The sequence below is a fragment of the Bartonella sp. AP88XZML genome (assembly GCF_042195565.1).
Taxonomy (GTDB): Bacteria; Pseudomonadota; Alphaproteobacteria; order Rhizobiales; family Rhizobiaceae; genus Bartonella.
Genome location: NZ_JBHIOQ010000030.1, coordinates 1 through 115,343, shown reverse-complemented (window position 1 = coordinate 115,343; position 115,343 = coordinate 1). Strand labels below are relative to the sequence as shown.

94 protein-coding genes, 2 tRNA genes, 2 other RNA genes and 2 pseudogenes (1 of these 100 running past the window's edge) are annotated in these 115,343 nt (G+C 37.2%); 40 read left to right on the top strand and 60 right to left on the bottom strand.

Annotated elements, in window-relative coordinates:
* A protein-coding gene (locus ACFIK2_RS03490) for an ATP12 family chaperone protein (RefSeq protein ID WP_375643021.1) crosses the window boundary here: on the bottom strand, nucleotides 1-491 show its 5' portion. It extends 292 nt beyond the left edge of the window; the window shows 491 of its 783 coding nt (coding positions 1-491); the start codon lies at nucleotides 489-491; its stop codon lies off the left edge, out of view.
* Nucleotides 492-1,137: 646 nt separating this feature from the next.
* Between ACFIK2_RS03490 and ACFIK2_RS03485 the strand changes: the two genes are divergently transcribed.
* From ACFIK2_RS03485 to ACFIK2_RS03465, 5 genes are all read left to right on the top strand, one after another.
* On the top strand, nucleotides 1,138-1,560 hold the full coding sequence (locus ACFIK2_RS03485) for a hypothetical protein (RefSeq protein WP_375634453.1): 423 nt from the start codon (nucleotides 1,138-1,140) through the stop codon (nucleotides 1,558-1,560).
* 125 nt (nucleotides 1,561-1,685) lie between these two features.
* On the top strand, nucleotides 1,686-2,441 hold the full coding sequence (locus ACFIK2_RS03480) for a DUF6421 family protein (RefSeq protein WP_375634452.1): 756 nt from the start codon (nucleotides 1,686-1,688) through the stop codon (nucleotides 2,439-2,441).
* Nucleotides 2,420-2,890: a hypothetical protein gene (locus tag ACFIK2_RS03475; protein WP_375633846.1), complete on the top strand. Its 471-nt coding sequence runs from the start codon at nucleotides 2,420-2,422 to the stop codon at nucleotides 2,888-2,890. The genes ACFIK2_RS03480 and ACFIK2_RS03475 overlap by 22 nt, the downstream gene beginning before the upstream one ends.
* Nucleotides 2,887-3,591, top strand: coding sequence for a DMT family transporter (locus tag ACFIK2_RS03470; protein WP_375676885.1), 705 nt, complete (start codon nucleotides 2,887-2,889; stop codon nucleotides 3,589-3,591). The genes ACFIK2_RS03475 and ACFIK2_RS03470 overlap by 4 nt, the downstream gene beginning before the upstream one ends.
* A gap of 236 nt (nucleotides 3,592-3,827) precedes the next feature.
* A complete protein-coding gene (locus ACFIK2_RS03465; protein ID WP_375636820.1) occupies nucleotides 3,828-5,090 on the top strand; it encodes an acetyl-CoA carboxylase biotin carboxylase subunit family protein in 1,263 nt (420 codons plus the stop codon).
* A gap of 271 nt (nucleotides 5,091-5,361) precedes the next feature.
* Here the strand turns inward: ACFIK2_RS03465 and ACFIK2_RS03460 are convergent, their stop codons facing one another.
* The 7 genes and pseudogenes from ACFIK2_RS03460 to ACFIK2_RS03430 all read right to left on the bottom strand — a co-directional run bounded on the left by ACFIK2_RS03460 (nucleotide 5,362) and on the right by ACFIK2_RS03430 (nucleotide 12,287).
* Nucleotides 5,362-8,115 (bottom strand): autotransporter outer membrane beta-barrel domain-containing protein, encoded by a 2,754-nt coding sequence (locus tag ACFIK2_RS03460; RefSeq protein ID WP_375676884.1) that lies wholly within the window; start codon nucleotides 8,113-8,115, stop codon nucleotides 5,362-5,364.
* A 949-nt stretch (nucleotides 8,116-9,064) separates the two neighbouring features.
* The gene (locus tag ACFIK2_RS03455) at nucleotides 9,065-9,514 is read right to left on the bottom strand and encodes a hypothetical protein (RefSeq protein ID WP_375633849.1); all 450 of its coding nucleotides are present in this window, start codon (nucleotides 9,512-9,514) and stop codon (nucleotides 9,065-9,067) included.
* Nucleotides 9,515-9,674: 160 nt separating this feature from the next.
* The gene (locus ACFIK2_RS03450; protein ID WP_375633850.1) at nucleotides 9,675-10,076 is read right to left on the bottom strand and encodes a hypothetical protein; all 402 of its coding nucleotides are present in this window, start codon (nucleotides 10,074-10,076) and stop codon (nucleotides 9,675-9,677) included.
* A gap of 362 nt (nucleotides 10,077-10,438) precedes the next feature.
* Nucleotides 10,439-10,836, bottom strand: a pseudogene (locus ACFIK2_RS03445) (hypothetical protein).
* A 19-nt stretch (nucleotides 10,837-10,855) separates the two neighbouring features.
* Nucleotides 10,856-11,575: a filamentous hemagglutinin gene (locus ACFIK2_RS03440; protein ID WP_375634448.1), complete on the bottom strand. Its 720-nt coding sequence runs from the start codon at nucleotides 11,573-11,575 to the stop codon at nucleotides 10,856-10,858.
* 36 nt (nucleotides 11,576-11,611) lie between these two features.
* Nucleotides 11,612-12,012 (bottom strand): annotated as a pseudogene (locus ACFIK2_RS03435) (hypothetical protein).
* Nucleotides 12,013-12,125: 113 nt separating this feature from the next.
* The gene (locus ACFIK2_RS03430; RefSeq protein WP_375617748.1) at nucleotides 12,126-12,287 is read right to left on the bottom strand and encodes a hypothetical protein; all 162 of its coding nucleotides are present in this window, start codon (nucleotides 12,285-12,287) and stop codon (nucleotides 12,126-12,128) included.
* Between the two features lie 1,120 nt (nucleotides 12,288-13,407).
* Here ACFIK2_RS03430 and ACFIK2_RS03425 point away from each other — a divergent pair.
* From ACFIK2_RS03425 to ACFIK2_RS03410, 4 genes are all read left to right on the top strand, one after another.
* Complete coding sequence (locus tag ACFIK2_RS03425) at nucleotides 13,408-14,334, top strand: D-2-hydroxyacid dehydrogenase family protein (protein WP_375634608.1); 927 nt, start codon at nucleotides 13,408-13,410, stop codon at nucleotides 14,332-14,334.
* 231 nt (nucleotides 14,335-14,565) lie between these two features.
* Nucleotides 14,566-14,691 carry a hypothetical protein gene (locus ACFIK2_RS03420; RefSeq protein WP_375632953.1) on the top strand — a complete coding sequence of 42 codons (126 nt, stop codon included), beginning with the start codon at nucleotides 14,566-14,568 and terminating at the stop codon, nucleotides 14,689-14,691.
* A 34-nt stretch (nucleotides 14,692-14,725) separates the two neighbouring features.
* The gene (locus tag ACFIK2_RS03415) at nucleotides 14,726-15,775 is read left to right on the top strand and encodes an MFS transporter (protein ID WP_375676883.1); all 1,050 of its coding nucleotides are present in this window, start codon (nucleotides 14,726-14,728) and stop codon (nucleotides 15,773-15,775) included.
* A 200-nt stretch (nucleotides 15,776-15,975) separates the two neighbouring features.
* Nucleotides 15,976-16,803, top strand: coding sequence for a TauD/TfdA family dioxygenase (locus ACFIK2_RS03410; RefSeq protein WP_375634611.1), 828 nt, complete (start codon nucleotides 15,976-15,978; stop codon nucleotides 16,801-16,803).
* 656 nt (nucleotides 16,804-17,459) lie between these two features.
* Here ACFIK2_RS03410 and ACFIK2_RS03405 read toward each other — a convergent pair.
* The 7 genes from ACFIK2_RS03405 to ACFIK2_RS03375 all read right to left on the bottom strand — a co-directional run bounded on the left by ACFIK2_RS03405 (nucleotide 17,460) and on the right by ACFIK2_RS03375 (nucleotide 26,352).
* Nucleotides 17,460-19,259, bottom strand: coding sequence for an acetolactate synthase 3 large subunit (locus ACFIK2_RS03405; RefSeq protein WP_375676882.1), 1,800 nt, complete (start codon nucleotides 19,257-19,259; stop codon nucleotides 17,460-17,462).
* Nucleotides 19,260-19,529: 270 nt separating this feature from the next.
* Nucleotides 19,530-20,402: a tRNA (adenosine(37)-N6)-dimethylallyltransferase MiaA gene (miaA, locus tag ACFIK2_RS03400; RefSeq protein ID WP_375634613.1), complete on the bottom strand. Its 873-nt coding sequence runs from the start codon at nucleotides 20,400-20,402 to the stop codon at nucleotides 19,530-19,532.
* Nucleotides 20,403-21,176: 774 nt separating this feature from the next.
* Entirely contained in the window at nucleotides 21,177-22,700 is a 1,524-nt protein-coding gene (locus tag ACFIK2_RS03395) for a Do family serine endopeptidase (protein WP_375632961.1), read from the bottom strand.
* A gap of 151 nt (nucleotides 22,701-22,851) precedes the next feature.
* Entirely contained in the window at nucleotides 22,852-23,790 is a 939-nt protein-coding gene (gene hflC, locus ACFIK2_RS03390) for a protease modulator HflC (RefSeq protein WP_375628861.1), read from the bottom strand.
* A gap of 2 nt (nucleotides 23,791-23,792) precedes the next feature.
* The gene (gene hflK / locus ACFIK2_RS03385; RefSeq protein ID WP_375632963.1) at nucleotides 23,793-24,932 is read right to left on the bottom strand and encodes an FtsH protease activity modulator HflK; all 1,140 of its coding nucleotides are present in this window, start codon (nucleotides 24,930-24,932) and stop codon (nucleotides 23,793-23,795) included.
* Nucleotides 24,933-25,051: 119 nt separating this feature from the next.
* Nucleotides 25,052-25,561, bottom strand: coding sequence for a dihydrofolate reductase (locus tag ACFIK2_RS03380; protein WP_375632965.1), 510 nt, complete (start codon nucleotides 25,559-25,561; stop codon nucleotides 25,052-25,054).
* A complete protein-coding gene (locus ACFIK2_RS03375; RefSeq protein ID WP_375618242.1) occupies nucleotides 25,558-26,352 on the bottom strand; it encodes a thymidylate synthase in 795 nt (264 codons plus the stop codon). Before ACFIK2_RS03375 ends, ACFIK2_RS03380 begins: the two co-directional genes overlap by 4 nt.
* A 213-nt stretch (nucleotides 26,353-26,565) precedes the next feature.
* On the opposite strand from ACFIK2_RS03375, the gene ACFIK2_RS03370 reads away from it, so the two are divergent.
* From ACFIK2_RS03370 to ACFIK2_RS03360, 3 genes are all read left to right on the top strand, one after another.
* The gene (locus ACFIK2_RS03370; protein ID WP_375676881.1) at nucleotides 26,566-27,873 is read left to right on the top strand and encodes an MFS family transporter; all 1,308 of its coding nucleotides are present in this window, start codon (nucleotides 26,566-26,568) and stop codon (nucleotides 27,871-27,873) included.
* 952 nt (nucleotides 27,874-28,825) lie between these two features.
* Nucleotides 28,826-30,136, top strand: coding sequence for an MFS family transporter (locus tag ACFIK2_RS03365; protein ID WP_375632969.1), 1,311 nt, complete (start codon nucleotides 28,826-28,828; stop codon nucleotides 30,134-30,136).
* 652 nt (nucleotides 30,137-30,788) lie between these two features.
* Nucleotides 30,789-32,096: an MFS transporter gene (locus tag ACFIK2_RS03360; protein WP_375632971.1), complete on the top strand. Its 1,308-nt coding sequence runs from the start codon at nucleotides 30,789-30,791 to the stop codon at nucleotides 32,094-32,096.
* Between the two features lie 69 nt (nucleotides 32,097-32,165).
* Here the strand turns inward: ACFIK2_RS03360 and ACFIK2_RS03355 are convergent, their stop codons facing one another.
* Nucleotides 32,166-32,471 (bottom strand): DUF2853 family protein, encoded by a 306-nt coding sequence (locus ACFIK2_RS03355; protein WP_375618238.1) that lies wholly within the window; start codon nucleotides 32,469-32,471, stop codon nucleotides 32,166-32,168.
* A 97-nt stretch (nucleotides 32,472-32,568) separates the two neighbouring features.
* Here ACFIK2_RS03355 and ssrA point away from each other — a divergent pair.
* From ssrA to ACFIK2_RS03330, 5 genes are all read left to right on the top strand, one after another.
* Nucleotides 32,569-32,925, top strand: a transfer-messenger RNA (tmRNA) gene (gene ssrA, locus ACFIK2_RS03350).
* A 169-nt stretch (nucleotides 32,926-33,094) separates the two neighbouring features.
* The gene (locus ACFIK2_RS03345) at nucleotides 33,095-33,646 is read left to right on the top strand and encodes an SspB family protein (RefSeq protein ID WP_375612012.1); all 552 of its coding nucleotides are present in this window, start codon (nucleotides 33,095-33,097) and stop codon (nucleotides 33,644-33,646) included.
* Nucleotides 33,647-33,654: 8 nt separating this feature from the next.
* Nucleotides 33,655-33,837, top strand: a complete 183-nt coding sequence (locus ACFIK2_RS03340) for a DUF4169 family protein (RefSeq protein ID WP_375612011.1) — start codon at nucleotides 33,655-33,657, stop codon at nucleotides 33,835-33,837.
* Between the two features lie 10 nt (nucleotides 33,838-33,847).
* Nucleotides 33,848-34,099, top strand: a complete 252-nt coding sequence (locus tag ACFIK2_RS03335) for a ribbon-helix-helix domain-containing protein (protein WP_273788067.1) — start codon at nucleotides 33,848-33,850, stop codon at nucleotides 34,097-34,099.
* Nucleotides 34,100-34,220: 121 nt separating this feature from the next.
* A complete protein-coding gene (locus ACFIK2_RS03330; protein WP_375632973.1) occupies nucleotides 34,221-36,560 on the top strand; it encodes an ATP-dependent helicase in 2,340 nt (779 codons plus the stop codon).
* A gap of 56 nt (nucleotides 36,561-36,616) precedes the next feature.
* Here ACFIK2_RS03330 and ACFIK2_RS03325 read toward each other — a convergent pair whose 3' ends face one another.
* On the bottom strand, nucleotides 36,617-37,246 hold the full coding sequence (locus ACFIK2_RS03325; RefSeq protein WP_375632975.1) for a DapH/DapD/GlmU-related protein: 630 nt from the start codon (nucleotides 37,244-37,246) through the stop codon (nucleotides 36,617-36,619).
* A 136-nt stretch (nucleotides 37,247-37,382) separates the two neighbouring features.
* Here ACFIK2_RS03325 and ACFIK2_RS03320 point away from each other — a divergent pair, with 136 nt between their 5' ends.
* From ACFIK2_RS03320 to ACFIK2_RS03305, 4 genes are all read left to right on the top strand, one after another.
* Nucleotides 37,383-37,964, top strand: a complete 582-nt coding sequence (locus tag ACFIK2_RS03320; protein WP_375632977.1) for an SCO family protein — start codon at nucleotides 37,383-37,385, stop codon at nucleotides 37,962-37,964.
* Between the two features lie 27 nt (nucleotides 37,965-37,991).
* Nucleotides 37,992-38,861, top strand: a complete 870-nt coding sequence (locus tag ACFIK2_RS03315) for a 50S ribosomal protein L11 methyltransferase (protein ID WP_375634617.1) — start codon at nucleotides 37,992-37,994, stop codon at nucleotides 38,859-38,861.
* Between the two features lie 22 nt (nucleotides 38,862-38,883).
* Nucleotides 38,884-40,710: an aminopeptidase P family protein gene (locus ACFIK2_RS03310; protein WP_375642932.1), complete on the top strand. Its 1,827-nt coding sequence runs from the start codon at nucleotides 38,884-38,886 to the stop codon at nucleotides 40,708-40,710.
* A 966-nt stretch (nucleotides 40,711-41,676) separates the two neighbouring features.
* Complete coding sequence (locus ACFIK2_RS03305; protein ID WP_375642931.1) at nucleotides 41,677-42,018, top strand: hypothetical protein; 342 nt, start codon at nucleotides 41,677-41,679, stop codon at nucleotides 42,016-42,018.
* Nucleotides 42,019-42,730: 712 nt separating this feature from the next.
* Here ACFIK2_RS03305 and ligA read toward each other — a convergent pair.
* The 25 genes from ligA to ettA all read right to left on the bottom strand — a co-directional run bounded on the left by ligA (nucleotide 42,731) and on the right by ettA (nucleotide 75,920).
* The gene (gene ligA / locus ACFIK2_RS03300) at nucleotides 42,731-44,890 is read right to left on the bottom strand and encodes an NAD-dependent DNA ligase LigA (protein ID WP_375636806.1); all 2,160 of its coding nucleotides are present in this window, start codon (nucleotides 44,888-44,890) and stop codon (nucleotides 42,731-42,733) included.
* A 111-nt stretch (nucleotides 44,891-45,001) separates the two neighbouring features.
* Nucleotides 45,002-46,663: a DNA repair protein RecN gene (gene recN, locus ACFIK2_RS03295; protein ID WP_375634620.1), complete on the bottom strand. Its 1,662-nt coding sequence runs from the start codon at nucleotides 46,661-46,663 to the stop codon at nucleotides 45,002-45,004.
* 6 nt (nucleotides 46,664-46,669) lie between these two features.
* The gene (locus tag ACFIK2_RS03290) at nucleotides 46,670-47,563 is read right to left on the bottom strand and encodes an outer membrane protein assembly factor BamD (RefSeq protein WP_375632987.1); all 894 of its coding nucleotides are present in this window, start codon (nucleotides 47,561-47,563) and stop codon (nucleotides 46,670-46,672) included.
* Nucleotides 47,564-47,721: 158 nt separating this feature from the next.
* Complete coding sequence (gene lpxC, locus ACFIK2_RS03285) at nucleotides 47,722-48,606, bottom strand: UDP-3-O-acyl-N-acetylglucosamine deacetylase (protein WP_375632989.1); 885 nt, start codon at nucleotides 48,604-48,606, stop codon at nucleotides 47,722-47,724.
* A gap of 212 nt (nucleotides 48,607-48,818) precedes the next feature.
* Nucleotides 48,819-50,582, bottom strand: a complete 1,764-nt coding sequence (gene ftsZ / locus ACFIK2_RS03280; protein ID WP_375632991.1) for a cell division protein FtsZ — start codon at nucleotides 50,580-50,582, stop codon at nucleotides 48,819-48,821.
* 65 nt (nucleotides 50,583-50,647) lie between these two features.
* Nucleotides 50,648-51,949 (bottom strand): cell division protein FtsA, encoded by a 1,302-nt coding sequence (gene ftsA, locus ACFIK2_RS03275; RefSeq protein ID WP_375676880.1) that lies wholly within the window; start codon nucleotides 51,947-51,949, stop codon nucleotides 50,648-50,650.
* On the bottom strand, nucleotides 51,946-52,857 hold the full coding sequence (locus ACFIK2_RS03270) for a cell division protein FtsQ/DivIB (protein WP_375618227.1): 912 nt from the start codon (nucleotides 52,855-52,857) through the stop codon (nucleotides 51,946-51,948). Before ACFIK2_RS03270 ends, ftsA begins: the two co-directional genes overlap by 4 nt.
* Nucleotides 52,845-53,765 (bottom strand): D-alanine--D-alanine ligase, encoded by a 921-nt coding sequence (locus tag ACFIK2_RS03265; RefSeq protein WP_375662083.1) that lies wholly within the window; start codon nucleotides 53,763-53,765, stop codon nucleotides 52,845-52,847. Before ACFIK2_RS03265 ends, ACFIK2_RS03270 begins: the two co-directional genes overlap by 13 nt.
* Nucleotides 53,766-54,002: 237 nt before the next feature.
* Nucleotides 54,003-54,980 carry a UDP-N-acetylmuramate dehydrogenase gene (murB, locus tag ACFIK2_RS03260; protein WP_375634623.1) on the bottom strand — a complete coding sequence of 326 codons (978 nt, stop codon included), beginning with the start codon at nucleotides 54,978-54,980 and terminating at the stop codon, nucleotides 54,003-54,005.
* Nucleotides 54,958-56,385: a UDP-N-acetylmuramate--L-alanine ligase gene (gene murC, locus ACFIK2_RS03255; RefSeq protein WP_375634624.1), complete on the bottom strand. Its 1,428-nt coding sequence runs from the start codon at nucleotides 56,383-56,385 to the stop codon at nucleotides 54,958-54,960. The genes murB and murC overlap by 23 nt, the downstream gene beginning before the upstream one ends.
* Entirely contained in the window at nucleotides 56,369-57,505 is a 1,137-nt protein-coding gene (gene murG / locus ACFIK2_RS03250; RefSeq protein ID WP_375632997.1) for an undecaprenyldiphospho-muramoylpentapeptide beta-N-acetylglucosaminyltransferase, read from the bottom strand. The genes murC and murG overlap by 17 nt, the downstream gene beginning before the upstream one ends.
* Complete coding sequence (locus tag ACFIK2_RS03245; RefSeq protein WP_375632999.1) at nucleotides 57,498-58,652, bottom strand: FtsW/RodA/SpoVE family cell cycle protein; 1,155 nt, start codon at nucleotides 58,650-58,652, stop codon at nucleotides 57,498-57,500. Before ACFIK2_RS03245 ends, murG begins: the two co-directional genes overlap by 8 nt.
* 142 nt (nucleotides 58,653-58,794) lie before the next feature.
* Complete coding sequence (gene murD, locus ACFIK2_RS03240; protein ID WP_375633001.1) at nucleotides 58,795-60,189, bottom strand: UDP-N-acetylmuramoyl-L-alanine--D-glutamate ligase; 1,395 nt, start codon at nucleotides 60,187-60,189, stop codon at nucleotides 58,795-58,797.
* Nucleotides 60,190-60,193: 4 nt separating this feature from the next.
* Nucleotides 60,194-61,264 (bottom strand): phospho-N-acetylmuramoyl-pentapeptide-transferase, encoded by a 1,071-nt coding sequence (gene mraY / locus ACFIK2_RS03235; RefSeq protein WP_375633003.1) that lies wholly within the window; start codon nucleotides 61,262-61,264, stop codon nucleotides 60,194-60,196.
* A 21-nt stretch (nucleotides 61,265-61,285) separates the two neighbouring features.
* Nucleotides 61,286-62,707, bottom strand: coding sequence for a UDP-N-acetylmuramoyl-tripeptide--D-alanyl-D-alanine ligase (murF, locus tag ACFIK2_RS03230; protein ID WP_375655107.1), 1,422 nt, complete (start codon nucleotides 62,705-62,707; stop codon nucleotides 61,286-61,288).
* Nucleotides 62,704-64,155, bottom strand: a complete 1,452-nt coding sequence (locus tag ACFIK2_RS03225; RefSeq protein ID WP_375634626.1) for a UDP-N-acetylmuramoyl-L-alanyl-D-glutamate--2,6-diaminopimelate ligase — start codon at nucleotides 64,153-64,155, stop codon at nucleotides 62,704-62,706. Before ACFIK2_RS03225 ends, murF begins: the two co-directional genes overlap by 4 nt.
* Before the next feature lie 23 nt (nucleotides 64,156-64,178).
* Nucleotides 64,179-65,921 carry a peptidoglycan D,D-transpeptidase FtsI family protein gene (locus tag ACFIK2_RS03220; protein WP_375634627.1) on the bottom strand — a complete coding sequence of 581 codons (1,743 nt, stop codon included), beginning with the start codon at nucleotides 65,919-65,921 and terminating at the stop codon, nucleotides 64,179-64,181.
* Nucleotides 65,921-66,325, bottom strand: coding sequence for a hypothetical protein (locus ACFIK2_RS03215; protein ID WP_375634628.1), 405 nt, complete (start codon nucleotides 66,323-66,325; stop codon nucleotides 65,921-65,923). Before ACFIK2_RS03215 ends, ACFIK2_RS03220 begins: the two co-directional genes overlap by 1 nt.
* Nucleotides 66,322-67,320 (bottom strand): 16S rRNA (cytosine(1402)-N(4))-methyltransferase RsmH, encoded by a 999-nt coding sequence (gene rsmH, locus ACFIK2_RS03210; RefSeq protein ID WP_375642927.1) that lies wholly within the window; start codon nucleotides 67,318-67,320, stop codon nucleotides 66,322-66,324. The genes ACFIK2_RS03215 and rsmH overlap by 4 nt, the downstream gene beginning before the upstream one ends.
* A 264-nt stretch (nucleotides 67,321-67,584) precedes the next feature.
* Nucleotides 67,585-67,975: RNase P RNA component class A (gene rnpB / locus ACFIK2_RS03205), an RNA gene on the bottom strand.
* Nucleotides 67,976-68,058: 83 nt separating this feature from the next.
* On the bottom strand, nucleotides 68,059-68,568 hold the full coding sequence (locus ACFIK2_RS03200; protein ID WP_375633015.1) for a lytic transglycosylase domain-containing protein: 510 nt from the start codon (nucleotides 68,566-68,568) through the stop codon (nucleotides 68,059-68,061).
* A gap of 1,307 nt (nucleotides 68,569-69,875) precedes the next feature.
* Nucleotides 69,876-70,253: a hypothetical protein gene (locus ACFIK2_RS03195; protein WP_375618214.1), complete on the bottom strand. Its 378-nt coding sequence runs from the start codon at nucleotides 70,251-70,253 to the stop codon at nucleotides 69,876-69,878.
* Nucleotides 70,254-71,833: 1,580 nt separating this feature from the next.
* Entirely contained in the window at nucleotides 71,834-72,094 is a 261-nt protein-coding gene (locus ACFIK2_RS03190; protein WP_375676879.1) for a hypothetical protein, read from the bottom strand.
* Nucleotides 72,095-72,745: 651 nt separating this feature from the next.
* Nucleotides 72,746-73,684, bottom strand: coding sequence for an ArsR/SmtB family transcription factor (locus tag ACFIK2_RS03185; protein WP_375662074.1), 939 nt, complete (start codon nucleotides 73,682-73,684; stop codon nucleotides 72,746-72,748).
* Between the two features lie 586 nt (nucleotides 73,685-74,270).
* On the bottom strand, nucleotides 74,271-75,920 hold the full coding sequence (gene ettA / locus ACFIK2_RS03180) for an energy-dependent translational throttle protein EttA (RefSeq protein ID WP_375662073.1): 1,650 nt from the start codon (nucleotides 75,918-75,920) through the stop codon (nucleotides 74,271-74,273).
* A gap of 160 nt (nucleotides 75,921-76,080) precedes the next feature.
* Here ettA and ACFIK2_RS03175 point away from each other — a divergent pair, with 160 nt between their 5' ends.
* On the top strand, nucleotides 76,081-76,617 hold the full coding sequence (locus tag ACFIK2_RS03175) for a hypothetical protein (protein ID WP_375618210.1): 537 nt from the start codon (nucleotides 76,081-76,083) through the stop codon (nucleotides 76,615-76,617).
* A 46-nt stretch (nucleotides 76,618-76,663) separates the two neighbouring features.
* Nucleotides 76,664-77,272, top strand: a complete 609-nt coding sequence (gene pncA, locus ACFIK2_RS03170) for a bifunctional nicotinamidase/pyrazinamidase (protein WP_375676878.1) — start codon at nucleotides 76,664-76,666, stop codon at nucleotides 77,270-77,272.
* A gap of 451 nt (nucleotides 77,273-77,723) precedes the next feature.
* Here the strand turns inward: pncA and ACFIK2_RS03165 are convergent, their stop codons facing one another.
* Nucleotides 77,724-78,776, bottom strand: coding sequence for a DUF475 domain-containing protein (locus ACFIK2_RS03165; RefSeq protein ID WP_375676877.1), 1,053 nt, complete (start codon nucleotides 78,774-78,776; stop codon nucleotides 77,724-77,726).
* Nucleotides 78,777-79,134: 358 nt separating this feature from the next.
* Here ACFIK2_RS03165 and ACFIK2_RS03160 point away from each other — a divergent pair, with 358 nt between their 5' ends.
* Complete coding sequence (locus tag ACFIK2_RS03160) at nucleotides 79,135-79,674, top strand: helix-turn-helix domain-containing protein (protein WP_375611979.1); 540 nt, start codon at nucleotides 79,135-79,137, stop codon at nucleotides 79,672-79,674.
* Nucleotides 79,675-80,064: 390 nt separating this feature from the next.
* Nucleotides 80,065-80,244, top strand: coding sequence for a DUF1508 domain-containing protein (locus ACFIK2_RS03155; protein ID WP_142416545.1), 180 nt, complete (start codon nucleotides 80,065-80,067; stop codon nucleotides 80,242-80,244).
* A gap of 529 nt (nucleotides 80,245-80,773) precedes the next feature.
* Here ACFIK2_RS03155 and ACFIK2_RS03150 read toward each other — a convergent pair.
* From ACFIK2_RS03150 to ACFIK2_RS03135, 4 genes are all read right to left on the bottom strand, one after another.
* Nucleotides 80,774-80,944, bottom strand: a complete 171-nt coding sequence (locus ACFIK2_RS03150; protein ID WP_375621377.1) for a hypothetical protein — start codon at nucleotides 80,942-80,944, stop codon at nucleotides 80,774-80,776.
* 52 nt (nucleotides 80,945-80,996) lie between these two features.
* The gene (locus ACFIK2_RS03145; RefSeq protein ID WP_375613354.1) at nucleotides 80,997-81,308 is read right to left on the bottom strand and encodes a hypothetical protein; all 312 of its coding nucleotides are present in this window, start codon (nucleotides 81,306-81,308) and stop codon (nucleotides 80,997-80,999) included.
* A 306-nt stretch (nucleotides 81,309-81,614) separates the two neighbouring features.
* Entirely contained in the window at nucleotides 81,615-81,869 is a 255-nt protein-coding gene (locus tag ACFIK2_RS03140; protein WP_375676876.1) for a hypothetical protein, read from the bottom strand.
* A gap of 15 nt (nucleotides 81,870-81,884) precedes the next feature.
* A complete protein-coding gene (locus ACFIK2_RS03135) occupies nucleotides 81,885-82,010 on the bottom strand; it encodes a hypothetical protein (RefSeq protein WP_375613352.1) in 126 nt (41 codons plus the stop codon).
* Nucleotides 82,011-82,620: 610 nt separating this feature from the next.
* Here ACFIK2_RS03135 and ACFIK2_RS03130 point away from each other — a divergent pair.
* Nucleotides 82,621-82,935, top strand: a complete 315-nt coding sequence (locus ACFIK2_RS03130; protein WP_007347852.1) for a helix-turn-helix domain-containing protein — start codon at nucleotides 82,621-82,623, stop codon at nucleotides 82,933-82,935.
* Here ACFIK2_RS03130 and ACFIK2_RS03125 read toward each other — a convergent pair.
* Both ACFIK2_RS03125 and ACFIK2_RS03120 read right to left on the bottom strand, forming a co-directional pair.
* Nucleotides 82,859-83,050: a hypothetical protein gene (locus tag ACFIK2_RS03125; RefSeq protein WP_375633027.1), complete on the bottom strand. Its 192-nt coding sequence runs from the start codon at nucleotides 83,048-83,050 to the stop codon at nucleotides 82,859-82,861. The genes ACFIK2_RS03130 and ACFIK2_RS03125 overlap by 77 nt on opposite strands.
* A 1,699-nt stretch (nucleotides 83,051-84,749) precedes the next feature.
* Nucleotides 84,750-84,826: transfer RNA gene (locus tag ACFIK2_RS03120), tRNA-Ile, on the bottom strand.
* Between the two features lie 170 nt (nucleotides 84,827-84,996).
* On the opposite strand from ACFIK2_RS03120, the gene ACFIK2_RS03115 reads away from it, so the two are divergent.
* A complete protein-coding gene (locus ACFIK2_RS03115) occupies nucleotides 84,997-85,740 on the top strand; it encodes an SIMPL domain-containing protein (protein ID WP_375634633.1) in 744 nt (247 codons plus the stop codon).
* 29 nt (nucleotides 85,741-85,769) lie between these two features.
* Here ACFIK2_RS03115 and ACFIK2_RS03110 read toward each other — a convergent pair whose 3' ends face one another.
* The 3 genes from ACFIK2_RS03110 to dnaG all read right to left on the bottom strand — a co-directional run bounded on the left by ACFIK2_RS03110 (nucleotide 85,770) and on the right by dnaG (nucleotide 91,168).
* A complete protein-coding gene (locus ACFIK2_RS03110) occupies nucleotides 85,770-86,231 on the bottom strand; it encodes a YcgN family cysteine cluster protein (RefSeq protein ID WP_375633030.1) in 462 nt (153 codons plus the stop codon).
* Nucleotides 86,232-86,841: 610 nt separating this feature from the next.
* On the bottom strand, nucleotides 86,842-88,857 hold the full coding sequence (rpoD, locus tag ACFIK2_RS03105; protein WP_375611971.1) for an RNA polymerase sigma factor RpoD: 2,016 nt from the start codon (nucleotides 88,855-88,857) through the stop codon (nucleotides 86,842-86,844).
* A gap of 373 nt (nucleotides 88,858-89,230) precedes the next feature.
* Nucleotides 89,231-91,168, bottom strand: a complete 1,938-nt coding sequence (gene dnaG / locus ACFIK2_RS03100) for a DNA primase (protein WP_375642926.1) — start codon at nucleotides 91,166-91,168, stop codon at nucleotides 89,231-89,233.
* A 134-nt stretch (nucleotides 91,169-91,302) separates the two neighbouring features.
* Here dnaG and ACFIK2_RS03095 point away from each other — a divergent pair, with 134 nt between their 5' ends.
* The 4 genes from ACFIK2_RS03095 (at nucleotide 91,303) to ubiC (ending at nucleotide 96,998) form a co-directional block, all read left to right on the top strand.
* The gene (locus ACFIK2_RS03095; RefSeq protein ID WP_375633034.1) at nucleotides 91,303-92,520 is read left to right on the top strand and encodes a mechanosensitive ion channel family protein; all 1,218 of its coding nucleotides are present in this window, start codon (nucleotides 91,303-91,305) and stop codon (nucleotides 92,518-92,520) included.
* A 69-nt stretch (nucleotides 92,521-92,589) separates the two neighbouring features.
* A complete protein-coding gene (locus ACFIK2_RS03090; protein WP_375633036.1) occupies nucleotides 92,590-94,281 on the top strand; it encodes a Na/Pi cotransporter family protein in 1,692 nt (563 codons plus the stop codon).
* 858 nt (nucleotides 94,282-95,139) lie between these two features.
* A complete protein-coding gene (locus tag ACFIK2_RS03085) occupies nucleotides 95,140-95,391 on the top strand; it encodes a GlsB/YeaQ/YmgE family stress response membrane protein (RefSeq protein WP_375611967.1) in 252 nt (83 codons plus the stop codon).
* 1,100 nt (nucleotides 95,392-96,491) lie between these two features.
* Nucleotides 96,492-96,998 carry a chorismate lyase gene (gene ubiC / locus ACFIK2_RS03080; RefSeq protein ID WP_375633038.1) on the top strand — a complete coding sequence of 169 codons (507 nt, stop codon included), beginning with the start codon at nucleotides 96,492-96,494 and terminating at the stop codon, nucleotides 96,996-96,998.
* A 675-nt stretch (nucleotides 96,999-97,673) separates the two neighbouring features.
* On the opposite strand, the gene ACFIK2_RS03075 is transcribed toward ubiC, so the two are convergent.
* Entirely contained in the window at nucleotides 97,674-98,126 is a 453-nt protein-coding gene (locus ACFIK2_RS03075) for a GatB/YqeY domain-containing protein (RefSeq protein WP_375609255.1), read from the bottom strand.
* Between the two features lie 259 nt (nucleotides 98,127-98,385).
* On the opposite strand from ACFIK2_RS03075, the gene carA reads away from it, so the two are divergent.
* Nucleotides 98,386-99,582: a glutamine-hydrolyzing carbamoyl-phosphate synthase small subunit gene (carA, locus tag ACFIK2_RS03070; protein ID WP_375634636.1), complete on the top strand. Its 1,197-nt coding sequence runs from the start codon at nucleotides 98,386-98,388 to the stop codon at nucleotides 99,580-99,582.
* An 871-nt stretch (nucleotides 99,583-100,453) separates the two neighbouring features.
* Here the strand turns inward: carA and ACFIK2_RS03065 are convergent.
* Entirely contained in the window at nucleotides 100,454-101,674 is a 1,221-nt protein-coding gene (locus ACFIK2_RS03065) for an MFS transporter (protein ID WP_375618195.1), read from the bottom strand.
* Nucleotides 101,675-102,174: 500 nt separating this feature from the next.
* Between ACFIK2_RS03065 and ACFIK2_RS03060 the strand changes: the two genes are divergently transcribed.
* The gene (locus ACFIK2_RS03060) at nucleotides 102,175-103,014 is read left to right on the top strand and encodes a DUF1460 domain-containing protein (RefSeq protein WP_375618194.1); all 840 of its coding nucleotides are present in this window, start codon (nucleotides 102,175-102,177) and stop codon (nucleotides 103,012-103,014) included.
* 716 nt (nucleotides 103,015-103,730) lie between these two features.
* Here ACFIK2_RS03060 and ACFIK2_RS03055 read toward each other — a convergent pair.
* Entirely contained in the window at nucleotides 103,731-104,639 is a 909-nt protein-coding gene (locus tag ACFIK2_RS03055; protein WP_375618193.1) for a cation diffusion facilitator family transporter, read from the bottom strand.
* A gap of 764 nt (nucleotides 104,640-105,403) precedes the next feature.
* Here ACFIK2_RS03055 and ACFIK2_RS03050 point away from each other — a divergent pair.
* Nucleotides 105,404-106,213: a TrmH family RNA methyltransferase gene (locus ACFIK2_RS03050; protein ID WP_375633042.1), complete on the top strand. Its 810-nt coding sequence runs from the start codon at nucleotides 105,404-105,406 to the stop codon at nucleotides 106,211-106,213.
* A 274-nt stretch (nucleotides 106,214-106,487) separates the two neighbouring features.
* On the opposite strand, the gene mnmA is transcribed toward ACFIK2_RS03050, so the two are convergent.
* Nucleotides 106,488-107,711 (bottom strand): tRNA 2-thiouridine(34) synthase MnmA, encoded by a 1,224-nt coding sequence (gene mnmA / locus ACFIK2_RS03045; protein WP_375633044.1) that lies wholly within the window; start codon nucleotides 107,709-107,711, stop codon nucleotides 106,488-106,490.
* Nucleotides 107,712-108,101: 390 nt separating this feature from the next.
* On the opposite strand from mnmA, the gene ACFIK2_RS03040 reads away from it, so the two are divergent.
* Entirely contained in the window at nucleotides 108,102-108,377 is a 276-nt protein-coding gene (locus ACFIK2_RS03040; protein ID WP_273790817.1) for a DUF1153 domain-containing protein, read from the top strand.
* 141 nt (nucleotides 108,378-108,518) lie between these two features.
* On the opposite strand, the gene ACFIK2_RS03035 is transcribed toward ACFIK2_RS03040, so the two are convergent.
* Nucleotides 108,519-108,905, bottom strand: coding sequence for a flagellar export protein FliJ (locus ACFIK2_RS03035; protein ID WP_375606932.1), 387 nt, complete (start codon nucleotides 108,903-108,905; stop codon nucleotides 108,519-108,521).
* A gap of 564 nt (nucleotides 108,906-109,469) precedes the next feature.
* Between ACFIK2_RS03035 and ctrA the strand changes: the two genes are divergently transcribed.
* A complete protein-coding gene (gene ctrA, locus ACFIK2_RS03030; RefSeq protein WP_273790819.1) occupies nucleotides 109,470-110,171 on the top strand; it encodes a response regulator transcription factor CtrA in 702 nt (233 codons plus the stop codon).
* Between the two features lie 224 nt (nucleotides 110,172-110,395).
* Here the strand turns inward: ctrA and chpT are convergent, their stop codons facing one another.
* A complete protein-coding gene (gene chpT, locus ACFIK2_RS03025; protein WP_375676875.1) occupies nucleotides 110,396-111,034 on the bottom strand; it encodes a histidine phosphotransferase ChpT in 639 nt (212 codons plus the stop codon).
* 214 nt (nucleotides 111,035-111,248) lie between these two features.
* Between chpT and ACFIK2_RS03020 the strand changes: the two genes are divergently transcribed.
* From ACFIK2_RS03020 to ACFIK2_RS03010, 3 genes are read left to right on the top strand one after another with little or no spacing between them, the layout of a single operon-like run.
* On the top strand, nucleotides 111,249-111,845 hold the full coding sequence (locus ACFIK2_RS03020; RefSeq protein ID WP_375613340.1) for a DUF1134 domain-containing protein: 597 nt from the start codon (nucleotides 111,249-111,251) through the stop codon (nucleotides 111,843-111,845).
* A 27-nt stretch (nucleotides 111,846-111,872) separates the two neighbouring features.
* On the top strand, nucleotides 111,873-112,259 hold the full coding sequence (locus tag ACFIK2_RS03015; protein WP_375662061.1) for a hypothetical protein: 387 nt from the start codon (nucleotides 111,873-111,875) through the stop codon (nucleotides 112,257-112,259).
* A complete protein-coding gene (locus tag ACFIK2_RS03010) occupies nucleotides 112,249-112,515 on the top strand; it encodes a hypothetical protein (RefSeq protein ID WP_375611955.1) in 267 nt (88 codons plus the stop codon). Before ACFIK2_RS03015 ends, ACFIK2_RS03010 begins: the two co-directional genes overlap by 11 nt.
* Nucleotides 112,516-112,839: 324 nt before the next feature.
* On the opposite strand, the gene ACFIK2_RS03005 is transcribed toward ACFIK2_RS03010, so the two are convergent.
* Both ACFIK2_RS03005 and ACFIK2_RS03000 read right to left on the bottom strand, forming a co-directional pair.
* On the bottom strand, nucleotides 112,840-113,958 hold the full coding sequence (locus ACFIK2_RS03005; protein WP_375633048.1) for a DegT/DnrJ/EryC1/StrS family aminotransferase: 1,119 nt from the start codon (nucleotides 113,956-113,958) through the stop codon (nucleotides 112,840-112,842).
* A gap of 49 nt (nucleotides 113,959-114,007) precedes the next feature.
* Nucleotides 114,008-114,964, bottom strand: a complete 957-nt coding sequence (locus ACFIK2_RS03000) for a Gfo/Idh/MocA family protein (RefSeq protein WP_375633056.1) — start codon at nucleotides 114,962-114,964, stop codon at nucleotides 114,008-114,010.
* A gap of 164 nt (nucleotides 114,965-115,128) precedes the next feature.
* On the opposite strand from ACFIK2_RS03000, the gene ACFIK2_RS02995 reads away from it, so the two are divergent.
* Nucleotides 115,129-115,205: transfer RNA gene (locus tag ACFIK2_RS02995), tRNA-Met, on the top strand.
* Nucleotides 115,206-115,343 lie beyond the last annotated feature (138 nt).

The following is a 115,343-nucleotide window of genomic DNA, read 5'->3' as shown; positions in this document are numbered from 1 at the left end:
TGCATCAGCCCTTCTGTCAAATAAAACCGCGCACCCAGTTTTTTTTCTGCCCAATCTAATAAAGGATCCCATTGTTCAGATTGTTTTTGCACCAACTCTTTAGGTGTCTGTGCACGATAAAAGATCATATCACATGCAACGAAACGCAATAAATCTTCAAAAACCGCCTGCATATCATCAGCGATACCATCAATAACAGTATTAACCAAACGCGTCATCGGCATTTTTGCAGGATCAACAACGTGCTTTTGGTTCTCAAATTCCTGAGCAACGTATTCAGCAAACACTTCTGTTGGCACATGAAAATGACGCCTTGCGGGCGTTTTTACAGGACGTTCATCCAACAAAATCGTAAAGCCGCCCTCCTCACAAGCGATCTTCACTTGCTTATAAAACCGTTTTGGGTGTGATTGGAATGAAAGATTTTGAATCTTTTGAACAGAACTCTTTTTATTCAATGGCATATCAAAATGATCCAAAATCTCACGCATATTTGTTTACCTCTGATTTTTTCAAGAAAGCGACTGTTTCTTTAGGTTCTGTAGCTTCAATAAGGTTTAATCTGACCTTCTTAACGATTCCAAAGAAGAAAAAAATCTTGCCAATCTCAATCTAACTTAAGAGTTATATTTCATGTTTCTTTTACAAACAAGACAATGATGATTGCCTTTTATATATTTAATACAATCATAATAGTAAAACAATTTTTAAAAGTATTATCTTAATTAAGACGTTAAATATATTGAGTTTTATGGCAAAGATGTTCACGCCTTACCAATTTGCTTATTATTCACCTATAATAGTATTATCAATATGAACAGATTCAAAAACGCTGCTCATCCAAAAAATGATAGAGCAGTACGGTTTACGTGTCATTCACCTTCGCTTAACCATTCCAATAATTCTCTAACATATCCAATAAATACCCTGCATAGAATTTTTCTGCTCAATTACTCCCCTAAAAGACAATGTTTTACGGCATGATAGAATAATGAACAGACAAAATTATAATTGTAAATTTTCTTTCATATATACATTATTTTATAAAGCACTAAATTACTTAACGCATTGTGCTTGATATACTCTACATATTACAATAGTTTAAATTTAGTCATATAATTATAAAGAATAGAGATCATGCAATCTGAAAATAATACTTTTATCTATACACTTGGCCCTGCAGATACTAACTGTGCAGCAGCAGCACAGTGGTGGCTTGACAATCACAATAGAAGTGTTTTGTTCACTGACTCGAGATCCCGTATTATCTTATACGCAACTCTTGAAGAAGCATTTAATGAATTTGCTCAGAAAAAGGATGGATATCTCTTAAGCTGTGCTGCTTACCCTGATTTGCATACACTCATATTTACCCGTTTAGGTGATATGCAATTATTTGACAGCTTTATCATGCCTACTCACTCTATGGTTTTAGCTAAACGCAATAACATTGATGAAATTAAAACCGTAGCGACTCATCCTGCCCCGCAATCTCTGGTAGCTCATCAATATGACAAAGTATTTGCCAACAGCAATGCTGATGCAGCCGTTTCTTTGTAAGGCTGAAAAAGCCGATGCTTGTATCACAACATCGGTTGCGGCAAATCGCTATAGGCTGAGTATTGTCGAAAATTTTGGACAAGTGCCAATGGCCTTTTTGCTCCACTCACTAAAGTCAACTAATCATGAAAAAATCTGAAGCGCTTCTTTCCATTGTTAACTTAGTTGACAAATTCCGTATGCGCCAAGAACGAGATGGGAGCATTAAAGAACCAACTTCAGCAGATAATAATATGATCAATGAATTGATCACTCTGCTGAACCACCATGCTAATATTCTTGACGGATTATCTCCAAAACTTTTAGCGACCATTTCTGATGATCTTCATCAGTGGATGATCAGCGGTTTAACGACCCCTCCTCAATTTGATAACACTTTGGCTGCTTTCAAAGCCCCATTACCAGATGCTCCCTTGTTTTTCTTGGCTCCAATGCGTGCAACAAATGGACCTGATCCAGAAGGATTCCGGCTGGAATTAGTTACAGGATATCGTCATGAAACGGCCTATCTTGCTGACGCCTCAAAATATACAAATAATTATCTGTCACCTTTTCAATGTATAAAAATGGGAATAGCATCAAGAGGTTTTTTAGAAGGCAATTGCATTGTTCTATTCCCAGAATCTGTAGCAACTGCTCAAAAAATTGTTAAGCAAGCATTTGCTTTGTTTTTTTCAGTAAATTCTTTGATATTTACAATAAGCAAACAATTGTGGAAGCTGAACGTTTACTCGGCCGTGATAGTAAATTCCTATTCGGTCAATTGCATAGTCGAAACTTATCTAAAGAAGACATTTACGATGCTCGCTGTTTGTGGGGCTATTATCATGACTATGCACATCATACTGGACCGCGGCCATTGGATAAAAATCTATATATAAAATTAAATTGGTTCACTGGTCTTCTAGAAGAAACTAAAGTTGATTTAATTACAGTGCGTATTATGCTACAAAATCACCCAAAATTTTGGAAAGAAATAACTGAATTTGTCCTATTAGAACGCATATTCCGTTATCCAAAAGATTCTGATCAGCATATGACATTCGATGCTGGTACAGGGATCTTGCTTTTTGAAATATTGATGCGGAACAAAGCATTGATTGAAACAAATCAAGGTTATCTTCAATTTGATTTGGAGTGTCTTGAAAAAGTAATAATATTGATGATAGCAGATATAGAAGCACTTGAAGCATTAGATGATGACGCTTATTTGGCAGGAGCTAAAGATTATATCCAAAATAATCTTGGAAAACCACAGACCTCAAAGTCACGATTTAATTTTTCAACATCATCTTATGCACAGCGAGTGATTAGAGGATTAAATCATTGAGTTTTATAAAAGGACGATTACTATTATTTACTTTTGCCATTCTAGCATTGTTTTCCATAAGTTGGTTATTATCTAAGAATTTGGTTAGCAATATACCCGTCATGCATGCGGTTGGACTTAGGTTGTTTGCCACCGCTGCCACCTTATGGCTGATTGCAGTATTTCGTGAGAAAGCTGTTTTCAGATCCCTACCATTGCTTTCCATGATACCTTCTTTTTTAATTCTATCAGTATTAGGATTCTCGCTGTATTTTGTATGCAGCTTTGGTGCATTAAAATCACTCAAAGCCAGTGATTTAACCATGGTGCTCGCTACTATTCCAGGAATTACTTATATATTAGGTGCATTGACAAATGTCCTTAAATTCTCATGGCTGAAGCTTAGTGGAGTGATAATTGTCAGTGTAGCAGCTGTGGCATTCAATATAAACAATGGAGAAGGTGGATACAGCCTAATAGGAATAGCTCTTGCTTTAACAGCAGCCCTTTCTTACTCTGCTTATGGCTTATTGTCTAAACGTTATCTTAAAAATTTACCTTTGCTCACCTCACTGGCTTGGATCACGACAATTTCTGCAGCATCATTTATGCCATTATTTATTTTTGATCCTGCCCCACTCTTATATCTTAAGTTAGAAGATATATTTAAAATATTGATTTTAGGAACTGTTTGCTCGGCACCAGTTTACGTATTATACTAAAAAGTTTTAGCCGAAGGAGGCGTATTATACGCCAACACTATCGGCGTATTATCCCCTTTTGCAGTGGTTGCATGTGAATGGATAATCGACTCGAGCCCTTCTCTCAACATTATCAAAATAATTGCTATGATTGTAGTTGTTATAGGGATGACACTCTTATTTATAGATGCATCAAAGGTATCTACATGGCAACATAAACGCCATTCTCAAAACTCCAAATTTAATAAGGAAACAAAATGAAAAAACTCGCGTTAGTTTGCCAGCGCAATGCAAAATTACCATTTATATTTGAAGCAGCACAAGCAGCTAATATCGAATTAGTAATGATCTATGATACCGCTGAAAGCGCTCCCACTCAACACCCCGCAGCAGTCACTTCAACTTGGCAACTTCCTGTTTTTGATAACCCAGAGCTAGCTCTAGACACTTTTGCAACAGGAGCAAAAGAACGCAATATTGCTGGGGTTATGACCCTTCGCGAAGAAGCCATTCTATGGACAGCTTTGGCTGCAAAAAAAATCAATACTCCAAGTATTGAACCAGAAGTAGCAGCATTAACCAGAAATAAATATCTCATGCGTCAAGCTTTTGCTAAAGCAGGCTTAAGAACACCAGGATTCTTTTATATAGATAATCCAGAAGACCTATCACAAGTACATGCCTTAGACTGTCCACTCGTTATTAAACCCGTCTCTGGATGGGCAAGTGCAGGCGTCATGTTAGCTAAAAATTCCACCGAACTTCCTGATCTCATTAAAGCCGTATGGAATGTTCAGCATAAAGACATGGCACGTTTTAATGATAAAAATAAACCTGTAGGTTTAGTCGTAGAACAGTATTTGTCAGGAAAAGAGTTTGTCGTAGAATGCTTTGTTGATACAGCAGGTGTACACGTTCTATCCGTTGGAGACAAGGGACAGCCTGAGGGACCATGGTTTGAAGAAACAATTTATCGTCAACGCTGTGATATAGATGATCCTTTAATTATTGCTTTATGTGAGGCTGCATGCTCTGGAGTTAAAGCTCTTGGTATAAATATGGGAGCTGCCCATGTAGAGCTACGCCTAGATACTAATAATTTACCTTATATCATTGAGATAGGCGCTCGTATAGGTGGATCAGGTGTTTCCCATTTTATTGTTGAGCAAGGTACAGGAATTTCATTTGCAAAACTATGTATGAATGCCGCTTTAGCTGAACAAACCCCAGACCTTCCCGATATACTCCCAACTGAAAAAGTGGCGGCAAATTATATTATTCCTCTTCATGGGTATGGACGGTTTTCTGGATTTTCAGGTCTAGATAAGGTTGCACAGCATCCTCAAACCGCCAGAACTATCATTTTTTTTGAAACCAATCACATTTCACCACCTCCACCAGCATTTGGTGGATATCCTGGTTTTATTTTCTCTGTTCATAACTCAAACGAAGAAGCACGCAATTACCATAAATGGCTCGATGATACCTTAAGCATCATATGGCAAAATACTGATTTATAATGATAATTTATCGTTATTCATATTGAATGAGAACGCCGATATCGTAGGATTTTCTCATTTTAAATCTGTTTATCAGATGAACAAATTTTTTAAAGCATTTGAAAAATGCTATAGTAGATAAAAATAAATCAACACGATATTTTCATATTTATTAAAACACATGATATCATTATTAAAAGAAGCAACTAAAATTCTGCACAAACAATGGTTTTAATTCCGATAGTAGAACAAGACTTTGAAAATAACATTTATTATTTTTTTAAAAGATTTATTAAAAATGATAGCCCAAACCACCAGAAAAATGAACTCCAGAAAAACCAGCCTTGGTTAACCTATGCTGATAGCTAAGATCACTGTAAAGTGTAACTTTAGAAGAAAACTGCGCATTGATACCCAAACCTGTTTCTAAGGAAGAACCGAAAGCACTCAACTGAAAAACATCTTTAAAATGAACAAATTGTTCTTTACCAAAACAATGAGCAAGATGAATATTGCCATAAAAAGAAGTGATACGATCCTTATCAGAGGCTGTAAATGTTTTACTTAAACGCCCACCAACACGTACAAACCATTGACTCATTTTTTTCATATCAACATCAAATCCATCAATATCACGAAACTTATCAAATTGAAGATGTTGATAAATAAGCTGAAGTTGCGGATCAAAAATAAGATCTTTATATCCTGTCATAAACGTTTTACCAGCAGAAAACGAAACGTTCAAAGGATTTGCTTTTAATGTCGCCGTCTTACCCCAAACATGGCTACGCACATCCCCTTTAAACAAACCATAAGATAAAAGACCATCTATATAAAAACCAGCTTTGTGTTCCACACTACCGTATGACGTAAATGACCATTTATTAAACGTACTCTTTTGGCTTCGTTCCACGTTACGAGGTTGTAAAGAAAGCTTTCCATAGGTTCCCATAATCCCAAAAGATGTCGTACTATATGCGCTCTCTATTGTTTTGAGCAAAATATCTGTTTTTATAGCGTTATAATCAACATGACCATCGTACCCATATTTAAGTATAGAAAGATCTGAGACATAACGATAACTCCCACCATAACCGTGAACAGATAAAGCAAAGTTCCCTTCAACTTTTAATAATTTACGAGGAATAGACCGCGTAGCTTGCAACTGCTTTTGTTGATGACCAATATCCATGAGCCCAACATGAAATAAAGCATTTGGTAACAAAAGATAAGTTGGAACTTGTGGAACAACCTCTCTGACCTTTAACTCGGAAGGGGGAATAGCAGACACCTCTAAAGCAGGCTGAATATATTTACTTTCAAGGCGAAAATCCCAAAAATCTCCATCTCCTTCAACCAATCTTTGAGAAGTTTGTGCATTTCCAAGAGCAGAAGCTGGACCATAAGCATGAAGATAATATTGGTAAGGCAAACCCTCTAATGCGATATAAGCACGATTTAACTGAAAAGAATCCTCTGCCGCTTTTCCAGAAACCTGAATAAGTGAAATACTATGAGCATTTTCACCGGTTGCTATCTCACCCTGATTTCCTGCAACAAATTGCACATAAACTGTTGTTTTTCCAGAAACATCACCATGTATTAAAAGCCGATCAGTTTTTTTATTATCGAGCAAACCATCACTACTGAGATGCGTATTGAGATAAATATCTGCCCTATCTTGCGCACTATAAACTTCTTTTTCTCCCTTCCCAATATGAAGTGTCTGATACTCCTGAAACATTGGAGTCTCAAAAGCAATAAAACTATCAGAAACTTTCACAAATGAAATAGACGAACTTGTACGGTTTGCAACTTGCAAATCGATCTCTCTTCTTTTTGTCAAAAACCATTTTGATCCCCCTGTTAAATAAAGCTCAGCAATAGAATCATCGGCAACACGAGTCCCTCCTATCAATGAAGAAGAATTAGCCAAAATCGCTACACTCCCCCCCTTTTCAACTGTTAATAATAAGTCACCAAAAATTTTTGTACCTTCTGTTACTCCAATATAACTACGACTGTTATTACTATGAACAGCTGTCCCATCTGGAACCTCAAAAATCGTCCTTTTCAAAAAGACAAGCCCCTGTTCATACGCATCATTTTCCCCATCCCTCTCAAAATACATACCATGTTTGTTACCTATTGCTTTAATTGTTGAATCTTCAATATTAACCCGCGAAATTAAAATATTTCCTTCCCTGCCGTTATTGGATGGCGTGTTAGAATCTTGTCCAACTGTTAAAACATGAACATCCGTAGAAATAATATTCGTATTTTTTACATAAACAGAACCCTGATGTTTTACATTGAAAACTGTATGTGTACTTTTTTCATTTGTATTTTCTTTGTCTTCTGTTTTTTGATATTTTGAAGCAATGGTAACACCATCTAAAGTCGCACTCCCCCCTCTCCCCACATAAAGCGCAGCAGCATCATTCACATCAATAAATCCACTTTTCATCTGAATACCCGCATCAGCACTAACGAAAAGAGCACTCTCTTGACCGATACCCAAACCTTCCACTTTAATTTTTGTATTCGTTAACGTAACAGATGCTCCTCGCTTCTCTGCATAAGCAGCAATCTGAGAAGCCTCAATTGTTCCACGATTAACCTCAATCATTCCACTATCAGCTTTAAGACCTATTGATACATTTTTAAAAGCTGAATCGCTCAAAACAATTTTTCCCCCTCGTGATACAAAAACACCATAAATATCTTCTATACCCGCAGTAGCTTCAACCTCTACACGCGTTGCCTGAATAACTGTATTTGGCTCCTGCACTACTATAGCAGCAGGTAACATGAGAGAACGACCCTCCCCATTCTTTTCTTTAACAGGCGCCGTGAATTTATATACTTTATCACTAATTGTATGCTTTGAACCATCACTGCATCCGTAAGGTAATTTGTTTTCATCACATGACAGTGATGTATATGAATGAGAATGTGCCTCAATATTTATATTTAACAAAAAAGAAAAAATAGCTGCTGTAAAAAAGCACGAATACAAGTGATTGTTAGATACCTTGACTATCATTGTTTCTCAAAACTTTCTTTTTTCAACAAAAACAAAAAATGCTGGAAAAAAAATAAACCACAAATTAAACACAATAAGAACAAAACAAACAAAATTATTTTATTTTTTTATGATAAAATCATAGCATTCAATAATATGTTTTGTGTTTTATGTAAAGAAAGAACAAAAAGTTTAAAAATACCATTTAGGAGGACAATCCCTTTAAAGAAGGCATCTCAAAAACCGCTGAAAACTGTAATTACAAAAGGCCCAAAAACCAATCTTAAAAAAACGTGAAAAAATGCGAATTTTGAAGAGATATAATATTCAATTTATCTCACCACAAAAAAATAAAAATACAACAACATGAGAATAACTTTTAAGATTAAACGATTAAAACGTTTTAATAAAACACAGCACAAAAAGATACAATATACGAAATCTATAACCGCATCATCTCTTCAACCACAACAAAAAAACAAGAAATTGCACACTAATGTATAAGCTAATGTACACAATTTCTATATTAAAAATGTTAAATATCTAACAAAGAAATTTGAATAAATAAAAAACTTCTCCTAATACCCTATCATCAATGATTTGAATTAATAAATGTAATATTTTAGATCTTTTGATAAAATCTAAAATACAGTAAAACACTCACCATTCTGAACTTAAAAAACACCAAAATAAAATTTCATCAAAATTAGCTCTATGAAAGCTATCTGTTTATTATCGTTAAAGCAGATATTTTAGCAAAGCTATTATTTGCCATTCTTTATATTGAATAAATTTCTCTAAACAACAACCCACTATCCTCCGCTAGCATCATCTGACCACAACACTATTGCCAATCTCGTAGCTGATGAATATAACTACATTGGAGACAAAAGAGCTATATTTCTCTCTTCTCCCGTTTAATATTTTTATTTAATTATTGCTTTAAAAATCAACGTTCTACTGTTGATGATCACTTGTACAAAGCTTTTTTTATTTTCTGGCGCTTTTTATCATTTTCAAAACGTAACATCAAATCTCGCTCTTGTTTTGTCGAATTGGTTACACCAAAAGTATCATTGTCCATAACCTGCTGATACCCTGCTACCATTAAATTGACTAAAAATGAATCACTTCGCGGCGTTGATGAAAAATAGATTCCCTTTGAATCTTGTAATTTGTACCGATAACCTGCTTTAGTCATGCACTCATAAACTGCTGCAAAATCACTTGCACGCGAATCCATATTTTTAGAAGAAGCGTAGATTGGTTTCCAACCACATTTTGACAGTGCTTGTTGGACCATAGACTTACTGACACCAGACTTTTCCCATAATTCTAACGTCGATGGGGGAGGTTTGCTAATACACCCAGCAGAGCTTAATAAAATTATAGCACTCAATAATTTCAATGTTTTTTTCATTTCCCCCTCCGTCAATATTTACGATAGAAAGACTGATAAGTCTTCTAATATTTACTCACACGCAAGATGACTTTTGTTAGCATATAGATATTGAAGAAACAATCCCCCCCCCATGGAAAAACAAGAATGTAAGGATTTTTGATTACAGCAGCCTCAATACTTAAGGTTGACATTCAGGTTGTTCTTTATGCTCTTGACAATGAGGACTATTCAAACGCCTCTCTACACTTCGCTGAGGAATAACTGCATCAGGCTGACAAATTGGAAGATTTTTATATTTCTCACACCACTTCATTCTTCCCAATTTATCTTGGAAACCTGCTTGGATCATACATGCATTCACAGACTCCTCAGCATTGAATTTCTCATCCGTACTTGTTTCTGTATCAAGACGACCATCAAGATGCTGTATTCCACATTCTAACAAAGCTTTTTTGATCTCAAGCTGATCAGTACCGGATTTTTCCCATGCATCTACAGCTGTTCGAGAAGGCTGCTCAGGGTAGCATCCAGCCATAACAAATAAGGTTATCCCGCTTAATAATTTTAAAATCTGCTTCATTTTCCTATCCTTGAGTAATTTTGATATTACGAAACAATCTATAAATTATTTTACATGCTGTTTTTTATTTCCAAAACAATGATGAACATTATCAACCTATATTATTTTATCTTTCCGAAGATTATGCCATAATTATTATATCAAAAATACGGTAAAATTATTACTAAAATCATATATCTATCAACGATATGCTTATAATTATTATCAATATTTTGATTACAACCAAAATAGATATTTTATATTATTGCGCCAACAGTTGTGGTACCCATAAATAAATAGCATTGACATGCTGAATTAAGCCCCCCGCGTACGGGTATGAGAAACATGAAGGTAGGGATTGTGATCGTCACAAACAGCAAGACTTAAGGTTTGCATTCAGGTGCATTTTTATATTTTTTACAAAAAGGGCTGTTCACGCGCTTCTTAACACTGTGCCTCGGGATGACAGCACCCGGACGACAAATGGGCAAGTTTTCGGCTCTATGATTCTCGCACCAAGTCCCCCCACTTTATCACGGAAACCTGATTGGAGCATACAAGCTTCTATGGTTGCTATTGCATTGTAGCTGAGCTTTCTGCTTTCTGGATCAACATCATAAGGCGTTGGCATACCACATTCTAATAATGCTTTTGCTACCTCAGTAAAATCTGCTCCAGGTTTCTCCCGCGTAGCTATCTCTCCTGGAGGAGTTTTATTAAACTGGCACCCAGCTATACTCAATAGAGTTATCGCGCTTAATAATTTTAGAGTTTGTTTCATTTTTACTCCATGATTTAATTCAAGGCTTTTGTTCTAAATGAGATGTGTCATAAAACTTTTGGCATTTATAACCCACATCTCCAAGACAAGTATGGAAGCTTATGGGATTCATGATCACTCTCCACCATTCTTTCCAAACGTTACTACCAGCAGGGAGTGTCCCGTAGGTATAGCCATTACCGCCAATAATTCTGCTTACAAAGTCAAATCTATTCCCATCAAAACCAATAATGGTTTGTTTGCCATCACTCACATAACCTAACAGACCGTATGCAACTAAAACATTAGAGGCTGGTCCATAGAAATTGATATTCGTGTTATCGGCTATCCCGCGAACACCTTCTTGTTTGAAAGAATTCAGCATATTCCCCAATGTCATTGTCCCGCGGCTATGTCCATAAAGTTCCAACCCTGTAATACCATGGCTATACACCAAATCTTTTGCTTCTTGTGTGGAATTGGTCAAACCCCAAAAGTTATTTTCCATAAACTTCTGATAACCCGCGACCAAAAGTTCTGAGATAGCAGAATCAGCTTCTGGGAACACAACAAAATAAAGCGGATTATTTTTATCCTTCGCATGTTGCTCTGTATAAACAGCGGCTTCCTCTGGTGGAGTAAAGATGCCATTAAAGGATACATGCACCTTGCCATCAGAACCTTCTTGCAAATGCTGCTTTTCTTCATCCGTTAAATAATGAAAGAGAGGGAACAATCCCACCATTCCAAGCGAAGGCAAGGATAGCGGATTGTTGCTTATCACTAGCTGCAAGATTTAAGGATAGCATTCATATTGTTCTGGATGCTTTTTACAAAAAGGGCTGTTTAAGCGCTTCTTGACACTGCGCCTCGGGATGACAGCGCCTGGACGACAAATCGGCAAGTTTTCGGCTTTATGATTTCCACACCAGCCCCCCCTATCATATTTATCATGGAAACCAGCTTGAATCATACAAGCTTCTATGGTTGCCCATGCATTGTTGCTTAAATTTCTGTTTTCCGGAAACACATCATAAGGAGCTGGCATTCCACATTCTAAAAGTGCTTTTTTACCTCAAACCGATCTGCTCCTGATTTCTCCCACACCGTGAAGTATTCTTCAGGAGGTTTATTAAACTGGCATCCCATTATAACTAATAAAGCTATGCAACTCAATAATTTTAAGCTTTGTTTCATTTTTTCCTCCTTAAAGGGACTTGTACTCGATTGAATGAGCCATGAACATACCGACATGCTTGGCTCGCATCTCCAAGGCAAGTATGGGGATTTATGGGATTTGTAGCCACTCTCTACCATTCTATCCAAACGTTACTGCCAGCAGGTATCGTCTCGTAGGTATAGCCATTACCGCTAATAATTCTGCTTACAAAGTCAAATCTATTCCCATCAAAACCTGTTTCACGCGTCTGTGAATGGCTGCTATGATGGTCTGTCATGCCAACAATCGTCATACTTTCTCCCATTACATTGATATCTTGATCGGAAATCAGATGAGAAGCAATAATCGTAGCATCTCATTGTACATCCATATCAACATTGCCTGTTGCCTCAAGGATAGAGAGAATTGTTGTTGTGTGTGTTTCAGAGCTATTGGAAGATTTCTCGTGTAAAAAGCCATTTTCCGATGATTGTTTTTGCTAGTCGTAGTGTTCTTGAGCGCCTTTTATGGTAATATTGAATAATTTTGCACCGAAATACAGTTGCGGAGTGCATTTTGTCCGCCTCCACTTGTAATAAAAATTACTCTTGTATCAATATTAAAAAAATAAGTTTGATCCTTCCTCTTGTGAGAACAATAACAATAAGAATCGTAAAACTGTCACACGTTCATTGTTCTCTTTAATTTACTCTTCTATGAGATTTTATTGTAATACCTTGCTGCTGTTTATTAAAGTTTTTGTAAAAACAATGATACAATGCCTCATGTAACTTTGTTATCCACTATTTTCTACCAACGCCAATCCTCTTTGAGAAAAAATACATAAAGAACTTTATCTTCGCTTCTAAAAGCAATAGTAATTTTCTAAACAACAAAATTTAAACAACCAATTTTTTAAAGAGCTTAAAAAACAATTCTTACAATAACTTCTCTTGTGAAACAGAACTTCATTAATACGTTTAGAAAAAGATATCTGCCTATAATCATGTATCTGGTAAAATCTATTTGCACTGTTAGGCATTTTAACCTGAAAGACTTATATTGATGGCACAGCTCACCATCAAAAAAACGCCTAATATTTATATGATTTTGTCGTTACCGTAAGCAATGGCTCACAAAAACTTCCAAAGCAAAATAATAACGAGCAGATTTTTTCAATCTAGATTGTTCTAACCTTTAGAGAAAACAATCAAACACCTGTTCTCCTGATGACATCAGCTATTTGTTTTGAGTTTTTTCTCTATTCACATTTTATTGCTGTTTCTTTTGCTAGAAATAACAATAAATCAAGGGGTATAATTTGTTAATAGGCTTGGCGTTATGTCAAAATATCAGCGATGAGATTGCTTTTTGGTTGTTTTAGAAATGAAATAATGAGCTCAAATATTGATGAATGAAACGGAAGGTTTAAATTGAAAATATTAATTCCAGATGACTATCAAAAAGCCACTCTAACATTACAGTCTATTACAAAATTAATGACATCACATGAAGTGCTGGTTATAAATAATTTAGCTAAAGAATGTGATTTAGAAGATAAGCTCAAAGAGATCGATATTCTTATCTTAATCAGAGAGCGGACTATAGTTGATAGAAATCTTCTCCTGAAACTGCCAAATTTAAAATTAATCTGCCAAACAGTCCCTATAGGTTCACATATTGATATAGAAGCTTGTAGAGACTTAGAAATTGAAATATTAGACGGTGGTGGAGATCCAACTTCTGCTGCTGAATTTGCGTGGCTCTTAATTATGTCTGCGCGTAGAAAACTCTGTAAATCTGTATCTGATATGAAAAAAGGACGATGGCAAACAACATTTGGCAACCAAATGAAAGGGGCTACTCTTGGAATATTCGGGTTTGGGCGTATTGGTAAAATGGTTGCTCAATATGCTCAAGCTTTTGGCATGTCCATTTTGGTTTATGGGAGCGAGCGTTCAACGCAAGAAGCAAAAAATTTAGGTTATCATTTTACGCATTCAAAAGAAGAATTTTTTACACGTCCTGACATTATATCCATCCATTTACGTTTAAGTGATAAAACTAGAGAAATCATAAAATTAGATGATCTATTGAGCATGAAACCTCATGCTATTTTTGTCAACACAGCGCGTTCAGCTTTGGTTGAAAAAGGGGCGATAGAAAAAATACTAAGTTTGGAAAATTCAACTTACTTTGCACTGGATGTTTATGACAGCGAACCAGTATATGAGAGCAAATTATTGCAATCAGATAGAGTTCTTTGCACACCGCATCTGGGCTATGTGACTGAAGAAAGCTTTGAGAATTATTTTGAAAAAGCTTGCCAAAATATAGCTTCTTTTATGAAGAGCACTTAATGCCGGCTGAGCCAATGTTTGTAAAATTTATCTTATGTCGCTAGCGTATCAAATTTGCACGACACATAATAACTTATTTCCTTAAATGAAGCATATTCCTTAGCTTTCACATTAAGACCAATCGTATTGACAGATTTTTATGTAATCAGCATAAAATACCTAATTTATTGTTGCAAGCATTATTAAAAAAGGCTACTTTATTGGAATACAATTTAATTGGAGGGGGGCGGAGTGAGCAATAATAAATTTATAGAAAAGAATTATTATAGATGGATTATATTGCTTGTTGCCACTATCGCTCAAGCATCAGCTTGCTTCTTTGTTCAAGGGATTGGTCCTTTAGCTGAATTTTTTTAAGAAGGATTTCTCGCTTAGTGACTCTCAAATAGGTTTGCTGTCTTCAGCAGCGCAGTTCCTACCTATTATTGGATTACTTGTAGCTGGTGAATTACTCGACAAGTTTAACGAGCGCTATATTGTTGGAGTTGGCGCACTCGGCGTTTCTATCGCTCTTTTATTGGGAGCAATTGCAGAAAACTATATTTCCCTTTTGGTTTGTTTGCTCATTGTAGGGGGATTTTATAGCTCTGCTCAACCTGGTGGTGCTAAATCTGTTTCTGCATGGTTTCCACAATCGCAACGCGGATTTGCAATGGGAATAAGGCAAGCGGGGCTACCATTAGGTGGGGCATTAGCTGGGATGGTTCTTCCTGCGAGTGCGCTTGTCTATGGCATACAAGGTGCGTTTTTGGTCGGTGCCATCGTTTCTTTTTTAGGGGGATGTATCTTTATTATTTTTTATCACGCACCAGCAAAAGTTGTCGCTATCGTTCCAAAAAGCAAGGCAAAAGTTTCGTTCTATGCAAATGTAAAGTCTCGTCTTGCGATGTTAACTGCACCACATATGAAGAATATTATTTTTTCAGGCGTTTCACTTGTGATCGTTCAATATGTTTTAACCATTTTTATAACGATTTATTTTTATAGAATCTATCAGCTGTCCTTAAATAAAAGTGCTTATTTGTTTTTTGTTTCACAGGCTTCTGGTGCCTTAGGAAGAATTATTTTAGCAGCGTGGAGTGATCATTGTAGAAAAGGACGATTTTTTCCTGTCTTGTTTTGCATGATTGCAGTCGTTTTTGGATTTTTAATATTAATTTTAGGCATGAGTGGATTCATAATTTATTTAACTATTTTATCTGCTTGGTTAGTTTTTTTTGGATTGGGATGGTATGGCCCTTGGGTCGCCTATATTGTAGACTCTTCACCAAAAGAAAGCGTTGGCTTTTCTCTGGGGTTAGCAATGTCTATAAATCAAATCGCAATTATTACTGCTCCACCATTATTTGGATTAATCCAAGATTTTACAGACACTTATGTACTAACATGGCTGATTTTAATTTTAATTATTATTTTTTCACTTTTCTTAATAAGAAAGTAGGGAAAGATAATTGGGGAGGAAATTATAATGATAAATGAAAATACTTTTGAGTTGAGCAATCTCGAAAGAGACAAACTTTGGGAGGCTTTGGACCATGTTATTTATGATCCATACAGTGGTATTGAATATTCGGTTAAGCTAAAAAAATAGCATTTTCGCTGCTACCCCATAGAATATTGACAATTCTTATGAATCAAAAGATGTCTATTACCCCTAGAGCATATTTAATCTTTGAAAACCTTCCAATTGATAGACAAATTAATACGTCACCTAATCCTTATAATTTAGATGCGTCTTGTAAAAGTGGCTATATTAGCGAAAATTTAATTATGATGTTTTCTTTATTAATCGGAGAGCCTTATTCAATTAAATTTGAAGGCGAACATATAGTAAACAACCTAGTTCCTTTAGAGGATAATAAAAAAGATTATACAGGATTAGGATCTGAAGTTGAGTTAGATTTTCATATAGAAAATGCTGCACTAAAATTTATAAGAGGTTTAAATTTATCTCCTAAAGGGATCTTTTTATCTGGTGTTCGCAATGATGTTGATGGCCCGTTAACGAGAATATCTGATGCACGTCTCGCTCTAAAACTTTTAAATGAGGAGGATTTGAGGAGCTTAAGGGATAATTTATATATAATTAATGTTCCCTATAGATGGAGAAAAAATGGGGTAACCTCTACAAGTAAAGTACCCCTCGTTCAAGGGGACGGTGAATTCCCAGATATCAGCGCTGTTTTTTATCCAGGCATGTTAGAACCACAGTCAAAAAAAGCCAAGGAAGCTTTAGATCATTTTTATGAAGCTATTAAGGCTGTATTTTTTGGAATTGATGTACAACCAGGAAGATTATTATACATTGATAACAGAATGGCTCTACACTCTAGAGATAAATTTTCTGGATCATTTGATCGTTATAAAAATCCAATGCGGTGGATTCAAAGAGTGTTTGTATCTGCAGATTTATGGAATCATAGATATGTAGAACAAATAAAAGAAAGAGTATTTGATTTTCAATGTTAATGTCCTGATAATGATATGGTGTTGAGTATTATTCTGGTTTATATATTGACTACACACCTCATATGTATAGGTTTCTCCCACATAATCATACCTGATTATAAGCTATGGTGGCCAATTGATTTTCCATGGCTGTATTTGATCTTTGTTATTTTTTCCCTTCCTTCAGTCCGCTAGGGGGATTCTCCTACCAAGCCCTTGAAAGAGCGATTTGAAGTAATTTCATAATGCGAAATCAAAACATAGTGACAAACTTTTCTATTGTTTTCACAAGTATGACGGTTTGCATGGTTGCACCCTTCAAGCACAGTGGATTTTTCTTGCACGATGGAATCTTTCATATATGAGACAACATAATTAATTTATAACAGATAATTCAATGTATTATCTAAAAAATGCAACGAAATAGCTATTAATGTGAACATATGAATTAAAAAAACAAACATCGCGTACAAATAAATTCAAACATAATTGGGCACACGACTTATAACATTTTTTAGATGAACAAATAATAATACACCCCATGTCTTTAAACACAGAATGAAAATCATAAAATGAGCTCTAAGGATAATAGAAACTCTCCACAAAGAAGAGAAAGAGATGAAGACTCCAAAGACTTCATCATCACCATCCTTCACTATTTTATTAATATATTCATTTTATACAAGAATCTTTCCCTCAGAAGAAATAGCATTTGCAATAGCTTCTTCGCTTGCCTCATCGGGTAATAACATCTCATTATGGGCACATCCTGATGGGATCATAGGAAAACAATTTTCTAAATGATAAACACGACAATCGAAAAGAACAGGCTTATCACAGTCAATCATTTGCTGAATTTTATCATCAAGTTCATCGGGTTTTGAACAATGAATTCCTACGGCTCCATAAGCTTGTGCCAATTTCACAAAGTCAGGCATAGATTCCGTATAAGAATGAGAAAGACGATTACCATGCAGCAATTGCTGCCACTGGCGAACCATCCCCATATACTGATTATTTAAAATGAAAATTTTCACCGGTGTGTCATGCTGAATAGCTGTTGCAAGCTCTTGAATATTCATCTGAATGGAGGCATCACCAGAAATACACACAACAAGCGCATCAGGATGCGCTATTTGAACACCTATAGCAGCAGGTAAACCATACCCCATCGTTCCAAGACCACCAGAAGTCATCCAATGTTTTGGTTCATCAAAATGATAATACTGCGCTGCCCACATCTGATGCTGCCCGACATCCGTTGTAATATAAGCATTCGCATCTTTGGTAAAAGCATACAGCCGTTCAAGAGCATATTGCGGCATAATGACATCTTTTTTCTCCGCATATGCCAATGAATTACGAGCTTTCCAACGGTTAATTTGCGTCCACCACGCCTCACGGACTTCACTGTTAAACGCTGGTTGCTGTATCTTTAAGAGTTGCGTCATATCTCCTAAAACACAAGCCACATCACCAATAATTGGAACTTCTGCTTTTACAATTTTATTGATAGAAGAAGGGTCAATATCAATATGAATAATACGCGCATGAGGTGCAAATGCATCAAGGCGCCCGGTGATACGATCATCAAATCGTGCTCCAACAGCTAACATGACATCACAATCATGCATGGCCATATTAGCCTCATAGGTTCCATGCATTCCAAGCATTCCAAGCCAATTTTTACCGGAAGCAGGATAAGCACCAAGTCCCATTAATGTTGAAGTAATCGGAAAATCCCCCAATTGAACCAAATTACGTAAAAGCTGTATAGCTTTCATCCCCGATGAAATAACACCACCACCAGAATAAATAATAGGGCGTTTTGCCTCAACTAAAAGAGAAACGGCAGATTCAATAGCCTTAGTATTCCCTTTCATCGATGGAAAAGAATGTAAAAACTCCTGAACTTGAGGTGCTCTATAAAATCCTGAAGCAAATTGAACATCCTTAGGAATATCAATCAAAACCGGACCAGGACGACCTGATTGAGCAAGAAAAAAAGCTTCATGAATAATAGCCGCAAGATCATTGACATTTTTAACCAGCCAATTACGCTTCGTACAAGGCTTTGTAATTCCAACTGTATTAGCCTCTTGAAAAGCATTTGTTCCAATCACCGTTGTTGACACCTGCCCAGAAAAACAAATAAGAGGTATCGAATCCATAAGAGCATCTTGCAAAGGTGTAACAGCATTCGTTGCCCCTGGACCAGAAGTCACAAGCATAACCCCTACCTTCCCTGTGCTGCGTGCATAGCCTTCAGCCGCATGCCCTGCGGCTTGTTCATGGCGCACCAAAATATGCTGGAGTGTATCTTGGTGATAAAGAACATCAAAAATAGGCAAAACAGCCCCACCAGGATAACCAAAAATATGTTCAACGCCTTGATCTATAAGAGCTTGAACCACTATTTCAGCGCCCGACATTATTTTTCCATCTGCACTCTCTTGCTTTCTTGGATCATTTCTCATTTTTCCCACTCACCTACTTTATAGGACAATAAAAAAGCCCCTAACGGAGCTCATAAAAAAAGCCCCCAAAGGAGCCCATTACACAACACATACTGTATGATTACCCCCATTATTCCAACGTATAAAATATATAAAAAATTCCTTGTAGGAAGATTTCTAATTCCATTGATACCATTCGTCAATAAAAAATTATATTTTCTAAAAAATTTCTTTTTCACGAATTATCTTTTATCTTTCGATAAGTTTCTTTGCAAAGCTCTAACTCTTTTATCAAAAAGTAAGCACCCATTCTTCATCAAATTGATTACGAAACCATGTCATTTGTCTTTTTGCATATCTCCTCGTTTGTATTTTCACCGCTTCAAGAGCATTCTCAAAGCTTCTATATCCATCCAAATAAGCCATAAACTCAGGTATACCAATAGCCTTCATTGCTGGTAATGAAGAGGAAAGTTTAAGTTTTTTCATAGCCACCACTTCTTCTAAAGCTCCTCTTTCAATCATAGAATCCAAGCGTTTATGAATACGTTCATAAAGCAGAGGACGTGGTGGCATGAGAAGAATTTTTTCGGTCAAATTCGGCGCAATGATAGGTGTTGTTTTTTGTTTCTGCCACCAACTGAGCGTCTTACCGGTTGCATCATAAACTTCCAAAGCACGTACAATACGCTGTCTATCGTGCGAAGAAATTTTTTCAGCAACAACAGCATCAATCTGAAACAACTGGCGATAAAGACTTTCAGGTCCCTCTTTATCAAGCAGCAAACGCCACTTCTGCCGCACAACATTTGGAACATGAGGGATTTCCGAAATCCCCTCTAAAAGAGCACGAAAATAAAGTCCTGTCCCACCAACAAAAATAACTGATTTTAAAGAAAAAGTAGCCAATAGCTTCTCGACATCACACAACCATTGCCCTACTGAATAATTCAAAGTAGGACTCACATGACCATAAAGATAATGGGGAACAATCGCGATATCAGCCTCCCCCGGCCGTGCCGTTAAAATATTTAAAACATCATAAACCTGCATTGAATCAGTATTAATAATGAGAGCATTCTTTTCTTGAGCCATTTGCAAGGCAAGTTCTGACTTCCCACTTGCCGTTGGCCCCGCTATTAATGTAACTTTTCTCTGTGTCATGAATAGCAATTTCTCCCAATCAATAACTTATTGCAACATGCAGACACCACCAAAGCCCCCTATGAAATTTATAAAAAATGGGCTTAATAACAACACCAAAGGAATTTCCAAGCATTTTTGCTATCATAGTTCAATAGTAAACTACAGCCATAATCATTCTGTCCGTTAGTCCATTAAAAACAAACATATTCTTTGTCATTATTTATGAATAATAATACTGAGCTTAACCTATACAATCAAACAGCTTTATTTTTTCCTATAAAAACAGTATACTAATCTGCTTTATAATAGGAGATTCAGAACTTGTCTTCTTCACGCTCTCTTTTTTATAACTATTTCTTCATCCATCACCAAGAAAGGTGTAAATATATATAACTAATTTAGTCTAATATGATTTTTCTCTAAGATAGTTTTTTTCAAACTGAAGTGAAAAAAACGTTCTCCATAGCACATAAAGTACAATCACAAAGGACTAAAAGTCTCACTAAATAAAACATTATTTATAATAATAATTGACTTAAACACAAAACATAGATCTCTTATGCAGCATTTCAAAGTCTAGGCTGTTGCAAGATTGGAAACTAGCAAATCTATGATGGTGCCAACTTGTACTTTTATTTAACGTAGAAACAGAGCTGCCCAATGGATTTTATATTGCACACCCCATGCTCTCTATCGTGAAATGAGCTTGAGAAACATTGGATATCACATGCCTGACTTGCAAAATATCCCATTACTAAGGCTGATAAAAAACAAAAAAATAATTTTTAAGGATCAATCCATTAGGAGCGTTACGAACCGTAACTCTCCATCTGGACGCGCTACAATAAATAGAGCATTTTTGCGTCCAGCTTCACGTAATTTATGAATACGTTTTTTAGCCTCATCAATTGTTGTGATAGAACTCTGATTGATATCAACAATCACTTCACCAACGCGAATACGCTTTTTATCCGCTGCACTATTTTGTGCAACAGCTGTCACCACTAATCCTCGAAGTTTATCTGAAATTGAATAACGATGACGCAAATCCTCTGTCAGTTCAGATAACGTCATTCCCATAAATTGCATTGTCACGTTTTTCGACAGATCTTGATTTTTTTTATCAGCAACTTCTTCTGTATCTTCATTTGGATCTGTTTCAATCAAACGTCCAAGCTTAACTTTTACTGTTTCTTCTTGCCCATTGCGTAAAATAGTAACGTCCACCACTTTTCCTTCTGAACTTTCTGCAACTAAACGCGGCAAATCACGTGCATGCTTAATTTTGGAATTACCAAAGGAAAGAATAACATCTCCAGTTTGTAACTGGCTATTATCTACATTATTTTCTTCCGTCTGTTCTATTTTACCAGCCACCAATGCTCCCACAGCATTGTCCAATTTTAAACTTTTTGCAATATCCTCTGTTACCGGCTGAATACGAATAGCCAACCAACCACGCCTTATTTCTCCAAAATCACGCAATTGATTAATAACAGAAAGAGCCATATCCGATGGAATAGCAAATCCAATACCGATAGATCCTCCCGAAGGTGAAACAATTGCTGTATTAATGCCAATGACTTCACCATTTCTATCAAATAACGGACCACCAGAATTGCCCCGATTAATTGCTGCATCTGTTTGAATAAAATTATCATAGGGACCAGCATTAAGATCACGGTTACGTGCAGAAATAATACCAACCGTCACACTTCCACCAAAACCATAAGGATTACCAATAGCCATAACCCAGTCACCAATACGTGCTTTTTCTGAGTCACCAAAACGCACAGCTTTTAATTTTTTACTTCCTGCATCGACTTGAAGCAACGCCAAATCAGTTTTGCTATCCTTTCCAAGAAGCTTTGCCTTTAGTTTTGTACCATCCGTAAAATTAACTTCAATATCATCAGCATCTACAATAACATGATAATTTGTAACAATAATCCCTTTTTGCGCATCAATCACAAAACCAGACCCTAAAGAACGCACCTTTTGAAATTGACTATCTTTTTGACCATCCTTGGGTATAAAAAAATCACTAAAATATTCCTCCAGCAATGAATCTTTTGGGATAACGGGTACCGAGGTGTTTGCATCCTGTTCTGTTCCTTCAACAGTCTGCGCCGTGGAAATATTCACAACTGTTTCCAAAAGCTCAGAAGCTAAATCAGGAATAGAAAGCAATGCCTTGCTTGTCTCGGCTCCCCAAGACAAACTCACTGATCCTGATAGAAACAAAGTCACACAAAAAACAACTCTTGTGATAAAAAACTTTAAAAACGTATTTTTACTCACGACACTTCTATCCATGACATGCCTTTAATCAAAGATGCAAAGAGCCCCACTAAATTTATATACGGAAAACCAGCACGGCTCGATACTCTCTACCACTTTTACCATAAAAGAAAATGGTCACAGATCATTCTTTTCATGCAAAATCTCGTATCTGCAATCCATTATTTTATCTATTCTCTCCCGATTTTGGATCAGTTTTACTGAGGCCAGTATTCATTGTCGGTAAGAATGCTTTATTTGCCTGCGGCGGATTACGAAAATAGAAAAAGAAATCCTCATTTGGAGAAATCACCATCGGTGTTTTCTCTAAATTCTTGTATTGTTCCATCGCCAACCAAAAATCGTAAAAAGACGGATTAGCCTCCCTCGCATTCAATAAAAGACGAATACTTTCAGCTTGACCTTCACCACGGGTAATTTCAGCATCACGCTTTGCAGCTGCTACAATTTCTTCATATTCACGATTAGCTTCTGCCACAATACGATCTCGCTCCTGCTGACCACGAGCCCGGATATTTTCCGCAGCAGCTTCACGTTCAGCTGCCATTTGCCGATAGACATCTTCTGAAACAGCATCAGTCAAATCGGTTTTACGAATACGCACATCAACAATGGCAATACCCAACGAACCTGCATCTACAGAAAATTGCTTCTGTACTTCAGCCATCATCGCGCCTCGTTCATCCGATAAGGCTGCTTTAAATTCTCGCTTACCATAAACAGCACGCAAAGCGTCAATAAACCGTGGTGCAAGGTTTTCACGTGCCGCAATTTGTGGACGCCCAGAAGCAATGCGCTGTAAAAACAACTTAGGATCTGTAATACGGTAAATAAAGAACGCATCCACCTCATAATACGCACCACCACGAACCTGTACAGATTGTGTAGGAACATCGTAACGCAATAACCGATTATCAACAATGATCATCTTATCGATAAAGGGCGCCTTGAAATAGATTCCAGGATTAGATTCTACCTGAACAATTTGTCCAAAACGCTTAATTGCTACCTGTTGACGAGGATAGACGATAAAAACGGACATCCACAAAATCATCAAAACAAACACTATAGCACTAAAAACAAACAAAAAGCGAGATTGCTGCATAATTAATCTCCTCCAGAAATACGAGAATCTAAGAGTAACGCAGGACGCGCTGATGTTGCCTTTACTTTTTCCGATGACTTGCTACGCAACAATTCGTTCAAAGGCAAATAAGGCATCGCTGGAGAATTTGCCTGATCAAGAACCAGCTTATTTGGTGAAGAAAGAATCCGCCCCATCGTCTCCATGTAGAGACGGTAGCGAGCAGCTTCTGGTGAAATCGCAGCCTCTCGAGCTATCGCCTGAAAACGTTCAGCACGCCCTGTTGCCTCTTCAACCATTTGTGCCTTTTCACCTTTTGCGATTTCCCGTGTGCGTGAAGCTTCACCATTTGCTAAACCAATTTTCGTAAAACGCACACGATTCCCCTCTTCAATCATTCTTCCACGTTCCTGCTCCGCCTGCTGAACAGAATTAAACGCAGCAGCAACCTTTGTCGGAGGAGCAGCTTCACTGATAGAAACACGGCTTATTTCGACACCAAGTTGATATTTATCCACAGTCAACTGGATAATCTTTCTAACGTCATTAGCAACTTCTTCTTTCTTGTCACGTAAAACATCATCAACCGGCCGCGAACCAATGACCTCACGCATTGCACTCTCAGCAACTTGGCGGACAGTTCCCTCTTGATCATTCACATTGAATAAAAACTGACTAGGGTATGAAATCCGATAATAAACGGAAAAATTAACATTAACGATATTTTGATCACTCGAAAGCATTAAACCATCACTTTGTTGCGCCTGACCGGGCTTCCCACCAATCGCGATTGTTTTTTCCGTTAAAGGTACTTTCATATAGGTCTCAATTGGCCAAAAATGAAAATGCAACCCATCACCAATAATGCCTTCTTTAGGGATGCCAAAGCGCAACTCTACCGCTTGTTCATTTTGCTGAACAATATAAATTGACTGGTATAGCCAAAAAAACACAATAAGCAGAAGGAATAAAACAGAAAAACTGCTTCTCCCGAATTGTTTAAACTGATCCTGCCCTTTGCGCAAAATTTCATTAAGATTAGGACCATTTTCACCACCATTACCGCCACCAGAACCAAAGAGATTCTTAGCTGGTGTTTTTTTGTCACCACTGTTTTTATCGCCACTCCACGGGCCACCACCATTTTGATTTGTCCAGGGCATTATCACCTCTTTAACTGATTACCACTACTCGAACACCAACCATTTGCTTGATCTTATAGGGTGTCTCTTACCTCATTACAATACAACTGATAAACCCTTCCACTTCATATTACAAAAAATTATTTCCGCTCATAAACAACAAAACGTGTCGGATGACTATCTTTATCCCCTTTTGGAATATCTTGTGTTTGCACAATAGTCCACTTTTCTTTATCAAAAACAGGAAAAAAACTATCACCTTCTATAGAAGCTAAAACTTCTGTAAGGAATATTTTATCAGCCATATGCAACCCTTGTTGAAAAATTTCACCCCCACCAATAATAAAAATTTCCTCTACATCATTTTGAGAAGCAACATTTGTTGCAAGAGAACAAGCTTGCGATAAAGAGTGAGCAACAACAGCCCCTTCAGCACAAAAGGTACAATCACGCGTAATGACGATATTTGTACGCTCTGGTAAAGGTCTCCCAATAGAATCCCAAGTTTTTCTTCCCATAATAATGGGCTTACGCAACGTCAAAGCTTTAAAGCGTTGCAAATCCGTCGATAAATGCCACGGCATTGCACCTTCACGACCGATAACACCATTTTCTGCAACAGCAGCAATTAAACAAATGGAAATCGTCATATTGCTACCGGCGCTTTAATATGGGGTTGTGCTTCATAATTAAGCAACTCAAAATCCTCAAATTGAAAAGAAAAAAGATCTGTTACCGCTGGATTTATGCGCATACATGGCAAAGCATTTGGTATACGAGACAATTGATATTTTGCCTGTTCAAAATGATTAGAATAAAGATGAGCATCTCCCAGAGTATGAATAAAATCGCCTATTTTAAGACCGCTTACTTGCGCAATCATCATCGTTAGCAATGCGTAGGATGCAATATTGAATGGAACACCTAAGAAAATATCCGCCGAACGCTGATAAAGTTGACAAGATAATTTCCCCTCCGCAATGTAAAATTGAAAAAGACAATGACACGGAGGCAACGCCATTTCCTCTATTAATGCAGGATTCCAAGCTGACACAATCAAGCGACGAGAATCTGGCGTTTCCTTAATCATCGTTAAAAGATTGTTAATTTGATCAATATGGCGTCCATCAGGAGCAGGCCAAGAACGCCACTGATAACCATAAACAGGACCAAGATTTCCCTTTTCATCAGCCCACTCGTCCCAAATTGACACACCATGCTCTTTCAACCAAGCGATATTTGTATCGCCTTTAAGAAACCACAAAAGTTCATAAATAATTGAACGTAAGTGTAGTTTCTTTGTTGTCAACAACGGAAATCCTGCTTGTAAATCAAAGCGCATCTGATACCCAAAAATAGATCGCGTTCCAACACCCGTTCGATCTGTCCGATCAATACCCTGATTTAAAACATGAGATAAAAGAGCAAGATATGATTTCATAGGACTATTATGTCCGATTCTTCTCATTATAGAAAATAAAAACTGTAAAATCCGTACAAAGATAATTCAAATCTTTTTCCAAAAACATCTTACACAAGAAATTATCATGATCTGACTAAATTTTTGATGCAAAAGATAAAATACTATAGACAGCTTCTAAAAAAATGACATAAATGAACAAAGATGGATGAACATGAAATAAAGGGATCGACTATGGAAAAACAAGAAGCTTTAAAACCACATGATACAAGAAAACGTATCTGGGCTATCGTGTCCAGTGCATCAGGTAATCTAGTAGAATGGTATGACTTTTATGTTTATTCCTTTACATCTATTTATTTTGCATCACAATTCTTTCCCTCAGATGGCAATGACGTTACGCAACTTTTAAAAGCGGCGGGTGTTTTTGCTATTGGTTTTCTTATGCGCCCAATCGGCGGATGGCTTTTTGGCTTCATTGCCGATCGTTATGGACGCAAACGCTCAATGCTTATCTCTGTTTTTATGATGTGTGGTGGTTCGTTCTTAATCGCCCTACTTCCTACCTATGAAACCATTGGAATGGCAGCAGGAATTCTTTTACTTTTACTCAGAATGCTTCAGGGGCTTTCTGTCGGTGGTGAATATGGTACAACAGCAACTTATATGAGCGAAATCGCCCTCAAAAATCGCCGAGGATTTTTTAGCTCTTTCCAATATACCACACTGATTGGTGGTCAACTTCTAGCCAGTCTCGTTATATTCATTTTAGCGCTTTATCTCACCGAAGATCAGCTAAAAGCGTGGGGCTGGCGTATTCCATTTGCCATTGGTGGACTAGGAGCAATTGTTGCGATTTATCTACGCCGCACACTCCATGAGACAACGACCAAAGAAAGTCGTTCTAGTGCACAAGCTGGTAGTATTAGGGGACTTCTGAGCAACCACCGAAAAGCTTTCTTTCTGGTTATTGGCTTTACAGCTGGAGGATCGCTCACATTCTACACCTATACGACTTACATGCAGAAATATCTGATCACAACCACTGGCTTTGATAAACATACAGCCACAACAATCATGACAGCTGCACTCTTTGTTTTCATGTTACTCCAACCCCTCTTTGGTGCTGTTGCAGATAAAATTGGAACAAGAACTTCACTCCTTATTTGGAGTGTCTTATCTATTATCTTTACCATTCCTGGACTTAATATGATTGGTAGTACTGATAGTACATGGATTGCTTTATCAGTCATTACTGGAATGCTCTGCATTATGAGCTTTTATACATCTATCTCTGGCATTGTAAAATCAGAAATGTTTCCCGCTTCAGTACGAGCAATAGGAGTTGGGCTCTCTTATGCTATTGCCAACGCACTGTTTGGCGGTTCTGCTGAATATGTTGCGCTTGGATTAAAAGATCTTGGATATGAATCTGTCTTCTATTTTTATATAACCGGCATGATGATTATTGCATTCATCTCTGTTCTCTTAATGCCAGATGCTCGCAAAAAAGGGTATTTACAAGGAGACGATATTCATTAACCTTTAATGTTAAAAAACAAGGATTTTAACAAAAAAGCCCAGTATTCTGGGCTTTTTTATATTCTTTCCGATAGCAGTTTAAAGCTCACAATTTTTTATCCCTTCAAACACTCTAAAGAAGCAATGTTCCCTCCTGCACACGCCGCTTATAAAAATAAATGGCTTCATATTATTATGTAATAAATACTTCTTTTACTGAATTTAATTCACTGAAGATAAAAAACGTTTGATTTATTTTAATATTCCCATTCCCACTCAAAGTCGAAGACAAGTGATTATCTTTCAAGAAATTTTATCAATAATAAAGATTACACTCATGATTTTGTTTAATACGTTCTTAATGGTACCCCTCATGCAACACAAATCCTTTCATGAAAAATAGAAAATACCATTATATTATGAATTCACACACTTTTTTGAGAAACATTTCTCAATGCACCCAACTCCATTTCACAACGGCACTCGTGAATGACATAACGTAAAAGCCCCGTAAAGTATAAACATGGGCACTACTCTCTTTACACTTAATAAAAGTGCAAGCCGCTATCATTATATTATTGATGAACTCTTAATATTGTACTCCCCCTTAACACTTAAGATCATTCATAAAAAGTATTTTAACAGATACACCAACCTTGCATGCAATAGTCAATAACATCATTTTACGAAACAACATCAAGCATATAAACTAAAGAGTATCATATCTTCATAAACACTCTGCATATGCAAATAATTCACAATCAAACAAAAAATAATATTTCCTTAAGGATAGTAAAAAGCGTATGATTTACGCAATATAACAACACCATGAGCCCAAAACACCACTGATAGCTCTAGAAAAAATCTTTATGTTTCCCTAAAAAATTATCATGATACAATGGCGTTTTTATAATGCACATCGTAAATAGCTTTAAAAAGAAGAAAAGTTATAAATCTAAAAGGGGAATACTTCATGAATAATCAAACAACTTTAGATCCACATGATACAAGGAAACGTATTTTTGCTATCATATCCAGCGCATCAGGAAATCTGGTAGAATGGTACGACTTTTATGCTTACTCCTTTGCATCGGTTTATTTTGCATCACAGTTTTTTCCTGAAGATGAAGATATTGTTACACAACTGTTAAAAACGGCAGGAATCTTTTTTATTGGCTTTCTTATGCGTCCAATTGGAGCATGGCTCTTTGGCTGCATTGCCGATCGTTACGGACGCAAACGCTCAATGCTTATTTCTGTTTTTATGATGTGTGGTGGCTCTTTTCTCATTGCCATACTTCCCACTTATAAAACCTTGGGAATAACAGCAGCATTTCTTCTCCTTTTAGTCCGTATGTTTCAAGGACTTTCCGTTGGCGGTGAATATGGTACAGCAGCAACTTATATGAGCGAAGTTGCACCGAAAAATCGTCGCGGGCTCTTTGCTTCTTTTCAATATGCAACAACGATCTCAGGTCAACTTCTCGCAAGTTTTATAATATTTATTTTAGCCCTTTACCTTACTGAAGATCAGTTAAAAGCGTGGGGATGGCGTATTCCTTTTGTGATTGGTGGCTTTGGAGCAATCGTTGCAATTTATCTGCGTAGTTTGCTCCATGAAACAACAACCCACAAAAGCCGCTCTGAAAAACATGCTGGTAGTCTTCGAGAACTTTTTCGCAATCATAAAAAAGCTTTCTTTTTGGTTGTTGGCTTTACAGCTGGTGGATCACTCACATTTTATACATACACCACTTATATGCAAAAATATCTGATCACAACCACGGGCTTTGATAAACAAACCGCAACAACGATAATGACTGCCGCCCTCTTTGTTTTTGTGCTACTCCAACCCCTTTTTGGTTCCCTAGCCGATAAAATTGGAGCAAGAGCTTCACTCATTAGTTGGGGGGCATTATCCATTATCTGCACCATTCCTGTACTTAAAATGATCGGTAATGCCCATAATCCATGGACAGCACTCTTAATTATTATTGGAATACTCTGTGTTATGAGTTTTTATACGTCCATTGCTGGTATCATAAAAGCAGAATTGTTCCCTGCTTCAATCCGAGCAATTGGTGTTGGATTTGCTTTTGCCATTGGCAACGCACTCTTTGGCGGTTCTGCTGAATATGTAGCGCTTGGATTAAAAAATATGGGATACGAATCTGTTTTCTTTTTTTACATCGTTGGTATGATGGTCATTGCACTCATCTCTATTCTTCTTATGCCCGATATAGATAAAGGAGGATATCTCGATAAAGACGATAGACTTCATTAAACTTATTTTCTGGATAAAAAAGCCCAAGAAATTGGGCTTTTTTTGATCTCCTCTCCACCCTAGTAAAGAACGAAAAGCCCGCCCTACATTCGTCTTACAAACGACTCAGTTTCTCTTAAATTGTCTATAGTTACTGCCTCTTTATGTAATTTACTTGATAAGATTCTATGGGCAGCCCTACCCTAAATATTTATCACGATATCTAAAAAACACCTCATACGGAAAACCTTATCTGAGGCTTACCTCACCCTCCTAAATGATGATATGTTATGATACAATAAGATAAGTAAAGACACAAAATCCCCTTTTACATTACTTAAGCTTTATGAAATATTTTCAGTTTTTGAGCTTTCTGTTCATAAAGACCATCTCTTCTATGATCTTCCGGTATGATTCCAATAATTGCATTCTTCTCATAAAGTTTAAAGGTATCTTGATCTACTTTTCAATGTTCTCTCCCTTTAAATGCAATATGATAACTTTTTATTCTACAACACAAGTAAAAATCTTAAAACGAATGACAACATAACTCTAATAGATCATCTTAAAGAGTTTCCCTAAGAAATTGTTATAATACAATTGAATTTTTCTGGAAATCATAAACAATTATGTTTAGAAAATATGAACTATAAATCCAAAAGGGGAACAATTCATGAAAAATGAAACAACTTCAGCATCACAGGATGCAAGAAAACGTGTTTTTGCTATTATAGCAAGCGCATCAGGAAATCTCGTAGAATGGTATGATTTTTACGTTTACTCATTTGCATCAATTTATTTTGCATCACAATTCTTTCCCTCCGATGGTGATACGATTACGCCACTGTTAAAAACCGCGGGTGTGTTTTTTATTGGCTTTCTTATGCGCCCTATTGGAGCTTGGTTTTTAGGGTTTGTCGCCGATCGTTATGGACGTAAACGCTCGATGCTTATATCCATTTTTATGATGTGTGGTGGCTCTTTTTTCATCGCCATACTTCCCACCTATGAAACCTTAGGAATAACATCAGCAATCCTTTTACTTTTAGCTCGGATGATGCAAGGACTTTCAGCGGGTGGTGAATATGGTACAGCAGCCACTTATATGAGCGAAGTTGCCCTCAAAAAACATCGTGGGCTTTTTGCTTCTTTCCAATCTGCCACCCTTATTACAGGTCAACTTCTTGCCAGCTTCATTATATTTATTCTAGCATCTTATCTCTCTGAAGATCAGTTAAAAGCATGGGGATGGCGCATTCCTTTTGTAATTGGTGGATTCGGGGCAGTGATTGCGATTTATCTGCGTCGTTCTCTCCACGAAACAACCACGAAAGAAAGCCGCTCTCACAAACACTCTGGCAGTCTTAAGGAACTACTCACCAAGCATACAAAAGCCGTTGTCGTAATTGCATGCTTTGCATCAGGAGGATCACTCACATTTTACACCTTTACGACTTATATGCAAAAATATCTGATCACAACTACCGGCTTTGATAAACATACCGCAACAACGATTATGACAGCTGTACTATTTATTTTCATCCTATTCCAACCCATAGCTGGTATCATAGCCGATAAAATTGGAACAAAAACTTTACTTATCATTTGGAGTATACTCTCTGTCATCTTTACATTTCCTGGACTCTGGATAATCGGTAATACGCATAGTATATGGATTGCCTTTTCCGTCATTATTGGCTTGCTCTTCATTATGAGCATGTATACATCCATCTCTGGTGTCGTAAAATCAGCAATGTTTCCCTCTTCAATACGCGCATTAGGCGTTAGCATCTCTCATGCCATTGGTAACGCCTTATTTGGTGGTTCTGCTGAATACGTTGCGCTTGGATTAAAAAAGTACGGTCATGAATCACTCTTTTATTTTTATATAACCGTCGTGATGATCATGGCATTCATTGCTCTTCTCTTTGTCCCAAGTATGCGTAAAGGAGGCTACCTCCAAGAGGATGAAAAACATTAATCCTTTTTATCAACGAAAAAGCCCAAGAAATTGGGCTTTTTTTTATCATTATCACAAATTTAATATTGTTTAAATTTTATGAAGTGCATTAAGTTGCTTAGCAACTAGATAATAAAAAGTCATACGACTTTTTCTACGCTCTCCAGACATCATCTCAGCCACTTTTGAAACAGCCATTTTAGCACTCTTCTCATCAGCTTCTAAAACATCTTGAACCCATTTTTCAACACGTTCTAACTCTTTTGGATCCGACGTAGCAACAAGCGCTGCATCCTGCTTTTTCATCACCAAAGCTAAACGACGGCTAAGTCGTTCTACTGCTGCTTCATCGGGATTTGAATCATATAGTTTAATATCTGCTAAATTATTTGTCATTTTGCATCATCTCCTCTCCAAAAATGAGCGGACTATACTTTACAGCCGCACCATATAGCTCCATAAATAATTAGAGGATTAAAAATATTAACAACCCCCCCTTTTCCTAAGACTGTTCTTCATCTATATTTAGAGGGCTGGTTTACCAGCTATGGTAATAAATGGACGGTGAAATAAACCTATTGGACCCGGGGGCGGTACCCGGCGCCTCCACCAAAATATAAGAAACCAAAGTTATATTTTGGTGGGGGCGAAATAGGATCGACAAGGGTGTAAAGATCGCTCTTTTACTCGGCATTGTACCACCGTTATCGGGCTAAATGAGTAGTTGCAAATGACAACTATGCGGAAGCACGTCTCGCCGCTTAAGGTGGTGTGAATGTTTCAATTTGAGCCTTAAACCGTCGCAGGTTTAAGCGGGGTTCGGAGGCACCTGGCAACAGAAGCCTTCACTTTTTTAAATGTTGTTGATTGATCTTTCAGACATTATTTACCATAGAGTTTCGTATTTATTCGATTTATTGAGGTGCATCGTAGAAAAAATCTGCTAATTTAAAATATATTCTATCACACAATATCAATACGCCCCATTCTGCTACGTGAAATAAAAGGAAAAAACTTCGATGGTTAAAGATCAAATCCGTTACGATATTCTCGTTCAGGATGCGCTTCGTGGAGTTATCCGTAAAGTTTTATCGGAAGTTGCCAAAGCAGGTCTTCCGGGAAATCATCATTTTTTTATAACTTTTTTGACAAATGCCCCAGGCGTTAAAATTTCTCCTCGGCTAAAAAATCGCTATCCCGAGCAAATGACAATCGTCTTACAGCATCAATTTAGAGATCTCAGTGTTTCAGAAACAGCTTTCGAAGTAACTCTCTCTTTCAGGGAAATAACCGAAAAGCTCGTGATTCCTTTTACTTCCATTCAGGTCTTTTACGATCCTGTAGCAGCATTTGAAGCAGCATTTGATCTGCCCTCAAATCTGACCTCTGGAGAAAGTGAAAATTCAGAAAATACCTCAACTACGCCCATTACCTTATCAAACAAACAAAAAAAAGAAAATACGCTTACAAAAGAACAAAATCTCAGTACAAATAAAGAACCTTCAAATAACGATGCAAAACAAAATCAAAGTGCTGATGTTGTTTCTTTAGATTCCTTTCGGAAAAAATAATTTTTCTCATGACTGAATTGATTAATCTTCGCCAATTTCGAAAACAAAAAAAACGTACAGAAAAATCTCTTTGTGCTGAGCAAAATCGTTATCGTTTTGGACGAACAAAAACTGAAAAAAATTTTGAGCAGCAAAAATCTTTAAAAATGCAAAAATTTCTTGATCAAAATCGTTTGCGAAACGACGAATAAAGGTGGAAAAATGCACGAAAATAATTCTATCGATTGGTCAAAAGTCATTCCACGAAAGATATCTGTTCGCGTTGATGGACACGCAACAAGCGTCTCTTTAGAACCACCATTTTTAGATATTCTAAAAGATATAGCCCGCAAAAAAGGACAATCTTTAGCCTTTATTATTACCGATATTGATAGCAAAAGACCACAACAAGTAAATCTTTCGGCTTCGTTACGCGTTTATGCCCTTCAAAGCGTTCTCACCCAACGCCTTTAATGTTTGTGCTTATTTTTTTACGTTCTCTTTCTGTCTGTTCAACTGAAACTGTTGTGACTTTTTAAGAGAAGTTTTTTTTAATCTAGAACTTCAATGAAAAAAAGACTACAAAAGAGATATAATGAGTAATTTTTCTGATCACACCATACCTTTCTTTGAAGAAGATTTCCCTCCAGACCATGATAAGAAGAGCTCTGATTTTTTCTCCCATACTCTAAAAGAACAAAAATCATATAACACAGACTATTTAGAACAACTCAATCCAGAACAGCAACAAGCTGTTATGAATACTGAGGGACCTCTTTTAGTTCTTGCAGGTGCTGGTACAGGAAAAACGCGCGTTTTAACAACCCGTATTTCTCACATTTTACGCTCTGGACTTGCCTCTCCTCAGCAAATACTTGCTGTCACTTTCACCAACAAAGCAGCACGTGAAATGAAAATACGTATTGGTGAACTTATTGGAGAAGTTGTTGAAGGTATGCCTTGGCTTGGAACCTTTCATTCCACTGGAGCTAAAATTTTACGCCGTCACGCAGAGCTTGTTGATTTAAAAAGAAACTTTATAATTCTCGATAGCGATGATGTTCTTCGACTTTTAAAACAACTTATTCAAGCTGAAGGATTAGACGATAAGCGTTGGCCCGCACGAAACCTTGCCATGATGATTGATTCTTGGAAAAATCAAGGACTTTCACCAACACATATCTCAAAAAGTGATGCTCATTCCTTTGGTAACGGCATGGGACGTGAACTTTATCACAGTTATCAAAATCGATTAAAAGATCTTAATGCTTGTGATTTTGGTGACCTTCTACTTCATTCTATCTCTATCTTCCAACATAATCCAGATATTCTTCGCGAATACCATTCTCAATTTCGTTATATTCTTGTCGATGAATATCAGGATACAAATACAGCACAATATCTTTGGCTTCGCCTTTTGGCCCAACATCCTCAAGGTCAACATGTTAATCTTTGTTGTGTTGGTGATGATGATCAATCCATTTATGGATGGCGTGGTGCAAAAGTCGAAAACATATTACGTTTTGAAAAAGATTTTCCTTCTGCTAAAATTATTCGTCTAGAACGCAATTATCGCTCAACATCTCATATTCTTAAAACCGCCTCCCATCTCATTGCTCATAATGAAGAAAGACTGGGAAAAGTCCTTTTTTCTGCTCAAATAAAGAGTGAGGAAGAAAAGGTAAAAATTCATTCAGCATGGGATTCGGCAGAAGAAGCTCGAGCAATCGGAGAAGAAATCGAACGCGCACAACAAACCGGTCATGCATTAAATCATATGGCTATATTGGTACGCGCATCATTTCAAATGCGTGAATTTGAAGATCGCTTTGTAACACTTGGCCTTAATTATCGCGTCATTGGTGGTCCTCGTTTTTATGAGCGAATGGAAATACGTGATGCCATGGCTTATTTACGCATTGTTGTCCAACCTACTGATGATTTAGCTTTTGAGCGTGTTATTAATACACCGAAACGCGGCATAGGAGATGCAACCCTGCGCATTCTTTATGAGAGTGCACGTGCACGTGCTGTTCCTCTCTTTTCTGCTGCCGCTGACATCATTGAAACAGATGAATTAAAGCCTAAGGCACGCAGTGCGTTACGAAGCCTTATTGAAAACTTCCGCCGCTGGCAAAATATGCTTCAAGACACTCCTCATAGAGAACTTGCCGAGATCGTCCTTGATGATTCTGGTTATACAACCATGTGGTTAGAAGATCGTTCACCAGAAGCTCCTACAAGACTAGAAAATCTTAAAGAAATGATTCGTTCCATGGAACAATTTGAAAATCTTCAAAGTTTTTTGGAACATGTTGCACTCGTTATGGAAACGGAAAATAATGAAAATATGGATGCAGTCAACATCATGACACTTCATTCAGCCAAAGGGCTTGAATTTGAAACAGTTTTTCTTCCAGGTTGGGAAGAAGGACTCTTTCCCCACCAGCGCTCATTAGATGAAGGTGGACGTTCAGGATTAGAAGAAGAACGGCGTCTTGCTTACGTAGGTCTAACAAGAGCAAAAAAACATTTGCATATATGGTTTGTATCGAATCGAAGAATTCATGGACTTTGGCAACCTGCTCTTCCCTCCCGTTTTCTAGATGAATTACCAGCAGAACATATAGAAGTTGTAGAAATGCAAACATCCTATGGTGGTTATGGAAAATCTTCCTTTCAACATCACGATTCCTTTTATAATGACTATGCAACAGCAAGACAAAAGCGTACACAAAAAAACAAAAATATTGAAGGGAAAGTTATCTCTCAATCAATCTCTCATGTACCATCAGATTTTTCTGTCAATGATCGGATTTTTCACATAAAATTTGGTTATGGTCGTATTACAACAATAGACGATCATAAATTGACAATAATGTTCGAAAAAGCCGGAGAAAAGCGTGTACTAGACAATTTTGTAAACAAAGCTTAATTACAAGTAAACCACGATCAGTTTTTTCAAGAAACCACTTTATTTTATTCTGAATGTCATTTCCATTTACGAACAAAAGCTTCAATGGGCAAATTTTGCATATCAGGCAATGCGTTGTGAATTTTATCAAGCGGCCAATCCCACCAAGCCATATCTAAAAGGCATTCTATGACATGATTGGGAAAACGCATCCGCAACCGTTTAGCAGGCACCCCAACAACAATCGTATATGGCAAAACATCTTTCGTTATAACAGCGTTCGCGCCAATGATAGCGCCATGACCAATTGTCACCCCAGGCATAATAACCGCACCATATCCAATCCACACATCATGCCCAATAATAACACGTTTTGCACAACGCCTTTCACGAAAACCACTATCTAATGCCATATAACGAAAATATTCGTTTGGACGATAGGTTATTTTATGCGTTGAAACGCGCTCCATAGGATGCTCCAACGCATTCATCCGTACATGAGATGCAATAGAACAAAAGCGCCCAATATCGCTATAAATAGCCTCACTATTACGCTCTAAATAAGAAAAATCTCCAACGGTTACATCCCGTAAAATCACCCGCTCATTAATTTCCACATAGCGCCCTAATTTACAACCATGCAGCCGCGCTGTCGTATGGATACGAGGCTCACTTTCATGAAATCGAAGATCTTTCTCAATATTCATACATCTTTCACCAATGTTTCATCAATAGATATGGAAAGACATACCAATAAAGCCAATAAAATCAACCATGAAACAAACATTGCAAAACAAACCTGCCGATGTTACAATTTCTCGATCTATCTAAGAGAGTCAAACTATGAAAAATGTAATACGCATCTTGGGGCTGACAATCATATTTCTTGCAGGTGTTTTTATTTATGATACGCTGACAAATAAGCCTTTAGGTGATAACTTTACTCTCACTGATTCTAATGGAAAAAATATTACTGAGGCTGATGTTCGAAGCAAGCCTTCAATAATTTTTTTCGGCTTCACTATGTGTCCTGAAAGCTGCCCTACCACACTGATGAATCTTGATCGATGGCTTACAGCCCTTGGTCCTGAAGCTGATAAATTAGGTATATGGTTTGTGACTGTTGATCCTGAACGTGACACACCAAAAGTACTCCATGATTATCTCAGTAATTTTAACAATAAAATTGTTGGCATTAGTGGAGATCCTGATAAAGTTCATAAAATGGTCAATTCTTTCAACATCGTTGCTGAAAAAGTTCCTGAAACAGATGGAAACTATACATATAACCATACAGCAGCAGTTTTTTTACTCAAAAAAGGTGGAAAATTAGCTGGCGTTATCCGTTATGACACGAAAGAAAGCGATAGCGAATTAAAAGATGAAATCGCCATTGAACGGTTAAAAAAACTCATCTTAAACTAAAAAAAGCCGATCAAAAGAAAGAACAGCATGTCGCAACAAATTCGCCTCTATTATACTGCTTCTAAAAATGAAGCAGAACGGTTCTATACCCTTATAGAAACAGCCTTTGACGAAGAAGGTTATCCTCTTGCTCTTACAGAGATAGATGAACAAAATGCTGTATATGAGCTTTCTCTATATGTCGATCAAGACAATCAAGAGAACGCATTGAAACGTTTTGCCAAAATTCTTTCTATAGATTTTGATAAAATTAATATGGAAGTTTTACCCAACATTGATTGGGTACAAAAAAGCCTAGAAGGACTAAAACCTGTGCAAGCTGGTCCTTTTTTCCTTCATGGAAGTCACAACCGAAACGCCATTCCAGCAAATGTTCTCCCTATTGAAATTGAAGCTAATCAAGCTTTTGGCACCGGACATCATGGAACAACAGCCGGTTGTTTAGAAATGATCGCCAAAGTCATGAAACACGAAAATCCCCAAAATGCCCTTGATCTTGGTACTGGGAGCGGTGTACTAGCCATTGGCATAGCAATGCTCAAACCAATTACTGTGCTTGCATCCGATATTGACCCAATTGCTGTTCAAGTTGCACAACACAATATCGAATTCAATGATGTCAATGAATATGTTACAGCTATTACAGCAACAGGTTTTGCCCATGATGCAATTGCATCACGAGCCCCTTTTGATCTCATTGTTGCCAATATCCTTGCTAATCCGCTTATTGAACTTGCGCAAGAAGTGGTAACGGCACTTCAAAAAGAGGGGTCACTTATACTCTCTGGAATTCTTGAAGAACAACATGCCCATGTTTTGGAGACTTATATAAAACAAGGACTGAAGCATATCGAAACATACCACCGGCAAGGATGGGTTACGATACACCTGAAATAAAATAAAAGAAAAGGACGTCGTTATGTATCAATCTTTTGAGGCGACAACAAATCCTGCTTATGCAGCAGAACGCATTTCTTGCCTTCGTAAAGAACTCGATCACCTTGGACTCGATGGTTTTCTTGTTCCGCGGTGCGATGAACACCAAGGAGAGTATGTCCCTCCTCATGCTCAACGCCTTAGCTGGTTAACCGGCTTTACTGGATCAGCTGGGATTGCACTGATTTTAAAAAACAAAGCCATCATATTTACAGATGGGCGATATAAGCTCCAAGTTCGCCAACAAACTGATCCTGATATTTTTAATTATGAAGATCTCATAACTTGTCCTCCCTCACAATGGCTTGAAAAAAATGGTCAAAAACTTTCTATTGGCTTTGATCCATGGCTCCACACGATTGCTGCCACCGATGCATTGAGAAATGCATTAGAAATGAAAGCAGGTGGAAAACTTGTAGAAGTTCAACATAATCCCATTGATCTGCTCTGGCATAATCAACCAAAATTACCACAATCTGCCTTATCAATTCACCCTCTCAAATATGCTGGGTGCGATACAAATGAAAAACTCGCTTTGATTTACAAAGATATACAGCAAACTCATGCAAATGCTTTTATTTTTACAGACCCCTCTTCCATTGCATGGACATTCAACATACGGGGCAATGATGTTTCCAACACGCCTTTTTCCCTTTGTTTTGCTCTCATTCCACTTAACGAAACACCAGCTTTATTCATTGACAGCAAAAAACTTGGTGTAGAACAGAAACAATATCTAGAACGTTATGCAAAATTATATGAACCAGAACAGCTTATTCCCAAGATCAAAGAGTATGTTCAAAAAGGGACAGTGTTTGCCTTAGATCCACAGCTAACATGCGAAAAATTACGAACTGTTATTGAAGAAAAAAATAGCTCTTTTATCACACTTACTGATCCTGCTGCTCTACCACGTGCCATTAAAAATGACACAGAACTCAATGGCGCACGCAAAGCGCATCTACGCGATGGTGTTGCCCTAACCCGTTTTTTTTCTTGGTTAGATAAACAAATACCAGGGTCAATAAGTGAAATTTCCGCTGCTCAAAAATTAGAAGAATTTCGCATAAATACAGCAAAAGAAATGGGAGAAAAACTTAAAGATCTTTCTTTTGATACAATTTCAGCAGCAGGAGAAAATGGTGCCATTATTCATTATCGTGTAACAACGCAAACAAATAAACAACTCAAAACCGGTGAACTTTACCTCGTTGATTCAGGTGGACAATATCGTGATGGTACGACTGATGTCACACGCACCGTAGCAATTGGGAATATTGGAGAAGAAGAAAAACACTGTTTTACGCTTGTTCTCAAAGGCATGATTGCTCTTTCAACTATCAGATTTCCAAAAGGCACACGAGGACGAGACCTTGATTCTCTTGCACGCATTGCATTGTGGAAAGCTGGTTTTGATTATGCCCATGGCACCGGTCATGGTGTTGGATCTTATCTTTCTGTCCATGAAGGACCGCAAAATATTTCTCGCAAAGGGTGCCAAGAACTCATCTCCGGTATGATTCTTTCAAACGAGCCAGGCTATTACCGCGAAGGCGCTTTTGGTATCCGTCTTGAAAATTTGATGATTGTGAAGCCAGCACAAAAAATTGATGGTGGAGATATAGAAATGCTCTCGTTCGAAACACTCACACTTTGCCCCATTGATCGACGGTTAATCCTTCCAGAGCTTTTGACACAAGAAGAACGGCAATGGCTCAATGATTACCATGCGCGCGTTTATCAGATGAATGCACCTTACTTGAACGAAGAAGATAAAAAATGGGCAAAAGAAGCAACAATGCCCCTTTAAATGAAGCAACGTATAACTTTTACTCTTTCTACAAAACACAGGATCTTCTCTTTTTAAGGGAAAAATATGTATCTGCATCAGGAAATACAAAAAATATTTCTACAAGATACTTCAAGTTTTTTGCTGGTACGGTAAACGCTAACCTCGGTGAAGCAAGATGAGATACACCTATACGCGGTAATACTTATCTTGGCGATCTCCATCTAGACACTCTCATATCCCTAGTTTCTTTATATGGAAACTTTCGTTATATTTTGTAACCCTCCGCATCGTATTTCTAAAACACCTATTATAACCAGCTTATTACGCTGTTTGGATTCAAAAATTCTGCATATTTATTCGAATAAATTTTACCTTTTTGTTTGCTTCATAATGATAATTTATATTTTTAAATTCTTGAGTTATTTTCAACAGCTGTAATTCCTTATAATACATATTGCTACAATAAAATAGAATCTGCTATGAAATAAAAGTTAAGTATTTAGAATTTAAAAGAAATAGCATGATGATAACATCAGCGTTAAAGTTTTTCATTTATTTGCATAGTTAACAGTACAATATTATTTTCTAGACTATTACTTATTGTTGAAAAACGTTATCTACAATATAAATAGTTTCCAACTGCACAGTATGAAAACAACATATATGGAGGTATATGTTTTTACCTGAACATGTCATTCAGCTAAAAAATTAACAACAATAACAGAGTATATGAAAAACTACATAACACAAAAACAGTCACATAAGTAAAGGAGATTCAAACTCTCTACAAAATTTCACAAATACTTTGAAAAAGACACAATAAAGCGTGTATCTTATGGCTTGTTAGTTAACAAAATCTTAATCACAGATCTTAATAAGCTATATCCTTATCCAGTATTTTAGAAATAAAGTGATTATCCTAATGCGTATAGTTTTATTTTGTTCCATAATATTATTTTTGGATACTATATTGGGCCTTCTGTATTGAAGGAAATTACTAAATTTAAGCGAGTTCCTATTGCTGTATTTTCTGAAAATCAAGTCATTACTCCAAATAAGTACGATAAATTATACGAAGAGTACGTAAAGACACAATATCCTGATAATATATACGAAGAGCGTCTAGAAATTGCAAAAAAATATCTGGATAATAAGAGTTATGGTGTATATCATGTTCTAAGCCCTGGGATGATAGTACTAATTCCTGAAAATATAAATCTTATCCATGCGAAAGTTGTTTGGTGTGCATGCCTTGTGGACTTATTACAGGGAGAGTACAATAAAAAATTTTCAGCATTATCCCTACCTACCTACATACATACATAAGCTACATTCTCAATATAATTGGAAAGAAAACGATTTCATTTGGGCAAAAAATTTAGTCATGAACTCGACAGATCCAATGTTTAGATACGCACGAATGGTATTTAATTCTGAAATATTCTCAATCCAAATACTAGCTCTAATAAACGAAATTTCCTATGCTGAGAAATTTGAGAGAGATGAAGGAAGTCAGGAAAAAAATTATGCTGCTAGACGCATTAGCGAATATCCGAAATTTTGTAATGAAATTGGACAAGTGTACCATCTAATAATGCCTGATAAGTATAGATACCAGTAATCTTTTATAATTCAACATAATAAACAACTCGCAGTTATATCCCTTATTCATTTATAGCGGAATATTTTATTATATTTTGTAATCTTCCGCGTTATATTTTTATTACGTCATTATAATTGGTTTATTACGGCATTTTGGATTAAATTATACATATTTGTTCAAAAATTTTACCTTTCTTCACAGTAATAATTTATATCTTTTACTAATAATAACCTTGTATATTCTTCATTATAATAGTTTAAGTTTAATATTTAAGTTCAACGTTAATCATTTTTAATAACTTAATAAATATCAAAATATATGGCGCTCTGTTTTTGCAAAAAACAGCCCCTATTATCCCCCTTTTTGATTTCATCCCCCCAAAAATGTAAGAGAGATAATCATACAAACAGCATACGATCTTCTGGAAAAATCCCTCTAAACATTATGTTTCTCAATCAGCTGTAGCCAAGCCTCTTCATCGATAACCTCAACACCTAATTCCTCAGCTTTAGCCAACTTGGAGCCCGCTCCAGGTCCTGCAACAAGAAGATCTGTTTTTTTAGAAAGTGAACCAGATGTTTTAGCCCCTAATCGCTCTGCCAATGCTTTTGCTTCATCGCGTGACATATGCGCCAAAGTTCCTGTAAAAACAATGATCTTCTCTGCTATTGGTGAAGAATCTGCTATGATAGGCTCCTCATCAAGAGGTATTACTTCTTCAAGCAAAACAGATAAAATCTCACGGTTATGCGCTTCTTGATAAAAATCAACAATTGCGCTCCCTACCTGTGGTCCAATTCCTTCGATATTGGTAAGCTCTATCCAAGCCTCATTTCCTTCTTCATTTTCCTTATCACATGGCATAAGTGCTTCCATAGCCGCAGTCTCAAAAGCTGTATAATTTTTATAAGCGCGTGCAAGGCGGCGTGCATTCACTTCGCCAACATGACGAATCCCCAATGCAAACAAAAAACGGCTCAACGGAATTTCTCGGCGCGCATTAATGGCATCATACAATTTCCGCACTGAAACAGTACCAAAACCTTCCATATTTTCCAAACGTATCAAAGACTTTTCTTGGCGCCGTTGTAAAGTAAAAATATCGGCTGGTGTATGAATACAAAGCGCCTCATCTTGAGCATAGAAAAAAAACTCTACCTGTTTTTTACCCAAGCCTTCAATATCAAAAGCATTGCGTGAAACAAAATGACGAATACGTTCAATTGCTTGTGCAGGACAAATAAGCCCCCCTGTACAGCGACGCACGGCTTCTCCCACTTCACGAACAGCATGACTCCCACACACGGGACACAGATGAGGAAACACAAAAGTAGAAGCATTTTTTGGACGCTTTGCAGCGACAATATCAACAATTTGAGGGATCACATCACCAGCGCGTTGTACAATCACGCTATCACCTACACGGATATCACGTCCTTCACGAATGGGCTCTCCTTTATGACCAATTCCCTTAATATAATCCTCATTATGCAAACTAGCATTGGTCACCACCACTCCACCAACAGTAATAGGCGTAAGACGTGCAACAGGTGTCAAAGCTCCCGTGCGACCAACTTGAATGTCAATATCTTCCAAAAGCGCTATCGCTTTTTCTGCTGGAAATTTATGGGCGATAGCCCAACGCGGCGAACGAGAAACAAACCCCAAGCGCTTTTGGAGCATCAAATCATTAACCTTATAAACAATGCCATCAATATCATAGCTTAAAGAATGACGGCATTCTTCGATATCGTGATAATAGCAAATAATATCTTCTACTGTCTTAAAGACTTTTGTTAATGGATTGATAACAAAGCCATACTCTTTTAGCTTTTTCATCATCTCCATTTGACTTTCTGCCAATATTTCACTCACCTCACCACAAGCATAAGCAAAAAATTGAAGTTTTCTGCTAGCGGTTATCCGTGAATCAAGCTGACGGAGAGAACCAGCCGCCGCATTTCGAGGATTGGCAAAGGTTAACTTGCCCTTCTCTTGTTGGCTGATATTTAGTGCTTGGAAATCTTCCCGCCCCATATAAACTTCACCACGCACCTCAATGATATCAGGAAAATCACCTTGCAAAACTTGTGGAATATCAGCAATTGTTCGGGCATTTGCCGTCACATTTTCACCGACAGTTCCATCCCCACGCGTTGCCGCACGCACAAGCTGCCCCTTTTCGTAGCGCAAAGACAAAGATAAACCATCAATTTTTGGCTCCGCTGTTATTTCCAACACTTGTGTTTCTGGAAGCCGTAAAAAACGACGAATACGCTCAACAAATTCAGTAACATCTTCAGAGCTAAACGCATTATCAAGTGAAAGCATAGGCTGTGCATGAACAGATTTTTCAAATTTTTCAGAAATTGGTGCTCCAATTTTATGTGAAGGAGAATCAATACGTATAAGCTCTGGAAAAAGAGCTTCAATTTCTGCATTACGACGACGTAAAGCATCATATTCTGCATCAGAAATTTCAGGCTGATCATCACGATTATAAAGCACATCATGACGTGCAATCTCTTTTGCCAACCACTCTAATTCACGTTCTGCTTCAACAGCTGTGAGATTTTTATATGCATCTTTGTTCATAAAATCTATTCCAAATTACAAGCGCTGCCACAAGGGCCTCCCACGCCTCCTCATCAAGTGAATCTCAATAAATATAAGCTTTCTAGTATTTTTATCGCTGACTAATTACCTTTATGCGAGAAGCTTTTGAGCCGCTGCACGCGCTTCTTCAGTAATCTGTTCTCCAGCCAACATACGGGCAATTTCTTCTGCACGCTCATGTTCTTTCATTTTATGAATCGCAGTAACAAAGCGTCCTTTATCATGACTCTCAATTTTTGAAATAAGAAAATGACCATGCGCTTTCGATGCAACCTGTGGAGCATGCGTAATAGCGAAAACTTGGACATGTTCTGATAAGCGTTGCAACCGTTGCCCAATAGCCGCTGCAACAGCCCCCCCAACACCTGTATCAATTTCATCAAAAATCAGCGTCGGTGCTGATCCTCGATCAGATAAAACAACTTTTAATGCCAGCAAAAAACGAGATAATTCACCGCCAGAAGCCACACTAAGCATCGGCCCAGCACGTGTTCCAGGATTTGTCCGCACCCAATATTCAATACGATCACATCCCTCTGCACTCCGCTTTTCCATATCACTTTGCATTTCAACAATAAATTCAGCCCTCTCTAACTTCAATGCCGGCAACTCAGCCATAACACTTTCAGATAAATGCCTTGCTGTCTCCCGACGCTTTATTGTTAAGGCTTGCGCCAATGTATCATAATTTTTCTTTGCCTGCTCTGCCTCATCTTCAAAACGTGTCAATATGGTCTGAGCCTCTTCAAAATCAGCCAGTTCAGCATCCATTTTATCGCGTAACTGAACCAATTCATCCGCAGAAACTTGATATTTACGAGCAAAACCCCGAAGAGCAAAAAGACGTTCTTCTATCCGTTCCAATTCATCAGGTTCAAAATCTAATGCTCGTATTGCCGTCTCAATACCTTCTTGTGCTGTTGCAAGTGCATGCAATGCCTCATCAATAGATTTCACCACAGGTGCAATAAGTTCTTGCGCCTCAGGAATTTTCCGCTCCAAACGCCTCACCAAATTAGAAAGCACTGGGATTGGTGATTTTTGACCCGTTAAAAGATCATCTGCTTCTTTAATATCTGTTGCTATTTTTTCTAATTTAAGCATATCAGCACGACGAAGAGAAAGAGCTTCCTCTTCACCAACTTTAAAATCAAGCTTTTCAAGCTCTTCTACACACGTACGAAGATAATCAACCTCCCGTACAGCACTCTCTACTTTAAGACGCTGCCGTTGCAAACGCTCCTCAAATTCACGCCATGAGTGATAACACTGACGCAAATTTTCCACTTCATCTTCAAGACCACCAAAGGCATCTAATAATTGGCGATGTGTAGCAACATCAACAAGCGCACGATCATCATGTTGTCCATGGATTTCAACCAGCAAACGGCCAACACTCCGCATCAATGCAACACTAGACACCTGATCATTGATAAAAACACGGCTACGTCCATCACTTGATTGCACACGTCGTAAAATAATATCACCCTCATCATCAAGACCATTCTCACGAATAAGTTGACGTGCAGGATGTGAAACAGACACATCAAAAACAGCTGTGACCTGCCCGCGGTCAGCCCCATGACGCACAAGCGAAGCATCACCCCGCCCCCCTAGAGCAAGTGATAAAGCATCAAGGAGAATAGACTTCCCCGCACCCGTTTCTCCAGTTAAAACCGTCAACCCCGCTGTAAAATTAATATCGAGCGTTTCGATCAAAACAATATTATGAATCGAAAGCTGTACCAACATAGAGAATCAACGTATCCTCTTCTTGTCACCACCTAAAGCATTTGAGATCCAAGAAGATTTATGCTCACGTGGCGATATTTTATTCTTCTGCAAGAGATTATAAGAAAATTTATACCACTCACTTTTGGGATAATTACGTCCTAAAATAGCTGCTGCCGTCTGTGCTTCCGCCGTTAAGCCGAGAGCAAGATTAACTTCAGTCAAGCGGAAAAGTGCTTCTTCAATTTGATTTGTATCAGAATACTCCTCAACCACGGTACGAAACCGTCTACTTGCCGCAAGATAGCGCCGTCCCTCTTCATAATAACGGCCAATCTGCATTTCTTTACCAGCCAGTTGTTCGCGACCAAAACGGATTTTATCCTTAGCATCCTTGACATACTCAGAATTAGGATAACGCTCTATAAGAAGCTGCATAGCAGCAATAGCACGTTTCGTGTCACGTTGATCACGCGTAACATCAGGAATCCGACGGAAAGAAGAAAGACCAATAATATAGTATGCATAAGCCGAGTCAGTCGACCCTGGATAAAGAGTAATATAGCGTTGAGCCATACTAATTGAATCATCATACTTTCCGAGTCGATAATTAGTAAAAGCACCCATGACCAAAGATTTACGTCCCCAGTCTGTATAAGCGTACTGTTTTTCAATCTTCAAAAACTTCTTCGATGCGTCCCCAAGCCGCCCACTTTCAAGGCTAGCAAGCGCCTGATTATATAAAACATCTGGTGGCTCTATTTTCAAAACATAAGCAGATGGATCAAGGGTATTTTTCTCTTTAAAGAGGCATCCCGCTAACATACAGGTGCTTCCCAAAAGCACCACCCCCAATATCTTGCGTACAATGTTAGATTTTCTATATGTCATATTTCCAATGCACACATGAGATTTTTTCATAGTTTTTCCGGCCTCCACAGAATATCACCTTGTAGCAATAACAATTTATCAAAGGTTTTATACCATATCACTTTAAAATCCACATAACCAATTTAGCAGTTTAGGTCAATCATCCCCTTAAAAATCAAATAAACGATAAAAAAATCTTGTCAATTTTTTTACTCTTTCTCTAAAAAGCTTTTTTCATAATATGATTCGTCTGCCAAAACAGCCTTCACCAATTGCGCATTAATTCTATGCCCACTACAATAAGAACGAAATAATCCAATAAAAGGTGCCCCAAGCAAAGCAGTATCACCAATCGCATCAAGCATCTTGTGCCGAACACATTCATTCTCCCAATAAGGACCATCGGGATTTAAAATTTTATCATTAAGGTCGATAACAAGAGAATTTTCCAAAGAAGCACCTCTCGCCTTTCCAGAAAGCCTTAATTCCTCCACGTCTTTGATAAAACCAAAAGTGCGCGCACGTGACAAATCATCCCTAAACCCTCGTGTGGTAAGATCAAAACTGAAATGTTGCTTACCAATAGCAGAAGAAGGAAAAGAGATCGTTATATCAAAACGACGTCCATCGAATGGCAAAAGCTCTGCAACACCATGAGCTCCTTCAACCCGCACCGGCTTTTTTATAATGAAATAAGAACGCAACGCATTTTGCTGTACAATACCAACATCTTCAAAAGCTTGGCAATATAGCCACGCTGAACCATCCAAAATAGGAATCTCATTATGTGACACTTCAATAACAAGATTATCCAAATTATAAGCAGCAATTGCCGCCATCAAATGTTCAATTGTTTCAACCCTTACATCTTCATCTCCAAGTACTGTTGATAATTCAGTTTCTCCTGTTTGCGATGCATGGGCTTGAAATATTTTCTCTGTTCCGTCTAATCCACAACGCTTAAAAACAATACCACACCCAACATCCGCTGGACAAATCTTTACCACTGACAAACAGCCACTGTGAACGCCAATGCCCTTAAATGTTACTGCTTTTTTAAGAGTAGACTGATATTTTGGTACTAAATTCATCATATCATTTTATTAAATTGCTTGTACATCTTTTAACAAAATTTATAAAACTATAAAAAATATTCATAGTAAATAATAAAAAAAACCGCTTATTATAAGCGGTTTTTTTTAACAAAGTATTTTATCCAAAAAACAGTAATATATTTTACTGTATAATTTTTGTCTGATCATTAAAGAAATAATAAAATTTCTTACTTTACCTCATTTTTCATCAATTAATTTGCCTGACGACGTAAAAATGCTGGTATTTCCAACTGATCTTCTTCACTTATAAAAGTACGCTGATCTTGTGGTACCTGAGGATGCAGCTCACCAGAACGACGTGGAACATAAACAGAAGCATCTTGAGAAAGCGCCTGAGAATTTTTATTGTAAACATGAGACTCTTTCTGCTGAGACGATCTAACAGCAGGCTCCAACCTCGCTTCTGGCTCAGCTTCTTCACGATGTGTCAAGCTCTGTTTCAAACGCTGCCAAAGATTACGAGGACCTTGATCAGTCACAAATGTTCTTTGACTTTGTCCATGAGCAACAGGTGGAAAATCCTTTAACTCAGGCATACGCATTGGAGCGCGCGCTTGCATTTGTTTTGGTTGCACTGGCTTTTCTTTTTGCTTCACAAGCCCTGTCATCTCATCAAGAACATGCGCTGTTGCCTCCATACTCACAGGAGCCGTCATCGCCTGTTGAGAACCACGGCTTACTTGCATACGAGGCACATTTGATCTCTGTTCCTGAACAGCATTTGAACCATACGCAACAGCATTCGTCGCACTTCGTGTCGTCATTGAGTCTGCAGGATGTGCAAAAATTTGACTTTTGGGACGGAACTGTTCTCCGGTTGATTTACCCTTCTCTATTTCAAGTGATTCGATTACTTCTACCATTGACTCAGAACGCAGAGGCGAAGATTGAACATGAAAAGAACTGTGTGACGTTCCAGGATCGCTCTTGCGTATTGAAGAAGCAGTCCTTTGAATCTGAGGATGAGAGGACTGAACCACATCACTAACTTCACGATCAATACCGGTGGCAACCACAGAAACACGAATAACACCTTCCAATGACTCATCATCAATAGCGCCAAAGATCACATTCGCATCAGCATCTACTTCTTCACGAATACGATTAGCAGCTTCATCAACTTCAAAGAGAGTCATATCACGACCACCCGTAATAGAAATCAATAAACCACGCGCCCCACGCATAGAGGTATCATCCAACAATGGGTTTGCAATAGCAGCTTCAGCCGCAGCCAAAGCACGCCCATCACCAGATGCCTCACCCGTTCCCATCATGGCTCGACCCATTTCGTGCATAACAGAACGAACATCAGCAAAATCAAGGTTAATCAAACCCTCTTTAATCATCAAATCCGTAATGGAAGCAACACCAGAATAAAGCACTTGGTCAGCCATAGCAAAAGCATCAGCAAACGTTGTCTTATCATTTGCAATACGGAAAAGATTTTGATTGGGAATAACAATCAATGTATCGACAGACTTTTGTAATTCTTCAATACCAGCCTCTGCCGTTTTCATACGACGTGCGCCTTCAAACTGAAACGGCTTTGTCACAACACCAACAGTCAAAATACCTTTTTCACGCGCTGCGCGAGCAACAACGGGAGCAGCTCCTGTTCCAGTTCCTCCCCCCATACCAGCAGTAATGAAAACCATATGAGAGTCTGCAAGATGATCAATAATTTCATCAATACATTCCTCCGCCGCCGCTTGTCCAACTTCCGGCAAAGCCCCAGCACCCAAACCTTCTGTCACAGCTGCCCCAAGTTGGATAACACGTTCAGCCTTTGACATAGCCAAAGCCTGTGCATCCGTATTTGCAACAACAAAGTCAACTCCCTGAAGACCAGCATTTATCATATTATTCACGGCATTCCCGCCACCACCTCCAACACCAAAAACGGTAATGCGTGGCTTCAATTCCGCGATATCTGGCCGATGCAGATTAATCGTCATTTTCTTTTCCTTCTCATAAGACACCGCAAGCCAAAGCGATGAAATTTATCCAACTAGACACTTAACTAAAAACTCTCACGCAACCACTGACCAACACGCTGAAAATATCCACGCGTGCCCATCGATAAATGATTTCCTGCCGCCTGCATTGTTTTTTCTTCAAACCCCACCAATTGCGGATAAATTAACAACCCAACAGCAGATGTAAACGCCGCCCCTTTTGCAAGAGAAGGAAGCCTCGAAATACCTAAAGGCCGCCCGATACGAACATTTCTTCCTAATATAGTACGTGCCATTTCTGGCAATCCTGTTAACTGGCTTGCTCCCCCAGTCAAAATAACACGTTTACCAATGATATGACCAAAACCAGAACGATTTAAACAATCACGGACCATTTCTAAAATTTCTTCAACACGCGCACGAATGATACGCCCAAGAACCGCGCGAGGATATTGAGTTTCACGCTGATCACTCCCAATTTCTGCTACATTAATCATTTGCCGCTCATCAGCACTTGTTAAAAGTGCTGAACCATAAACAACTTTTAAACGTTCCGCCTCTGTTAAAGACATAGAAAATCCGCGCGCAACATCAAGAGTCACATGATGCCCCCCAACAGCAAGAGCATCCGCATGAATAAATTTCCCCTCAAAAAACACTGAAAATGTTGTTGTTCCACCACCAAAATCAATACATGCAGCCCCTAAACGCGCCTCATCATTCATCAAGACAGCAAGACCACTTGCAAAGGGAGTAGCAACCATTGCTTCAACACTCAAATGTGCACGATTAATACAAGTTTCTAAATTACGCAAAGAGGCTGTTTCTGCTGTTACCACATGCACGTCGACACCAAATGTTTCCCCTGCCATGCCAATAGGATCAAAAATTCCTTTATCTCCATCCAATACATAAGAAACTGGAACTGAGTGCATAACATGACGTTCAGCATCAAAGGCTTTACGCGAAACATCTGAAAAGGCCATACGCATATCACGCTTGGTGACTTCACGACCATTCAAATGGACCTTTCCATTAATCAAAGCACTTTGTAATCGACTTGAGGAAAAATTCACAATCACTGAATCCACCACCAAACCCGCCATTTTTTCTGCCGCATCAACAGCCAATCTTATGGATTGTTCTGCTGCAAACATATCCATGACAACACCAGATTTAATACCACGTGAACGCTGCACTCCAAAGCCTAGAATTTCCGTAGAATGTGTACGACCATGTAAATAGTGCGCATGCTTCAAAGGACGCAAACAAGCAATAAGACAAACAATCTTACTTGAACCGACATCAAGTACCGTTAAAAAACGTGTTTTACGCCCCTTAAAATGATGTGATCTGAGCAGCATCATAGGCTTCCTGCCTTTCGCGCTTTTAAAATACGTTCTTCTTCTGCTACAGTAGTATGATAACGCTCCAACGTTTCATCTGATAAAGAAACAGTAATTCGATCAGCAAGACGTAAATCAACACTGAGAATATCGCGAGATAAAAGATCTTGCATTGTACCGGACGAAAAAAGAGAAGAAAGCCTTTCAAGAGCACCATTTTCAGGCAACATAACGCGCATTCCATTATTCAAAACAAGATCCCAACGTCGATCACCTACCCGCACAAAAGCACGAATACGATCATATACTTCCGGATAGACTGACAGCGCTTGAATAAACACTTTAGCAGCATTTTGTGCACCCTGCCCAACCACAAGAGGTAAATCCCGAACAATTTCCCCTTTAAAAGGCACAATGACACGACCTGTATTATCAACAATATCCATTATGCCATCATGTTGCCAAATGGCATAGGGTTCACGCTCCACAATGGAAATGCGCATTCTATTGGGATAAATTTTCTGAACATTAGCCGATTGCACCCAAGCCTGTTTTTCCAAAAGAGAACGTGCTCTTTCAACATCAAAAGTGAATATAGAAGGCGCAACATCAAGTTTTAAAATTTTAAAAATATCCTGCTTTGCCAAGCGCTTATTACCGCTTATATCGACATGAGTGACCACAAAACTACTATCCAATATGATCGTATTTACGATCACAGCCATCTGACCACTTGATGAAAGTCCATAAAAAGCCGTAACAAAGAAAAACCATACAACAGCAAAAGAGCCGAAATGGCGTGGAATATGAATATTGACAAAAACAAACTCAAACATAAACCGGAGAAAACGACGATAAAGACGTGGCAAAGCCGGCACTGAAAGCACCTCCATCGGAACATTTGTTTTATTAACATTCAACGCATACATGATGCGTCCTCCACCATCCATTGAACAATATCGCCGTAAGTACGGCCGCTCGCTTTTGCAATATCAGGAAGAAGAGACGTCGATGTCATACCGGGTTGCGTATTAATTTCAAGCCAAACCAATTCTCCCGTTTTCTCATCAAAACGAAAATCAGAACGGCTAACACCTCGACACCCTATCGCCTGATGGGCTGCTAAAGACATTCTTTGCACACTTTGGTAAATATTTAGTGAAAGTTGTGCAGGACAAATGTGAAGAGAACCACCCGTTTTATATTTCGAGTCATAATCGTAGAATGGAAAGTGTTTATCGGGAAGAATTTCACACACATCCAGCACTTCATTCCCCAAAACAGCACAAGTCAATTCACGACCAGGAATATATTTTTCAATCATCACCTCATCAGCATACCCCCACTCAGCTCCCCCAATACTATGCGGCGGTGCTGCTTCATTTTCCTGGACAATGACAACACCAAAACTTGATCCTTCACACACAGGTTTAATTACATAAGGAGGCTCCATGGGATGCGTTTGTCCCAAAGCAAAGCGGCTCATGATACGAGAAGGAGCAACACAAACCCCAAAATTTTCAACGATAATTTTTGCACGTCCCTTATCCATTGCCAAAGCGGATGCCATCACACCAGAATGGGTATAAGGAATTTTTAAATATTCAAGAATCCCCTGGATCCGGCCATCTTCACCAAATGGACCATGCAATGCATTGAAGGCAATATCGGGCTGCAACTGTTCAAGAACAGAAGCAATATGAGCGTCAACATCCACGCGGCTCACGCGATACCCCTGCACCTCTAGAACATCAGCACACGCCGCCCCCGAAGATAAACTTATAGACCGTTCAGAAGAAAAACCTCCCATTAACACAGCTATATGTTTATCTTTCATAATAAATCACCCTCTTTCGCATACTATATATAGTCTATATAGAATACATCAGCACCACATACAGGAAAAACAAAGTTTATCCTTGCGAATCAATAACCTAGCATTTTGCATAATGAATCAGACTCAAAAGCCTGATGCAAGAGATTCTTTGTTAATTTATTGATTCTTAATAGAATTTTTTATTATCTCTTTGAAATGACTCAATTTTTTATTTTCACTTTTTTAGTGAACAATAAATCAATGAAATGGATCAAAAGGAGAAACACTTCGACCACGCTCAAATTGACCAATACGCTCTATTTCCCATTGTAAAAGGTGGGCTGAATTTGCAAAAACACGCGCACGCACTGTTTCTCCCAATGCTTCAAGATCATATCCTGTTGCTTGCCCTGTATTAATCATAAAATTACAGTGCATTTCACTCATTTGAGCGCCACCAATCTGTAAACCACGACACCCTGCTTCATCAATCACGCGCCACGCGGATGTATTCTCAGGATTTTTGAAAGTTGACCCCCCTGTTTTTTCGCGAATAGGTTGCACTGTTTCTCTGTGGAGGGCAACTTCATCCATAGCAGCACGAATATCATCTTTATTGCCGAGTCTTCCTTCTAATAAAGCAGCCGTAAAAATAAAATCTTTAGGAATATCACAATGGCGATAGGAATAATGCATATCTTTCACACTCAAGATATGACGTTGCCCTTTACGATCCAGCGCATAGACCTCGACAACACGCGCTGCAGTTTCAACACCATTCGCACCCGCGTTCATTTTGAGAGCTCCTCCAAGACCTCCAGGAATACCATGATAAAAATGAAAACCTGCAATCTCAGCTTCTAAAGCGGCAGCAGCTAAATGTTTATCCGCCGTACCAGCACCAACTAAAAAGCCTTTTGGAGAAACTTGCTTCACTTGCCCAAATTTTTTTGGCGAAAGACGAATCACAACACCAGGAACCCCCCCATCACGCACCAGAAGATTAGAACCAATACCGACAATTGTTACAGGAACAAATTCAGGCAAATTTTGAAGAAAGAGAGCCAAATCTTCTTCATCAACAGGCTGATAAAAAAGCTCTGCCAACCCGCCCGTGCGAAACCACGTTACCTTACGCATCTCAACATTAGGTGTAAGCTTTCCTCTCACGCCACCCAACAGTGGTTGCAATTGCGCCAATAGCGCCTCACCATCAATGTGCTGAAAATTTACCATGACCATCCAATACCGCTAATTGATGAGGCAACGCACAAGCCCATTGTGTGATATTGCCAGCACCAAGAAAAACAACATAATCCTCTGCCTGAGCAAATTTTGAGACAAGAGACACGACATCTTCCAGACTATGTATCAAGCGCACATCACGATGACCCGCCATTTTAATATGCTCTACCAATTCTTGAGAACCAAATCCTACAATAGGCTCTTCACCAGCCGCATAAACGGGCGTAATCAACACTGTATCTGCATCATTAAAACAAGCAGAAAAATCATCAAATAAATGATACAAACGTGAATACCGATGGGGTTGTGCAATCGCAATAACACGCCCTTTTGCACTCTCACGTGCTGCACGCAAAACAGCCTTTATTTCAACAGGATGATGTCCATAATCATCAAATATTTCAATGCCACGCCAATTTCCTGTTCGCGTAAAACGCCGTTTTACTCCGCCAAATTCTGCTAAGCCCCTTTTTATAGCTTCATTTGAAATGCCTAGTTCATGCGCAATAGCAATCGCCGCCGTTGCATTAGCAACATTATGCTGCCCTGCCATGGGCAAAAGCAAATTTTTCAACTCAATCTTTCTTCCTGTTTTGCGTGAGCGAACAAGAACATCAAAATGCGTTTTTTGACCATCCATCGAAAGATTAAGAAAACGAACATCCGCTTGTGGATTTGCACCATAAGTGATCACCCAACGATCATCAATACGGCCCGCCAATGACTGAACCTCTGGATGATCAAGACACAAAACAGCAAAACCATAAAAAGGAACATTTTCTACGAATTGCCGAAAAGCCTCACGCACAGCATCAAAACTTCCATAATGATCCAAATGCTCAGCGTCAATATTAGTAATAACAGCAATATCAGCAGGCAGCTTTAAAAATGTACCATCACTTTCATCAGCTTCAACAATCATCCAATCGCCATCTCCTGTACGAGAATTCGTACCATAAGCATTAATAATACCGCCATTAATCACCACTGGATCAAAATGACCAGCATCAAGAAGGGCTGCGACCATTGATGTGGTTGTTGTTTTACCATGTGTACCACCCACCGCAATTGCACGCCGAAACCGCATCAGCTCCGCCAGCATTTCTGCACGTCTGACAAGCGGCAAATGTCTTTCCTTTGCAGCAATATACTCAGGATTTGTTTTTTTAACGGCAGTAGAAAAAACAACAACCTCTGCATTCCCTAAGTTTTCAGCACAATGACCTATATGAACGTTAATTCCTTTTTTCCGCAAACGTTCAACATTTGCACTTTCAACTTGATCTGACCCTTGAACTTTATAGCCAAGATTATAAAAAACCTCCGCAATTCCACTCATACCGATCCCCCCGATTCCGATAAAATGGATAACGCCTATATCAAGTGGCATTTTCATTAAAAAGCTCCTCTTTTATATCTGACAACAATCGCCCTGCAATTAAGGACTCAGCCATATCAGCAAGGCAACGGGTTGCATGAGGTTGTCCAACTTTTTTTGCAGCAAGCGCTTGTTTTTCTAATAAATGGGGCGCACAACAAGCGTGCATTAAAAGAGAAAAAAGCTTTTGTGCATTTAAATCTTTTTCTGATACAATTTGCGCACCACCTACACGAGCAAGCAGAGCTGCATTGGCAGCCTGATCATGATCTAAAGCATGGGGATAGGGAACAAGCAAAGCAGGTCTACCAATCACCGCTATCTCACAAACGGACGAAGCCCCAGCGCGCGACAAAATAAAATGAGCATGTGCCATACGTTCAGCCATATCATCAAAGAAAGGAGCAACTTCTGCTTGTACGCCCATATCACGATAGATTTTGATCAACCTTCCTGCTTCACCGCGGACTTGCTGTACAATTCGTAAACGTTTACGGTTCTTATCATCAAATAAAGCAATAGCTTCTGGAACAATATGTGAAAAAGCAGAAGCCCCTTGGCTACCTCCAAAAATCAAAAAATTAAATGGCTTTTCTCCCTCTGAAGAATGATAAGGAATTTTGGCCGCCTTCAACACAGCCTCACGGACAGGATTCCCCGTCAAAAGTATTTTATGAGCATAAGCGCCTTTTGGTGACAACAAACCACCAGCGATTGCACGCACAAAAATTGCCAACACCCGATTGGCACGCCCCATAACAGCATTTTGTTCATGAATAAATGTTACACGCCTCGTTAAGGACGCAATAAAAAGAGGAGGAAAGCTCGGATACCCCCCAAATCCTCCAACAAGAACAGGACGTAATTTATAAAACAACGCCAACGATTGCCCCATCCCCCTTAGCAAAGACCAAAACGTCTTTATCAGAGCAAAAGGATGGCGTCGTGTAAATGTTGCCGATGAAACGATATGAATATGCCCTTCATCAAAGCACCGAACAAAAGGTCGTGCTCTTTCATCTGTTATTAAATGAACATCATATCCACGCTGCCTTAATTCAACAGAAAGGGCTTCAGCAGGAAAAAGATGTCCACCTGTACCACCAGCCACCAAAACAATAACTTTTTTATCATTCATAAGGGGTATCCAAGACAGAAGATGAAGAAAAAGCTGAAAGGCGCGCTTCTGGCCAACGACGTGTTAAACTGAGCAAAATGCCCATTGAAAACGCAATCGCCATCATCGAAGAACCACCATAAGAAATAAAAGGCAATGTCATGCCTTTTGGAGGAATTAAGTGAAGATTAACGGCCATATTAATCGCTGATTGAAAGCCAATCATCATTGCTATGCCAGTAATACCAAGACGTATAAAGGAATCACGTGTATTCATGGCTATATACAATGAACGCATAACGATAAAGCCAAAAAGCATCATAATTAATAAACAAAGAATAATACCATATTCTTCAGCAGCAACGGAAAATACAAAATCTGTATGGCTATCAGGAATGATACGTTTTACTGTTCCCTCCCCAGGGCCTTGCCCAAACCAACCACCATTCAAAATAGCCTCACGTCCTACATCCACTTGAAACGTATCCCCTTCACCTGTCAAAAAACCATTAATACGCTCGCGCACATGATGCAGAAAAAGATAAGCTAAAATAATTCCTACAACGCCTAAAATGAGAAAGAGAAAAATAATGGTAAGAGGTACACCAGCAATAAAAAATAGCCCCCCCCATGTTGCACTTATTAAAACTGTTTGTCCAATATCAGGCTGCAAAACCAGAAGCACACAACAAATGGCATAAAGTAGAATCGCTAACGTATAACCCAGAATTCCCCTCCTGCGTATCTGTTCTGAAAAAAGCCAAGCGGACATAACCACAAAAGCTGGCTTCATAAACTCTGAAGCCTGTACAGAAAAACCAAATAGTAGAATCCACCTCCGTGCTCCCTTTAATTCTGGACCCCAAAATAAGGTTGCAACCATAAGAGCAAGCGTTACAATGAGCAAAAGAGCACATAAACGACGAATATTAGAAAGCGAAAAAAAGGAAATGGTAACCATCGTAAAAAATGCTGAAATGCTAAAAATGATATGCCACCGAACAAAATAAAAACTATCAGCAATTCCGATTTTTTTTGCAATAATAGGGCTGGCAGCAAAAGACAGCATAATGCCAATTCCCATTAAAATTAAACAAGCTGCAAAGATAGAGCGATCAATCGTCCACCACCAATTAGCAATTGGATCTCTATCTGCACGCGTCACCATGATATCCACCTTATCCATTTTATAAATTATCTCAAAGTGATATGGTTCCCCAGCCTGTTTAACAAACACTTTAAAAACTAAATTACACAAAAAAAGATTCTGGAGTCTTAACGCAAAAATATTTTTTTATAACTGATGCTTTTTATTGTAACTGCATCACAAAAGAGACAAATGCTTCGCCTCGCATTTCATAATTTTTAAATTGGTCATAACTTGCACAAGCAGGTGACAAAAGAACCGTCACCTCTTTTTCCTTACAACCCATTGCGTCAACAGCTGCTTCACGCACCGCATTTTTCAAAGTTAAACTCATAGAAAAGGGAAAAGCAGATCCAATAGTGCGAGCAAATTCTTCTGCCGCGCTCCCAATCAAATAGGCTTTACGAATTTTAGGAAAAAATTCTCTAAGAGACTCTATCCCTCCCTTTTTTGCCTGTCCCCCAACAATCCAAAAAATATCATTAAAGGTGGAAAGCGCAGGAGCTGTTGCATCTGCATTAGTAGCCTTGCTGTCATTGATAAACAAAACCGCCCCCATTTTACGCACCTGCTGCATACGATGATCCAACCCTTTATAACTTGCTAAATGCTTGTTCACAGAAGGATCAGTTATTTTTAAAGCCTGCAATGTTGCTAATGCCATAAGGGCATTTTGCGCATTATGACTCCCACGTAACACCGCCATAGGAGCAAGATCTGCAAGCATATGGCGCTGTCCTTGACGAACAGAAAAGAGCTTGGTCCCATCTGCATAAAAACCATTTTCAACAAAATGATCCTTGGAAACTGCCTCAATTTGCTTCCCATCATGAAGTAACTGTTGATATAAAACCCGACAAGCTGCATCATCAACTGAAATGAAAGCCTGAGAAGCCTGAGCAATAAGATGCCTTTTGGTTTGCACATAACAGGCAAAACTCCCATGTCGATCAATATGATCAGGTGTTAAATTCAATAAAAGTCCAATGGTCGGCTGAAGAGAGGGAGTAAGATCAATTTGAAATGATGAACATTCAATCACATAGATACGTTTTTTAACAAATGGCTTAAGCGTCAATATTGCCTTTCCGATATTCCCCCCCACCTGCACATCATAACCCATTTTTTCCAACAAATGCGCAAGTAAAGCCGTTGTGGTTGACTTTCCATTCGTCCCCGTAATCGCAATGAAAGGAACATCTTGGTCACAAAAACCATAATGCTGTAAAAAATGCTGGCGCGCACGAACAAATAATTCAATATCACCGATAATTTCTATATTTTTTTTTCGTGCTTTTTCAACAACCCAATGGGGTTGAGGATAATTTAAAGGAACTCCAGGAGCTACAATCAATGCAACAAATTCTGACCAATCTTCATAACGGAGATCTCGCGTTGGAATATTGTGCCGAAAAGCCATCTGCACGCTTGAAGGACTATCATCCCACGCCACCACTTCTGCACCGCCACGCATCAATGCTTGTGCTGTTGCTAGTCCAGACTGTCCCAACCCAAACAGAGCAACTTTTTGACCTTTATAACACGTAACAGAAATCACATTCTCACCGCAATTTAAGTGTTGAAAGACCTATGAGAGCGAGAACAATTGAAATAATCCAAAAGCGTATCACGACTTGGCTTTCAGTCCAGCCTTTTTTCTCAAAATGATGATGTATCGGTGCCATAAGAAACACTCGTTTTCTTGTTAATTTGAAATAACCAACCTGAATAACGACTGAAAAAGCTTCCACAACAAAAAGCCCACCAATAAGAGCCAAAACAATTTCGTGCTTCGTAGCGACTGCAACAGTCCCTAATAATCCTCCAAGAGCCAACGAACCAGTATCTCCCATAAAAATAGCTGCAGGTGGTGCATTAAACCATAAAAAACCAAGCCCTGCCCCAACAACAGCTCCCAATAAAACAGCCAATTCACCTGCTCCCGATACATAATGGATTTGGAGATAATCAGCAAAATTCATATTACCAGAAAGATAAGCAATCAGAGCAAAAGATAAGGCTGCAACCATCACAGGAACAATAGCAAGGCCATCAAGTCCATCCGTCAAATTAACTGCATTACCCGTCGCGACAATAACAAAAGCAGAAAAAGGAATAAAAAACCAGCCCAAATTGATAAGATAATCTTTCAAAAAAGGCAAAGCGAATCCAGATGAGCCAATTTGTAGGATGACAAAAGCAGCAATTGCGGCAACACAAAACTCCAAACTTAACCGTGCTTTCCCAGAAAATCCTTTGTCTGTTTGTTTTGTGACCTTAAGATAATCGTCATAAAATCCAATTGCCCCAAAAGAAAGCATAACCAATAGCGATACCCAAAAATAAATATTCGATAAATTACACCACAAAAATGCCGATACCACAATACCGGTTAAAATCATCAATCCACCCATTGTAGGTGTTCCAGCCTTTTTAAAATGTGTTTGAGGACCATCCGCACGAATCGGTTGCCCCTTACCCTGCCGCAATTTAAGAGAAGCAATGATGCTAGGTCCAAACAAAAAGACGATGAGCCCCGAATTAAGCATAGCCGCTATCGTGCGAAAAGTAATATAACGAAATACATTCACACCTGGAAGCCAATCACTAAACGAAGAAAAAAACAGCATCATGGTACAAAAAACCTCTTAAAACTATGAAGAAACCGCTTTATAGCGGTCAAGCAATGCAGTCACAATATTTGATGAACAAAGGCTATTGGATGATTTAACCATAAGCAGATCCCCAGAAGAAATTTCTGCTAAAAGGAGAGATAAAATTTTCTCAATATTTTCAGCATAATGAACCTTAACACCAGCAGACAAATCACTGACTAAAGATTTCATCGCCTCACCAAATAGAAAAACCGGATTAGCACCGGAAAGACGTATTAGCTTTATTAAATCACGATGAAGCTTTTCACTATACTCGCCTAACTCTAGCATATCTCCTAAAATAGCAATTCGCCGCCCCTCTTCCCCGACTGGTCCTGTAGCAAGAAGCTCAAGCGCAGCACGCATAGAAGCAGGATTTGCATTATAGCTTTCATCAATGAGATAAAATTCACCCCCATTTGATAAAGACAGTCGATAACGAACACCTCGCCCCTTTTGAGAAGAAAAATAGCGAAAAGAAAGAAGAACAGGCTCTAACTCAACTCCCATAGCATCACAAGCAGCAATAACCCCTAAACTATTTTGCACAATATGGCGTCCTGGAGCACCAATTTGAACCTTCCTATCCCGCCCCCCAATACGCACAATCATAGAAGTACTATCAGTTAGAAGACGTATATCTCGCGCTTGATAATCAGCATCTTTAGTCTCACCAAAGCTTAAGATCTTCTTTACACCGCATTTCTTTGCTTTTTGAACGAGATAAGAAAAAAAATCACTATCCGCATTTAAAATGGCAATTCCTTTTTCATCTAATCCTTCAAAAATTTCAGCTTTTGCCTTTGCTATTTCTTCAAGATTTTTGAAAAAACCCATATGTCCTGCACAAATATGCGTAATGAGAGCAACATGCGGACAAACAAGTTTGACCAGAGGGCGAATCTCATCTCTATGATTCATGCCAATTTCAAAGATACCATAATCACTCTCCATAGGCATCCGCGCTAAAGTGAGTGGAACCCCCCAGCAATTGTTTAAAGAAGCGAGATTCGCATGAACATTCCCAACCGTTGCAAGTGCTTGTTTCAAAGCCTCTTTTGTCGTTGTTTTTCCCACCGATCCTGTTATCGCGATAATCTTAGCTCTTGAACGTTTGCGTGCAGCTTGTGCAAGTTTTTCTAAGGCTTGCAAAACATCAGGAACAACAATAAGTGGAGCCGATATCTTTTTCATATCCCTCAAACGGTGTTCCGCAACGATAAGAACGCCTGCACCTCGTTCATAAGCTTGCGCAGCAAAATCATGACCATCAAGATGATGCCCTTTAATGCAGAAAAAAACATCCCCTTCCGCAAGAGTACGGCTATCAATGGAAACCCCAGAAAAAGTTTCTGGCAGGCTTCCCATTACAACACCATTAACTGCAGCAACAAGTGCTTGCTTATCCCATAAAGTTGTCATTTCTTTCGGTCCTCTAAAGCTTCTATCGCTTTCAGACGATCTGAAAAAGGATAAGTTGTCTGCCCTATAATTTGGCCATCCTCATGACCTTTTCCAGCAATGATTAATGTATCACCAACTTTCAAAAGCTCCACCGCGTAAGAAATAGCCTCTCCACGATCTGCTATCTCTATTGCTGTTGGCACCGCCTGTAAAATATCCTTGCGTATTTTTTCTGGCATTTCTGTGCGAGGATTATCATCCGTTACAATAACAATATCCGCTTTATCCGCCGCAATTTTTCCCATCAAAGGTCTTTTTCCTTGATCACGATCTCCTCCACAACCAAAAACAACGATCAAACGCCCTTGCGTAAAGGGACGAACAGAAAGCAAAACCTGCTCCAAAGCTTCTGGTTTATGGGCATAATCAATATAAACAGGCGCATTATTTTCTGTCTTTCCCACAAATTCCAACCGCCCAGGTGCCCCCTGCAAAGTTTCAAGCGCAGAAAAAACCTTACGAGGTGAAACACCAGTTGCAATTGCTAACCCCGCTGCCATAAGCGCATTGGCTACCTGAAAATCTCCAGCCAAAGGCAAATCAAATGTATAAATATTATTTTCCACACGACACTCAATACACTGTTTTGAGCGTTGATGTTCAACACGATTAATCGTGATAAATTGCCCCTTACGACCAATTGTCAAGACACGGCGGCGTGCTTGTGTAACAACATCAATAACCTTTTGTGAATAAACATCATCAGCAAAAATCAAAGCAGGAGCAGATACAGGCAAAAGTGTATCAAACAACCTCATTTTAGCCCGCAAATAATCCTCTACCCCCGTGTGATAATCCATGTGATCTCGCCCTAAATTAGTAAAGGCACCAGCCGTTAAACGGACTCCATCAAGTCGTTCTTGATCAAGCCCATGCGAAGAAGCTTCAAGAGCTGCATGAGTCACACCTTCATGAGAAATTTCATAAAGAAGACGGTGCAAGACGACCGGATCAGGTGTTGTGAGAGAACCATAAACATTCCGTTTAGGAGAAACAACACCAACCGTTCCTATACTCGCAGCACAAAATCCAGCATAAGTCCAAATTTGCCGAAGAAAAGAGACAACAGATGTTTTACCACTTGTACCAGTCACAGCAACGACCGTTTCAGGCTGAGAACCGTAAAAACGTGCAGCTGCCAACGCTAAACTATGACGAACATTAGAAACACGTAAAATGGGAACAGATAAATCCTCAAGAACAGCATGACAGTCTGTAACGATTGCTCGTGCGCCACGCTTTATCGCATCATCTATATAGTGTCTTCCATCACTTTTTTTCCCTTGAACAGCGACAAAAACATAGCCCGGCAAAACTTGCCGAGAATCCACACTTATTCCTGTTATTTCTATTGAAGAAAGACTTTCATCTTCAACACATTCTGTAAAAACTGTTCCAAACAACATAACGATGCACCTTTGTATTTATTTTACTGTTGTTTAACGAAACTTGAATTGCTCTTTTTACTTAAAAGAAGCTCATATTCTTTTTTAAAATCGGGTTTTACACCAAGAAAACTAGCTGTGCGACGAATAATATTAGCAAGCATTGGTCCAGCATTCATTCCCGCTGTTGCTGAACGCTGTCCCTCTGCAGGCTTTGGTTCATCAATAATTGTTAAAACAACATAAGCAGGATCTTCAATAGGAAAAGCAGCAAGAAAACTATTGAAATTTTTTGTTTTAGAATATTTTCCATTTTCAACTTTTTCAGCTGTTCCTGTCTTACCACCTACACGATAGCCTTCTACTTTTGCATTACGTCCAGAACCAATATCACTATTTAATTGATAAAGGTAACGCATATTTTGACTTGTTTTAGCCTGCAAAACTCGTTTTGCATGGTGCAGAGTTTGTTCTTTTGTCCGTTTTAAAAATGTCGGAGCAATTAACCAACCACCATTCATTAAAGCAGCAGCCCCGACAGCTGTTTGCAAGGGTGTTGTTGCCATACCATGCCCAAAAGAAATCGTCATAGAATGGATATCCTTCCAATGATGTGGTACAATAGGGTGGGCAACTTCAGGCAACTCTGTTGTGAGACGATCCAGTAATCCAAGTTTTTGCAAAAAACCACGATGTTTATCAATCCCTATCGCCAATGCCTCTTTAGCAGAACCAATATTAGAAGAATAAATAAAAACCTCCCATAACGTTAAGGGTCGATTTTTTCCATGAAAATCATGAATAGTATACCCACTACTTGTTTTTATTGGCTTTGAAGCATCAATAATACTGTTTAAATAAAAAATATTGGAATCAAGTGCCATGGCTGTCGTAAAACTTTTAATAATTGATCCCATTTCAAAAGCTCCTGCCGTCATCCGATTGAGACGATCACTTTTTAAAGCTTCGATAGGATTTCCAGGATCAAAATCTGGTAGTGATGCCAAAGCCAAAACTTCCCCCGTATGTATATTTAAAATAACAGCTCCTGCAGCAATTGCCTTATAACGCTTCATAGCCTGAATAAGTTCATCATGAACAATTGCCTGAACACGCACATCAATCGAAAGCTGAACTTGTTTTAATGATTCTTCCATGGCAAGACCAGCGGCACGCAAAGCACTCAACCCCGCATCATCAATATATTTTTCCATACCTGCAATGCCCTGATTATCAACATTCACCATACCGAGAATATGGGAAGTTACAGGTCCATCAGGATAAAAGCGACGAATTTCAGTCCGAAAACCAATTCCTGGTATACCAAGAGCCATAATTTGCGTCTTCTGCATTGGTGTTAACCCCCGCTGTATCCAAGAAAAACTAGATTTTCTTTTTAAGCGCTTATAGGTTTCCTGCCAATTAAGATCAGGCAAAACTGTTGAGAGCAATTCAATTGTTTCATCCACATCAATAATACGTCGTGGCTCAGCAAAAAGTGAATAAGTTTTAATATCTGTTGCCAATAAACGACCATTACGATCAACGATATCAGGCCGTGCCATCAATTGAAGAACTCCTGGCCCTTTTGCTTCTTCAATCTGTCCACCTTCCAACCCATAAGAAATAAGGCAAGCCCCCATGATGCCATATAAAATTAAAAAGCAGAACAACGAAAAAAGCAAACGTGGACGACTAGAATAGGGACGACGAACAGAAACATTATGATTATTCAACGAATTCTTTAAGCGCTTTTTCTTCTGTGAGAATAAAAAAGTCGATTTCATTACTGCGCGCCTTTTTGGACAACACTATTGATCTGAGAAGCCCGATTATTTGTCAAAATATTTTGATTATCTTCCAAGATATTTTGTTTAATCACTTCTTCAATTTGATCATGTACCCATACCGGAATGTCTTTAAACTCCACGATTTGACGGGGCTGTATAACCTCTAACCCAAGTTCTTTCTGATAACGTTTCGCAAGTTTTTGCATGCGTGAAGGACTTATCATCACAGCCCACTCAGCATGAAGCAAACTTACCGTATTTTTTGCTGCAGCAATTTCATGCTCAAGATGAAGAACTTCGTTCATTCGTTTTTGAACATCATATTTTACCTTATAAGTAAGTCCTGCCATACAAATCATAATCAACACTAAAATCATATCAAATGTACGAAAAACTGTCATTTTTTGCTGCCTTCAAAACTGGCAATCTCTGCTAAACCAAATAATTTCATATCTGCTGCAAGAGCCTCTGCTTCAGTCCGTACACCAATACGCAACCTCGCAGAACGTGAACGAGGATTTTTCTGTAACTCCTCTTTAGTTGCCGTGATCCCACCTCTAAACAAAGGAAAAAATGTTGCTGGAGCAGCCTTTATTTCTGGCAGATAGCGTGATCTCATACATTCTCCAGAACGAGCCGAAAAAAATCTTTTGACCATACGATCTTCAAGAGAATGAAAACTGACAACCCCCAAACGGCCTCCAGCTTTTAAAACGCGTTCAGCAGCAAATAAACCACATGCCAATTCACCAATTTCATCATTAACATAGATACGAAGAGCCTGAAATACACGTGTTGCCGGATGAATACGATCTCCCGGTTTACGTCCTATCAACGTTTCGATAGCATCCGCCAAATCACCTGTACGCAAAAAAGGCTGCACAACACGACGCTTTTCAATCATCCGTGCAATTCGCCCCGCATAACGCTCTTCCCCTAATATCTTAAAAATACGTGCCAAATCCCTTGCTTTTAAATGATTGACAACATCGCTGGCTGTAAAACCAGTCTGAGCCATTCGCATATCCAATGGACCATCTTTTTGAAAAGAAAAACCTCTTTCTGCTTCATCAAGCTGCATTGAAGAGACACCAATATCCAAAATAACTGCATCCACCTTCTCTTCAACGACACGATCGAGCTGTGAAAACGCCATATGGACCAAACGAAGGCGTGGAAAAAATTCTTCAACAAGCGATTGTCCTGCACTTATAGCATGAGGATCACGATCAAGAGCAATCACCTGTGCCCCTGCCTTTAACAAAGCGCGCGTGTAACCACCAGCACCAAAGGTGCCATCAATCACTTTTGCTCCAACCAATGGCATAAGCCCAGCCAAAACTGGCTGTAACAACACTGGAATATGGCGTTCAGCTCTTTGATCCTGCTTTATCAAAATAATCCGTCTTGAAGTTAGGCTGTCTTAAATCAACAGCTCTCTCATGGCAACTGATCTTAGAATAACCTGGCCTTCAACTTTCACATTAATCACAATGAACGAAAAAACTAAAGTTATCCCAAAACAGATCCTAACGCATTATACTTAAAGAAATGTTATAATTTTTTAAAACACTCTTTGCTCAAGTGTCCATTTCAAACACATAGACTCCATAAAAGACCATATATAATTGATCTTATAAAATATCGCGTATCATCATGAAATATCAGTCGGCCTATAAGCCGGGTTCTGTAGAGTAAAGCTTACACTTTACATGGCAACCATTCATCTGGGACGGATGTTACCATCCGCCTCGTGCAACCTACCCGAATGACTCGCCCGGAAATCGGCTGCAAATTAAATTTTGCACGTCATTTCTATTTGGTCTTGCTCCCGGTGGGGTTTACCTTGCCACATTCATTACTGAATGCGCGGTGGGCTCTTACTCCACCCTTTCACCCTTACCTATAAAAATAGGCGGTTTACTTTCTGTGGCACTTTCCCTAGGGTCACCCCTGCCGGGTGTTACCCGGCACCGTCTTTCCATGGAGCCCGGACTTTCCTCACCTGCCGTATTTCAGTATCAGACAAGCGCGGCTGCCCAGCCGACTGACATACTAATTTATAAAACATTTTCTGCTCCGTGAAAATAGCATCTTAAAATATTTTATGACAAACCTCTCTCAACAGATGTTTTTATTTTAATGAAGCCAGATAAGTCTTTACTTTTGCGCAATATTTCGCTGAAATAGAATTCATTTTTTTTGCAGCATGGCCTGCATTATATTTAAGGATTGTACCACATGTACTTCCACCACTGAGTTTATAGGCCCGTGCCAAATAACGCATACCATATTCAAGATTGGTCGCAGGATCATACAAATCCTGTACAGAACCACTAAAGCCCAACCCTCGTGCCGTAGAGGGTTTAATTTGCATCAAACCTATTTCGCCAGCAGCCCCCTTTATACCTGCCTTATAATTACTTTCAACTTTTACAACAGCATGTGCTAAATTAACGGGAACATTATATTTATTCGCAAGTTTCTGAATAAGAAACTCATAAGGACGATCAGGAATCTTAGAAGCAACAATCACTGAGGATTCTCCTGATTCCGCAACATTTAAGACACTATGAGTCCAACTTACATCAAATACAAAAAATACAGCACACGCTGTATTTAACAAGATTTTCAAAAATTGCATTTTCTTTCTCTTTACTCAAACATTCTCAAATTCTAGCTGCAAATAATTTGCAAACGTATTGTACAAAAAAAGAAAGCAAAAGAACGGCTTGAAAAAGGAAATAGTAAGAAAATTTCAAGATAAAATTCTGCAACAAAAGAAAATCTCTTTATGCACAAATTATAGATTTATCTATATCATAAAGTAAAAAAAATAAAGAGACTATAATTAATCTTATATCGTATTAAATAAAATGATATAATTTGTAAATTTCTGCTATCACTATTGTATCACTCAATTTTTATATTAAAAAAATAGCATCTTAAAGAGAGACAAGAACATCTTTTTACCGAAGATCCTCAATATCAAAAAAGTTTCACAAAAAATATAAACTGTTATCAACACTTCTCTCTGGTTAATAAACACCCACAGCACTCTTTATGTCCGATAAAACCCCAACAAATCATAAAACAAATCCCCGCTCCCATCATTGCGCATAAAAAATTCATAAATATACTAAAACCATCATACTCTTTATCAATTCAAAATATTGCAACAGACTTTTAGCTCTCAAGATGCCTCAAAGAAGCTTTTTACTTCTTTTTTTGAAAGAGCTTTTATCCACACAAGCCTCTCACTTGTAGTGCACAAGAAAGTGATTTTGATTTTTTCACCATGAATAAATTTAAAACGAGAGAATTTTGCAATTCTTAAGATTCTCACTTAATATGAAAATGACAAATTATCATTATAAAACAATATGCTAAAAAAGCTATATCCGTCTTTATCTCTACAACAAAGCTTAACAATTACTTTTGTCTGTTTTTTTGAAAAATGTTAGGAAACTCAATACCCCCAAAGCCTTTTAAATAAAAATAAACCCTCATCTTCATTCAAATATTTTTTCTTTGTCACAGACTACCATCTTATCAGCCTTGCACCTCATTTTCAGAAATCATACAAGTGGATAAATATCCTAAAATCCGTAGAACAAAGAAAGCTTAAATCCTTTAAAAAATTTTTATTTTCTCATATCAAATAAAAAAATAACCGGCATATAAAACACGGTTAACGTGTTTTTTTATAGTCAATACTGCTTTTGTCATTGTAGCGATTGATAATGCAATTAACTTGGACCAATACCCTTGATAGACTTTCTATCACTCCTGTAATGATTGCAACATTACCCTTATACTCCAATTGCTTACCTTTTGAGAGATAAATTTTGTTAATACCTTACAAATTAATTATCTCCTCGCACTTTTCAAGACTTCACGAAAAGCTCTTGCTCCTTAAAATAAAACCCAAAAGCGCGATTAAAAAAATAGCTAAAAATAAGCATTAGCAATGGAAGGACGAGAAATCGCTTTTGAAAGAGCCATAGCAACAGTTTCACCAGATTTGTGAGCCTGCTCACGACTCTGACCACTTTTAAAAGCAAGCGCAATTACATCACGACGCAGCTGCGCAATAAACACCTCTTGCTGTTGAGGACTCATCTTAGAAAGATGCTTGATAATATCTGGAAAAGATACAGACAATCTCTCTAACAACTCCTCCTCTGTTACATCAAGCTTCTGAGAAGAAAAAGAAGAGCGACCGGAAAAAAACTGATAAACAGCACTACTTTGAGAAGCAAAAAAGACAGCGCCAAAAATAAAAAATACAAATAAAATAAAAACAATACGACGCGAAAAAGATTCCATTATCTCTTACCTAAAGATCATAGAACACAAACATAGATTCCTTTTATGATTCTCCTTATAGCATTCAACGATGCCTCAATAAAGAAAAATCAAATTATTGAAAATGAATACGCTAACACTATCCGCCCAACAAAAACTGCCCCTCTATGTATTTAGGTAGTATAGGCGAAACAATAACAGATCTTACACTTCCCCCTAATAACACGCTACAACATCCCCCAAAAAAATTATAAAAAGCCTGACTGAGGAAATCCTCAGTCAGGCCAGACAATCTAGGGGATCCACGCGGGGGGGGGGGAGGAGGTTCCCCGATCGTCCTCTCACATCAACCACTAAGATAGCCGATGCAATATTCTTGCTATGGAATAAAATTCTTTAAACAACAAGAAATTCTTATCATCTTCTACGCAAAAAAACATATAAAGAGTTATAAATTGTTTAAAAATGTTTAAATTTAGGCAAAAAAAGTTTAAAATGACCCAATTTGAAGCAATTTTATTTCAAGAAGCATCAATTGGAATCTACGATCATTATAACTTTTAAATAGTTTCTTTCATAACTCTGATAATCATAATCAAAAAAAACCGTAATTTCTACGTATCCACCCTATAAAAATCAAACTATATAAAAGTAGAATCACTTTTCCAACAGCAATCACCACAAAAATAAAAATGTAGATTTTTAAAATCTTATCTATCTTCATAAAAAATTCTGTAAATGATTATTAAAATATTGTCGCATCTCTCATGTAACAATCAATGAAGAATTTAAACAGCTTAATTTTATGAAAAAATGAGAACTCTGAAGGTATTTGTTTCGAATCACGTCCTATAATCATTCCAAATAACGATAAACTATTTTACAATAACCAACAGGCTCTAACGCATTTTAACATAACAAACCGAGATCAATGCAGACCGTTTCTCTTAATCTCTATCATTTAAATGATCCCGTAAAATAATACACACAGTAGTTTCTATGCTCAAAAATTGTTATAGTCTGTTCTTCTAACGTAAATAATGCATTGATTTACAATCATAACTCATCATTTTACAACTTACATGAGAGATCTCAAGAACGTGAGATTCCCTTATTTTAAACCTTCGTCTATTGAATCAATGAATAGCCATACTACGGCACATCACAAACAAGAAAAAGCATATGGATAAAAAACATAAAACGATGATGCCCTATCAATTTTACGCTATACTAACGGGCTGCATCATAAAATGAGCAGTAAGCATAAAAAGAAAAAATCACTTTTGGCAAGAAAAATGGACTTATTTAATAACCTTTTTAATAACCTTCATACTTCTCATAATAAAGAGATACGAAACTTTAGTGTAATATCACGCTTTTCTTTTCTACTTTCAGCCACGGACTATCCATAGATTATCGTCAATCTTATTTTTATGAATATAATGAAAAACACATAGACAAACGCCATATATGAATGCTTGTAAGAAGAAATAAACGTAAAGTCAGATACGCTATTATAACCATTGTTGTACAAAATGTTTTTAAAATTCAGAATATCACTCCAATCCATTACTAATTTATGAGTAATTTTATGGCGTCATCTACCAAGCTTTTACGTTTGCTGTTACTTGTAAATCAACACCTGCTCCTAACATGGCAATATGCTTGAGATAAAGACTAGAGCAAATGAGAACCATGTAAACAGTCCCAGCTTTTATATGCCCAATTAGAGTAAAAATATTTACGTCTGTTTGAGTAATCTTAAAAAAGCCATCATTTATTTTGAACGAAACATAAAAGCCCAAAGATAAAAACCTATTGCCATCTTTACCATCCCTTTCATTTGCCTTTACGACTTTCAAACACGCTCATAACGCTGTGTTTTAAATAATGAAAATCATGCATTGTCTTACCCTTTTACCCCTTCGTCTTTTTAGAGCATCTTTTTGCACCCCTCACTAAAAATTCCAAGGTACTTCTTATCTAAGCACCTGTTTTAAAGAGACATCGTAAGATCTATTGGGTACCACCATTTTTGACATTTATGAAGGTATGAGCCATCACTATATTATATTGTGCGCTATTACATCATATCGCCGCCGCTCTCATATTTAGAAATATGTATTTCCTTTTACAAACGGTATTATTTAGATAAATATCTTCTCTTGTAACAAACAAACAGACTCTTTTGGATTCTGAAACAGGAAATTTGAAATGAAAAAATATTCCTATATTCGAGCCTATCATTGAAATCTAAAAAATCAATATATTGGCTAATAAAACAAATATGATATCAAGACACCTTAAATAACGATCCTCATAGGCTTAACTCTATAGAAGGTGCTTTCATTACACAGTACACAGCCACCAAGCCCCTGTAAAACACCAATACTCTCATATAAAAACATAATACAAATGTAAAAAACAATAGATTATCAATGATTGAATAAAGTTTTATCTCTACGCTATTCCTTAAGAAAAATCAGAGAATAAAGCAGGTCAACAAACGCGATTTATGCAAAATTGACTTGTTTATCTTTGATATCGTCAACTAATAAACGCGGATCACGAGCAAGCCAAAGCGTAACCATACCTTTCTCACTGTTTTCATTTTGTATAGGAGTAAGACAAACCTTTTGTTCTAGAACAAGTCTCGTATTTTTAAGCCATTGTTCTATTTGTAAAGCCGAAAATCCAAAACGCGTATGTGCTTGATCAGAATATGAAGACTCAATTTCATGATAACCAAAATCCACAATCAATAAACGTCCATGAGGACGCAAAACACTTGATATCTCATGAAGGAATATTTCAGGGTTTTCAAAAAAATGTAAAACCCAATGAAGAATAACTAAATCAAAAGTTGTATCTCCAACAGACAAGTGAAAAACATTGCTATCAAGCACGACTTGAACCGCATGCGTATAAAGATTAGAAAACAATTTTAAGATAGAGTCTTCACCTCTTCCAATATTCAGCATCGTCTGAAATGGTTTATCGCCAATGATTTCAAGTAAAGCGTTTTCTACACCATGATCTGCCATATAAGATGACCGTAATACATCCCGTTGCAACGCATTTTGTAAGAAATACTTCTTCCTCGTTTTTTGACGCTGCTTTTTAACATCCTTCAAACGTTCTAAATCATGCGCTAACAACACATCATTCTTTGGCAAAGCCGAAAGAACACCCATCACAATGTCTTTACCCCAAAAATCATGACAAAGCTTAAAATAAAGGCTATCCCCCTTCTGATAACGCTCAATCAATCGTGCTTCGTACAATAAACGTAAATATCGTGATATACATGCTTGCGACTGATCAAGAATAAAAATAAAATCAGGGATTGTTAAATCTTCATGATGTAAGAGCCTAAGAACACGTAAATGGCTTACTTCTGCGACCGCTTTCAGCAGCTCAACCATTGCATCTAAACTTGCACTTTTTTTCATAATTATCCCCTCAACATTCCTATAAACATTTGTTTATAGGAAAAAAAGTCAAGTATACAACGCATATTCTCATCTATTTTGTGCTCTCTATTTTATCATACTATGAAAAAAATAGGCTAATGTAAAAAACGAACAGATCTTATCCATCTGCTTCTCGTTATAATATTCATGATAAATCAATCCAAATCATTCTCTTACAGCTCATAAACGGAGGGGACATATAGATAAAAATATCTTTTATGCCCACCTCAAAACAAAAACTGTATACCATTGAGAAAAAATAAATAACATGATGATGCCAGCTTGCATTTTTATTAAGTAAAGATGGTAATGCTCAATGACCAGAGCATTTGTAGAAGTAGTACTATACTCTTCATCTCCTCCTTTTCATTGCAATTTTACAAGCAATAACCGGTTATATATCATGATTAGAACAACCCTATTTAGGCTATAATTTCATAAAGTGTCTCTTACTCTTTTCAATGAATAAAAACTTCCACAGAGTACACACACACTTTATTTATGAAATAACAAACGCAATAAAATACACTATTATTCCAACAAAGTTGAGATAAGATAAAAAATTCTAGCGTGTAAGAGGTTTATAATTTGCATGCTTAGGATTAAGAGATTCCGCCCCAAGACGACGAACTTTATCAGCCTCATATTCAGCAAAGTTACCTTCAAACCATTCTACATGACCATCACCTTCAAAGGCTAAAATATGTGTTGCCAATCGATCAAGAAACATACGGTCATGCGATATGATAACTGCACAACCAGCGAAATTTTCCAATGCATCTTCCAATGCACCCAATGTTTCAGTATCAAGATCATTTGTCGGTTCATCAAGAAGAAGCACATTCCCCCCCTCTTTTAGAAGTTTTGCCAAATGTACGCGATTGCGCTGCCCTCCTGATAAATTTGCCACCTTCTGCTGTTGATCTGCCCCCTTGAAATTAAAAGCCCCGCAATAAGCGCGACTATTCATCTCATATTTGCCTAATTTAATAATGTCATTTCCACCAGAAATTTCCTCCCAAACAGTTTTATTCCCCACCAAGGAATCGCGATTCTGATCCACATAACTCATGTGAACTGTTTCACCGATACGTATTTGACCTGAATTGGGCTGTTCCTGTCCCGTCAACATTTTAAACAAGGTCGACTTTCCCATACCATTGGCCCCAATAACGCCGACAATGCCACCTGCAGGAAGTTTAAAAGAAAGAGAATCAATCAATACACGCTCACCATAAGCTTTAGAGAGATTATCAACTTCAATAACAACCTGTCCTAATCTTTCTCCAATAGGGATAATGATTTGCGCCTCTCCAGGACGACGCTCACGTGCTGCTTGAACCAACTCATCATAAGCCTTAATCCGAGCTTTTGACTTTGCTTGTCGCCCTTTTGGACTAGAAGCAATCCATTCTTGCTCACGTGATAAGGCACGTTGACGCGCTGCCTCTTCACGTCCTTCTTGAGCCAAACGCTTGGCTTTAACCCCCAAATAAGCAGAATAGTTCCCCTCATAAGGAATACCTCTCCCGCGATCTAACTCTAAAATCCAACCCGTTACATTGTCGAGAAAATAACGATCATGGGTTATCAAAAGCACAGCCCCAGGATATTCACGTAGATGCCTTTCAAGCCAAGCCGTCGTTTCAGCATCTAAATGGTTTGTCGGTTCATCCAAAAGTAACAAATCAGGTTTTGACAAAAGCAATTTACAAAGTGCAACACGCCGCTTCTCACCACCCGAAAGTTTTGTTACATCCCCATCGGCTGGCGGACAACCAAGAGCAGCCATAGCCATTTCCACTTGACTTTCTAAATCCCAAAGATTCTGACTATCAATAATGTCCTGAAGCCGCGCACTTTCATCAGCCGTTTCCTCGCTATAATTCATCATCAATTCGTTATAACGCTCAAGAATTTCTTGTTTATCTGCAACACCTTCCATCACATTGCCACGCACATCTTTGCTCGCATCAAGCAAAGGTTCTTGTGGTAGATATCCACAGCGAGCTCCTTCAGAAATCCATGCTTCTCCCGTATATTCCTTATCTAGCCCAGCCATAATACGTAAAATAGTTGACTTCCCTGCACCATTCGGCCCTAAAATACCGATCTTCGCATCTGGATAAAAAGACAAATGAATATTTTCTAGAACTTTTTTATTGCCGTAAGACTTGTTAAGCCCAGCCATATGATAGATAAATTGACGTGCCATAAATTTCTCTTTATATTATGCGATATTAAAGATTAGGATTTTGAAAAAACTGCTTTTGCTTTTTGAAACTGTACAGTAAATAGCACTTACGTCGTATCAAAAGCTTTCGCTTTATATTGGTACATTTTTTCTAATCTCACAAGCCCCAGTATGGTCCTGAATGCAAAAAAACATCCCCCTAAAGAGCAAAAAGCAAATCTTTTTAGCTGTACCTGAAACCTGTTATCAAACATTGCCTCTCTTTTCCATACCAGATATAACATTGTATTTTTATCGTATTAAACCGACTTATCAATGTAATATGGTACCACAAAGAAAAGCAATTCTCTATGCGCCTTCTTTTCTCGCTTTATGGGCTTTATATTACGCAGTAAAAAATCCTTCTCTTTTTTCATCAATTTTTTGCTACGGAAAGCAATGGACTTCACCCCTTGCCTTGATATGGCTTAAATTACGTTTACAAAACGACCGCCGCCTTATGGGATCTGACGTTCCAAGCCCAATGATCATGAAAGCTTTGCATCAACACGTAGCAACAAATGAATACAGTGCACTTCCCATTGGTACGTGGTTACAATTCGTAAAAAACTATAAAACCAATTGTAAAAACTTATCCATTCCCCTCTTTTGGCTTGATAATTATAAAAATAATATCAATATCCAGCATATCATTTCAAAACTTCAAGACGACATATAGCTTTTTAAAAATACGATAAAAGCTCATCTCGTATAGGAATATATTTATGGAAAAAAAAGCCTTAATCGTCATTGATGTTCAAAATGACTTCTTACTAGGTGGAGCACTTGCCGTACCACAAGGTGATGCTATTTTACCCGCCGTCAATAATCTCATAAATCATTTTGACCACGTTATCTTAACCCAAGATTGGCACCCAAAAAACCATTGCAGCTTTGCTTCCTGCTATCCTGAAAAAAAGCCCTATGATACAGTCACTCTTGACTATGGTCCTCAAATACTTTGGCCTGATCATTGCATACGAGGAACACAAGGAGCAGAATTTCATCCATCTCTTAGAGTGGAAAAGGCACAACTTATCCTTAGAAAAGGCTATAATCAAAAAATGGATAGCTATTCTGCTTTTCTTGAAAATGATCAAAAAACACCAACAGGTTTACAAGTTTATCTTAAAGAACATGGTTTTACTAAGCTCATTATGTGTGGCTTAGCAACTGATTTTTGTGTCGGATTTTCTGCTCTTCACGCTATGCAATGCGGTTTTAAAGTCAGTGTTTCATTAAATGCCTGTGCTGGTATTGATGTAAACGGATCACTAAACACTATGCTTAAAACAATGAACGAAGCCGGTATAGAACTTTTAATGGTCTCTTAAAATATCCTTCTCTAATCTACCATTATAATACACTGATTTATAAAGGATAAATTATTTTGCACATATTTAAGTAAGAGTTCAGAATATCGTAAATTCTCTCATTTCAAACCTGTTTCAAAACCATTCTCTTACACGTTACAAAGAGAATCCAATGTATGAATAGAAATCATTCAAAAAAACAGCAAAAAGGCCTCTTATGAACCATTAATGCAAAAGCTTGTCATAATATTGAAAGCTGGTAAAAAGTATAGCATCAGCTTTCTGTCTTATATTTAGGTCAAAAAGTATCCTAGAGATTGTATATTATTCCCTTCATGGGTAGTATTATGCAATAAACTCAACTTAAAAAAACGCAAATAAGCAATAAAATAGTATTTTATTTTGCATAAAAGACCTCTTTCTATTCAAAGATATGCGATAAACAAAAGTTTGAAAAAGGAAGAGATCTCCATTACTTAGATACAACATGTTTATCCAATTGACGATGCTTAAAACGAATCGAAGAATATAATGCCATTCCAATAATACAGACTCCCACAAGTCCTGTTAAAATTTCAGGAACCGATATAATCGTTTGCAGATACATAATCACTGCAAGAACTAGAATTGCATAAAAAGCACCATGCTCTAAATAACGATAATGCAATAATGTTCCTGATTCAACCAACATAATTGTCATAGAACGAACGTAAAATGCTCCGATACCAAGACCTATCGCAATAATAAAAAGGTTGTGTGAAAAGGCAAAAGCACCAACCACGCCATCGAAAGAAAAACTAGCATCAAGAACTTCTAAATAAAGAAACGCCCCTACTCCCCCGTGAGCTACTGTTGTTAAAGTCTTTTGAGGAGTATCCAAAAGATGACCGACAACTTCAACACCGATAAAGGTCAAAAGTCCATAAAGTGCTGCCAATAAAAAAGTTATTTTATTTTCTGCGTCAATCTGACCTGAAACCAATAAGATCAAAATCAAAACAATTGCAATATCAATTCCAACAAGCGCCCCAAACTTTTGAGCAGGTTTCTCTATAACATTAAGCCAATGCACTTCTTTTTCAGAATCAAAAAAATATTTTAAGCCAACCATCATAAGGAAAGTTCCTCCAAAAGCAGCAATCCCCATATGCGCATCGGTTAAAACTTCAGCATATCGATGTGGTTCCCATATCGCTAATTTGACTGCCGCAATTGGATTAATCCCAACAGCAACGACAACCACCAATAATGGAAAAACAATTCTCATCCCAAATACAGCTATCAAAATGCCCCACATAAGAAAACGACGACGCCACAATGGACTCATTCTACTAAGAACACGCGCATTGATAATAGAATTATCAAAAGATAAAGAAATTTCCAAAACTCCTAAAACAAAGCAAATAAAAAAATATTTAAGAAAACCAGTAATACTTTCCGTTTCAAACCAACCAATAACCCCTCCTAAAAAGACACCAATAATCGTGAAAAAAAAAGCAAACCCAAAATAGCGTAATAGGGCCATGATCATTCCTCAAAGTTTATTTTCTACTTCATCTAAGCACACCCAGTACCAATCCAAAGTTTGCATCTCTTTAAAGTTGCATCTATTAATGCAGAGGTGTATAGAATATATATGGTAAAGTTACATGAAAATTCTCTCAAAAAAAGCAAGAGACAAATGTAGCAACAAGGAATTTTGTTTTGAAGTGAATATCAATTGTCAATACAATAAGTGCAAGATTGCTTTCTAGCTACACAAATAAAAAAACAACAAGAAATTAAAGCTATAATATTGACATTATATCATAGAATATTAATACATAGTGTGCTTTTATTATTTAATGATTTATACCATGATGATTTACCGAGGGAGATAATTCGTGGCACGTCCTGAAACTGAATCAAAAACCATATTTGGAAAACGTTTACGTTATGTACGTCTTGCTTTAGGCGATCCATCACGTGAAACCTTAGCTAAAAGTTTTAGCATGACAAAAAATTCCATTGCTTTTTATGAGCGTGGAGAGAGAGAACCCAATCTTAGTGTCTTACAAACATACCGCACGTTATATGGTGTCAATATTAATTGGCTTTTAACTGGACAAGGAAAAATGTTTGACACCGAATATACAAAAGGTGATTTTGACTGGAATTATTTTATTAAAAAAATCGAGGGGCTGGAAGAAACTCTTGCCGATAGTGATCGTAACGAAAAACTAAATCAAGAAAAAATCGACAGTTCTTATGAAAAATTGCAGCAATATTTGTCAAGACAAGGTTTATCAAATGGTTTTAACCCTAAAACTACAACCTCTCTTATCGATATGAAAGCTAAAATGGCCAATTCTTATACCCTTAGCTTATTCATTGATTTACTCATTCGAAGCGTATCCCAAAAAGAGGTTATAGCTAATCAATAAACGTCTATTTAAAAAGAAAAAACAAGAAATGATTAAACTCTACCAGTATGGAAAAAAGTATTTTTTACTTTATCCTTGCTGGTGAAATTTTATATAATTTATAAACTTTTTTCTGTAACGACAGAAAAATATTTGCGTTGTAAATGAAAGTATAGTGTCTTTAAATTAAAAAAAATAATTTTATAGTATAAAATTCTCATTCATATCTTATTGACAATAAATTTTTTCTTGTTAAAAGAATAATAGCTCTCATAGAAATTATTTTTTAAGGTCAGAAAATTTAAGGGGAATATATTGACGACTTCCTAGAGAGACATACATTAATGTTTACAAGCGGATTAGTTAAATATTTATCCTGAAAATTATCAGCTATTTTATGAGGTGGGAAGCATGTATTTTGAGGTGTTTCAAGGAGTTCACAATCAATGGTACTGGCGTTTAATCTCAGGAGATGCACAAAAAATTGCTTTTTCTAGTAAAGGTTATCCAACAAAACAAGATATCCTAATCAATATTGAGCAAATAAAAGAAATTACACATAAGGCTCTTATTAGAGAACTACAGTCCTAACGTTCTTTACCATTAAAACAAGCGTCTATTTTGTATAATGGTATGGTAGTCACTTTTGTGATAAATGAAAAGTGATTGATTTCCCCTCAATGATAGGAAGTTCTGTATTATTTCTGACACTCACAAATAACAGTCATATTCTTACAGATTATATGTTTATTTTCAATCATACTCAAATCTCTATAGCCTTTATCAAAAAGAAAATCTTTTAAGTTTTGTATTTTTCATAAAAAATAAACGCACATGAAGAGAAGATAAATCATCAATGAGAAATATATTTACTCTACAAGATATTAATATCTTTTACGTTCATATTCCTCTTCTGTATCTGATAATCATAACTGACTTACCCATTTCATCTTCATAAAAAGCAAATATCTCTTTCTTTCTATTATCATGCAATTTTTTATACCTATTAGCTGAAACTATCGTAGCATTTATACCTTACATCTAAAAAGAACGTGCAAAATTGTTTTCAGTAATAATATAAAATTGCTGGATTGTATAGACGCGCTTTTTAATAACCAGCCTACCTATAAACTGGTTTATCATCATAAACTCTTATTTTATGATCAACGACGCTCTGTCTTATAAACTTAAATGTTGTCATAAAATCAGAGTAAACTTGAATATTCTCTTCCAATACAATCTCTCCATCAGCACCATAATTGGCTTCATTAAAGTTTATCTCTCTCGTCATTCCAATCTTCCTAACACATTTCCAAACCCTTTAATGCAAAATATGAATACAATCACTCTTTATCATCTTCAGATTTAAGCATTTTTTTATATTTCTTTTCATTTTTTTCATATTGCTTAATTTGTTTTTTCAGTTTTTCAATTGCTTGGTCACGTCTTTTAATCACCATACTTTGCTCTCTAATAGCCCTATCTCGTTCTTCAGTCATCTTCATAGAATCTCTTAAAAACTCATGCTTTATTCTTCTAGATTCCTCTTTTAAAATTTTCACTTGACTGCGATAATATAAAGAAAACCGAAATATAACCCCACTGCACAACAAAACAACAATCATTGCTCCCAATAAAATTTCGTTTACACTCATTTGGATCTCCCTTAATTGTCGCTCAAGTGATCATCTTGACCAATTTGTTTCATCCTCAATCAAAAAAAGAATGCAATAAATTGCATGTTCCAAGTGTGAACAGTCACTCTCGGCGTTCTTATTTTCTCCATTAAAGCATTGATAAATGACGCAAACAAATCTCTGAAAGCGGCTAAATCTACACTCACACCAATTATTTGCGACACGTTTATTGACACAAAATACAAAAAATAAGGAACGTCAAATAAAACTAACGACGCAATCCAATCATACAAGCCTTGCCCAAATCGTTCCTATCTTCCTTTTTTACGCCATGAGGAATGCGGCTATATATGAAAGTTTTTCATTATTACAAAAATCTTCAGTGTCACAAAGCACAGCATTTCTGTAAAATTTTTCCTTCCCACAAATCTTTATATCACCACAAACTAAAGCATCATTATAAACTCGAGCCTTTCTAAAATCACGAGTATCACCACAAAATTCAATACATTGAGCATTCAAAACTTGATCAAAAAAGACCGCATTAGCATAAACATATGCATCTCCACTCATATTCAAATAACGATAAAGTTCTTATTTTTCATAAACATGCGAACTCTTACGAACAACTAAACAACCATATGTTAATGCATTGTTATCAATAACAATATCATTATAAACACAGACTTCATTATAAACCGCAGCATCATAAAAACACATTCATCGCCATAAGGGCATTGATCGAATGTACAATTCTACCAAACAACCACCTTTGTGGATCAGATTACCTTCCTGTTTAATAAAATATCCAAGATCACTTTTTTGATATTTCCCATTTTTTTACGCATATATACGATATACCATCTGATAGTGATCTAATTTATTACAATAAAGAAGAAATCAGTATTCTTTGTCTATGCAATTTACATTTTTTCTACAGCCATTATCCTATCTCTTAAGGCTCTAAAGCTTCGTTATATTCACACACTACCTCAACGCAGAATTTTTTTTTACAAATTCTGATGTTGGGGTATATCTTGATTTATAATGCTGCTACGTATACTATCATAGTGAAATCTCATAAACATACGAGTGTGTATCGCCCTTTCTGGTATACACATTTACTTTTTCACAACCGTGGAACTAAGCAACCATTTTTATTGATTCGAATCTGAAAGTGTATGGGGACATTTTGTTATTAGTTAAAAACAACTCTATATGCTTCCTTAGCGAAGAGCTACACATGGATATTTTCACGCTCCTTGTATCATATATTCTGGATTCGCAACGCAATATTAACGCTATAGCGTAAATATGTAAAGGTCTAAAAATGACAAAGACTGAAAAAGATTGGTTCCAACGCTTAGTTGAATTAATAAAAAGTGACGGACGAACAATGATTGAAATAAGCAGAGCTGCAGGCTGTGGACAAAATTACGTCCAACAAATGATAAATGGAGGCAAGAGGCCTTCTGTAGACAAACTCATGGCTATTTTGAATACACTGGGAAATGCTAGTGCCATATATGTAATAACTGGTTTCAACATCTCCGATGAAGACTTAAAACTCATAACTTTGATTTCGTCTGGAGATAAAAAGAAGATTGAAGCCTTAAATGTTCTGTTGAATGAGCAGAATCTGTAGAATCTGTAGAATTTTCTACTTTATCCAATATCGCTTGCTTTTGAGACGTCGATAAAGACTCCCATTTCACAATAATATCAGATAAAGTTGTTTCAAATTTTTTATCATTCTTCATAGTCATACTCCATGTAGTCACACTATATAACGCTAAAGCGTTTAAAATATATCTCATACCTTAGAAAAAAATATTTGCAATAGGCAGTATGGAAGCAATTGTGTACAAACTTATTTTACAAAATCAGATGAAGTTCTATTAGTCATGCACCATGGTGAAACAGAAAGCATCACACGATCCAGACCTTCTTATGAAAATTGGTATAATCTATCAAAAACGCGAATAATGTTACGCAGATCTTGCGATTCGGACCAATAAAAACTAATGTGAAAATATCCCTGAAGACACTCCTGAACTCTATATAAGAGAACACGAAAAAGCTTTTTGAAAAAAATACATCACAATTTATTCTACATAGCACCATCTATATTTTTTTAACAATATTGCAAAGCAAGAATATAACAATGTTATAGGAATAAATTCTTATAAACAGAGCCACATTACCTAAAACTCTGTAACACGTTTACAGGTAACCTCCCCTCTAAACGCCCCTTGTAAATACTAATATAAGTCTCTATCATAAGCAAAAATGATACTATTAAAAAATAAAACGAATCACCACGCACAATCTTTGTACGTAAATTTTATACAGATTTACAACAAGAGAGAAATTCCCTTATGCAAATTATGAAGAATTATATTTTCAAAGTATGACTTTGAAGAAAAAGTATACTTTTCCAAAAAAACACCCTCCCTGCCAATAATTTTTCATAAGAGAAAAAACTCATAATAAAGATAAAACTCTCTATACGATCAATACGAGAAAAATGTTAGCAATACAAAAAAGTGCTAGGGTTACCGCAATATTGCCAATTCCTTATGAGAGTAAAATCAAAAAAGACGTCTGTTCTTCAATAATAATTCGGATCACATGAAAACTCTATAATTTAAACTTTAAGCAAAAAATACACAAAAACAGAAAATGGCATTTTAATGAATTTTCTAATATCATAGAAAATATTTCTTACAGAATAATAAAATGCTTATTACAATAGAATCTGGATGATGCAAAGCGATAGAAATAATCACTCAATTGACTTTTCAAAGAACAATTAATAAAATTCTTTTCAAAGAACACGTCACCGTCACTATGAACAATATTTCTCAAAATATCAAATAGAATTCCTTTCTTGGAAAAAAAATATCAACAAATGTTATTATCATCGTTGCCCCATGATACATATGAATGCCCATAGATCACATTCTCTTATACACTAACCTTTCATCACGATGATGCTATTCGAACGTCTAAAAGACCTTAGCATCACTTAAGAAAAAAGCAAATTTACACTAAATGTTTTTTGAGCCATTTGTTCTGAACAGGTCCAATCTTTAAAATTGGTTTTATTGAGGTCTATTTATTTGCAGAACAAGTATAAATAAACTTATCCAATGAAGCTTTTAGCCTTCTATTTTATGAAGAACACCACACAGAAAAAGTACAAAACAGTATATGAATTAAGAAAGTAAATAGCGCCCCATATCAGTTAATCCAAATGCTAAAAGGTTGCAAATGAGAGAACTCCTTTGATGAGACTAAGAAAACATACCATCATATTAAAGCGACTGAGAGAAAAAACTGCAACAAACAACGACCAAAAGCTTCTAAAACAAACAGGAAAATAAATAAAAAACAAAAAAGGTAGAATCTCAAAACTTTTATATAAGCGATCCATTTTTCTATTGGACATTTCCCTATTGGTGGGCCCGGAGGGACTCGAACCCCCAACCAAGCGGTTATGAGCCGCTGGCTCTAACCAATTGAGCTACAGGCCCCACATAGGTTGTTTCTCTCTAAACTAAAATGCCCTATGATACAAGAGCTGACAAAGATTATAACCCATCTTTTTCTCTTTTCTATTGGTTTTTTTTTCAGTGCTCTAATTTCTTTACAAAAACTCTTAAAAATGAGAGAATAATTAACTGACAAATATAAAGGTATAGATATGATAGAAAAGAAAATTCAACCACTGAAGGGTTCTCTGGTTAAAACAGTTATATTAGCATTTACACTCTTAGCCACATCGTTGACTGTACGTGCTTATGCTGAAGAAAATAAAATGAAAAATGCAACGATTACAGTGACAGCAATCGGAGAAAGTCAAGCAGCACCGGATATGGCCATTATTAATCTAGCCGTTGTTACCTATGACAAAACTGCCCAAAAGGCATTAGCTTCCAATAATCAATCCATCAATGATATTATAAACGCTTTTAAAAACAATGGCATCCAAGAAAATGATTTGCAAACATCAGGCTTATCCATTTATCAGTCGACCTCTGATAAACACCACGAAAAAAAGAATAATGAAAAACTCTATCATGTTTCAAATTCTTTAACCGTGCGCATTCGTGATCTTACCAATGCTGGTAAAATCTTTGATCAAGCGATGACACTAGGTGTTAATTCAGTTAACGGCATTACTTTTACCAACGCAGATACAAAGCCATTTTATCAAGAAGCACGTAAAAAAGCCATTACTGAAGCCATTGAAAAAGCGCAAACGATAGCGCAAGCAGCCGGTTTAAAATTAGGAAAAATTATTGAAATCAATGAAAAGGATGATTACTATCACCCAACACCACGGCTCATGAGTAGAGCAGCAGATGTAAGCTACGCAAATACAAATTTTGCAGGTGGTGAATTAAATTATAACGTGAGCGTCACTATAGTCTTTGCGATCGATTAAGTCACAAACAAGTTGTATAAAAAATCATATTACTGGCCTTCACGTAGAAGACCAGTAATATGATAAAGATAATCTTCCTCAGATAATAATTCGTCTTCGTAAATCTCTATTTGTCCGCGTGCAGAAATATGCGCTGTATGTATCGTCTGACAATCCCCTGATACCAATGGATGCCACCAATGAAGATCTTTTCCCTCATAAATTAATCTATAAGCACAACTTTCTGGAAGCCAACGCGCTGTTTTAACTATCGTAATATCTAGCGATATACAATCTGGTACAATTGATTTACGATGAGCATAATCTCGACACCTGCAAGTTTGCCCATCTAAAAGACGACAAGCAATACTGGTTGCATAAAGGTCACCCGTATCATCGTCCTCAACTTTATGGAGACAACAACGGCCACAGCCATCACAAAGGCTCTCCCACTCAGAAATGGAAATCTCTTCTAATTTTTTTACTTTCCAAAAGGGAAGTTCTTCACTCATAAACTCAGACACACCTTTTTTAATTAAGACGATCTATAAAAAATGAAACGTTTAATTTCTATAATTTCATCTATTTCTGTCTCTTAAAAAGATTCAACTCAATGTATACTTTAAACCATGTTCTTAAAAGCTATCTGAATAAAAAGAGAATATTCAAAAATAGCGCATATAAATGAACATAACCTATTGAAACATCTCTTTGTAAACTTAACGAAGAATAAAATGCGTCACCTAAAATGATAGAAAAATTCCGCAAAGAATATACATTTTTCATCAAAAAGTCCGTATGTTGCAATATAAGTTTATTCCTAATAGATCTCATTTCTTAAAAACGAGCCGCGCTATACGCAAGGTAATGTTTTTATCGTTCATTTCTTGAAAGCCCCCTACTCTCTACTCCATAACCACCCTTTGCCCTATATCTATTCTTTTGAGACAGAGAAGTATAAAGCCCCAAAGCTAAGAAAAACATTAAACATCGTAAACTTTCTAGATTGTTCAAATTCTTCCTATGTTTTTCTCAAGAAAGTATCCAAGTACAACATGAAGCACCTCCCCCCTTCATTAAGAAGAAGGAGGAAGTTATTAAAATGCACACGAATTCCTTTATTTAAGAATCGAGAAAACTGCGCAATTTTCGTGAACGGCTAGGATGTTTCAATTTACGAAGTGCCTTTGCTTCAATCTGACGAATACGCTCTCTTGTAACTGAAAATTGTTGTCCTACTTCTTCCAACGTGTGATCTGTATTCATCCCTATTCCAAAACGCATCCGCAAAACACGTTCTTCTCGCGGTGTTAATGAAGCAAGAACGCGTGTTGTCGTATCTCGCAGATTAGCTTGGATAGCAGCATCAATTGGTAATAACGCATTCCTATCCTCAATAAAATCACCCAAATGGGAATCATCTTCATCACCAACAGGCGTTTCGAGAGAAATAGGTTCTTTTGCAATTTTAAGAACTTTTCGTACTTTTTCTAACGGCATAGAAAGCTTGCTAGATAATTCTTCTGGTGTTGGTTCTCGTCCAATTTCATGGAGAATCTGACGCGAGGTACGAACAATTTTATTAATTGTTTCAATCATATGAACAGGAATACGAATTGTACGTGCCTGATCAGCAATTGAACGTGTAATAGCTTGACGAATCCACCATGTTGCATAAGTTGAAAATTTGTAGCCGCGCCGATATTCAAACTTATCCACAGCCTTCATCAAACCGATATTGCCCTCTTGAATAAGATCAAGAAACTGCAAACCACGATTGGTGTATTTTTTTGCAATTGAAATGACAAGACGCAAATTAGATTCTACCATCTCTTTTTTTGCAATTGTTGATTCGCGTTCACCTTTCTGCACCTGCATAACAATCCGACGAAATTCACCAATCGAAATAGCCGTTTCTTGCGCAAGATTTTGTATCTCACTTCGCAGTTTTTGGATTTCTTTTGCTTCACGCACCGAAAACTCTTTCCAACCAGGTGTAGGCAAAGCAGCAATATAATTCATCCAATCTGCGTCCAATTCACGCCCTTGGTATTCTTTTAAAAAGTCCTCATGGCCAATGCCATAGCTATTGGCAATCCGTTTCAGCTTACCTTCATTATGAATCAATCTCTTATTGATGTCATAAAGCTGTTCAACCAAAGCTTCGATACGATTTTGGTTTAAAGAAAGAGATTTTACTGCTTGAATCAACTCACCCTTTAATTGAATATATTTCTTCTTCTGAGAAGATGTAAGGGCCCCCTCTTTACGCTCTGCCAAACTGCTTTCAACATGCTGATCTTGTAATTTTCGTAATTTTACATAGGTTTGAGCAATAAAATCCAATGTTTCCATAACTTGAGGACAAAGTTCATTTTCCATTGCAGCAAGCGATAAGTTAACATCGTCCTCGTCCTCTTCATCATCGTCTTCAATGTTTCTCTCTCCTGCGCTCTCCCCCATATTACGTATACCAGAAGACATTTTTTCTTCTACGGTCTTATCAACTTCACTTCGCTCAATAACAGGAGCCTGCTTTGCTTCTGGACCAGCATAAGTCGTTTCAAGATCAATAATTTCACGAAGAAGAATACGCTGCTCTTTTAACTCGTCACGCCAGATAATAAGAGCCTGAAAAGTCAAAGGACTCTCACAAAGTCCCGCAATCATTGTCTCACGCCCTGCTTCAATACGCTTAGCAATGGCAATTTCGCCTTCCCGCGAAAGAAGCTCAACAGCTCCCATCTCACGCAAATACATACGCACCGGATCATCCGTACGATCTGTTACTTCGCGTTTATTCGTTGTCGTTGCAATTGCGTGGCTAGAGGCTTCTACTAAATCACCCCCCTCTACCGTAACTTCTTCTTCATAATTTTCAGACTCAACTTCATCCTCATCATCCACAACATTAACCCCCATCTCAGAGAACATCGCCAAGATATCTTCAATTTGTTCGGATGTAACCTCGTCAGAAGGAAGAACTGCATTGAGTTCATCCATTGTTACGTAACCATTTTTTTTGGCAAGTTTAATCATTTTCTTGATGGCATCATCAGAAAAATCAAGAAGAGGACTATCCAAACTCGCTTGGTTTGTTACTTCTGCATTATCTTTCTGTTTAACCTTTGTTGCCATACCATAACTCCACTCGATCACTTCACAGTTTCCATGTGACCAGTTTTTTTGTTCTCACTAAAATCTACCAATAGTTACTCATATATACTTCCTGTTAAGAGATTACCATTGGAAAGAATACATTTTGTATACGCCCTGACATCCAGACAAACTTGACATCCAGACAAAAACGCGGGAAAACTCCAGAAGTTTCCCCGACACCTCTCAGCCCTTCTGAGATAATCTCTGCACCCTATCGTAAGAACCAATTTCCCGCTTTTCCTAAAATTTACCCGCTTTTCCTAAAATTTAATTGTCATCTTTATAAAAATGTCACTCCACATAAACTTCCTCATCTAAAATTTAAGTGACTGATTCGCATTAAAAAAGCGAATCATTTTATCGTATCTTGTGTATTCCCGTCTATTTTTTCATCCAACCAACTTCCAAATCCTTCAATTAACGCTTCTGTTGCCTGCATCTGCTCCAGCTCATTTTTTACCTCACGAAGCAGATCAAAAACCTCACTCTTAGGATTTTCTACAAGTTGCTCTTCAATATCCTGTAACCTCTTATGTAGGTGGTGTTCTTGAAGATGCAAGTAGACAGCTTGTTTTAATATAGCACGCGCATCTTCTATAGGGGCTCCACCAGGAATAATACGCATACCAATATTTTGCACAAGATGTTTCATACGCTCTAACAGAGCCTTTTGCCCTCTTTTTTCTAAGAACGCAACCATCGTCTCTTTATCATGAAGCTGTTGGTCCCCAAGAATTTCCAACATAGCTTGATGAAAAATTATCAATTGAGTATTTTTTAATTCTAATTCAGAAAGAATTTCAAAATTTTCATACCACAACTCAGGATAGTAAGCTAAAGTGAGTAAAATCACTGCTTCACGCAAAGGGATAGATTGCGAAGAATTTCGTACTATTTCAGAATTTGCTAACAGAGAAAAGGTTTGATCTTTAAAGGTCCTATTTGGTGAAGATTGACCATATCGCCCTTCCCCCTTTTGTTTTGAAAAAGAGGAACGAAAAAAATCAAAAAGGCGTTTTTTTACATCTTGCAAATAATAACGACGGACATCTTCATCCTTAATCGTAAAAATTTGTTGTTTTAGTTGTTTTTCTAGCGCTGCTCGTGCCTCTGGAATTTCAAAATGCTTTCCATAGGTAGCACGCCACCATAAAAGCTCACTCAAAGGAATAGCTTTTTGCAAAAAAGAAGAAAAAAGCTGTGCTCCACCAGCACAAACAATTTCATCAGGATCTTTCCCTTGTGGCAATAAAACAAAGCGTACACAAACCCCAGCCTTTAAAAGAGGCAACACACGATCAGCAACACGAAAGGCAGCTTTTAAACCAGCATCATCACCATCAAAACACAAAATAGGTTCCTTCCCCATCTGCCATAAAAGCTCAATTTGCGCTTCCGTTAATGCTGTCCCTAAGGGTGCTACAACTCCTTCAAAACCAGCTTTAGTCAATGCAATGACATCCATATACCCCTCAACAACAAGGAGTGAATGAATTTTTTCATCGCCAACAAAGCGACTATTTTTGCGAGCTGCTGCCGCGTTATAAAGTATATTTCCTTTATGAAACAGCACTGTTTCAGGGCTATTGAGATATTTTGCTCGTGTCTCTTTCTCTAATGCACGCCCTCCGAAAGCCACCACACGTCCGCGCAAATCTTCGATAGGAAACATAATGCGATTTCTAAATCGGTCATAAGAATCCGCGCTCTCCTCATGCACTGAGAGAAGCCCACATTCTTCCATTTGCTTTATTGAAATGCCCCGTGCACTCAAAGCTTCTTTCAAAGCTGTACGCCTTACCGGTGCAAAACCAATGCGGAAACGCTCTACAAGCTCTGGTGTAACACCACGTGCATCCAGATAACGACGTGCTTGCATACCTCCTTTATCGCGTAAATTATATTGAAAAAAATCTGTGGCAATTTTCATCACATCATAAAGGTCAGCTTTTTCCAGTTGACGTTTATGACTTTGTGAATCCAAAATAGGGAGTTTCATTCCCGCAAAATCAGCCAAACGCTCTACACTTTCTGAAAAGTGCAGTCCATCAAGCTCACACAAAAAGGTAAAAATATCTCCACTTACACCACAACCAAAACAATAATAGCGCCCTTTATGATCATCACAATGAAAACTTGGCGTTTTTTCACCATGAAATGGACAACAACACCAAAAGTCTCCCCGTGAAGGCTTACTTTTTCGAGGATCAAAATCCACCCGTTGACCAATCACTGTTGAAATTGGGAGTCTCGTACGCAGTTCATTAAGGAAATCGGGCGGAAAACGCATTATCTCTCACAGAGTTTGAAAATTCTTTTTTGCATATTTAACGACTTTAGAGCATAATTCCAATACTTCCTCTTAAGCAGTTGTAAAATTTTAACCCCTCAACTGCATATATTTTTAGAAATGGAGAATAAAAAGTGATCGAATTTATTGCTCAATATCCGTGGTTAGAGGCTATTTCTTGGCTTGTTATTCTTACTATAGCTGCCCTTTTAGTGAACTTTCTAGGACGAAAATTACTTATTCACGGAGCAAAAAAACTCTCTTCTTTTCTCCCAAAAAATACAACGATCGATATTAATAATGCTATTCAATACATAGCGGATATCATTTCAGCTTTTATTCTTTCAATTGGTGTTAATTTTATCTCAACATTGCCCGATGCATTTAGCACTGTCATTGGTAATGTTGCCAACGCCTTCATTATCTTCTTTGTCGTCCTGACAATTTCTTCCTGTCTCAATGTCATTAACATCCTTTACGAACAACGACCAACAGCACGACTAAAACCAATAAAAGGTTATATTCAAATTGCTAAAATTGCACTTTTTGCTGTGGCAACAATTTTAATGGTCGCTACATTGATTGACCGCTCCCCTCTTATTCTCTTCTCCGGTCTTGGTGCAATGGCCGCGGTTCTCATGTTAATTTTTCAAGATACGCTTCTTTCTCTCGTTGCCGGTATTCAAATTTCATCCACTGATATGGTTCGTGTTGGGGATTGGATTGAAATCCCCAATCTCGGTGCCGATGGTGATGTTATTGAAATTGCCTTGCATACTGTTAAAGTTCAAAATTTCGACAACACCATCACCTCAGTTCCTATCCGCAAACTTGTGACCGACCCTTTTAAAAATTGGCGTGGAATGCAAGAATCGGGTGGAAGACGCATCAAACGCTCTCTTTTTATTGATCAATCAAGTATCCATTTTCTCACAAAAGAAGAACAAAAATATCTTTCCCGATTTAATTTATTAGAAAATTATTTCACGCAAAAAGTAGCAGAAATTGATCAATGGAATGCTCAATTAGATAAAAATCATGATATCTTAGCCAATACGCGCCGTTTAACCAACATTGGAACTTTTCGTGCTTATGTTTTTGCTTATCTACAACAGCATCTAAACATCAACCCTAATATGACCTATATGGCACGACAATTACCTCCTACAGAAAATGGTTTACCCTTAGAAATCTATTGCTTTACGAACACCACCGTTTGGATCGACTATGAACAAATTCAAGGCGATATCTTTGATCACCTCTATTCCATTCTACCCTGTTTCGGTCTAAAAGTTTTTCAAAATCCAAGCGGTTATGATTTTAATCAAGTATTAAAAGCAAAAGTGAAATAAAAACAATAAACTTCAATTTATTAATTTGAGGCAACCACATTCACAACAACAAAGAAAGAATAAAGTATCATGAATGGTTCATTGGTACTCCTTCATCTTGCCGGCGCTATTTCTTTACTTCTCTGGGCCACACGCATGGTGCGCACAGGAGTTGAACGCGCCTATGGTGACAGACTTAAATATAAAATGTGCCACGTCGTTTCAAAACCATTGTTTGCCGTAAGTTTTGGGCTTTTTACAGCAATGATTTTACAAAGCTCTACAGCAATAACACTCCTCGTTGGCTCTTTCGTTGAATCTGGTTTTGTCTCTGGGGTAGCAGGACTTATGGCTGTACGTGGAGGAGAATTAGGATCAGCAATCGTTGTAAAAATTCTCACCTATGACCTCACTCTTGTTGTACCCTTGTGTCTTTTAATTGGCACTTGTATCTTCATGACAACAGAAAAACGTGAATGGCGTCAAATAGGACGTATTGTCATCGGTATTGGTCTTTTGATTTTATCTTTAGAGATGATAAGTACCGCGACAGAACCTTTACGTGAAAGCGAAATTTTGCCTAGCATCATTCGTTATCTTTCAACCGATCCTATTTCCACTTTTTTGTTGGCTGCTGGCTTAACCTACCTCTTACATTCGTCCATTGCAGGAATCATTTTGCTGGTCAATTTTGCCAACTACGATCTTATCCATACGCAACTCTGTGTTGTCATGGTTCTTGGTGTCAACTTTGGCTCTTCTCTTATAGCACCACTTTTAACGCGCAACGCCTCTCCTAATACCCGCCTCGTTCCCTTAGGAAATTTACTCATGCGTGGGGCAGGGTCAATCCTTATACTTATCTTATTTCTCTCCTTTCACCCTCCCATCACATGGCTTGGCAATAACGCCCCTACTCAAGTGATCAACGCCCATATCATTTTTAATGTTTTCATTCTCCTTGCTGGAATACCGCTTTCAAAATGGGTTTTAAAATTAACCACTCAGATCGTGAATATAAGTGCAAAAAAAATGCAAGCCGACAAAAGGCTCAATTTATCTGATCAAACAGCTCTTGATGACAGTGTTCTTGATCGCCCAACTCTCGCCCTCTCGAATGTCATGCGTGAAGTCATTCATATTTGTGATCTTGTAGACATCATGCTAGAAAAAATTATGGGACTTTATGAAAAGCCTGATCCCAATATTATTCGTGAACTCAACCAACTCAACACCATATTGGACAAAAAACATATCGCCATCAAACTTTATCTGGCCCGATTAGCGGGACAAAAATTATCTGACGAAGAAGCTCTTCAAACGCAAGAACTTCTAGGCGCCTGTATAAAATTAGACCAAGCAGGCGATATCATTATTCATAATATGTTGATGCTGGTTAAAAAGAAACAACAAAAAGGTTTACAGTTCAGCAGCGAGGGCTGGAGTGACCTCCTTCGTTTCCACGCCATTGTACTAGCCAACGCGCATATAGCATTTAACGTTCTCGTCTCACGTGATACACACACTGCACACCTATTGGTACAAAAAAAAGATCAACTACGAAACTTAGAAAAAGAGATGAGTTTAAAACATTTTAAACGTCTGCGTGAAGGGGATCTCAAAAATGTAGAATCATCCAGTCTTCATCTCGACACTGTGCGCGACCTCAAACAAATCAACTCTCTTTTGACCTCAATGATCTACCCCATTTTAGAAGAACAGGGACTTCTTCAAAGTTCTCGTCTACGCAACCCTGCTGAAGAACAAGCAGAAAAAACTTAAACTTTTCAAATAACTTGAATAAAACACACATCACATCGATTATTCAATTTTGAATATGGTCAAAATATTGATTTAATCAAAATATCTTATTATTCGACAATTTAAATGAGCTTTCTTCATCGTAAGTTTCTTTCATTTAAAATCTATTCATGATGAATTGCTCAAAGTCATTTGCTTGCACATTACAAACAAAGCAGCATGTAGAATAGAACTCTTGAAGAAAGACGTAAAAATGCCTAACCATATCAAAGCCAAAACTGTTAAACACATAAAGAATAGGTCAAGAGTATGATAGTTCTAACTTAAACCCGCCTTTTAAAAAGGGAACCGCTTCACAGTAGCAGCGAAACAGAAATACTCTATAAGGAATACAAAACCCCACAAAAATGCAACGTTTATATCAAGATTGGTAGAGGTTCAACCTATACAGCCATGCTATAACGTGTCAACGAAACAGTTTTCATTTCAAACATCATTGATATCAATTGGCAAGCTCCAAACTTTTAAATATCCATTTTACTTATTACTTTAATCACAATTGTTTTTTTAATTTAAGAGAGAGCTTAAAAAGCTTATAAATACACTTTATGAGTTCTTAGAACATTTCTACTAATATTTTCTTCTTTTATTCAATATTTATCAATTAATTTATTTATTTATAAATTAAAATGTATTATATAATTTATACTTATTAAGTATTATATATAATATAAATGTGAGTATTATTTTAATATAAAGGAAAGTAACAAGTAAAATCTCTAACAGAAATATCCTTTCCACTGGGTAAAAAAGGAATAAACCTTGATTTTTACAAAGTTTACTCTAGTTACAATTTAAATTCAGGCAAAGGAGGGTATCATGGAAAATGCAAACATCGGCTGGATTGCAGCTATTATTATCGGCGGGATTGCCGGTTGGGCTGCACAGTATATTATGAAAAGCCAAACAGGAATATTGTTAAATATTATCTTAGGGATTATTGGCGCTGCGCTAGCAAGCTTTCTTTTTAGTCTTTTAGGTGTAAGTTTTGCTGGTTGGCTTGGCTATCTTATTTCAGGTTTTATAGGAGCCTGTATTCTTATATGGATAGGACAAAAAATTCGATCATAGAGTATTTATTTTTTACACCTTTTGGGATTCAATACAAAACTAGGAAACAACTAGCAGAGTTTGAAATATTCCCCTGTAACTTGTTGTTACCAATTTTGATATGATGGTGAGATGCTTAAGCTGCGATTTTAGGCATACACCATCACCGTATTATAAAACCAAATGCAGTAAAGAACTTTATAACGCACCATTTCATACCTATATAAACTTACGCATAGCAGGAGAGATATGTTGCGTTACTTTAACAAAATACGAATTATTTTTGTACCACGTGCGCAAATCCAGCTTATCTCACTGTAATAACAACCCATAAGGTTACAAAAATCACTAACGATGATTAAAGATTTTACCGTATAATGCTTAACACCTATACACTCTATCAACAATACCCTTTTTACCGAAAAACTCGAAGCGCTTTTTTACATTCTTAAGAAATAAGAAAGAGAAGGTAAGCACAAAATGATAAATAATTTTTCCCTAATATGTGAAATAAAATAGTATATAAAATAAATATGAAATAATATTAATGCAAACTTTATTATAAAATTACTAAACACCCTGTAATATAAAGTAATACTTCACAATTTTAATAATATAATATATTTAAACGTTTTAAAAAGTATATTCATTAATATAAACTTCTTGATTATAAAGAATACGATCTCCTTTACATCTCAATTCAAAAGTTTTGAATATCTCTTCACTTTCTAAAGTATAAAATAAAGTTTTGTTCCTCTTAAAACTTCCTCTTTATATCATCTTGCATAGATGAATTTTTAGCTCTTCTTTATATGCGTTACAAACGAATTTTAAAGTACGAAACATTTTTCCCATTGCTCTCATGCGATAAAGAAATTTCCGTAACGCATTGTGAAAGCGCCTTGAACAAAACATAATACTTTATTTTGCTTTTTTAAATGAAAATAATCCTATAATATATACTTCCTGCATATCTTCTTTTAAAGACCTTTGCTTTCGATTTTCCCTTTGATATCTTCCTGTTAAAATCTTGCTGCTTTTATACTCCTTGTATTACAATAGAGCTATCTATTTAACCCAACATAACATATGGAATAAGACTTTAGCTGTGGAGTAAAACGATGTCTGATCTTGAAGATTCCATCTTACCACCTCTAAAGTGGTTTTCTGATCAAAGTCCTCCAATACCAGAAAACGTTCGCGATTGGCTCATGGAATCGGGCTCAATGACGCTTCGATTAAAGAAATATTGTACCTGCCTCCAAGTTCAACCACAACGCGAATGTTTTATTACGCGAGATAAATTAACAGAAGAAGCAGAGCATCTCCCCGAAAGTGCGCGTTATTGGCTACGTGAAGTCATATTAATGGGAGATAATAAACCTTGGCTCCTTGGACGCACTGTAATTCCACAAGAAACCCTCCTACACAATCAAGCCTTAATGCATTTGGGAACTGTACCTCTAGGACATTATTTATTTAACAATGACAAATTAACCCGCGATTACATTCATATTGGTCAACAAGGTGCACTATGGGCACGCCGTTCCCGTTTGTGGTTAACGGGTAAGCCATTATTGCTAACTGAACTATTTTTAACAGATTCACCACTGTATCCCCACAAATAGAGGTTACTCATTTTATTCTGCATAATTTATAGATTTTATATAGCTTATAAGGGATTTAATCAGAGAAAAGAATTTCAAAATTATCTCAAGAACACATTACAAACAGAGACTTCTTTTCAAAAGATCTTTTTATTTCATAAACTCAACTTAAAAATCTCTTCCCTAGAAAAAACGTTTTAAAGTTTTGATTTTATTATCATTAAAACCAGCACTTGAATTAAAAAGATACACAACATATTGATAAAACCATCTATATTTAAATTTCTTGCTGAATAATCACCACTCTAAAATACGGAAACTTTTTATCAAAAAAATACTTTGAAACAGCAAAAAAGACAATAATACACTCCCCAAAATTGGAAATCTGTATCAATTACCTTAATCATCCTATTTTAAAATTTTTAACAGTGCTGACAATAGATCTTTTTAAAAAAGTAAAAACTCTATAATACTTTTGTTTTTTAATGGTCTAACAGCTTTGAAAAACAGAAAATATAATACATAAAAGATGTTTCATTGCTCTATGAGAGCCCAAAAAGTTTCATTGATATCAAAAAGTTATTTTTTTTATAATAGTATGTGTGTACAAATAAATGAAATTTATCAACATTCTACTGACTTACAAAGGCGACGCACAATAAAAAATATTTTCCAATCCCCTTGAATTAACAAGATCTATTGCAATTTCTTACGAAGACTATTGCACACTTTAGAAAAATTCATTTGCCCCGCATACCGTTCCTTAAGCCATGCCATCACCTTACCGATATCGCGTAATTTTTCAGCCTTTGTTTGTGCCAAAGCTTCACAAAGAACCTGTTCTACTTCCATCTCCTTAAGTTGATAGGGAAGAAATTCACGAATAACTTCTATTTCTGCTTGTCCTCTCTCTGCCAATTCCAAACAACCAGACTCTTTATAGGCTCGCATCAATTCTTCACGCTGTTGAAGCATTTTAGTGAAAACAGACTGTATCTGCTGATCATCCACTTCTAGCTTCCCCTCATCATAATAAAGAATATCACGATCCCTAACTGCAGCATTCATTAAACGAAGTGTAGCAAGACGCGCACTATCTTGCGCTTTCAAAGCAGCCCTAAGAGCCCCATCAATCTGGTTACGCAACATAAATTTATCCAATTTTGTTCAAGAAGAAGATGCCTTTTAACCAATCTTTATCCATCTTGCAATGGAGGATAAAAAAAATAATTAAGGACTCGATCTTCGAAAAGCTAAAACAAGACTTTACCTCTTCATGGAATGTACTTATACTGCCTAATTCAAGCAAAACGTTACCAGAATAATATACACAGCATCTGCTAAAGGTATGATTTTTGTGTAAAGTTGATCATTATACCTTTCAGAGAATAAATTGTGGATACATACTATGATACAAGCGACTTCACCCAGCCACCCTTGGAGTATCAAAAAACCTACAGCCCTCTTAGTCTTAGCAGATGGAACCGTTATTGAAGGCAAAGGAGCAGGTGCTACAGGTATCGCTGAAGCTGAAGTGTGTTTTAACACCGCCATCACAGGCTATGAAGAAATCCTCACAGACCCGTCATACACACAACAAATCGTTAATTTTACTTTTCCTCATATAGGAAATGTAGGGGCAAATAGCGAAGATATTGAAGATCTCTCTCCTCTCAATTGTCATGGTGCTGTTGGCGCTATTTTCAAGGCAGATATTACAAATCCTTCAAATTATCGTGCCAATGAAAATCTTCATCAATGGCTTAAAATGCGTAAAATTATTGCACTTTGTGGTATTGATACACGTGCACTCACAATTCTTATTCGTGAAAAAGGTGCACAAAATGCTGTCATTGCACATGATGCTAATGGAAATTTTGATATTCCTTCTTTAAAGAAACGTGCGCAAAAATGGCACGGTCTCGTCAATCTTGACCTTACGAAAGATGTGACATCTCAATCTTCAATGCAATGGGATGAAAAACCATGGAGTTGGAATAAAGGATACGGTACAAACAATGTGCACAATCTTCATATCATTGCAATTGACTACGGTATTAAACGTAATATTCTTCGCCTTATGGCAACACAAAAAGCCCGCATTACTGTTGTGCCTGCCCACACAACTGCAAAAGAAATTCTGGCAATGAACCCTGATGGCGTTTTTCTTTCTAATGGACCAGGAGACCCCGCAGCTACGGCTCAATATGCCATTCCAACAATCAAAACATTAATTGATCATAATTTACCAATTTTTGGAATATGTCTTGGTCATCAACTTCTCGCTCTTACGGTTGGTGCAATGACCGTGAAAATGCACCAAGGACATCATGGTGCCAACCACCCAGTTAAAGACCTTAACACTGGAAAAGTTGAGATTGTATCGATGAATCACGGTTTTGCCGTAGATTCTGCCTCTTTACCACAACATGTTCAAGAAACACATATTTCTCTCTTTGATGGCTCAAACTGTGGTATTCGAATCATTGGAAAACCTATTTTTTCTGTTCAATATCACCCTGAAGCTTCTCCGGGACCACAAGATAGCCACTACCTCTTTCAGCATTTTAGTGATCTCATTATGAATTATAAAAAAATATCTTAAAATAAAAAGCCTCACCTTTTAGCTTCTCTCCTTCAAATTATATCATCTTCCTACGCACAATTATATTATTTTTATACCTACAACTTATTGAATAAATATTCTTATTTATCATTCTGAAACTAAAAAGAGCGCTCTGAATAGCTTAAATTTTTCTCATTCCTCTCCTCTTAAGGTCGTATCCATCAAAATCATTGGCTTCTCCCCCCAAGCAAGATAAGTGGGTCGATAAAAACCATTTTTAAAAAGAGTAAAGTGCCTAACCTTCAAATAAGTATTTGATTCACAGTACAATTTTAAGCATTCTATTGTGCATGAGAAGCATAACTCCTCCTAAAGAATAAAAAAAATTAAAGTGTGAGACAATGCAACAAATCTCTACTTTTTAAAAGATATTGCCGTAGATGGTTTTGAAAACTGTAAAGCCGAATAAAAAAGTAATAGCAAAACAGAAAACATCTTTTCAATTTTACAACTTTATATTCTTCCAAAATGAGGTTTTCTTTCGATTCCAGAAGTGATGCCAACAAATATAAGCAATATTTTACTTCCAATTTGCCATATAAAATTTGGAATTGTTCATACAATACTGATACATCTAACTCAGATACGTTTTAATCTTTGTTTTCAATATGCTGCTGCATTAGCACTGGATATTAATTTGCAAGCAATAGAAAAAATACGGACTCCCCCTCTACAAACAATATCACAAAATAAAAAAATTATTTTCACTAAATGAGAAGGATATATCGATATTCTATACAACACTTTGTGAAATAAATATCACAAAAAACTTTCTGCCTATAAAATGATACATTTTGTTTATCTTGTGCATTCTCTAGCAAAATAGTACGTACCAGCCCCTCTCAATAAATTAACGTACCCGCAAGACAAAAATAACTGTCGCAACAACAAGAAGAAAAAAGCCTCCAACAAAAGGAGCACCAGAAAAATAAAACAGTGCATTTTTATCTGTAAAACATTCAAAAAGAAACACATAAAAAACAGAACCAAATGTTAAACTCAACGAAATAACAGATGTCATCGCTCCTTGCAGTTCTCCTTGTACATTTGTCGGTACCTGCGCTGAAGCAATAGCACGTATAGGTGCATGAACAAGATACTCAAGCATAGTACACACACAAACCATATATACCATCCACCCCTGCGTCGCGAATGTATAGCCCAGCATAGCAACAGAGGCAAACAAAAGCCCCACTATAACAATATGCCAATCACTCCATCGTTTAGAAAAATAAGGCAAAATGAGAGCGACTACAATAAATTGGCCTATCCCAAAAACACTATAGGAGAGTCCAATAGAAAAAGAACTCCAATCATAGCGTTCTTTTGCAATGAAAGCCCAAATGCTTAACCATACAGATTCCGCAAACCAATAAAGAAAAAAGACCAATAACACCCAAAGAACCATCGGGTATTGTTTCAGATGCCAAAAAGCACCTAAGGGATTTGCCCGCTTAATATCAAAAAAGCGCCTATTCCATAAAGAAAGGGTTTCTGGAAGCATAACCCAAGAAAAAATAAAATTAATGAGAGAAAAACCAGCAGCAAAATAAAACGGAATACGCGGACCAAACTGACCTAAAAAACCACCAATAAACGATCCTAAAATAAACCCCAATGCGGATGCAATGCCTAACAAACCAAAATTGCGTGTACGGGTTTTATCATCGGATATATCCGCAAGATAAGCTGTACAAGTTGCAAAACTAGCGCCACTTATCCCTGACAAAAGACGTCCGATAAATAACATAGAATAGCTCCATGCTATAGCACATATGAGATTATCAAGAGCAAAGCAGATAATAGAGAGAAGCAAAATAGGACGACGACCATAACGATCAGAGAGATTGCCAATAACAGGAGCAAACAAAAACTGCATCACTGAATAAGCTGCAAGTAATTTTCCTCTTTCTACAAAAGATGTACTGACCTCTTTTCCAGTTAATTGAGAAAAATATTCAGGCAAAACAGGACAAATGATCGCAATACAAAGAATATCTAACAATAAAGTGATGAACACTAAAATGAGCCCACGCTGAACAAATTTCGGATTGAGCATTTGGTCTTGCATAACATACACACTATTTTACGCATACAATGACTCCCCCGCTCTCTTTTAACTCCCGTTTCCTTTTAAAAGTATTCTATAACCTATACTTTTCACATACAAAATAATAACAAATTAAAAATTACAAAAAGAGTCAAGATAAAAATATATTTTATATTAAATGAAAAAATACTTATGAGAATAAATCATTAACAATTCCTCGTAAGACATAGAATATCAAAATAATTTTATAGATATTATGATTAATTTTATAATACATTATTACCACTTATCATACTGCTAATTTTTAAAACATCAACTCTATTAGATAAATCAATAACATATAATAATTTAAATATTTAATAATCATCATAAAAATATATTAATACTGTAAAAACTGATTATATTTATTGAATCAATCAATATTATATGTTATTATTACATTCAAATCTAATAAGCATGAGAAAACAGTTCTTTTAGTACGTGTTGTGCGTGAACTGTTAAATTTAAAAATGGTGTATAAAATGCAAAAAATATCCCTATTAATTCTCACTTTAATGTTAGTGATAGGACGTGATGTCCAAAATTCTTATTCACAAGAGGGGGGGATAGAAAATAAAATAGAAACACAACAAACAACCAGCGTAGAGCTAGATCCCTATACTTTAAATAAATTAAATGCTCTTCTCAAAAAACGTTCAGAAATAAATGATCACGAAAAAGGAGCCATGATTGACTTTCTTTCTGAAGCTTTTTTAGGAACACCTTACAAAGCTAATATGTTACATGGCTCAGAAAATACACCAGAAAAACTGATTATTGATTTTAGAAGCTTAGATAACTTCACTTGTATGGATTATGTTGAAGCATTGCGCAAATCAACATCCCAAACAGAATTCATAAATAACGTCATAAAAACGCGTTATATTAACGGTAATGTTGATTTTTTAAATCGGAAACATTTTTTTACGGATTGGGCTTATAGAGAATATAAACTCGCCACTGATATTACCGCTGAAATAAGTCCCCATGCGGTAAAAATAGAAAAATATCTAAACAAAAAAGCTGATGGTGAAAGCTATCTTCCTGGACTTCCAGTTGTGAAACGCACAATAACGTATATTCCAAGTAACTTTATTAATGAAGAGGTTATAAGCCGTTTAAAATCAGGGGATTTCATTGGCATTTATGCAAAACTTGCTGGATTGGATGTAACACATGTGAGTTTCTTTATCATGACAGATAAAGGGCCGATGTTACGACATGCTCCTTCACACAAAGAAAATGAAAAAGTCGTCGATACCCCTTTTATGGATTATGTTGCAAAAACACCAGGAATCGTCGTTTTAAGAGCCCTTGAATAACATCATAGCGATATGAAATAGCTTTTCTATTCTTAATAGATATACTGAAGCTATTCAGATAAACGTCTAACTTTGTATAATCTACACGGATAAAATCATATTTGAAGAATGGCGGTTATAATTACCTTTACTGACTGAAAGCTGAAGGCAAGCAAAACTCTGTTATTTCTTGTATCATACTTTCTTTTCATATGCTCGAGCTAAGAATTATCTATAGACCACCGCCATTCTAATCTTTATGAATATAAAAAATATTTTTTGCAAGCATAAGTAAAATAAGGTATGTTATGATTATTGTCTCACAAAGTATTTTATATAAAATTTATAATTAAGCTCTATTTCCTCTCGCTCTCAAAAACAAGAGATCTATTCTTGACAGCCCCGTAAACAATACATCTTCTTAAGCCAATTTCAGCGGATAACCATTTCATGTAATTCAATTAAATGCCACCAGCAAGCCTTACTTCTCGGCATTGACCGCGCACTCAAAAAATGCTTAAGAGATCAAATTTTATAGGTCTTATCTCACCACACCTTAAATGACAGTGTACGATAACAGAATAAATCTTGCCTTAAGAGACTTTGTTTAATCTTCCCCTTTATTGATGCAAAAATACAATCAACAAAAGAGCATCATCGTATTTTCAAGAGATATGAGTTGCCACACCGTAAAAAATTAATGTTCGTAACATGACAACCCAATTGAAAAAATCTTTTTATATAAAAGGGATCACCGTTGTACCAGGAGGCAATTTTGCCTCATCTTCAGGCTCGACATGAATAGAAATACGCACATTATCAAATTCTTTTTGAAGAACAGCTTCGATTTTATCACAAATTTTATGTGCTTCTCCTACCTGCATTATAGCAGGCACAACCAAATGAAACTCTATAAAAGTAACCCTCCCAGCAACACGCGTCCGCAAATCATGGACCTCAAGCGCACCCGATGCATTTGCAGAAATCAGCTCCCGAATCCGCATGCTTTCATTCAATTCAACGCCAACATCCATTAATCCCTGAACAGCATTTCTAATCACCTTCCAGCCCTGTAAGAGAATATTAACAGCAACGATTATCGCTAAAATTGGATCTAAAGCTCCCCATCCTCCGACAAAACCAGCAATCAAACCAATTAAAATTGCAAGAGACGTAAAAACATCAGTTATAAAATGTACTCCATCAGCTTTAAGAGCCGGTGAGCGATGGAGTTTTCCCTGCCCAATAAGAACCATTCCCCACATACAGTTTATGACAGTTGCAATAAGATGAATAGCAAGCCATATTCCAGGTTTCTGCAACAATTTAACGGTAGAAAGAGCTATCCATGCTTCTCTTAAAATAACAATTGCCGCAATAATAATGAGTACCCCTTCAAGAATTGCGGAAAAATATTCCGCTTTATGATGCCCAAAGGGATGATCATGATCTGCTGGCTTCATACTCACTTTAACAGCCCACCATGCTGCCAATGATGCAAGGATATTAACGATTGATTCCAATGCATCAGAATAAAGTGCAACCGAACCTGTGATGTGATATGCCCAATATTTCAAAGCAAAAACAATACACGCAATAAAAATAGAGTATAAAGTTAAGCTTTGTATATTGATTTTTACATCCATGAACCTCATCCTTTTCTTCACGAAATAGGGAATTAATATTTTCAACCATATCATTATACTTTTGGCATAACGACGATCTTTCCTCAATATTACAGAAGCTTCATCATACAATAAACGCTTCAGCTCACCATTATTATCGTAAAAACTGCTCAGTTACACGAACAGCACCAATAAATAAAGAAGAGAGAAAATAATAGAAAGAAGAGCTTTCCCAAGAGCAATCAAACACATAACCTTCATTATTAATCGTTTTCTGAATAACTTAAAGCCATCTCACTTCTCATAAACGAAAAACTTGTTTTTGCTCAAATCTATCATAATCATGCATTTTTTTAGTCTTATGATGTGCATTATAACCCATCTATAAGCCATCTTTGCACCTTAGAAAAAATATCTTAGCACTCTACTGTAACCTTACAGGTCAACTGGATTTTAAAATATGATTTACTAAAAAATTTAGATATAGAAATGAAGAACAATGATTACCCTCAAAAAAAAGAATCTGGGCATTGGGGACCCAGATTCTTTTCCCTTAGAAATTAAGGGCATACAGAACTTGGGAAATAGCGGGGACCCAAGACACTGCACCCGATACGAGAAAAATATATGATTCCGTATCAGTATTTTCACATTATACCTATGGTTGTATATTGTCAACATAAATTCTACCATAAGTTTTAAAAAAGTATTTTTTTATCTCTTCTTTTAAAATAAAAAAATTCTAACATCTGGAAATCATAAGAAAAAAGCACTAAAAATCTCGCATGCATTTGAATATCACAACAATCAATGAAACAGATGATCCACGCCTAAAAGCCTATCATAATATCCGTGAAAAAGATCTTGTTGGACGGCAACATCAATTTATTGCTGAAAGCAAAGTAACTTTGTCCGCATTACTGCACTCAAAAGAGTTTTCTGCCATCTCACTGCTTATCTTAGCAAACCGTCTCTCTGGACTTCTACCGCTTTTAGAAAAAACACAGCCCCTATGTCCCATTTATTGCGTTCCACAAAAAGTTATGGATAATATCACCGGTTTCCATGTTCATCGTGGTGTTCTGGGTATTGGTAAACGCAAAATACTGCCATCTTTACAAAGTTTTTTACAATATCTTCCAGAAAAAGCTTTGATTCTTGTTTTATGTGGTATCTCGAATCACGATAATATGGGATCAATTTTTCGTAATGCAGCAGCCTTTGCCAGTAATGGCATTATTGTCGACAAAACCTCATGCGATCCACTTTATCGCAAATCAATAAGAGTTTCTGCCGGTGCTGCTTTAAAAGTACCCTATACACAAAACGCTGATATAGATGACATTATAGCTGCTCTAAACGATGAAAACTTTCATCTTTATGCACTCTCCCCTTCTGCCTCACACACTCTCAAACAAGCCAACAAAACCAAAAGAATGGCACTTATTTTTGGAACAGAAGGCGATGGCTTACCACCCCATATACTACAACAATCAAACACCTTACGTATTCCCATGACTGACGGTTTTGACAGCCTTAATGTTGCCACAGCCTCAGGTATTGCACTTGCTCATTTTACCAACTTTGACCACTAAAGATGATAACACTTCAAGTTATAGAACATACCTAATGTTGTGTGTTATCTACCAGTCTCCAATAATATTGCCGTTCCCTAGCCTTTGAAAGCATTGATAAAAAACATTTTTACATTTTTTTCATCACTTTCCACACCCTAACCCCACTTATGACGTGCAGAAGATATAATGTTGATGGATTCAATCATAAAACAAACTTTCAATGAGAAAATCTTCCGGAAGTCTCTCATTCAAGTTTAAGGTTAAAGATATCATTAAATCAATTTACTATGCTTTATAAAGCTGTTGTTTTTAGTTCTGAGGAAACAGAATCTTTTGTTTCGAGATTGCATAAAACGCGCTTCAACATCATTTCAGTATCGGCTGCACGTTCTGAATGTGTTACAAATCCTCCCCCAAGAATACGCGCCTCATGACCATTTCCATCATAAAGAACGCAAGCTTGCCCTGGTGCCACACCATTTTCACATTCCAATAAATCAACGGAAAAAATACCTTCTTTATAATGTAAGCGCGCAAGATGAGGAGGACGCGTTGAACGCACCTTTACAGCCACCTCAATACCTTGAGAAGGGAAATTATCTAACGACTCATCACCAAGCCAATTCACATCACGTAAAAAAAGCTTATGCGTTTCTAACATTTCACGCGGTCCAACAATAACACGTGCATTTTCCACATCGAGATAAACCACATAAAGCGCTTCACCCGTTGACACCCCAATACCACGACGTTGACCAACCGTATAATTAACAATTCCCGAATGTTTACCTAAAATCTTTCCATCAATATGGACAATAACGCCAGGATTAGCTGCTTCTGGACGCAGTTTTGCGATAACATCTGAATATTTTCCTTGTGGAACAAAACAAATATCCTGACTATCATGCTTATTGGCAACCACAAAGCCCATTTCTGCTGCCATTTCACGAACGCGGGCTTTTGGAAGGTTACCAAGTGGAAAACGCAAATAATCAATCTGTTCTTGTGTCGTTGCAAAGAGAAAATAACTCTGATCACGATCATTATCGAGAGGACGAAAGAGTGCTCGATGCGCTCCGTGGGAACGCGAACGAATATAATGTCCCGTAGCCAAAGCATCTGCCCCCAATTCGCGTGCCGTTGCTAATAAATCAGCAAACTTAACCGTTTGATTACATGCAATACATGGTACTGGGGTCTCTCCATGAGCATAACTTTCTGCAAAAGGATCAATAACAGCTTCGCGAAAGCGCTTTTCATAATCAAGAACATAATGCGGTATTCCTAGTGTTTCTGCAACGCGGCGTGCATCCTCAATATCTTGTCCTGCACAACACGCCCCCACCCGATGCGTTGCTTCCCCATGATCATAAAGCTGCAACGTAATGCCAATAACATTATACCCTTCCTTTTTCAAAAGACCTGCAACAACCGATGAATCAACCCCTCCCGACATTGCAACAACAATGCGAGAATCCTCAGGTTGCCCTGGTAAATCAAGACTGTTTAAAAACATGTATTCATTCTCTATTTAATGCTCTGTTTAATGGCTACCCATATGTTGACATTCTGATGCACGCTCTTTAGCACTTTTACATGATTGATTGTCTTTATATTATTTTTTTATCCTTTCCACAACCATAGGCATTACTTTCTTAAGAGCTGCTGCAAACAAAAAAAGAATGATGGAAATAAGGCATAATGGTAATCGTTTAGGAGAAATCCTTTTTTCTCTTTTGAAAAATCCAGTAAAATATTGCAAGAATCTCTTCTACACACTTCAACTTGAGCTTCTTTTTACATACCCAATCACTTTATTAATTTTTTCTTTCAGCGCTTTTAGCTCTTTTTTAAATTTCATGCTCTATAAACGAATCAAGTCCTTGACTAAAGGTAGAGGATACGAATGAGCAACTTGATAAAAACACAAATGAAATATGTTATTGGGCCAGATGGAAGTCCGCTTACAATTGCCGACCTACCGCCGCAAACAACACGGCGCTGGGTGATTCGTCGCAAAGCTGAAGTTGTTGCGGCTGTCAGAGGTGGATTGTTAAGTCTTGACGAAGCGTGCCACCGTTATACTTTGACTGTAGAAGAATTTCTTTCATGGCAAAGTTTAATCGATGAACACGGTTTAGCGGGATTACGAACGACCAAGATTCAACACTACAGGCATTAAGTTGCCATTGATTAATAAAACATAAAGCAATCTATAAAACAGCCAAACTTGATAAAAGTTTGGCTGTTTTATACTATATCCAAAAGATAAACCTGAAAGAATGGATTTTTCAATAATTGCTTTTATCATCCAGCCATTAAATTAGCCAACCATTGAATTAGATTGAATCAAAATATCCTTATCATCCGCAGCAATCTTCTTTTCTCGTGCTTCCAAAAGCTGTGCACGTTGCAGCTCTGTATTAGCTTCATGGAGAGCAATTTCAGCATTTGTTTTTTGAAGTTCTAAATCACGAATTGAATTGATCAGATTATCACGTCTTTGCCGCGCTGCACGCGCAAAAGCAGAATAAGCAAAATGGTGAACATCATTGTTTCCAGATTTACGTTCTTCATGAGTAATCTGTGCTTCCAACTCTAACACCATTCGTTCAAATTCTGCGATCATCATCTCAAGCTGTGCAATTTCACGGCGCTTTCCACGCACTTGAAACATCCTTAATCGCACCATATTTTCTCGTGGCTTCATACTCACTACTCCTTGATTGCGCCAACTCAAAACTCGCATTCACACCCAATAAATATCTTTTAGTTATATATCTATCCGACAAAAACAGTCTATTAACTTGAAATTATAATAATTTTTGCCTTTCATTAAAGCATCTGAAAATACAATCTGCTTTAATAGAGCAATAACTATTTCTTTAACTTTTCCCCTATTATAAACTGAAGAGGTTTAAAGCTCAGTAAATAAACACTGAAATTGTAAAAAAGTAATTTATAAAGCTCTTTTACAAATTTTTTTAAGTTAAAGTTTATAGAAAAAGCCCTCCTTTTTTATTATGTTAAAAAATATAGGATTTTTCTAAAATAATTTTGTAGCCTCTTTCAAAAATAACAATATTTTGTTAACCACTATCATGGATAGTGGGGAATTTAGTAGTGATTGTTACGCGTACTACTGAAATGTTCATAAACGCTTTGTTATAAGTGTTTGATTTAATGAATTGTTTTTATAACAGTGGTTTTGCTAACTGATATAAAATAGAAATGCTCCTTATGATTCGTGAAGGAGCAAAGTGAGGGATCTAAAATGCGCGTATTATTAATTGAAGATGATAGAGCAGTTACTCAAAGCATTGAGTTGATGTTAAAGTCGGCTAACTTTAATGTTTATATCACTGATCTGGGTGAAGAAGGTATCGATTTAGGAAAACTCTATGATTATGATATCATTTTGCTTGATCTGAATTTGCCTGACATGTCAGGGTATGATGTCTTGCGGACTCTAAGGTTGGCAAAAATAAAAACTCCTGTCCTAATCCTTTCTGGTATGAATGCCATTGAAGATAAGGTTCGTGGTTTTGGCTTTGGAGCAGACGACTATATGACGAAGCCTTTTCATAAGGATGAGCTCATTGCACGTATCCATGCAGTTGTTCGTCGTTCAAAAGGACATGCACAATCGGTTATTGTTACCGGAGATCTCACCGTTAACCTTGACACAAAAACTGTCGAAGTTGCAGGGCGCCCTGTTCATTTAACCGGTAAAGAATACCAAATGTTAGAGCTTCTCTCTTTACGCAAAGGCACCACCCTTACCAAGGAAATGTTTCTCAATCATCTCTATGGTGGAATGGATGAACCAGAACTAAAGATTATCGATGTTTTTATCTGTAAATTGCGGAAAAAATTGGAAGCAGTCTCTTCCAGTGTAAATTACATTGATACAGTTTGGGGACGTGGTTATGTATTACGTGATCCAGTTGAAGAGAACGTACGAAAAACCGCTTAAGCAGTGAATATGCACATTGTAAAATCTCGGAGTGTAGCGGGCCGAGATTTTTTCCCCGAGATCTTTTCTCTATTAAAAGTAGAGAACTCGCACACTAAAAATCTCATATAGAAAGCGCTTAAAGCTTAAGAAGTAACCACACCCAATTTACACATATAACCTTATCGCTCATAAGTTCAATCGAAGCCACTTTTCCCAACACAGTTTAAGCGCTTCTCTCTTATTCAAAGCTTTTTTACACTTTCTAAAACAATACAACCATCACTTTCATCAATATTTATTTTCATCTCTGTCATCTGAGCAAGTAACATTGTGTAATAAAATTGGATGACATGTGCATCAATAAGCTCTTCTTGAACTTCTCCACGAAATAACGCAAGAAAATGAGGGGGGATATGGAGAGTTCTACCGAAAACCTCAAATCGAAAAGAACGTTTATTTTCTTCTTGCAAAATCATAACAACAATTTCACCACCACGAGAAACTGTTGCGTTTGCAATCAATAATAAATTAAGCAAAAGTTTAACTTCATCTTTTTCTAACAATAAAGAAGAAGCTTGCCATTTTAAAGTTGCTTTTTCTTCTTTCATATATTGTTGAGCAACCTGCTCTGCAGTCCGTGTATCTATTTGTCCTCCACTTGCACCAGCAAAACCAAAAGCCAATCGCGCAAATTGTAGACGTGCAGCAGCACTCGCAACGGATAAACGCACCAATTGTAAAGCATCTTCTTCAGCTCCTCCTTCATCATAAAGCTCCATTGCATTTTGAATAGCCCCCACAGGTGAAATCAAATCATGGCAAATACGACTACAAAGCAAAGCAGCAAGATCCATAGGCTTCAAAGAAATATCTAACGTCATAATGATTGAAAACTCCTAGATTCAAAAAAACAAACTTTATTTTAAAGAAAAACTCTTAACATCTGATGCATAATAGGAAACATTAACAATCATGCTAAAAAATTCAGAAATAAATTCAAGAATTTAAATAACCTTATATCTTATTTTTTATTTGAATAGAATGAAAATTCTAATATTATCTTTTTGTTTATCACTAATAAAAGGAGAAAACTCCATGGCTCTCTCTCTGCTCAAATACTGGTACAAAAATATTATATCTTTAATCTTCCTTTTATTCATCACCATAAACACTACACAAGCTCGACTAAAACCAATAGAGCAAAACGAACCTCATTATTCACTCCAAGAAATTATTGATTCTGGTCATATTTTTTTTGGAAAAACAGCTAGTGGTCTGGCTGTTGCAATTCAAAATATTTTTTCAAAATACGGTTATCCCAATGCCTATATTTTAGGAGAAGAAGCTTCTGGTGCCTTTTTTGCTGGATTAACCTATGGCGAAGGAATGGTTTTTACCAAAAGCTATGGTCAACATAAAGTTTTTTGGCAAGGTCCCTCAGTAGGATGGGATTTTGGCGGCCAAGGCTCCCGTTTAATGATCTTAGTTTACAATCTTAATGGCATAAATAATTTATGGAGACGCTATGGTGGTATTTCAGGTTCGGCCTATTTAATTGCAGGTGTTGGTTTTCATGTCCTAAAATACCATAATACCTTGTTAATCCCAATACGTACAGGAGTCGGCGCACGCCTTGGTATCAATATAGGATATTTAAAATTAACACATAGACCGACATGGAATCCGTTTTAAACGTATTCTTATTTGAAAAGGGGTATTATGCTTATTCAATCATTTCTTTTTTTTATACTTGGAGTTGCTTTCACTTCCTGGTTACTGGTGCTTTTATCTCCTTTTATTTGGCGTAAAGCCGTTCATTTTGCGTATAAAGATGTTTGTGCGAAAATACCATTATCACTCGCGGAAATAGAAGCAAATCACGATTTTCTTCGTGCACAACATGCTGTAGAATTAGCAAACAACCAACAAAAGTACGAATTTTTGCAAAAAAAATATGTCCAACAAAAAATACAACTGAGCCAAGTAACAGAACAGTTTTATCGGCTATGCCTCCCCACAAAAGATACTCTCACCAAAGAAGCGATAGCAATCAAACAAAATATCGCCACACTACACACTTCCAAAGGAAAGACAAATGATGCGTGAAAAAGTCGCACACTATCAGCAACGCTTACAAAAAATTCAAACTCATGAGCTGGACACGACCGCTAACCACCAATTGCTAGAAGAACTCCGAGAAGAAACAAAAGAACTTGCAGCAACATTAGCAGCTCAAATAGCGCTACAAGAGGGGAATACATCACCCATCAACACATTGATTCAAAAATCCAAAAGCAAAAATGACCTAGCATCACGTATTCGCCAAAAAATAACTTTTCTCTCCAAAAGCCCCGTTAAATAAGTTATCTTTTAAAACACCTTAAATGAAGAGTAAAATCAACAAAGGTTCATTGTAACTTTCATAACCTAAATCCTTTTTATTAAACGTGACTTTTTTGCTAAGCTAAAGGACAAAGTTTCTTAGCCCATACCGTTCTGTTAAAAAATATCTTCTTGTCTAGAAGCTTCACTTTCTAATCATATCACCGCTCTAAAGGACAACATTTCATAGGTCCTAGAAAGGAAATAATACCAAAACATTGGCCACACACTCTAACAAAAAATACCTTCTAAGATGGATCACCAATAAAGCTTTGACCATAATTTTAAGGATAAAAACACGCTCTCAAGAGTGATAAAAATCTCTTATTTTTTTGATAATCATATCCTGATCCGTTTGTGTCAAGTAAGGATGCATTGGTAAACTTAAAACACACCCTCCTAAAGACTCTGAAACAGAAAGGGAATCTTTTACATAAGGGAAGTGTTTATAAGCTGGCTGTTGATGTAAAGGAGTTTTATAATAAATCATTGTAGGGATAGAATTTTTTTGTAAAAAATCTTTTAATTTATCCCGTTCTTTTACCTTAATCGTATATTGTGCATAAGCAGAACGAATATTTTCTCCTATTTCTGGAACTGTAACAATATCTCTTAAGCCATTGGAATAGCGTTGAGCAATTTCCACACGCTTTTCCATTTCATCTTCAAAAATCGCAAACTTTTCTAGTAAAATTGCAGCCTGAATGCTATCTAGACGCGAATTCATACCAATACGTACATTGTCATATTGCGTTTCACCTTTACCATGAAACAAAATAGAGCGTAAAAGTTCTGCAAAATGATCATCATTGGTCATCATAGCGCCTCCATCGCCATAACATCCTAATGGTTTTGCAGGATAAAAACTTGTAGCAGCCACATCACCAAAAGCACCACACATAGTATTACCGCTTCTCCCCCCCATAGATTGAGCAGCATCTTCAATTATAAAAAGATTTTCCTTTGCAGCCACTTGAGCAATTTGCACATAGTCAGCAGAAAGCCCAAATAAATCAACGGCAATAATAGCTTTTGGCTTTAGACGTCCCTCTTTTTTTACCATTTCGATAGCGTGAGAAAGTTTTTCAACATCAATATTGAATGTATCAGGTAAAACATCAACAAAAACAGGTTTAGCCCCCACCAAAGCAACCACTTCAGCCGTTGCTGAAAATGTAAAACTAGGACAAAAAACAGCATCCCCTGGACCAATATTTTTAGCCATAAGAGGCATCTTCAAAGCATCTGTTCCATTAGCACATGCAATCACATGTTTAACGCCAAGATATTCTGCCAATTTCTCTTCAAATTCTGTTACTTTTGGTCCCAAAATATACTTACCACTAGCGACTACATGCGCAATTGCAAAATTAATTTTATCTTCAATACGCGCACGCTGCGCCCCAAGGTCGATGAATTGCATATTAACTCCATTGATCATCACAAGAATGCAAAAGCGCTACCTATCTCTTTTATCTATCATAATTGACATCAGCAGCTGTTAAAATCCGTAAAACCGCAATAGCATCATCACCATTTGTACGAGGTGATTGACGCGTTTCAATACAATGGAGGAAATGCCGTAATTCGCAAGTAAGCGGCAAATCTTCACAAACATCAATGTAATTCAGCTCATCCATGCTAAAAGCCCACTCTTGATTTTCTTTCCAAACGGCAAAATAGTGCATTGCCAATTTACGACTCCACGGTTCCATATCATCAAAAACGAGTATAGCCTTTGTTCCAACAACAATTAAACGCCTCTCACGATAAGAACTCAAGCGTGAAGTAAAAAGATGACTACGCACGCCATTTGGAAAAATCATATGAATATGAGAAAAATCAGAAATCTGATCAACGACAGCAGCCCCCTCACCGCGAATTTCGGAAGGTTCACATCCTGTCAACGCCAAAATCATTGAGAGATCATGAGGGGCAAGATCCCATAAAGCATCACTGTGTGTGTGAAATTTTCCAAAGCCTAATCTATGAGAATAAATATATCGCACATCTCCCACATCTCCGTTTTTCACCAATTCACACATTTTTTCAAAAGCTGGATGAAAACGCAAAATATGGCCCACCATAAAAACTCGCTCATAGGCCTCAGCCTCCTGAACTTGGCGTTTAGCATCAGAAACATTCAAGGCTATTGGTTTTTCCACCAAAACATCTTTACCATTTTTAACAGCACGGAGCACATTTTGCGTATGCAATTGTGGCGGCAACGCTAATACCAGCGCATCAATATCTCGATGCGTAAAAAGATCATCTGGTGTAACAACCTCTACACCATACAGTGTTGCAAAACTAGCAGCACGATCATTATCAATATCAGAAACTGCTGCTAAAGCCCCGAGAGAGTGGAGTGTCCGTATATGATTTTCACCCCAATGACCGCATCCTAAAACCGCTACACGTGGCACCATTTTCATGCCTTACCTTACTTTATCATATGAAAATTACACTTTTACATATCGAGGATAAAATAGAATGACAAGAGAAAAGCTTAAAAACGATGCTTGACATCTTACTATTCTACCCCTTATATCCGCAAAAGATGTAATTATTGACAATTATGATTGCTTATTTTGGCGGAGTAGCTCAGTAGGTTAGAGCAGAGGAATCATAATCCTTGTGTCGGGGGTTCAAATCCCTCCTCCGCTACCATTACTTGTTTGTTGTAGCTTGTAGCTGTAGCTTGCCTGTATGTAGCTTGCCAGCGGGTGTAGCTTGCCAGCGGGTTTTGTATAATTTGCCACTAGGTTTTGTACCAATTTATTTTTTTTCAAAGAGTTTTTAAGGGGT

Bases quoted from the DNA above. Each gene is read 5' to 3' on its own strand.
- ACFIK2_RS03010 (WP_375611955.1), top strand. From the start codon at position 112,249: ATGATGCGTGAAAAAGTCGCACACTATCAGCAACGCTTACAAAAAATT.
- ACFIK2_RS03345 (WP_375612012.1), top strand. From the start codon at position 33,095: ATGGTTAAAGATCAAATCCGTTACGATATTCTCGTTCAGGATGCGCTT.
- ACFIK2_RS03480 (WP_375634452.1), top strand. From the start codon at position 1,686: ATGAAAAAATCTGAAGCGCTTCTTTCCATTGTTAACTTAGTTGACAAA.
- ACFIK2_RS03465 (WP_375636820.1), top strand. From the start codon at position 3,828: ATGAAAAAACTCGCGTTAGTTTGCCAGCGCAATGCAAAATTACCATTT.
- murB (WP_375634623.1), bottom strand. From the start codon at position 54,980: ATGGTAAATTTTCAGCACATTGATGGTGAGGCGCTATTGGCGCAATTG.
- hflC (WP_375628861.1), bottom strand. From the start codon at position 23,790: ATGCAGCAATCTCGCTTTTTGTTTGTTTTTAGTGCTATAGTGTTTGTT.
- ACFIK2_RS03200 (WP_375633015.1), bottom strand. From the start codon at position 68,568: ATGCAATTTTTGAAAATCTTGTTAAATACAGCGTGTGCTGTATTTTTT.
- ACFIK2_RS03405 (WP_375676882.1), bottom strand. From the start codon at position 19,259: ATGAGAAATGATCCAAGAAAGCAAGAGAGTGCAGATGGAAAAATAATG.
- ACFIK2_RS03455 (WP_375633849.1), bottom strand. From the start codon at position 9,514: ATGAAAAAAACATTGAAATTATTGAGTGCTATAATTTTATTAAGCTCT.
- ACFIK2_RS03040 (WP_273790817.1), top strand. From the start codon at position 108,102: ATGAGCAACTTGATAAAAACACAAATGAAATATGTTATTGGGCCAGAT.
- ACFIK2_RS03430 (WP_375617748.1), bottom strand. From the start codon at position 12,287: ATGACGATTGTTGGCATGACAGACCATCATAGCAGCCATTCACAGACG.
- ACFIK2_RS03225 (WP_375634626.1), bottom strand. From the start codon at position 64,155: ATGTTGTTTGGAACAGTTTTTACAGAATGTGTTGAAGATGAAAGTCTT.
- chpT (WP_375676875.1), bottom strand. From the start codon at position 111,034: ATGACGTTAGATATTTCTTTGAAGCCTATGGATCTTGCTGCTTTGCTT.
- rpoD (WP_375611971.1), bottom strand. From the start codon at position 88,857: ATGGCAACAAAGGTTAAACAGAAAGATAATGCAGAAGTAACAAACCAA.
- ACFIK2_RS03340 (WP_375612011.1), top strand. From the start codon at position 33,655: ATGACTGAATTGATTAATCTTCGCCAATTTCGAAAACAAAAAAAACGT.
- ACFIK2_RS03330 (WP_375632973.1), top strand. From the start codon at position 34,221: ATGAGTAATTTTTCTGATCACACCATACCTTTCTTTGAAGAAGATTTC.
- mnmA (WP_375633044.1), bottom strand. From the start codon at position 107,711: ATGTTTTTAAACAGTCTTGATTTACCAGGGCAACCTGAGGATTCTCGC.
- ACFIK2_RS03130 (WP_007347852.1), top strand. From the start codon at position 82,621: ATGACAAAGACTGAAAAAGATTGGTTCCAACGCTTAGTTGAATTAATA.
- ftsZ (WP_375632991.1), bottom strand. From the start codon at position 50,582: ATGACGATTAATCTGCATCGGCCAGATATCGCGGAATTGAAGCCACGC.
- ACFIK2_RS03155 (WP_142416545.1), top strand. From the start codon at position 80,065: ATGTATTTTGAGGTGTTTCAAGGAGTTCACAATCAATGGTACTGGCGT.
- hflK (WP_375632963.1), bottom strand. From the start codon at position 24,932: ATGCCCTGGACAAATCAAAATGGTGGTGGCCCGTGGAGTGGCGATAAA.
- ACFIK2_RS03450 (WP_375633850.1), bottom strand. From the start codon at position 10,076: ATGAAGCAGATTTTAAAATTATTAAGCGGGATAACCTTATTTGTTATG.
- ACFIK2_RS03360 (WP_375632971.1), top strand. From the start codon at position 30,789: ATGAAAAATGAAACAACTTCAGCATCACAGGATGCAAGAAAACGTGTT.
- ACFIK2_RS03090 (WP_375633036.1), top strand. From the start codon at position 92,590: ATGAATGGTTCATTGGTACTCCTTCATCTTGCCGGCGCTATTTCTTTA.
- ACFIK2_RS03115 (WP_375634633.1), top strand. From the start codon at position 84,997: ATGATAGAAAAGAAAATTCAACCACTGAAGGGTTCTCTGGTTAAAACA.
- ACFIK2_RS03245 (WP_375632999.1), bottom strand. From the start codon at position 58,652: ATGGTGACGCGTGCAGATAGAGATCCAATTGCTAATTGGTGGTGGACG.
- ACFIK2_RS03065 (WP_375618195.1), bottom strand. From the start codon at position 101,674: ATGCAAGACCAAATGCTCAATCCGAAATTTGTTCAGCGTGGGCTCATT.
- ACFIK2_RS03075 (WP_375609255.1), bottom strand. From the start codon at position 98,126: ATGTTGCGTAACCAGATTGATGGGGCTCTTAGGGCTGCTTTGAAAGCG.
- ACFIK2_RS03145 (WP_375613354.1), bottom strand. From the start codon at position 81,308: ATGAGTGTAAACGAAATTTTATTGGGAGCAATGATTGTTGTTTTGTTG.
- murG (WP_375632997.1), bottom strand. From the start codon at position 57,505: ATGAATGATAAAAAAGTTATTGTTTTGGTGGCTGGTGGTACAGGTGGA.
- recN (WP_375634620.1), bottom strand. From the start codon at position 46,663: ATGTTGGTACAGCTTTCGATTCATAATATTGTTTTGATCGAAACGCTC.
- ACFIK2_RS03220 (WP_375634627.1), bottom strand. From the start codon at position 65,921: ATGAAATCGACTTTTTTATTCTCACAGAAGAAAAAGCGCTTAAAGAAT.
- ACFIK2_RS03325 (WP_375632975.1), bottom strand. From the start codon at position 37,246: ATGAATATTGAGAAAGATCTTCGATTTCATGAAAGTGAGCCTCGTATC.
- ACFIK2_RS03370 (WP_375676881.1), top strand. From the start codon at position 26,566: ATGGAAAAACAAGAAGCTTTAAAACCACATGATACAAGAAAACGTATC.
- ACFIK2_RS03195 (WP_375618214.1), bottom strand. From the start codon at position 70,253: ATGGAATCTTTTTCGCGTCGTATTGTTTTTATTTTATTTGTATTTTTT.
- pncA (WP_375676878.1), top strand. From the start codon at position 76,664: ATGGAAAAAAAAGCCTTAATCGTCATTGATGTTCAAAATGACTTCTTA.
- ACFIK2_RS03110 (WP_375633030.1), bottom strand. From the start codon at position 86,231: ATGAGTGAAGAACTTCCCTTTTGGAAAGTAAAAAAATTAGAAGAGATT.
- ACFIK2_RS03215 (WP_375634628.1), bottom strand. From the start codon at position 66,325: ATGACAGTTTTTCGTACATTTGATATGATTTTAGTGTTGATTATGATT.
- murC (WP_375634624.1), bottom strand. From the start codon at position 56,385: ATGAAAATGCCACTTGATATAGGCGTTATCCATTTTATCGGAATCGGG.
- ACFIK2_RS03310 (WP_375642932.1), top strand. From the start codon at position 38,884: ATGTATCAATCTTTTGAGGCGACAACAAATCCTGCTTATGCAGCAGAA.
- ACFIK2_RS03055 (WP_375618193.1), bottom strand. From the start codon at position 104,639: ATGGATGTAAAAATCAATATACAAAGCTTAACTTTATACTCTATTTTT.
- mraY (WP_375633003.1), bottom strand. From the start codon at position 61,264: ATGATGCTGTTTTTTTCTTCGTTTAGTGATTGGCTTCCAGGTGTGAAT.
- ACFIK2_RS03000 (WP_375633056.1), bottom strand. From the start codon at position 114,964: ATGGTGCCACGTGTAGCGGTTTTAGGATGCGGTCATTGGGGTGAAAAT.
- ACFIK2_RS03410 (WP_375634611.1), top strand. From the start codon at position 15,976: ATGTCTATTACCCCTAGAGCATATTTAATCTTTGAAAACCTTCCAATT.
- ACFIK2_RS03315 (WP_375634617.1), top strand. From the start codon at position 37,992: ATGTCGCAACAAATTCGCCTCTATTATACTGCTTCTAAAAATGAAGCA.
- ACFIK2_RS03380 (WP_375632965.1), bottom strand. From the start codon at position 25,561: ATGACGATTTCCATTTGTTTAATTGCTGCTGTTGCAGAAAATGGTGTT.
- ettA (WP_375662073.1), bottom strand. From the start codon at position 75,920: ATGGCACGTCAATTTATCTATCATATGGCTGGGCTTAACAAGTCTTAC.
- ACFIK2_RS03020 (WP_375613340.1), top strand. From the start codon at position 111,249: ATGGCTCTCTCTCTGCTCAAATACTGGTACAAAAATATTATATCTTTA.
- lpxC (WP_375632989.1), bottom strand. From the start codon at position 48,606: ATGATGAATTTAGTACCAAAATATCAGTCTACTCTTAAAAAAGCAGTA.
- ACFIK2_RS03485 (WP_375634453.1), top strand. From the start codon at position 1,138: ATGCAATCTGAAAATAATACTTTTATCTATACACTTGGCCCTGCAGAT.
- ACFIK2_RS03085 (WP_375611967.1), top strand. From the start codon at position 95,140: ATGGAAAATGCAAACATCGGCTGGATTGCAGCTATTATTATCGGCGGG.
- ACFIK2_RS03265 (WP_375662083.1), bottom strand. From the start codon at position 53,765: ATGAAAGATAAACATATAGCTGTGTTAATGGGAGGTTTTTCTTCTGAA.
- ACFIK2_RS03395 (WP_375632961.1), bottom strand. From the start codon at position 22,700: ATGGATAGAAGTGTCGTGAGTAAAAATACGTTTTTAAAGTTTTTTATC.
- ACFIK2_RS03365 (WP_375632969.1), top strand. From the start codon at position 28,826: ATGAATAATCAAACAACTTTAGATCCACATGATACAAGGAAACGTATT.
- ACFIK2_RS03015 (WP_375662061.1), top strand. From the start codon at position 111,873: ATGCTTATTCAATCATTTCTTTTTTTTATACTTGGAGTTGCTTTCACT.
- ACFIK2_RS03035 (WP_375606932.1), bottom strand. From the start codon at position 108,905: ATGAAGCCACGAGAAAATATGGTGCGATTAAGGATGTTTCAAGTGCGT.
- ubiC (WP_375633038.1), top strand. From the start codon at position 96,492: ATGTCTGATCTTGAAGATTCCATCTTACCACCTCTAAAGTGGTTTTCT.
- ACFIK2_RS03125 (WP_375633027.1), bottom strand. From the start codon at position 83,050: ATGAAGAATGATAAAAAATTTGAAACAACTTTATCTGATATTATTGTG.
- ACFIK2_RS03185 (WP_375662074.1), bottom strand. From the start codon at position 73,684: ATGAAAAAAAGTGCAAGTTTAGATGCAATGGTTGAGCTGCTGAAAGCG.
- ACFIK2_RS03355 (WP_375618238.1), bottom strand. From the start codon at position 32,471: ATGACAAATAATTTAGCAGATATTAAACTATATGATTCAAATCCCGAT.
- ACFIK2_RS03060 (WP_375618194.1), top strand. From the start codon at position 102,175: ATGCAAAAAATATCCCTATTAATTCTCACTTTAATGTTAGTGATAGGA.
- ACFIK2_RS03335 (WP_273788067.1), top strand. From the start codon at position 33,848: ATGCACGAAAATAATTCTATCGATTGGTCAAAAGTCATTCCACGAAAG.
- dnaG (WP_375642926.1), bottom strand. From the start codon at position 91,168: ATGCGTTTTCCGCCCGATTTCCTTAATGAACTGCGTACGAGACTCCCA.
- ftsA (WP_375676880.1), bottom strand. From the start codon at position 51,949: ATGATGCTGCTCAGATCACATCATTTTAAGGGGCGTAAAACACGTTTT.
- ACFIK2_RS03270 (WP_375618227.1), bottom strand. From the start codon at position 52,857: ATGTATGCGTTGAATGTTAATAAAACAAATGTTCCGATGGAGGTGCTT.
- ACFIK2_RS03135 (WP_375613352.1), bottom strand. From the start codon at position 82,010: ATGTGTTTTTATGATGCTGCGGTTTATAATGAAGTCTGTGTTTATAAT.
- miaA (WP_375634613.1), bottom strand. From the start codon at position 20,402: ATGACACAGAGAAAAGTTACATTAATAGCGGGGCCAACGGCAAGTGGG.
- murF (WP_375655107.1), bottom strand. From the start codon at position 62,707: ATGACAACTTTATGGGATAAGCAAGCACTTGTTGCTGCAGTTAATGGT.
- ctrA (WP_273790819.1), top strand. From the start codon at position 109,470: ATGCGCGTATTATTAATTGAAGATGATAGAGCAGTTACTCAAAGCATT.
- ACFIK2_RS03165 (WP_375676877.1), bottom strand. From the start codon at position 78,776: ATGGCCCTATTACGCTATTTTGGGTTTGCTTTTTTTTTCACGATTATT.
- carA (WP_375634636.1), top strand. From the start codon at position 98,386: ATGATACAAGCGACTTCACCCAGCCACCCTTGGAGTATCAAAAAACCT.
- ACFIK2_RS03050 (WP_375633042.1), top strand. From the start codon at position 105,404: ATGCATTTGAATATCACAACAATCAATGAAACAGATGATCCACGCCTA.
- ACFIK2_RS03150 (WP_375621377.1), bottom strand. From the start codon at position 80,944: ATGACGAGAGAGATAAACTTTAATGAAGCCAATTATGGTGCTGATGGA.
- ACFIK2_RS03290 (WP_375632987.1), bottom strand. From the start codon at position 47,563: ATGAAAAAATCTCATGTGTGCATTGGAAATATGACATATAGAAAATCT.
- ligA (WP_375636806.1), bottom strand. From the start codon at position 44,890: ATGAACAAAGATGCATATAAAAATCTCACAGCTGTTGAAGCAGAACGT.
- ACFIK2_RS03005 (WP_375633048.1), bottom strand. From the start codon at position 113,958: ATGCAATTCATCGACCTTGGGGCGCAGCGTGCGCGTATTGAAGATAAA.
- ACFIK2_RS03460 (WP_375676884.1), bottom strand. From the start codon at position 8,115: ATGATAGTCAAGGTATCTAACAATCACTTGTATTCGTGCTTTTTTACA.
- ACFIK2_RS03175 (WP_375618210.1), top strand. From the start codon at position 76,081: ATGCAAAAAAACATCCCCCTAAAGAGCAAAAAGCAAATCTTTTTAGCT.
- ACFIK2_RS03375 (WP_375618242.1), bottom strand. From the start codon at position 26,352: ATGAAATCATATCTTGCTCTTTTATCTCATGTTTTAAATCAGGGTATT.
- ACFIK2_RS03320 (WP_375632977.1), top strand. From the start codon at position 37,383: ATGAAAAATGTAATACGCATCTTGGGGCTGACAATCATATTTCTTGCA.